Genomic DNA, 82,425 nt, shown 5'->3' on the forward strand with positions numbered 1-82,425 from the left:
TTGCCATACCAGCTTTATTATCGGCTAATTGGTAATGCCAACATCGCTATTGCCAACATCGATGCCGCAGCAGGGGCGCAGACGGAACGCAATCAGATCAAAGGAGAAGCGCTGGGTTTGCGGGCGTTCTCGTATTTTAACCTGGTACAGCTGTTTGGGAAGCGCTATAATGCCGCTTCGAAACCCAATAGCCAGCTTGCCGTGCCGCTGGTGCTTTCGCCAACGACGGAAGGGTTACCTCGGGCAACAGTCGAAGACGTATATGCGCAGATCAACAAAGATTTAGCCGAAGCGGCTACCTTACTGACTACAACGCGCACGTATAAATCGCACATTAACTTGGACGTGATCAAAGGTTTACAGGCTCGGGTAGCGTTGGCCCAGCAAAATTGGACCGATGCCGCAAAATATGCCGCTGAAGCCCGTAAAAGCTATGTGCCGATGACAGCCACACAGTATCAGGACGGTTTTTCGGATATCAGCAATCCAGAATGGATGTGGGGCTTTGATCACCTCGAAGACCAGACGGAGTATTTTGGCGCCTATCATTCGTACATCTCCTGCAATTTCAACTCGACCAATATTCGGGTAGATCCTAAAGTGATCAACAGCAAGCTTTACGATCAGATTCCGACGACAGATGTCCGCTCAAAAATGTGGGTTAAAGCCCCTACAACCGCCAATTCGATCGTGCCTACCGGCGGGGTACGGGTTCCTTATATAACACAGAAATTCAAGCTGCCGGGTACCCCATCGACCAGTACTATGGGCGATGTACCGTATATGCGTGCTGCCGAAATGTATTTGATCGAAGCCGAAGCACAGGCTCGGCTAGGCAATACAGCGGCTGCTGCCAGCACGCTGTTTACACTGATAAGCCAGCGCGATCCGTCCTATAAACTGTCAACCAAAACGGGCAATGACCTGATCGATGAGATTCTGTTCCATCGTCGCGTTGAGCTTTGGGGGGAAGGATTCCGGTTTACCGACCTGAAGCGGTTGAATCAACCATTAAATCGGAACGGGGCTAACTTAAGCTCAGCCGTATCGGTAATTTTCGACGTCCCCGCCGGAGATAACCAGTGGGAGTTCCTGATTCCACGGCGCGAAATAAATGCGAATGCAAAAATTGTACAAAACCCGCTATAGTAACCCTTTAGTTGATTGAAAACGCGCCTGACCGGGATTTCGGTCAGGCGCGTTTGTATGGTAGGGATCATACTGCTAAGTATAGTGCCATTAAAATCTTTTTTGTCATGCCAGCCGCAGGGAGGAATCTCAACGTTGATGCTTGAACTAGTTTGAGATTCTCCTCTGCGGTCAATGATCGCTTCGTCTAAAAAGTTTGAACAGCGTCAAGGATAAAGTTTGCAGGAGGCAACCCGTAATGTACTTTTGTGAATTAAGCATGGCCATAATGACATTAGAAACCCTTCGTAACCAAATCGACTCTCTCGACGATCAGCTTCTGACGCTCCTCAATCAGCGCATGGAACTGGTTCGTCAGGTAGGCGAGTTAAAACGTTCAACCAACGCCGTTATCTACCGGCCCGAACGAGAAAAGCAGATCATTGATCGACTACATGAGCAGAACAACGGATTGTTGAATCGCCCGGCTATTGAAGCTATATTCCTGGAAATTTTTGCCGTTTCGCGAAACCTGGAATTACCCGAACGAGTGGCTTATTTAGGCCCGGAGGGGAGTTTCACCCATCAGGCTGCCGAAAGTCGGTTTGGCGCGATGAGTACCTATCTGGCTCTGCCTAATATTCGGTCGGTATTCGAAAGTGTCGAAACGGGACGGGTTCGCTTTGGCGTTGTGCCCATTGAAAACAATCAGGAGGGCGTTGTGGAAGAGGCTATCGATTTGCTGCTGGAAAAAGACCTGCGGATTGCGGCCGAGATTCAGATTCCCGTTCATTTTACATTTGCCACAAAGGCTGAGAACCTGGCCGATATTACCCATATCTACTCGAAAGATATTGCCTTCGGTCAATGCAGCCGGTTCCTGCATGACTATTTTGACGGGCTCAGCCCTGAGCTGGTTCCTGTCGAATCCACCTCAAAAGCAGCTAAACTGGCCTCGCAACAACCGACTGCGGCTGCCGTTTGTTCGGGCATTGCGGCAAAGCTGTTTGATGTCCCCATTCTGTTCGACAATATTGAAAACAGCGATCTGAACCGAACCCGATTCCTGATCCTGGCGAAAGATTTTGTCAATCAACCTAGCGGGCACGATAAAACAACCCTGATTGCGAAGCTTCAGAATACGGATTCGCCGGGGGTACTGGCCGAATTTCTGCAGGAATTCAATGCTCGGCGGATCAATCTGACGAAAATTGAAAGCCGCCCTTTGCGTGAAGGCGCTACATTCCGCTACTGGTTTTTGCTGGAATGCGAAGGTCACGCCAACGACCCCGATTTACAGGAAATTCTGAACCATCATGCGGCCGAAGTGAAGTGGCTGGGTAGCTATGTACGGGTCGCCTAGTTGTAGTTGTTGACGGTCATTATTGGGTTTGTAGCCATTGCACAAGAATGGCACAACGCATAATAACGTATGACCTGCAATGACAATCAAATGACGAATAACCCTGTTTCCAGTAGCAAGAAATCCCCGTTGATTGCTGTAACTTTTTCGGTCTAAAATTGCTTATAGAGGCATGGAATCGAACGATAAAACAGAGCGAATAGTCGAAGCCCGGATGAAACTCAAACGTCGCTTTGAGGAGAAAATGGCACAGACCCCATCCATGACCGATGAAAAGCCAAGAGGCTCAGGCCCAGACAATCGACATGGGATGCCAACGGTTCCGGTAGGGCAGACAGTCACCACAAAATGGCCTGTACTGGATTTGGGTTATCAGCCCAATATTCCGCTTGATAAATGGCAGTTAGCGATCGATGGCGAAGTGAACCATCCGGTTCGGCTCAAATGGGAGGATTTTCTGGCATTACCACAAGTAGAAGATACGAGTGATTTTCATTGCGTAACCACCTGGTCGCGGCTGGATATTCCGTGGGTAGGGGTTCGATTTATGGATTTAGCCGCCCTGGTTGACCCGAAAGGAACAGCCACGCATGTGATGTGTTACGGCTACGATGGGTACTCGACCAACGTATCGCTCGAAGAAGCCCTTAAGCCTGATGTGCTGCTGGTGCATACCGCCGATGGCCAACCGTTACCGCGTGAACATGGTGGCCCGTTGCGGATGATTACCCCCCAACTGTATGCCTGGAAAGGAGCGAAGTGGATTAAACGCATCGAGTTTTTACCGAAAAACCAACTCGGATTCTGGGAAGAACGTGGCTATTCGAATACGGCCTACCCCTGGCGAAACGACCGCTATTCTTGAAATATAAACTGAGTAAAACGAAACTCCCCGAACGTGTAAAGCTTTCGGGGAGTTTCGTTTTATTACGGCTGAAGTCGATTGCAAGATGGTTCCCTTAAATCATTAATAGTCGCCAGATGCCGGAAATAAGCAATAAAAGAATGGCTGCCGGTGTCAGTACCTTCCAGCAAAGGAACATCATCTGATCGACCCGGACGCGCGGGAAAGTCCAGCGTACCCACATCTGAATCAGGACGGCGAAAAAGGCTTTCGACAACAGCCAGAAGCCGCCTGTAATATGCCCCCACACACTGCCCGGCGTGCCACTTGTCCAGTCGGCCAGCCGAAGCGGGCCAATGTTAGGAAATGGTGTATTCCAGCTTCCCAAAAACAGAACGGCACCCAGAAACGATACCAGCAGCATCATGGCGTATTCGGACAGGTAAAGCAATGCAAATCGCATCCCGGAATATTCCGTATGAAATCCGGCGACGATTTCTGATTCACCCTCGGGCAGGTCGAACGGAGCCCGGTTACTTTCGGCCAGTGTACAGATGAAAAAGATGACGTAGGCAAAGAGCAAAAACGGATTCCGAAGGATGTTCCAGCTAAAAATACCGCCCCAGGTCGATACGTCGATGCCTAAGGCTTTTAGCCCAAACAAGTAGTTAGTCTCGTGTCCAAAAATTCCCTGCTGAAAACTAATGTCCTGTAAATTCAGGGTCTGGCATATCATCACCACACAAAGGATGGTCAGCCCAAGAGGAATTTCATAGGAAATAATCTGTGCTACGGACCGCATGGCCCCAAACAGTGAGTACTTATTGTTCGACCCCCAGCCCGCCATCAGGATGCCTACCACATCGAATGAGACAATAGCCATCAGGTAAAAGACCCCAACATCGGCTTTAGATCCCTGGAAGTCAGGAGTTAGAGGGAGCACCGCGAAGCCCGCAAAGACCGATGCAAAAATGATAGAGGGAGCCAGCAGAAATAACCGACGATCGGCGGCTGTAGGAACAATATCTTCTTTCTGAAGGAGCTTCAGCAAATCGGCGAAGAGTTGCAGCAGTCCCCATTTCCCGGTTTCCATAGGGCCAAGCCGGTCTTGCATAAAGGCCGATACTTTCCGTTCGGTATAAACCCCAACGACAACAAAGCCGGAAGCCATGGCCAGAAAAATAGGGAGCGCAAACATGCTATAAATGACTGAATTGTTAAATGATTGAATTGAGGAATGGAAGGTAAGCGTAAGCCTATTCAATCATTCATCAATTCAATCATTCAATCATTAATTAAAACTCGGCTGTTTTTGGGGCTCTGGGGAATGGGATGACATCGCGGATATTGCCCATGCCCGTAACGAACAGAACCAGACGTTCGAAACCTAATCCAAAACCAGCGTGGGGAGCGGTGCCGAAGCGACGCGTATCCAGATACCACCAGATGGCTTCGGGATCAATCCCCACTTCCTGCATTCGAGCAACCAGTTTATCCAGATCCTCTTCCCGTTGTGAACCCCCAATGATTTCACCAATGCCGGGGAACAGGACGTCCATAGCCCGAACAGTAGGGCCAAAAACCTCCCCGCGGGCGTTGGTAGCGGGTTCAACATCCTGTTTCATATAGAACGCCTTAATGGCACGCGGGTAGTTGGTCAGAATAACGGGTTTCTTGAAATGCTTTTCGACCAGATACCGCTCATGTTCCGACTGAAGATCAATCCCCCATTTTACCTCAAACTGGAACTGACCTTTCTTGGCGGGTTTCGAATTCATCAGAATATCGACCGCTTCGGTATAGGTGAGCCGCACAAACTCGTTGTTAATCACAAACTGGAGTTTTTCAAGCAGGCCCAGCTCACTCTGCTCTTCTTTCTTTTTGGTTTTTTCCTCCTCCTTGAGTCGGTTGTCCAGAAAAGCCAGATCATCGGCACAGTGCTGAAGAGCGTATCGAATAACGGTTTTGACGAAATCCTCAGCCAGGTTCATGTTATCTTTCAGTTCATAGAACGCCATTTCGGGCTCAATCATCCAGAACTCGGCCAGGTGACGGGTCGTATTGGAGTTTTCAGCGCGGAACGTGGGACCGAAGGTGTAAATCTTACCCAGCGCCATAGCACCTAATTCGCCTTCCAACTGTCCTGATACGGTCAGGTTTGTTTCGCGGCCAAAGAAGTCCTGGTTATAATCAACTTTGCCGTCTTCAGTTAGCGGAGGTTTGATTGCATCAAGCGTGGTTACCCGAAACATTTCACCAGCCCCTTCAGCATCTGAAGCGGTTATTATAGGGGTATTGAGGTAGAAAAAACCGTTGTCGTTGAAGTATTTATGAATGGCAAAGGCCAATGCATGCCGAATGCGCAGAATCGCACTGAACGTGTTGGTTCGGGGGCGCAGGTGAGCAATTTCCCGTAAAAACTCCAGCGAGTGCCGTTTGGGTTGAAGCGGATACTTTTCAGGATCAGCCGTACCGTAAATGACAACATCGGTAATTTTAACTTCTATCGCCTGCCCCGACCCCTGCGACTCCACAATTTGCCCTGTAATAGCCAGGCAGGAACCTGTCGTGATGAGTTTGAGCGTGTCTTCGGGAAGCTGGCCAGCCTCGGCTACCGCCTGAATATTCTGTATGGTAGAGCCATCGTTAAGAGCGATGAAAACGGCGTTCTTACTTTCACGTTTTGTACGAACCCAGCCCTTTACGGTCACGGTAGTGCCAACAGGCGAATCCATGCGGGACGAATCCACGCCAGAAGAAGCTTTCAATAACTGCTTTATCGGTAAGTAACTCATACTAAAATGGGGACCCTGTAATGATTGTGGTCGCAAAAGTACGGATTGTCGGTTGAATAGCCGATAAACAATTTTAATCCGTAAAATCACAAGAGTGTAGGTCAGGGGTGATTACGGCCTTATTTTTGCGTTAATTGAGACAACATACCCACATACTTGAGACACCATGCCGATAACGTTGTATATCGTTCGCCACGCAAAAGCAGAAGACCGGGCCATGTTTATGACTGATCATGACCGACAGCTTACTGCGGATGGCATCATTGCTGCTGCCCGAATGGGGCGCTACCTTCATGAAAAATCTGTATTGCCAGATGTGATTATCAGCAGCACAGCCCCTCGTGCTAAAGACACAGCAAAAGTAATTGCCGAACAAACCGGATTTGATACCGCCCGAATCGAGCTGAATCAGTTTCTGTACGAGGGAGGGCCAAAGGCTTATCTGGCCGCTTTGAATCGGCTACCCGCTACCGTCCAGACGGCCATGATCGTGGGACATAACCCTGATGTGTCGTATCTCGGCGAATTCCTGACGCACAAGGATATTGGTTCCATGAGTAAAGGCGCTGTGTTAGCTATTACTTTCGGCAATCTGAACTGGGCTGAAATTTCTGGCCGAACCGGAAGCTTGGAATTTCAAATTGGTCCCAAGCAATTGCCAATTAATGAATAATGTAAAATGTATTATGAACACTGGTGGCTGAAGGGCCAATCATGAATCATATAATAAACGTCATTGTCCATTTTCTTGATTAATGAATCGCAATCGTCGGATATTCGTAATTGTTTTTATTGCATTCACAACCCTTGTGATCTTGTTTACCATTGATATGGCCCGTCGCACAACGGCTCCCTGGAATAAGCGTCGGGAGGTTGAACGGGCGTTGCCACCCAAGGATGGTACCGTTGCCGATACCATGGCGACAGATACACTGCTTAACCCCTGATTCGCTATGCTGCAACTGAGTGCTGTTCATCACATTGCCATTATCTGTTCCGACTATGAACGGTCGAAGCAGTTTTATACGGAGATACTGGGGTTTACGATACTGGGCGAATATTATCGAGCTGAACGGCAGTCGTATAAACTGGATCTGGCGTTGAATGGCAGCTACCTGATTGAGCTTTTCTCGTTTCCTGAACCACCCAAACGGCCGTCCAGACCTGAAGCTGCCGGGCTGCGCCATCTTGCCTTTGCCGTGGCTGATCTGGATGATGCTATTCAACATCTGAACGAACAGGGAGTAGCAACGGAACCCATTCGCGTTGACGAACATACGGGGTGTCGGTTCACCTTCTTTGCCGACCCGGATGCACTACCGCTGGAGTTGTATGAATTGTAGAGACGCATCCTTGCGTCTCCTGACCGGATGGCTCGTTTAATCAGAAACGTTATGGCTGACGCGTATGAGACGCAGTTGTTGACGTGTATGAGACGCAATTGCTGACGCATATGAGACGCCAGGTATGGCGTCTCTACATGAGTGTCTCACTTAATACCTCAACTAGAGCGTCAACGTCATTGGCATCGTTGTATACATGCGGAGCAATGCGTAGGACGCGGGCACGGGCCGAAACGGAAACATTCTTTTTTAAAAGCGCTTGTTGAACGGTCATAGGATCGGTCTGCTCGGGGAGCCATAACCCTACCAGATGATGGCTACGGCCGGTGGTATCGCTTTCGGGTTCGATGCGGCATCCGAATTTCTCAAGAATAGGCCAGGCATCGGCCAGTAAGGTCTTTGCGTAAGCCTGAATACGGGAGGGTTGCCAGTCGATAAGTTGGGTTAAGGCGGTCTCAAGCATGGGCATTTGCAGGAAATGCGTATGTTCTCCAACGTTATACCGATACGCTTTTGGCCGATAAACCGGCTGATAGTCCATTAATTTATGAAACTGATTGCTATCGAGCCGACTCATCCAACTTTCTTCCAGCGGAATCCCCTCATCGAATGCTGAGCCGAAATAGGCTAGCCCCATTGAGTAAGGCCCCATCAGCCATTTGTATCCCGCACAAACAACTGCGTCGGGTTGAATAGCTTCCAGATCGAAAGGGAGTGCGCCTATCGCCTGAGTACCATCGATCACCAGCCAGGAACCTACATTTCTGACCCGTTTGCTGATAGTTTCCAGATCGAATCGGATACCATACATCCAATGAACGGGAGGCACAACCACCAGTGCTGTATTGGCATCAATAGCATCCAGCAGCCGCTGATTCCAAAGCTCGCTTTTCGGGAATTCAGCAGGCATAGCTACGGTCACGACTGTTAAACCAAGCTCGGTACATACACGATCCCAGGCGTAGACATCACTCGGAAATTCATCGCTGATCATCACAATTTTCTGACCGGCCCGGATGCCTGATTTTCGATGGAGGTTACGAGCTACTACGCCCATACCATAAGAAACCGATGGGACTACGGCGATGCGTTCGGGGTCAGGATTATTGATCAATTCAGAAAAAAGAGCCCGTACACGAACAGCACCCGTAAAAAAATCGTCGGGTTTTAAGCCAAACGGATCGGCCTGTTGACTGAGAGCTGTATGGCCCGCCTGTTCAACGGCTCGACTAAATGGAGCGCGGGTAGCACAATTCAGGTAATGAATAGGTTGCGGTAAACTAAACTGATGCTTTTGCGAGCCAAGTGGAGTTGTGTTGATGAGCATATAAAAGTTGATCGCTGAAAAAATTGGCACGGGGTTTGTAAAGACGTAAATGAAACCTAAAATCTACCCCATAAAATGACTACATTACTAGGCATTGGCTCCCGTGTTCGTCACGAAGAATTTGGTGATGGCGTTGTCATCAACCTAAAAGCCAATGGCTATACAATTACGTTTATCGAGCATGGTGTGAAGGTAATCAAATTCGACACACCACTCAGTATCCTTGAAGCGTTGGAACCCGATGGTGACCTGGTTAGTCTGTTCGATGTTGAACAGTCACTCACTCGGGTTCTTCAGCGCTGGGTCGATCAGACGGAAATTGTCCCGCTCGGCGATAAATGGAAAGGCGGCAAACTTATCCTGAAACCCGGTCGGGCCGATCTGGCACAAAAAGAAATGCCTATTGATGCATTCTTCCATAAAGTCGTGATGGTGCGCGACCGTCTTCGGGTACTCGAACAGCGGGTAAATGCCAGTGCCCTCGATGACGAAGAGAAGATCAATATTCAACAATATATCACCCGGATTTACGGTAGTCTGACTTCGTTCAACTTACTGTTTAAGAATCAGAATCAGCAATTCGTGGGTGAAAAGTCATTGGCTGATGCTTAGCGATAACGCTCGGTCAAAACACAACTATTTCATATAGTTTTGGGTTAGTTAGATTGGAGGCTCCCCGCTACTGTTTCAGTGGCGGGGACTTTTTTTAAAGAGCGAAAGAGTGAAAGAGCGGAATGCTGGCGCATACCATTTTCACTCTTTCGCTCATTCGCTCTTTCGCTCTTTAAATCCCCTGGCTCTTGGATGATACTCCCGTAGGGTTTGCTGGAGATAGTCACGGTCGAGGTGGGTGTAGATTTCAGTGGTAGTGATGGATTCGTGACCAAGCATTTGCTGAACGGCCCGTAGGTCGGCCCCGCCTTCGATGAGGTGAGTGGCAAAGGAGTGTCGGAAGGTGTGCGGACTGATCGTTTTTTTGATCCCGGTCTCGGTTGCTAGTTTTTTTATGGTTGTAAATACCGAAATACGCGAAAGCTGTTTCCCACGTAAATTCAAAAATATAGTGTCCTCATCGCCTTTTTGCACATCCAACTGACTGCGTACGTGCTGTATATAGAGCCGCGTATAGTGCATGGCGTCGTCGCCGATGGGAACCAGCCGAACTTTGTCGCCCTTGCCCAGCACCCGGATGAAGCCCGCATCGAAAAAGCAGTTGGTCAGGCGCAGATTGAGTAATTCAGAAACCCGAAGCCCGGAACTGTAGAGGACTTCGAGCATCGCCCGATCGCGAGTGCCGCCCGGTGTTGAAAGGTCAATAGCGCTCAGAATGGCTTCTACTTCTGGGAAACTTAGGGTGTCAGGTAGTTGACGCCCCAGTTTAGGCCCCTTGAGCTGCTGAGTTGGGTCGTGCTGAATCAGATTTTCGAGGAGCAGGTATTTAAAAAAAGATTTTAATCCCGACAGCATCCGTCCCTGACTATGGGCTGACAAACCAAGTTCGCCCAGATACTTCAGAAAATTCATTAACTCTTTTTCGGTTACCTGCATGGGTGTACGGGCAGGATCGGTCAGAAGGATGTATTCGTACAGTTTCTCGGCGTCGTGCAGATACGCTTCTACCGAATTTTCGGCCAGCGATCGCTCCAGCTTGAGGTAGTTCTTAAAGGCGTTTATATAACTTTGCCACATAGGATGGTGAATGAATAATGTTAAATGAATAATGGATATGCTAGCCTGCTGAGTTTGCCATTTTACATTATCCATTTTATATTATTCATTACTCATTATCCATTATTCATTTAGTATGAAACAGATTCTTATTATTAACGGCCCGAACCTGAACCTGTTAGGTAAGCGCGAACCGACTATTTATGGCAATCGCTCGTTTGTCGATTACCTCGAAACCCTCGAACAGCAGTTTTCGGATGTGCAACTTCGCTATTTTCAGTCGAACCACGAAGGCGAACTGATCGATAAAATTCACGAACTCGGTTTCGATGTCGATGGTATCGTAATCAATGCCGGTGCCTATACGCATACATCCATTGCTATTGCCGATGCGTTGTCGGCCGTTACAGCGCCAACTGTGGAGGTCCATATTTCGAATGTACATGCCCGTGAGTCGTTCCGCCACCACAGCTACCTGTCGGCTAAATGCAAAGGGGTTGTCGTAGGGCTGGGACTAATGGGCTATGAAATGGCTGTACGCTATCTAATAAACAATGGATAATGAGCAATGAACAAAAAGGGCATCCATTCATTATCCATTGTTCATTTTACATTATTCATTAAGCAATGATCACCTTTTACCCAGGTCCGTCAAAAGTATACCCGCAAGTGGCCGATTATGCAGTCGAAGCGGTTCGTCAGGGAATTGTTAGCCTGAATCATCGAAGCGCAGGCTTTATGGATGTTGTGAAAGAAACCATTCACCTGCTGCATGAAAAACTCGCTATCCCGGCCGATTACCATATTGCCCTGGTATCGTCGGCAACGGAGTGCTGGGAAATTGTCGCTCAGTCATTAACTGGCGAAGCTAGCCTGCATCCGCATAGTGGCGCGTTCGGAAAAAAGTGGGCCGAGTATGCCTACCGGATAAAACCACCGACCAGCCTTAGCGAAGCCGATGTGTTGTGTATCGTTCAGAACGAAACCTCCAACGGCACCCAGGTCTCAATGGAAACGCTTGCCCAATTTCGCCGTGATTTTACGGGGTTAATTGCCGTCGATGCGGTTTCGTCGATGGCGGGTATTGTGCTCGACTGGACACTGGCCGATGTCTGGTTTGCTTCAGTCCAGAAATGTTTTGGTTTACCCGCCGGACTGGCTGTTCTGATTTATTCGCCAAATGCGCTGAAACGGGCCGAAGAAATAGGAGAGAACAGTCATTACAACAGTCTGCTGTTTATCCACGAGAATTTCTCGAAATTTCAGACTCCCTACACGCCAAATGGGTTAGGGATTTATTTGCTGATGCGGGTCTTGCAACAGCTCGCTCCAATAGCTGATGTCGCCAGCGTGATAAAACACCGTGCCGCTGCCTGGTATTCTTTTTTTGAGAACGAACTGGCCCAGTCGTCTTTTCAACTATTGAATCAGGACACATTGGTGAGGTCCGATACTGTTATTGCAGTGCAAGGAAGTGATATCGATATAAAAGCCATCAAAACGGCTGCTCAGCAGGCTGGTATTATGCTCGGTAATGGCTACGGTGACTGGAAGACATCAACCTTTCGAATCGCTAATTTCCCCGCTATTTCTACCGACGAAATTGAAACCTTGAAACAGTTTTTGCTGAATTATTGTCTCGCGGACATCCTGTCCGCATCATGAACAATTCATTATCGATCCCGGCGGGGAACCGCTCACCACCATGTTGCAAATGCCCAATTTTAAAGAAATTGTTTCGGTAACGCTGATTCTATTTTCGGTAATCGATATAATTGGCTCATTGCCCGTAATTATCGATTTACGCCGGAAATCGGGAAAGATCGAGTCGGAGCGGGCTACCCTGGCTTCGGGAGCATTGATGATTGCTTTCCTGTTTGTAGGGGATCAACTGTTGGCTCTGTTCGGGGTCGATGTTGCTTCGTTTGCTGTGGCGGGTGCCCTGATCATTTTCCTGATTGGCCTGGAAATGATTCTGGGACGAACCATTTTTAAATCGGAAGTAGAGACAGGCGGGGCTACCCATATTGTTCCAATCGCTTTTCCACTCATTGCCGGAGCCGGGACCCTGACAACGCTTATTTCGCTCCGGGCCGCCTATCAGACTGTCAATATTATTATCGGCATCATTCTGAATCTCCTGCTGATTTATGCCGTATTACGATCGTCTGGCTGGCTGGAGAATCGGCTGGGTGCTGGCGGCTTAGCGGTGTTGCGGAAAATCTTCGGAATTATTTTGTTAGCCATCGCTATCAAGCTGTTTAAAACGAATCTTATTTCTGGGTTTTAAGACCAATAAGTTACATAAACAGCCTTCATTTTAAAGCTTAAATCACGAAAAAAGACAAAATGTTACGATAAATACAGGATTTTTAAAGGTAAAACGAATCAATTCTTAAAATTTCATAGAAAGCAGCTAAGATTATAAAGTGATAAAAAAAATAGCCTAAATATGGCAAATTACTGTACCAAACGAATTATAATTATAATTTTTCCGTAAAAACCATAAAAAATATGGTTGAAGGGGTATATGGCATTTATTTTTTATTGTAAAGCCGCATTATATTTGCCAAAAGTATTGCACAAAACCCCTATTCAACTCAATCCACTTGTACATCATGGCAAAGGCGAAGTTAGAATACATTTGGCTCGATGGTTATAAGCCTACCCAAAGCTTGCGTTCAAAAACCAAAATTGAAGGCGATTTCTCTGGTAAACTGGAAGACTGCCCTATGTGGTCGTTTGATGGTTCGTCAACCGAGCAGGCTCCAGGTGGCTCGTCCGACTGCTTGCTGAAACCCGTTTTTATCTGCCCTGATCCACAGCGTAAGAATGGCTACCTCGTGATGTGCGAAGTGCTGAATGCTGATGGTACCCCTCACGAGTCGAACGGCCGTGCCACGATTGAAGATGACGACAACGATTTCTGGTTCGGTTTCGAGCAGGAGTACTTCCTGTGGGATATGAGCATCGATAAGCCGCTTGGGTTCCCAGCAGAAGGTTTCCCAAAACGTCCACAAGGCCCTTACTACTGCTCGGTTGGTGCTCAAAATGCGTATGGTCGTTATATCATCGAAGAACACCTGGACGCTTGCCTTGATGCTGGTCTGAACGTAGAAGGTATCAATGCTGAGGTTGCTACAGGTCAGTGGGAATTCCAGATTTTTGCCAAAGGTGCGAAAGAAGCTGGTGACCAAATCTGGGTTGCTCGCTACATTTTGGAGCGTATCGGTGAAAAATACGGTATTTCGATCAACTGGCATTGCAAACCCCTGGGCGCTACCGACTGGAACGGCTCGGGTATGCACGCTAACTTCTCGAACACCACGCTTCGTACAGCAGGTAGCAAAGAAGTCTATGAAAAAATTTGTAGCGGATTCGGTAGTTCGCCTGAGGTGATCAAAGCCTGTATCGATGTATATGGTGCTGACAACCACCTGCGTTTGACCGGTAAGCACGAAACCCAGTCGATCGACCAGTTCTCGTTTGGTGTATCGGACCGGGGTGCTTCGATCCGTATCCCTATCGCTACGGTAGAGCGCGGCTGGAAAGGCTGGCTGGAAGATCGTCGGCCAAACTCGGCGGCTGATCCTTACAAAGTAGCTGCTATCATTATCAAGACTGTTAAGGCGGCAGAAGCTGTAGAAGCATAAGCCATCCTGCATAGATTAACTCAGAAGCCCGACTGCGAAAGTAGCCGGGCTTTTCTATGGGGCCTGGTACGTTGGGGAATTATGGAGGGCGAGTGGTTAATTGGCAATTAGGTAGTTAGTCGATCACAAATGCCAAATAATTTTCCTGGTTAATTAACTGGAAATTGGCACCAGGGTAGGTATCTATCCAGGAAGCAGGGGCTTTAACTGATTTGCGGGAAAACTTAAATTCAAAACCGGATAGTTGCCCGTTGGCTTCTTCTACGTAGTCAAGTTCGGCTCCAGTATACGTACGCCAGAAGTAAGTGTTGGCAAACTGACCTGTATAAGCATTTCGCTTACGACGCTCAATGACCAGGAAATTTTCCCACAAAGCACCTACATCCGTTCGTAGATCAAGGGGTTGGAAATTATCAATGACTACGTTTCGAATACCCAGATCATAGAAGTAAATCTTGTCCATCTTGCTGATTTCTTTCCGAAGGTTTCGACTAAAACCAGATAGCCGAAAGACAACAAATGCTTTTTCCAGTAGGTCGATGTACGTATTAACCGTGTCCTTACTCATGCCAAGTGTATTACCTATCTCATTCAAAGAGACTTCTGAGCCAACCTGAAAGGCTAGTAATTGGATCAGCTTTCGCAGTTTATCGGCGTGCCGAATAGAGGCCATTTCCAATATATCTTTATACAGATAAGCTGAAGAAAGCTCACGTAAATAATGCACTTTGTCGGTGGCATTGGTAAACTGGAGCGTATCGGGGTAAGAACCAAAGCGCAAAAGTTCTTCCAGCCGTTGTTGTAACTGAAATGCGTTTTGCTCTTGTCGAAGTTCACCCAGCGAAATCGGGAAAAGTTCGTACGTCCAGGTACGACCTGTCAAAGCTTCTTTTGTTTTGTTAGCCAATTCAAAAGACGAAGATCCGGTTGCAATGATCTTCAGATTGGGCAATGCATCATGTAGAATTTTCAGATTAATCCCTACATCTGGAATGCGCTGGGCTTCGTCGACAAATAGCAGATCATACCCTTCCACTAGAAGTTTCATCTGGTTTAGATTCCGGCCTGACAAAACGGTTTGGTAAAGCAATTCATCAGCATTTACGCTTAAGGAGCGATAAGGTAACGTACCAATTAACTCCCGTACTAGAGTAGTTTTTCCAACTTGTCTTGGACCATATAGGACGATAATCTTATTCGATTCTAAAAGTTTTTTATGGATCGTATCACTTAATTGCCGTCTGATCATGCCTACCTATACTTATTTTAATGCGAAATTAGTATTTGTATTAGCTAAATTAGTGCAAATTAAGCTAATAAGTGTCCAGCCAAATAAAAATAACGCTTGTAACTGTTCAGAATTTGAAGAATAGTAGTTAGTCAGAATCCCGACTACGAAAGTGGTCGGGATTCTTTATTTCTATACAGGACCACTTATCAAGTTTGTTACATTCCCAATTAGCTTTTAGCTACCTTTAACTGTCAATATTCCTGCATCTTAACGCAAAAGCTATGGACGCCAACGAGTACGATTTCGAAGAAAAATGGAAGCAGTTTGAGGAAACGGGGAAAGAAATTTCCGGTACGATTGGCGCCGTAGCAGGTGCCGTAGTTGGCCTTTCAGTGCTTGGCCTGAGTGCTCCGGTCGTGTACTTTTCGAAAAAAGCGGCAGGAAAAGAAACTGCCGATGCGCTACGAGAGACCGGCACCAAGGTACTGGAAAAAACGAAATGGATGAGTGAGTTCGGGCGATTTACTGGAAAAAAGTTCGGCCCTAAAATTTTAGGAACGATGCTTTTCGGGATTTCGGGATTGCTTTCGGGTGAGGAGTAGTAGGGCTTACTTCCAGCTACTAAAGCTAAGGAATTGTCTCCTGAGTGAAGCTGGCGCAAGAAATTACCGAATCTCTGTTCTGTAACTGGCAGAAGGGGTGTATGTTTGGTTAATTTTTCAACCTAAAACCTCGAAACCGTCTCAATGTCCAATTTTCGGTTTAAAGCGCTTGAAATGGCCCAGAATCGTCAGGCGATGCTCGTAACGGCACCTACTGAGCGCGTTGGTGATTTTTTTGGCAGTTATACGTTTAACAATGAAGTAATGCGGTCGCTGCTGTCGCCCGAAGCGTACCTGAAAGTTACCGAGGCCATCAACACCAATGGCCAGATAGACCGGGCTATTGCCGACGAAGTAGCTGGAGCGATGAAATCGTGGGCTACCTCAAAAGGCGCTACACACTATACCCACTGGTTTCAGCCGCTGACTGGCGAAACAGCCGAAAAGCACGACGCATTTTTTGATGTGGGCTCGGATGGAAAAGCCATTGAGAAATTTAAAGGAAGCGCCTTAGTTCAGCAGGAACCCGATGCCTCGTCGTTTCCAAGTGGTGGCCTGCGTAACACCTTCGAAGCCCGTGGCTATACCGGGTGGGACCCAAGTTCGCCCGCTTTCCTGATGGATAATGGCGCCGGGGGCAAAACGCTCTGTATTCCATCGGTATTTATATCCTATACCGGCGAAGCGCTTGATTATAAAACACCTTTACTGAAAGCGTTGAATGCGCTGGATAAGGCAGCGACGGCTGTTTGCCAGTATTTCGATCGAAACATTACCAAGGTGACGCCTACCCTGGGGCCTGAGCAGGAATATTTTGTGGTCGACCGGGCGCTGTTCTACGCTCGCCCTGATCTAGTGTTAGCGGGTCGTACTGTATTCGGACATCAACCGGCACGGGGGCAGCAACTGGAAGACCATTATTTCGGCTCGATCCCCCCTCGTGTCAATGCCTTTATGGTCGATTTTGAGTTTGAGTCGATGAAGCTTGGTATGCCGGTCAGGACGCGGCATAACGAAGTAGCTCCAGGGCAGTTTGAAGTAGCGCCAACCTTCGAGGAAGTCAATTTATCCATCGACCACAACGCGCTGCTCATGGACCTGATGGAAAAAATAGCTGAAAAGCATAACCTGAAAGTCCTTTTCCACGAAAAACCGTTTGCCGGAATTAACGGGAGTGGCAAACACAATAACTGGTCGATGGGCACCAATACGGGTGTTAACCTGCTGGCTCCCAGTACGAAACCTAAGGAGACGCTTCGTTTTCTGACGTTTCTGGTTAATGTTATCAAAGCCGTTCACGACAACGCTGATCTTCTGAGGGCTAGCATTGCATCGGCAGGTAACGAGCATCGTTTGGGCGCTAATGAGGCACCGCCTGCTATCATGTCGGTCTTTTTAGGAGAAACGCTCACCCAGGCGTTAACCGATCTGGAAACCAAGTCGGAGGTGACCATCAATAAGGGCGACAATGTCTATTACAAACTGGGCCTGAATCGAATTCCGAGTTTGATGCGCGATAACACCGACCGAAACCGAACATCGCCGTTTGCCTTTACAGGTAATAAGTTCGAGTTTCGGGCCGTAGGGAGCTCAGCCAACTCGGCTTCAACCATGACCGTGTTAAATGCCATTGTTGCCGATCAGTTGAATAAGTTTAAAACTGATCTTGATGGTCGATTGGCGCGAAATGAGAAAAAAGAACTGGCCATTGTCGATATTCTGAAAGAGTATTACGCGAACTCAAAACGGATTCTGTTTGAGGGAAATGGCTATTCGGATGAGTGGGTAGACGAAGCAGCCCGACGTGGTCTGTCGAACATCAAATCGTCGCCCGAAGCACTGGCTATTTACGTGCAGCCCGAATCGCTGTCCTTATTTGAACGGACGGGAGTCATGAACCATGCCGAGGTGGAATCGCGCTACGAGATCGAACTGGAGAAATACATCAAAAATGTGCAGATCGAATCGCGGGTGATGGGCGACCTGGCGATGAACCACGTTGTATCTACAGCGTTGAAATACCAGAATAAACTGGCCGAAACCGCCCGAAACCTGGTCGAATTAGGTATGAGTGCCGAAGCCGAACCAATCAAGGATATACTACGCGAAATCTCGACCCGCGTACTGGTCATCAAAAAAGGTGTCGAAGCGATGATTGAGTCGCGGAAGAAAGCGAACAATGTGGGTGATACGGTTGAACGGGCACGTCTGTATGCTACGGAAGTGAAGGACCATTTCGAGATCATTCGCTATGAAGTCGACAAGCTTGAAGAGATCGTTGATGACGAAGACTGGCCGCTGGTAAAATACCGGGAGTTGCTGTTTGTGAAATAGTCCGAACCGGGATTTATCAGATTAGAGGATTGGCAGGATTTTGTTTTTTCGCTTCTTTGAAGCGCTTGAGCACAAAATCTTACCAATCCTCTAATCTGATAAATCCGGTTCAGACATTAAAACATGGATTTATCAGACAGATTATAGATCTTCTGAATGTTTTGCAGAATGGCTGCGAAATCCAATTTAAGATCTTTGATGCGCCCCGTTCTAAGATCGAATACCCAGCCATGAACTTCCGGGTAGCCCTGTTCTATATAGGAAAGTTGTACTGCAGCTGTTTTGATAACGTTTACACACTGCTCCTGTACGTTCAGTTCAACGAGTCGGTCGTAGCGGGCTTGTTCGTCAGTGATGAGGTCCAGCTCTTCCTGATGCCCACGGTACACATCTCGAATGTTACGCAGCCACGGATTCAGTGTCCCCATGTCTTTAGGTTGCATAGCGGCTTTAACCCCTCCGCAGTTGTAATGCCCGCAAACGATAATGTGTTTTACTTTCAGGTGCAGCACCGCATATTCAATCACAGACATAACGTTCAGGTCAATGTTGTTGACCAGATTGGCAACGTTACGATGAACAAACGCTTCACCAGGCTTAATACCCATCATGTCTTCGGCGGTTACCCGGCTGTCGGAGCAACCAATATACAGGTAGTCAGGTTGTTGGTTTTCTGATAGTGTTTTAAAAAAATCGCTGTCGGTACGAGTTTTTTCTGCAATCCATTTTTGATTATTCTCAAAAATCTGCTGGTAGCTTGTCATAACTAAAGTAAAAAGATGGTGACTGATGAGTCGTCAAAACAATACATTGCCTAGACAATTTAGGGGTGAAGATAGCAGTTTTTGCTAAACTCTTTAATTTTGATTTTAATCTCTTTTTAATGTGAATGGCTGATCTTGATCAAACGAACAATGGTTGTTGACCGATCTGACATCGCCCTGGCCTCAAGGTTGTGTTAAAAAGCATACGTATTTTGCACCACTATACCATCCATTATAAATCCGAACCTGTGTACTCCGCTTCCAGCCTTTTACAAGACCTTTGCCGGTTACCCCATAGAGGAGCAGCGACCCCTCAGGGAACTGAAGCTGCGCGACTTCTACAATCGTATCTGACCGAGATGGGAGCGGAGGTGCGTACAGAATCGTTCCAGACGCCCCGTACCTATCTAACGATTGTATATTGGCTAATTGGTGGCTTGCTGGTTAGTCTGGCGTTGATTCCCGTTTCGGGGGTTGCCGTTGGCCTGGTACTGTATTTTACGGTTATGGCCTGGCGATATTTCAACTGGAACTATTCATTTATTACCCGATTTCCGGTGCAGTATACGGCTAGTAATGTAATCGGCAGTTGGTCAAGTGGTGGGCTTAAAGAAAACCGGCGTAAAGTTGTCTTAATGGCTCATTACGATACAGCACCTGTGTCGCTGCTGTACAGCCCCAGGCAGCAGGCTAATTTTCGGGTATCGTTAATTATCTCGCTGTGGCTGATGGGATTTTCCGTAGGTATCGCAGCGCTGGAAGCCCTTAAAGTTGGCTTGCCTTACGTTCAGTATGTCCGATACGGACTGATGGTTTATTTTGGAATCCAGGCTGTAATGGGTACACTTGGCTATTGGCTTCAGGGATATACCAACGGGGCCAGCGACAATGCAACGGGAGTAGCAGCCGCTTTGGCAACAGCCGAACGATTGAAGGATGTACATTTGCCCGATCTGGACATTGAGGTTGTACTCACCAGTGCCGAAGAAGTGGGTATGATCGGGGCTCACTCTTATGTAGAAACCCATAAAAGGACATGGAAGCGCACCCAAACCATGGCCATCAATTTTGATACACTCGGAGCTGGAAAGCTTACGGTCATTGAACAAACGGGTACCGTTGAGCGCATACGCTATGATAACACAGTGACCCAGTTGGCCAGACAACTGCTGGTAAGTGATCGGTTTAAGGACCGGGCACAGGTTGGACGCTGGCATACGGCCGACTTCGATAGCGTATGGTTTGTACGTAACCGGATTCCTGTGCTGGCTTTGTGTGGGCTGGATGATCAGGGCCGGATGCCGCGTATTCACCAGCCCGCCGATACGCTTGAACAGGTGGAAACCCGGCCAATGAATGATGCCATCGACCTTGCCGAAGCGGTAGTGTTGAAGTGGATAACGAACAACGGCTAAATAGGCTACTAGGTAAACAGCATTGTTCATTCTACATTATCCATTAGCTTTGTCCCATGGCAAACTATAAAAACGAGGGGTACGACCCTGAAGAAATCAGCGCCCTCAAAGAGGAATGTCGGAAGGAAGGTAAATCATTCGTTTACGTTGAAGACGATGACCTGGATACACTGGATGAAGGCGAATGCGTACACATTCAGTTTCCGGGTAAGTACCAGGGCGAAGAAGTTATTTTCGATACACTGGTTTATACGCTTCGCCTGCACCACAGCAGTTTAGTGTATGAAATGGCTGTAGAGCAGGTACGCAAAACCTACCCGGAATACGTGCCACCTGAAGACCGGAAGCCTACTTATAAAATCTCGCCTGAGTTGGAAGAAGAAGCCGAAACGGCTTTGACCGAAATTATTGACGAGATTGAAGAAACCGAAACGGTTAAGGTGCAGGAACATGTGGAAGTCGACATGCAATCCGATTATGGCATCGCGCTGGACGTATGCCTGAACGTAGAAGAGATCAACGACGACATCGTCGAAGCATTCGTTCGTGACTTCAATGCCAACAAGCTTTCTTTAGACACAACTCTGTATTCCTTCACGAGTGAAGACGAAAATTAATTTTGAATGATTGAATGATAGAATGAGTGAATACTGCACAAAATTTAACATTCATTCTATCATTCAATCATTGTATCATTGATATATGCAACAACCCGACTCGCTTAATCAGGTGGCAGAATTCCACCGTACCTTCCATGCCCCTATTTTAGAAACCCCACAAATCCCGTCGGAAGCTCGTTGTCAACTGCGGGTGGCCTTACTGGCAGAAGAACTGGATGAACTGCGCGAAGCCATTGCCGAAGGCGACATTGTTGCCGTAGCCGATGCCCTGTGCGATTTGCAATACGTATTGTCGGGGGCTGTGCTGGAGTTTGGGCTGGGCCATAAATTCAAAGCCTTATTTGATGAAGTACAGCGCTCGAATATGAGCAAAGCCTGCCTGACTGTTGATGAAGCAGAAGCTACTGTTGCCGAGTATCAGGCCAAAGGAGTGCCCTGTCACTATATCGAATCAGACGGTAAGTTTCTGGTGTATCGGGATGCTGATCACAAAACGCTGAAAAGTGTCAATTACTCGCCAGCCGATCTGGAGGGAGTTCTGAACGAATTGGCCTAACCAACGCGTGAACTTATGCTTTTTAGAAAAGCTATCCGGCAGGATGTTCCATTGATTGTAAAACTACTGGCCAACGACAAACTGGGTCAGTTGCGCGAAAACTATACAGATCCGTTACCGGAGGCTTACTACAACGCTTTTGAAACGATTCATAAAGACCCTAATCAGGAGTTGATTGTGGTGGAAAGCGAAACCGGAGACCTTATTGGTACCCTTCAGTTGAGTTTCATACAGTATCTGACCTATCGGGGAGGCATTCGGGCGCAAATTGAAGCGGTTCGTATACGAGACGATGTTCGGGGAGAAGGCATCGGCCAGAAAATGATTGAGTGGGCCATTCAACGAGCCAGAGAACGAAAAGCTCACGTCATCCAGTTAACGACAGATAAACAACGGCCTGATGCTCTTCGATTTTATGAAAAGCTTGGTTTCAACGCATCACATGAAGGAATGAAGCTGCATTTTTAAGGAATTTGTTCTAAGTAGATTCGTTGTTAACGGGTTCTCTTTAGCGTATAGAATCCGAAGTTATATGAGCGTGTATGAAAGATTACCAGTTTACGGCGGTTGAGCGTTTCCTGCGGTACGTCCAGATTGATACGCAATCGGATCCACAATCAACAGCTAACCCAAGTACCGCCAAACAGAAAGACCTCAGCCGATTATTGGTCGAAGAATTACAGCAGATGGGCGTTGCCGATGCTGAATTAGATGAGTGGGGTTACGTGTATGCAACCATTCCGGCTACGACTGATAAGGCGAATGTGCCAACCATTTGCTTTTGCTCACATGTCGATACATCACCCGATGTGACAGGCGAAGGAGTAAAACCAATCATTCATAGAAACTGGAATGGTACCGATATTACGCTGCCCGATGACCCTAATCAGGTAATTCGTGTGGCTGATCATCCTGATCTCCAGCATCAGATTGGCAACGATATTATTACGGCCAGTGGCACTACGCTGCTGGGAGCTGATAACAAAGCGGGGGTGGCCGAAATTATGGATGCGGCTAATTACCTCCTCACGCATCCTGAACTAAAACATGGCCGTATTCGGTTGCTTTTTACGCCCGATGAAGAGGTGGGGCGGGGTACCGAAAAAGTAGATATTCAGAAGCTGGGGGCCGATTTTGGCTATACCATCGATGGGGAAGCGTTAGGAACTCTCGAAGATGAAACCTTCTCGGCCGATGCCGTAAAAATTACGATTCAGGGCGTTAGTACGCATCCGGGTTTTGCCAAAGGTAAGCTCGAAAATGCGTTGAAAATAGCAGCTGACTTATTAGCGGCTCTTCCCAAAAATGCCCTTTCGCCCGAAACAACCGAAGAGAAAGCGGGCTTCGTTCATCCTACGCGGCTGGATGGGAATCAGGACCAGGCTGTTCTGGAGTTTATCATTCGCGATTTTACGGAAGTAGGCCTGCAGGAGAAAGAACTTTACCTGCAAAACATGCTGAATGATGTATTGGTAAATTACCCTGGTTCGTCGGCACAGTTTGTGGTTAAAGAGCAATACCGCAATATGAAAAATGTGCTGGACCATTACCCGGCTGTGGTTGATAATGCGCTGGAAGCTATTCAACGGGCGGGCCTTTCGGCCGAACGGCGTAGTATCCGGGGGGGGACCGATGGATCAAGACTGTCATTCATGGGATTGCCCTGCCCCAACATTTTTGCTGGGGAACATGCGTTTCATTCGCGGCTGGAATGGGTGTCGGTTCAGGATATGCACAAAGCCGTTGAAGTTATCGTGAACGTAGCCACTGTTTGGGAGGAGCGCAGCTAAGAAGCAGACCGTTTGTCGGTTTTGTTGAACAATCCATCATATCTGTAGGTTGAGCTACAAGACGGTCAGGTTAGTTTGTATCGTGGTTCTTTTATCAAGTTGAAACCGTGACATGAACTGAGCTGACCGTTTTTTATAAACGTCACGGATATGGAAAGCGAACTGGAACTGGATGAGCCGATAACGGTCGGTACGAAAAACCCGTATGATGTAACTGCCGATGTAGCGGGCTTGAAAACACTGTTTGTCAATGTATTTTTTATTGGTGAGCCCGGACATGGTAACCCCTGGGTGCTGATCGATGCCGGTTTGATGGGGTATGCTGGAACCATAAAAAGTCGGGCCGAAGAGCTGTTCGGACCCGGTACCAAGCCCAAAGCGATTGTACTGACGCATGGCCATGCCGACCATACGGGTTCCTTGAAAACATTGTTGAACGATTGGGATGTACCCGTTTACGCCCATCGACTGGAAATTCCGTACTTAACCGGGAAGTCGAGTTACCCACCACCCGATCCGGCTATTGGGGGTGGAGGAATGTCGTATATGTCGTGGATTTTTCCCATTGGGCCGATGGATTTTGGCGATGCCATTCAGCCAATTGCGGAGAATGGACTGATTCCTGAACTACCCGACTGGGGAGCTATTCATACGCCCGGTCATGCCCCCGGTCATATATCCCTGTTTCGCGATAAAGACCGGACACTCATTGCGGGCGATGCTTTCGTGACCACCAATCAGAATGCTATTTCGGCGGTGGCTACCCAGCGCGAAGAGTTTCATGGACCTCCAGCCTATTTTACCTGCGATTGGGAAGCGGCTAAACAATCGGTAATTAAATTGAATAATCTCAATCCGTTAGCGGCTGGAACCGGGCATGGTATAGCAGTACGTGGACTTGAACTGGAATTAGGATTGAATCGATTGGCGCACGAATTCGAATCTCGCTCGATTCCGTCCTCCGGCGGACGCTATGTAAAACAGGCGGCTATTACCGATGAACATGGAATCGTAGAAATGCCAACCCCGGTTTCGTTTCATGTAGCGCGGGGCCTGGACTTAGGCCTGGTAGCGGGTTTACTCGCCTATATGATCTGGACTATTCGGCGCGATCGCTAATAAGTCGCATACCCGTTCATACCCGAACGTACCGGATGTCTCCCCACTTGCTGGCAAACTAAGCCTCAGGTGGGGAGACTCCTTTTTGGGAGGGTTCGAAGAAACCCGATGCTTATTTTTTCAATTTGAGGCTGATCTGATTAACTATTTAGCCCCTATGTACTTATACAGCTATAGAGCGAATAGGCATGAAAGAACGAATTATTGCCGAAGCCCGGCATCTGTTTAACCAATTTGGCGTGCGAACCGTCAGGCTGGAAGATATTGCCCAGGAACTCGGTATCTCTAAGAAGACCGTGTATCAGTATTTCGATAGCAAAGAAGAACTGGTTCGACTGATGCTGGAAAACCAGTTGAACGAAAACCTGCGGGAGGCTAACGCCATTCTTACGCGCGTAGATAACCCCATTCTGGAAGCCATGCTGATCTGGAATCGGCTAATCCATTACCGACGAACCGTAAATCCGAATCTGTTTCGGGATATTGAACGGCATTATCCCACCGTCTTGAGTTACTTTCAACAATTCCGGGCCGAATACATCAACACCATTCTGGTCAGCAATCTACAACACGGCATCGAGCAGGCTGTTTATCGGGCCGATCTGGATTTGGGGGTAATCGCCTGGTTATGGGCCGATCAAAGCCAGCGGGAAACACCCTATGAAACCTCCGACGAAGCGATAAAGCATCAGTTCATTCGGGGTTTGCTAACCCGTAAAGGATTAGACGTATATGAGACGATGAAAGCTGAGTTGGCGTTGGTATAGATCGGTGGTAAATCCGGTGAATGTCAGAAACTAATGAAATTGGCTAAGAGTAAAAAAAGCTCATTATGTCTTTTTGACAGTAAGCTTATTACTTAACGCTTTCTATGGTTTTCAGTAGCCGGATTAACCAATCTTTAACTTTCTAACACAGTCAACGATGAACGCTTCAAGACGTAATTTTTTACAATCGCTGGGAGTTGGTGTAGCTGGTTTAGGCGTACCGTACTCATCTGATGCGGCTGGTCCAAATCGCCCTAAAGTGACAAAGCCAACTGGTGATGATCAACTATTATTCGTGGGCGACAACATCGCTGTGGCCAATACCGAATACGGCAAAGTGAGAGGGTTTATCCTCAGAGGTATTCATCAGTTTTTAGGGATTCCCTATGGGGCTGATACGTCCGGTAAAAATCGGTTCATGCCCCCGCAAAAACCTACGCCCTGGACCGACGTACGGCCTGCGCTGTGGTGGGGGAACTCGGCTCCGCAGATCATGGAGAAACGCTATGCGAATCCTTACGCGTCGTTTGTCGACCACTGGAACTACGACGATGTGTCGGAAGATTGTTTGAAACTCAATGTCTGGACGCCGGCATTAGACAAACAGAAGCGCCCGGTTGTGGTCTGGCTGCATGGGGGTGGTTTCACGAATGGAAACGGCATTGAACAGGATGGTTATCATGGCGAAAATCTGTCCCGGTTTGGTAATGTGGTTTTCTGCTCGCTCAACCATCGGCTCGGACCGTTGGGCTACACGGATCTGAAAGCCGTGGGTGGTCATGCCGCTTCTGGCAACGTGGGTAATCTGGATATGGTGGCAGCTCTGGAATGGGTCAAAAACAACATCGCCAATTTTGGTGGAGATCCCAACAACGTGACCATCATTGGGCAGTCGGGTGGGGGAGCTAAGGTAACGACGCTGATGAATATGCCATCGGCAAAAGGGCTGTTTCATAAGGCGGTGGCGTTGAGTGGTAGCTCGCTGGCCGGAGCCAATAAGGAATATGCCGAGAAACTGGGCCAGAAGGTTATGGAAGAGGCTGGACTGAAACAAGGCGAAATCGAAAAACTTCAGCAGATTCCCTGGCTTGAGTACATTGCCATCGCCAATCGGGCAGTCGAAAAAATGGCCGACGAAGCGAAACGAATGGGTATTCAGCGGGGAGGTTATTCACCCGTTGGCGATGGGGATTATTTGAGTAAAGGGGCCTTTTTCAGTGATCCGAACCATTTCTCGGCCGACATTCCGCTGATGATCTGTACGACCTTTCACGAAATGAACCCCAACCGGACTGACGCTTCACTAGAAGCTATTTCGCTGGATCAGGTGAAGGAGAAGCTCAAACCACGCTTTGGTGATAAATCGGGCGATGTTGTCGATGCTTATGCGCGAAATTTCCCGAAAGCGCGGCCGATAGAGCTATGGGCTCTGATTGTGTCGAATCGGAAAAATGCCGTTGCGGCCGCCGATGCCAAAGCGTCACAGCATAAAGCACCCGTCTATGTGGCCTGGTTTGGCTGGCAACCGCCCCTGTTCGATGGACGGATGCGGGCGTTCCACTGCGACGACATCTGTTTCTGGTTCTACAATACCGACCTTATGCTTACCCATACGGGTGGAGGGAAGCGCCCAAGGGCGTTGTCGGAAAAGATGGCGGGCTCGTTTATCAATTTTATGAAAACGGGTAATCCGAATGGCGGTGGTTTACCCAACTGGAAACCTTACACGACTCAGAACGGTGAAACCATGATTCTGGACGATGTTCCCGCGCTGGCCAACGATCCGGACCGCGAAGCCCGGAAAGCCCTAGCCTAAGTTCTGAATAGAACGCAGATTGTCATGATAATTATGATTAATCAAGATCCGTGTTAATCATAATTATCATGACAATCTGCGTTCTATCTGTTGTCTAAACGACCAGTAACCAGTACGCTAGTCCAGTGGCAATGCCCCCGATTACTAACCAGCCAAGACCACTGACTCGACGTTTTTTCAGGACGAGCAACAGGGCTAATCCGGTTAGCGAAACCATTGTCATGAATACGGCAGCGATGTCGATGACCCATGCCCAGCCCCGGCCTGTATCCCTGCCTTTATGCAGGTCGTTGAGTACTGCCATCATCCCCATTTTGGTTTCGGTGATCGCATAGGTGCCATCGGGTCGTTTCACAAACGCATCGGCCGAGTAACCCGGTCCGTGAAAGGACAGGGAACACTCCCGGTCGTCGATCCGAAACTCACTGACCATGCCTTTTAGCTGGTGGGTTGCCCGCAGGTACTCGACAATGGCCAGTTTGTTAACGGTGCCCGTATCCGTACCAGCTACCCACGCAGGATTGAGTTTTCCTTTGAGTTCTGTCGTTTGGGTAGCATCGTCGAACCAGTCGGCATGGTTAAGCGTAAGGCCCGTTACCGCAAAAAAGAGTACCAGTATAAAGCTCACTACCGATAGGTAGAGGTGCAGCCAGCGGACTACCCCTGCCCAGCGGACCCCTCCCGCTGATTTTGGGGTTGGTTGTTGCCGCGTGGGGTGGCCATTAGCGAGCTGCTGCTTTTTCGCGGTAATCCAGGGCTGCTGCTGTGATTTCGACATTTCCGGGGAGGGGTTGCTGTTTAACTTTTCCATTGAAATCCATCGTCTGGCGAATGAGCTGATACGAGCCATGCTCCCGAGCCGCTTCGATCAGGATGGTGTATTTACCCTGTTTTACAAACTGTCCATCATCATCTTTTCCATCCCAGACTAGTGTATACTCACCCGGTGATCGGGTTGCACTAGTAACGGAAGCGGCCTTGTCGGTTTGCAGGTTGTACCATTCCCGCAGATCGTGTAGCCAGCGAGGTTTGTTATACCACAGAGCCAGTTGTCGGACGGGCTTCCCGGATTCGTCCTCAACCCAAACTGCTACGAACGGTCGGTGTGAACGCCCTTCAAAGCGAGCCAGTTCCAGGGTTATCTGCAACTCCTGATTAGGATTCCACAGCTTGTCTTTAACGGGTAGCGAAATCAGATGAGCCGTTGTTAACGGTCTCGGAGAACCTGACGAGGCTTCGGGTAAGGTAGTCGCTGGCCAATTGGCACTGCTTACCGTTTGACCGTCGCGGGTGACCAGCAGGTATTCGGTGTTGGGTAACTGAGTGGCCAGCGTTTCGCTTTCGGAAGGGGACAACACGTTGAAAGCCGTTGCCAATGCGCCAGCCGTAACCGCATCAGGATGGAGAACCGTTGCGCTGATAACCTCCTGAGCCGGTAAACCTGTACGCGGGTCCATGATATGCGATACCCATTCACTGCCAACCTGATACCCCCGGCGGTAATTTCCACTGGTGGCTATGGCCCCATTTTTTACCTGTAGTTGAGCAATGGGTGCAGCATTTTCGGCATCGGCCTGTGGATTGGCAACGGAAACGGGTTCCTGCCAATTACCCCGAACCACGATGTCGCCCCCGCTATTGAGTACCAATCCATCAATGCTTGGAGCATTGAACGCTACGTTGGCTGCTCGATCGAGCACGTAACTTTTGGTAAACGTATGTAACCGAAGCGGTACCTGGGTCAATCGGGTTGCGGTTTTTTGATCGGCATCGAGTCGCCAATGCGTCTGGTTAATTGCTTCCACGGCCTGTTGACGTTCCGTCTCGGTTGGCGCTGATTGGCGATGAGCAGCTTGCTGCCAAAGTTGATTGAGCTGCTGGGCGGCTGCGCTGATAGCCCCTGACGTTTGGGCATGCCATGTGTCAAATGTGCTTAGCACAGCAAACAGGTCGTCGGAAACAACAACGGGTTCATGGAGAGGAGCCGCCAGCCACTGGCTGAATTCGCTATCGGACCGATAACCGCTCAGTACCGTATTCAGTCGCTCGATTTCAGCCAAAATCGATTGTTCAGCCTGTCGAGCTGCTGTGTAAGAGCGAGCGGCAATTTTAAGATCAAACGAGGTGCCGAGGACGTTTTCCAGGTGATTGATAAACAGGCCACTTGTGCTTGAGTTGGGTAGGCTGGCTATCAGCGGAGCAAGACCTATGATGGAGATTGCATTCATGAGCAGAACAAGATAAGTGCGTTCGTTTAGTGGGTTGGTGGCGTTTTACAGCTAATAGTTATTTATACGATAACGGTTGGAAAGTTATTGCCAGCAGCAGGTAATCAAAAAAGAACCGATCCGAATGCCCATTCAGATCGGTTGAATCACGAGTTTTACCCTACGAGTGTTTTCCTGGAAGTGTATCCTTTAGGTATTTGTCTAAAATACTTTCTGGAGATTTATCGGTTTGGTATGCCTGCCTGCTGACTGACCAGCGTACACAATTCACCCACCGTCAGTCGGGGTGTGAGCGCTTCGTCGGGTAGTACAACACCAAAATGCGTTTCCAGTACGACAACGGCTTCGGTAAATTCCCATTCACTCAGGCCAAGCGTACCTTGTAGTTGCTGATAGGCGGCAATGGTCGAGTAGGGTAACGTAAATGTTCGGGAGAGAAATTGCTGTAGTTTTTGAAATGCTCGTTCGTAGTTTGTCATAAGTAGTGAATTGTTTGAAATGCGTCATGGACAAGGAACACTGAGTAGGCATGGTCGCTCAAACCAACCTCTCTTGTTCATTATCCATAGTTACACTTAGTCTATAAACGGCGGCCTTAACGGCCAGTGTGATAGATGAATAGTACGCATTGTTGATGTGTATTGTTGTATTTTTCAATACGCGTCAGACACTTTTTTTGTTGCTTAGCCAGCAGATATAAATCTGTATCGCGGTTCTCAAACCCACCTAGCCGAAGTATAGCCTTGAACTGACTACCTAAATCTAACCTTCGGCCACGCGGGCTGAAGACCCGCGATACATGGAGTGGCTAACTAATGGCTTTGGCTACGTCAAGCTCCTGTGGTTTTTTCGGGGTTACCTTCTTCTTTGAAAACCGGGCAATAATTCGGTCAACGACCAGGTATACCGAAGGTACGACCAACAAGGTGAGTAGGAGTGACGATGTCAGACCGCCGATGATTACCCAGGCCATACCGTTTTTGGTTTCGGCACCGGCACCACTCGCCAGCGCGATAGGCAGCATACCGAACACCATGGCCAGAGTGGTCATCAGAATAGGACGTAACCGCTCTTTACCCGCTTCAATTAGTGCGTGAATCACGTCATAGCCTTCAGCTTTAAGCTGATTGGTGAAGTCGACGATCAGAATCGCGTTCTTGGCAACCAGACCTAGCAGCATAATCATACCTACAATCGAAAACACCGTTAGGCTTTGCATCGTGAGAGCCAGGGCCAGTAAGGCACCGATCAGGGCAACTGGTATCGAGAACAACACCACGAATGGATATACCACACTTTCGTAGAGAGCTACCATGATGAAGTACACCAGCAAAATGGCAATCATCAGGGCGAGACCCAAGCTACCGAATGCATCGGACTGTTGCTGCAACTGACCCAGATACTGAACCGTAACGCCTTCAGGAAGCTTGACCTTTGCCATTTTGGCCTGAATGTCTGCGCCAACGGTACCGACCGGGCGTCCGACAACCTGCGCGTTAACCGTAATAGACGACAGACGGTCGATTCGTTCCAGTACGCTCTCTCCTGTTTGTTCCTGCACCCGGGCAAATTGCGACAGTTCGAAGGTTCGACCCTGGTTGTTGACAAACGTCAGACGACTGACATCCTGTGGATTCGTACGGTCGAACCGATCCAGACTAATCAGGATGTCGTATTCATTGCCGTTCTGCTTGAACTTCGACAGGTCATTCCCTCGGAATGCATTTTGCAGGGCAATCCCTACATCCGAAGCACTGATGCCCAGTTGCGCCATTTTCTCCCGATCAAGGCTTACAGTCACTTCAGGTTTAGGGTCTTTCACAGAATACTTCACATCCTGCGTCCCTGCAACAGACGTAACTACATCCTTCACCTGAGCAGCGGCTTGCCGGATACTGGCCAGATTGGTTCCTTTAACGGCAATCTGAATCGGGGCCTGTGACGCCCCAACAATACCTACCGGGCTAACGGTAACTTTAACGCCGGGAATCTGCCCAACTTCCCGTTTTAGAATCTGCCCAAAATCGTCCGTCGACACGGTCCGTTGTTTTTTGTCAACCAGCTTCACGTTCAGATCGACGATGTTGCTGTTCGATGAGGTTGCAATCCCGCTACTGGTATACCCGACATTGGTAAATACGTTGGTTACTTCGGGATGCTTCAGAATGAGTTGTTCAGCCCGTTGCGATACTGAATTGGTCTGGTAAATAGAAGCCGTTGGAGCTAATTCTAACTGAACACTCATCTCGCCCTGATCGCTTTGTGGCATAAAGGCCGCACCGATAAATCCGGCTGGTACCAAGGCGATTGAGCCAATCAGTAACCCAATAACGGCCAGAAAAATCCAGCGCTTATGCCCCAGTACCGACTCCAGTATGTGCCCGTATGCATTGGTGATCCGGGTCAGGAGGTTTTCAAAACCCAGGTTCAGTTTGCCCCACAAGGAGTTCGGATTCAGGGGTTCGTGCTTGCCGAATCGCGATACCAGCAAAGGCGTCAGCGTAAAGGAAACGACCAGGCTCATCAGAGTCGAAAACACCACCACGAGTGAAAACTCCCGCAGAATATTTCCGATCAGTCCGCCAGTCATGGCAAGCGGAACGAACACCACAACGTCCACCAGCGTGATCGCTAATGCCGTGAAGCCAATTTCGTTCCGGCCTTCCAAGGCCGCCTTAACCCGGTCTTTCCCCATTTCGAGGTGCCGGTTGATGTTTTCCAAAACGACAATCGAGTCATCGACCAGAATACCAACCACCAGCGAGAGCGCCATCAGCGTCATCAGATTCAGTGAGAAACCCGAAACATACATTAGAATGAACGTCGGAATCATAGACGAAGGCAAGGCCACTAGTACGAATAAGGATGACCGGAAGCTATGCAGGAACAACAGCATCACGACCGAAACGATCAGTACCGCCAGGAAAAGGTCGTCTACCACCGCATGCGCCGATGCCAGCGTGTAGGTCGATTGGTCGGAGGCAATGTTGAATTTCAACTTTACATCGCTGTGTTGCTTTTCAAGCTGAGCAATTCGTGCGCGAACCAGTTCACTCACCGAAACGGCGTTGGCATCCGACTGCTTTTGAATCTGAACACCAATAGATGGTAGACCATTGATGTGGTTGATAGCCGTTGGTTTCGCGACGGCATCGACCACTTCGGCCACATTATTTAATTGAACCTCACTGCCGTCGGTCCGTCGGGCAATAACCAGATTCCGCAGTCGATTGACGGTCTCGACCGACGCATCGAACCGGATTGAGTATTGTGATTGCTGGGTTTCCAACTGACCGGCCGGGTAGCTGGTGTTGGCTGCGTTGATGGCTTGTGATACCTGACCGATCGAAACCCCATAGGCCCGCAGTTTCTCGGCATCGACGTTGACCTGAATCTGACGTTCATTACCGCCAATCACGTTTACCTGGCCAACCCCGGCCACGTTGGAAAGCTGCGGTTTTAGTTCGTCGTCGATCAGGTCGTACAATTTCGTTGGCGACAAATTGGCCGTTACACCCATTCGCAGCACCGGAATCTCGTCTGTCGAGAACTTATTCAGGATCGGACGGTCGACTTCGTCTGGTAACAGATTGATAATCTGTTCGATTTTGCGTTGGGCATCCTGCTGCGCCAACGTCACATCGACACCGTTTTTAAGCTGGATAATCACAATTGAAGCGCCTTCCTGCGAGGTGGCTGTCATACGGTCCAGCCCTTCCAGCGACGACAACGCGTCTTCAATACGTTTGGTTACGTTGGTTTCCACTTCGTCGGCCGAAGCACCCCGGTAGGTCGTAGCCACACTGATGACGTTGGCTTCAAACTTAGGCAACAGGTTGTACGATAATTGCTGGTAGCTGAGGAAACCGAACAAAATCAGTACAGTAAAGATGGTCGTTACCAGTAACGGCCGTTTTATGGCGATCTCGGTTATTGACATGATTCAAAGAGTGAAAGAGCGAAAGAGTGAAAGAGTGAATAAAGTCGAGCGTATTGAGTGGAGCGTCAGCCCACTCTTTCGCTCTTTCACTCTTTCGCTTATTTTGTAATTTGCACAGGTTTGCCTTCGCCCAGGTTCAGTTGGCCCGTTGTAACAACGACATCGCCAGCCGACAGGCCATTTAGTACTTCGATGGTATCGCCAAAATCACGACCGACGGTAATCTTGCGCTGGTGAACCACATTGTTTTCGACCACGTACACGTACGGATTCTTGATGCTTTCGACCAGGGCAATGCGCGGAATCTGTAAGGCTTTCTGATTTGATTTCTGCGAGAAATCAACGTTGACGAAGGTGCCGGCTTTCAGGCCATTGGCATTGCTAATGGTGATCTCGACCGGATAGTTATGTTCGTCGGTGCCTTGTGGGGCAATGTAGGAAATCTGTCCGCTGAAAACCTTTCCTGGAAACACATCGGCGGTCACCTTTACCGCCTGGCCTTTGTGGAGCTGGTACACATCGCTTTCATTGACCAGTACATCTACCTTCAGGCGGGCCACATCCAGTACCTTACCCAGGGTGCTGCCAACTGTGATGTATACCCCAGGCTCAATGGCTTTCTGCACGATCTGTCCACTGATCGGCGCTTTTACATTCGCATCCTGAATCTGCTTTTGGATCTGCTCCGCCTGATTAACCGCGTTTTCGTAATTATACTTCGTTTCGTTGACCTGGATCTCGGTAGTGGCATTTCCGGCCAGAAGCGTGTTATAACGGTTTACATCTTTCTTCAACTTGTCGATATTCAGTTGGGTGGCCTGCAACGACAGTTCTTTCAGGCGGTTATCCAGTTCGACCAGAGTTTGGCCCTGCCTTACCTGCGTTCCTAGATCGAAATTGACGCGGGTCACCTTACCGGCTGTAGTGGCCGTAATAGTGGCCTCGCGGAAGGGGATGAGGTTACCTGTTTTGATAAGCTGCTGACTAACTGTTCCTTCCTCTACACGGTTGACGGTTACCGGAATGGCTACGTTCGTATTGACGGTCGGTTTGTTCTGGGCATCGATCTTCTCTTTGTTCGACGCCAGTCGGAAGCCGATCAAAGCGACGATGGCCAGTGCCGACGTGATAATAATAAGTGTTGTCTTTTTCATGGCTTTCGGTTGTATTGGCTGCTAACGACCTAGAGTTGATTATAGAAAGTAAGTAAGGTGCCCTTCGATTGTTCGAGATCGAGCCGGGCCTGGTACAGATTAATGAGCGAATTGATGTAATCGGACTGGGCTTGCCGGTAAGACGTATCCGCGTTGACCAGATCGGTCAGCGACTTGACACCCTGTTTGTATTGCAGTGTCGTGATGTTATACACTTCCTGAGCCAGCTTAACGTTTCGGTCGCCGTTCAGAACGTTCGTTTGCGCCCGCTGAATCTGCGACTGGGCGTTGTTGAACTGGAGCCGGTAAGCGGCCACATTCAGACGTTGCTGCTCTTCCTGATTCAGTACCGTTAGCCGTTGCTGCTTGATCTGGGCATCGCGCTGAAAGCCATCGAAGATGGGGATACTGAACCGCAGGGCAATGCTTCCAAAGCCGACAAAATTGGTGAATAGTTTATCAATCGTTTGAGCCCCTAAATTGACCGTTCCGTAGTTGGCCGTTAGTGAAACGGTTGGGATATAACCGGCCCGAATCCGTTCCAGTTGCAGTCGTTGTAAGTCCAGATTAGTGGCCGACTGTTGAAATGAGACGAGGTTTTGGGACTCAAAGGGCAACTGTTCTATCACGGGTAACTGCGTTAGCAAGGTGGAGTCCGATAAGGTTAGCTCCTGCTCCTGCGGCAATCCCATCTGGTATTTCAATCGGTTCAGGGCTAAACTATAATCGTTTTCGGCCAGCGTCAATTGCGACTGTGTACTATTATAGCTGACCTCAGTACGCGTATAATCTACGGGCTGAATAACTCCATTGTCCCGTTGCAACTTTAAAATGTTGAGCACCTGTTGGGTGCGCTCCAGATTATCCCGAAGGAGGGCAATTTGCTGTTGCGCCACAAACACCTGATAGTAGTTGCTTGCTATATTATAAATAATGTCCTCGCGGGTTTGACGAGTGTTCAGATCAGCCAGCCGCTGATTGGGTTTAGCCGCTTTAATACCCAGCAGTAATGAGCGGTCATAAATCGTTTGACTGGCCTGTGCTGTAACGTTGGTCTGGTATTTTTGACCAATAATGAAGACCTGGGGTTCGGGTCCAAATACCCCAGCCGGGATAACGCTTTTTTGAAGCTTCACATTATCCGTAAGTGTTCCGGTTGCTGATACCTGAGGTAAATACAGACCCAATGCCTGGCGAGCCTGCTGATTGGCATTCTCTACTTGGTTCTGGGCGATACGAACTGTACCGTAGTGCTGTAGACCATAATCAATGCAGTCTTTCAGCCGAAAACTCTGTGTAGACTGAGCCCAACCAGCCTGGGCCAGCAGTACGAATAAACTCAGTGCAATTTTTTGTTTCATACGTCCAATTAAGTTGAGGTGTCTACTGTAGACCTATCAACTATTTAATTAAAAAAAAGTTACTTCTCGAGTATCGAAGAAATTTTACGTAGCGTGGCCAGGAATGCATCAAGCTCTTCCGCAGTTAACTGATCGGTTACTTGCTTATCAATTGTTTCAGCGGTTTCAATGGCTTTTTCAACCACCATTTTTCCAGCCGGGGTCAACTGAATCAAATTCTTGCGTCGGTCAATACTATCGGGTACAATACGGAGGTAACCATCCCGTTCCAAGGTGCGTAGGGAGCGTTGAATACCCGATTTATCTTTCTGCAACATATTCGCGATTTCCTGTTGTGATAGTAAGTCCTCACCGGAAAAATAAACCATAAATAGAATTGGCACCTGCTCAATCTGGAGAGTGAAACCCAATCGGGTGAGTTCCCGATTCGATTGTTTGGCCAGTAGATGCCCCATATGATTCGCCGTAAAAATGAGTGAACGGCCCATTCGTTTCGAAAACCTCGCCTTTAATTCCTCTTCTCTGTTCGTAATCATACCGCAAATGTACTATTGTGTTGATATATCAACCAATAGTTTTGAGGAAAAGTTTTTTATATTTTTTGTGCTGCCTAATCTGTCTGGTGAAGCGAAGGAGGCAACAAGCGGTGCGTTCAGACGGGATAAGGGTGGCCGAATGGTAGTTGCTGACTTATCTACGCTTTTAAACAGGTTGACCGTTTATGTATGACCTTTTCGTTACGTTATCTCTATAGCCTTCCTTTTCTTGCATTGGTATGGCTTACTGTTCCCAACAACCACGACTTGTCGGTATCTGACCGAATGCAGACAATGCCGGATGATTTGCCGGGAAAAGCGCTTTTTAAAACGCATTGTGTGTCCTGTCATGCACTGGAACAGGATGGAATCGGGCCGAAACTGGGTGGCATTACCCGGCTGCTTTCTGAGAATGAACTCATTGCGTTTATGAAGAATCCACAGAAAGCGATTGAGTCGGGAAATACGCGGGCGGTAAGTCTGTCGAAACGGTACAAGATGATCATGCCGGGATTCGATTTTCTGAAAGACGATGAGCTGAAATCCATTGTGGCCTACATTGCCGACGAGACTCGAAAAAATAATAGTCAGCCGCTGGCGGTTAGCAACAATACGAGTGGCGCTACTACACGATTAACGGAGCCTGTAGCTCAATCAAACCTCACCATCGAGCTGGAAGAGTTTATGACCATCCCGCCATCCAGCGATAAAATGCCCCGTACCCGAATTGCCACCATGCGGGCTCACCCGTCGGGCGATGGGACACAGTTTGTCAGTGATCAACGTGGGCTGATCTACCGCATCGCTGGAAAAGAAGTCAGTACATTTCTGGATGTGCGGCCCCTGATCGAGAATTTTATCAACGAACCGGGGCTGGGCACAGGCTTGGGCAGTTTTGCCTTTCATCCCGACTTTCTAAAAAACGGGCTTATTTATACGACACATACAGAGTCGTTCAAGGGCAAACGGGCTGATTACAGCTACAGTGACTCGGTGGAAGTGGCTTTGCAATGGGTGGTGTCGGAGTGGCACATGGATGATCTAACGACCCCTGTATTCACGGGTAAGCGGAGAGGACTGCTGCGCGTCAATATGCCGTCCTCCGCACATGGCGTGCAGGATATTGGATTTAATCCAGAAGCACTCAAGGGTTCACAGGACTATGGCAAGTTATACATCGGTATCGGCGACGGTGGCTCAACGATCAATAAGCACCCGGAGCTTTGCCACAAACTGACCTCCCTGCTGGGTACCCTGATCCGAATTGATCCTTTGGGGCGAAACAGCAAAAACGGACAGTATGGTATCCCAGACGATAATCCGTTTGTGGCTGATAAGGATGCTGGGGTGTACAAGGAAATTTATGCCTATGGTTTCCGCAATCCGCACCGACAGGCCTGGTATAATGGCCGGTTATTATGCACTGATGTAGGCGAGTCCAATTTTGAAGAAGTGAATGTTATCCAGAAAGGGGGCGATTATGGATGGAATGTACGGGAAGGGAATTTCGGCATCTCATCGAAGGATTTGAAGAATGTGTACCCTGTGCCCGACACAAAATCTGACAAGTTTATCAGACCACTCCTGCAATACGACCATATCGACGGCAATGCAATTAGCGGGGGCTATGTTTATGAGGGCCCAATCGAGGCATTGAAGCACAAATACGTTTTCGGAGACATTGCCAGAGGACGCGTGTTCTTCGCCAATATTGATAAGAATCTGACAGACCACTCGGTGCAGGAACTGACCATCATGCAGGATGGAAAACCTACGAACCTGGTAGAGCTGTCGGGCTCAAAGCGCGTGGATCTTCGTATCACGTACAATCGGTTTACAAAGGAAATGTACATAATGACCAAAAGCGACGGGAAGATCAGGCGAATTAAAAAAGCTGGCTATCAGCAGGCGAAAATGGACAGATAAAGGTGTTTTGCCTTTGTGAAATTCGATACGGTCAATCGCCACGCTGACTGATCAATTGCCGATTTAGGTTCAACTCTATGGGGAGCAAATTTGTATAGAAACCGTCTAAAAGGAGCGCACTATTGAAGAGAAACGTGTTATTTTGATCAATCATTGATCGGCAATGGTGGGAAACAAGCGTTTGTCCGGTCGGTTGATTACCTCATTTAATCGTTGAATTTAGAGAATCGATGGCTCAGAAAAAGCCTAAATATTATGTGGTCTGGCAGGGCCGGAAGCCGGGTGTATACGACAGTTGGGACGAGGCCAAAGCGCAGACCGATGGTTTTGCCAAACCCTTGTTTAAATCGTTCGATAGCAAACCGGCTGCGCTGAAAGCGTTCAAGGAGAAACCCCATCTCCACATGGGACAGGGGCCAAAAAGTCCTGCCAAACAGGGTAAACTGGATGAACTGGTGGGGGAGCCCATTCTGGATAGTCTGGTGGTCGATGCGGCTTGGAACACCGCTACGGGCGATATGGAATACCAGGGCATCTACCTTGCCACCCGACAGCGGTTATTTCTGAAAGGACCCTATTGGGATGGAACCAACAACATTGGGGAGTTTCTGGCTATTGTCCACGCGCTGGCGTTGTTGCACCAAAAAGGCAGCAACATCCCCGTTTATTCCGACTCCCGAACAGCGATCGGTTGGGTAAAAAAGAAGAAAGCCAATACCAAGCTGGAAGAAACAAACCGAAACGCCGAACTATTCGAACTCCTCGATCGGGCTGAAACCTGGCTCCAGACACATCGCTACGCCAATCCTGTCTTAAAATGGGAAACGACAGTCTGGGGTGAAAATCCAGCCGATTTTGGACGAAAGTAAGAACCGGGATTTAGCTGATTGATGGATTAAACAGATTCTACTTTCGATTTACTGTTTAAAACACTGATTGTATCTAATGTCTATTGTCAATCATACTCTATCCTGATAACATCAGTACTCTATTGAGACAAAACAAAATCCTGTGAATCAGCCAATCAGTTAAATCCCGGTTCATGTTCGCCTTCAAACAATTTACCATTCACCAGGAACGTACCGCCATGAAGGTTTGTACGGATGCCTGTGTGCTGGGTGCCTATGCCGATGTAGGTGAAGGAGCCAGGGGTACACTGAACAAGACAACAGTGGAGCGACTGCTGGATATTGGTACAGGAACGGGGTTGCTGGCACTGATGGCGGGCCAACGAAATCCGACGGCAACGATTGATGCGGTAGAGGTCGATGAAAATGCATTTACCCAGGCTACGGAAAATAGCGCTGCCAGTCCGTTTAGGGAGCGAGTAGCTGTGTTTCATAGCCGGATTCAGAATTTTGGGGATGAGCGTATTTATGATCGAATTCTGACCAATCCACCTTTCTACACAAACCATCTTCGGTCACCCGATGCGGCTGTCAATCGAGCGTTGCATACGGATGAACTACCGTTTGGTGAGTTGGTTGAAGCTGTTGTTCGACTGATGAAACCGGACGGGCAATGGTGGGTATTGTTACCGCCTTATGAAGCTGGCAAACTGGCTGAGTTGGCTCAAAATTTTGGTTTGCATCCTTTCAGAAGGCTTTCGTTGCGGCACCATGAGCAAAAGCCTTTCTTTCGGGTTATAACCGGATTCTCATTCGTAAACGCTGAACCGATCGACGAAACCCTGACCATCTACGAACACAATCCCCAAAGTAAGTCAGGGGTGGCCTATACCGCTGAGTTCAGGGCGTTGCTTCAGGACTTTTATCTGATATTCTGATAATTTTGCAGTAATGTCTGGGGTAAATGGAAAAGGATCGATGGATTTTATCTAGAATATATTCTGGATGGTTTAGAATCGGTCGATGAATTTAGAGCAGGAATGACCTTCTATGCACTCGCTTCCAATTTTGACAACTACCTTTGCTGTTGGAAACGCAGTGTACGTTACAAAGGAGATTAGAGAGTTGAATAATACGATTAACGAGAGCGAATTCCGGCAAAAACTTGTTTCTGGTAAAGATAGCGTTTGCCCAAAGTTTCTCCAGCAAACGAGTATAAACTGTATGGTTGAACTGAAACCTAAAATTCAGGCTAATTCAACAGTGCAGTTAATGAGTCAATTAACGGAGCCTCAATCCAATGACTGAATTAATTCAACTGACCGTTCTGATTCCACTTTATAACGAAGACGAATCGTTACCCGAACTACACGACTGGATCGTTCGGGTTGTAACGGAACAGCACTACACCTATGAAATTCTGTTTGTCGATGACGGGAGTACCGACGATTCCTGGGCTATTGTCGAACAGTTGTCGAGCGTAAACCCGAATGTCCGGGGCATACGGTTTAACCGGAACTATGGTAAAACAGCGGCTTTGCAATCGGGTTTTCTGGCGGCACGTGGTCAGATTGTAATCACTATGGATGCCGATTTGCAGGATAGCCCCGACGAAATACCGGAGCTTTATCGGATGGTAACCGAGGATAGGTATGACTTGGTGTCGGGCTGGAAACAGAAACGCTATGACCCTATTACCAAAACCTTGCCGACGAAATTGTTCAATGCTGTTTCGCGCTGGATTTCAGGCGTTCAACTGCACGATTTCAACTGCGGCCTGAAAGCGTACCGACAAAAAGTGGTCAAAACCATTGCACCTGCTTTGTACGGCGATATGCACCGGAACCTGCCCATTGTGGCGAACTGGAATGGGTTTAGCCGAATCGGCGAAAAAGTTGTCCAGCACCGTGCCCGTAAGTATGGGACTACTAAATTTGGATTGGAACGGTTTGTAAACGGGTTTCTGGATGTGCTGGTTATTGCGTTCGTTCACCGATTCAGCAAACGGCCGATGCACTTTTTTGGTACCTTCGGAACGTTATCGTTTTTTATCGGCTCAGTACTGGCTATCTGGCTGATTGTTGAGAAACTAATTAACATTGCCAATGGCGTCAAGTTTCGGAACGTGACCGATAACCCACTTTTCTTTTTTGGCCTGGTGGCTATTATTTTGGGGGTTCAATTGTTTCTGGCGGGTTTTCTGGGTGAATTGCTGGTTCGTCAGAGCCTGAATCGCTCGGGTGATCAAATGGTAGCCGAACGAGTCGGCTTTTTGGAGCAAAAAACGATTATCTGAATAAATGAATAATGAAAAATGCATAATGTATTAAGGAAGGCAGTACAGTCTTCCTGATGCTCATTATCCATTTTTCATTATCCATTTCACATTATTAATTAATCTATATATACAACACGAATGAAGAGTAATTTTAAAGCACACCCCTGGCATGGTATTCCAATTGGGGATTTGGCACCCAAACAAGTGACGGTCTTTATCGAAATCGTCCCGACCGATACCGTTAAATATGAAATTGATAAAACCACTGGTTTTCTGAAGATAGATCGCCCTCAACAATACTCCAACGTATTGCCTGCTCTCTACGGCTTTATTCCACAGACTTTCTGCGGAGATCAGATTGCTAAACTGGCCACTGAAAAATCGGGTAAAGTTGTCAGCATGGGCGATGGTGACCCCCTCGACATTTGTGTACTGACCGAACGGGAAATCACGCACGGTGACCTGATCTTACAGGCTATTCCTATTGGCGGATTCCGTATGATCGATAAAGGTGAAGCCGACGACAAAATCATTGCTGTGCTCAAAGGGGATGCCATGTATGGGCAGTATACTGAGCTGGAGCAACTACCGGAAGCCGTTGTGAAGCGACTACGCCATTACTTCCTGACGTACAAGACATTGCCCGATGAACCCGTTGCTATGGAGTTGGCCAACGTATATGGTCAGGCCGAGGCTTGGGAAGTGATTCAAACATCTATCAACGATTATAAGTTGATGTAGGGTATCGTTTAACAGCATAGGGCAGAGGGCGTATGACTTGGGGGCGAATATAACCCCTCTGCCATACGCCCTCTGCCCTATGCCATTTATCCACTCCATGGTGCACTCAACATTTTTTCGATGGGATGCCTCAAATAGACGTTACTTTTGCGTAATTAGTGTAGCGACACACAACGGTTAAGTTATTCATGATGCAGTTTCTTAAATATGTTTTAGCCACCATCGTCGGATTGATTCTCTTCTCCTTCGTTGGCTTTTTGATGCTCATCGGGCTAGGGGCCGCTTTTTCCTCATCCGACACGAAAACGTCCGTGGCCTCTAATTCAGTGCTCAAATTGGATTTGGATAAACCCATCGAAGAGCGGAGCAGTAATAATCCGTTTGGCGATTTTGGCCCGATCCGTTCAACAGGCGACGCGATTGGTCTAATTGAACTCAAACAGGCGTTGAAAGACGCCAAGGAAGATAAGAATATTGAAGGTATTTATCTGAAAACCGAAACACCGGCGGCAGGCTGGGCGTCTCTCGAAGAAATTCGGAATGCATTGATTGATTTCAAGGCGTCGAAAAAGTTTGTGTATGCCTATGCAGAGGGGATGAGCGAGAAAGGCTACTACCTGGCATCGGTAGCCGATAAAATTTATCTGGCCCCCACTGGTGAGCTGGAATGGAATGGCCTGGAGGCCGAACTCTCGTTCTTTAAAGGTACACTCGATAAATTGGGTTTAAAGCCCGAAATTTTCCGGGTTGGGGAGTTCAAAAGTGCCGTTGAGCCCTTTATTCGGGAAGATATGAGTGAGCCTAATCGCCGTCAGGTAACCTCATTCCTGAATTCGATCAACGACCATATGCTGGTTCGGGTGGCACAAAGTCGTTCGCTCCGGGTCGATTCACTCAAGCGGTATGCCGATAACCTGACGATTCAGACTGCTCAGGATGCCTTGCGTACGAAACTGATCACCAATGTTGGGTATCAGGATGAACTGGAAGCGGTAATTCGTAAACAACTGGGCGTGGATGAGAAAAAGAAAATCAATTACGTCTCGCTGAGTAAGTACGAAGATTCCGAAAAAACAGGCTCTGATTCAGAAGGAAGTGGCTCAAATCGCATTGCGGTAATCGTAGCGTCGGGCGATATTCATTCGGGAAAAAGTAGTGATAACACCATTGGTTCGGAGACCATCGTGGAAGAACTCCGTAAAGCCCGCCAGGACGATAAAGTGAAAGCCATCGTGTTGCGGGTAAACTCCGGTGGTGGAAGTGCTCTGGCGTCGGACATGATGTATCGGGAAGTTGAGCTGGCTAAGAAAGCGAAGCCTGTCATTGGCTCGATGTCCGATTATGCAGCCTCGGGCGGTTACTATATGCTGATGGGCTGTAACAAGATTGTGGCCGAGCCGAATACGATCACGGGCTCAATCGGCGTATTCTCCCTTTTGTTTAATACGGAAAACTTCTTTAAAGACAAGCTGGGCATTACGTATGATCGGGTAAAAACCAATACCAACGCCGATTTTCCGACGGCTACCCACGAAATGACACCCTTTCAGAAACAGGCCATGCAACGTGCTACCGAACGCATTTATGGGGAGTTTACCGGGAAAGCAGCGGCTGGCCGAAAATTGCCCGTCGATAGCATTCGGGCTATTGCGGGTGGACGTGTCTGGACGGGTACGCAGGGCAAAAGCATCGGATTGGTTGACCAACTTGGCGGGTTAGACGATGCCATCAAATTGGCAGCCCAGTCGGCAAAACTGAAAGAAGGAGACTATCGGCTGAAGTACCAGCCGCGTAAAAAAGAGTTCTTTGAGCAATTGATGAGTTCGCTTTCGGGTGATGAAGAAACCAAAGTACAGGCTCAGCTTGGTGAACTGGCTCCTTATGTAGCCTATTTGAAGAAACTCAAAATGATGCAGGGAATCCAGATGCGTCTCCCGTTTGAAATCGATATTCGCTAAATAAAATAGCCGTTCCAGTTATAGAAGAGGCCCGTGGGGATGAAAACCTTACGGGCCTTTTGTTTACCTTGCATTACGTAATTGTCATTTATGATGCAAACGCTCCCCATTCGCCTTGACCTGTTTGCGTTTCTGATCTTTCTGGGCGTAGCACAGGGAGTGTTTCTGGGTATTTTTTTCCTGACAGGCCAACGGCGGAAGAGTCTGGCGAATCGGTGCTTTGGCTTATACCTGCTGAGTGTATCGGCGATCATGCTGGAAATTGGGCTAGAATATTCGAACTACATGTTTCGGATGCTGGCTCTGGTCGACTATGGTGAACTGTTCAACTTTGCTCTGGCACCGCTATTTTATTTCTTTGTTTATGCCAAATTAAATTCGCGACTACCCCGGCATTGGGGCTGGCACCTGCTGCCTGCCGCCATCTGGTCGGTGAATGCCATTACCTGGATTGTTCAGCCCGCTGAATTCAAATACAATTCATACATAAATGCTTTCCATCCTGAGTTGCCGTTTGTGCATGTTGAGCCTTATATGCACGACGATTTTACGGGGCTGCGTGATTATATCAACGAGTTAACACTGTTAAGTTGTTTGATTTACACCGTGTTGGCCTTGCTGGAAGTAAGGGAAGCCTTTAAACGAGCTAATCTGCCCTTATTAGGAAAAGCGCCGGTTCCCATGGCGATGGCACGAAACGTATCAGCGCTGATGATTTTATTTCCGGTGCTGATTGGTATTATTAAAGCTACGTATCATGAAGACATGGGTGATCATTTTCTGGCGGCCTATCTAACCCTGACCATCTACACGACATCGCTGTTGGTGATGCAGGGGTCAAGTGCGCTTCAGGAGAAAGAGATTTCCGTCGACGAATCACTTGGCACATCGGTTGAGCCAAAGAAAAAGTACGAGAAATCGGCATTGTCGGAAGAGCTTGAAGAAACGTTGTTGCTAAAATTAAATCGGTTGATGGAATCTGAAAAGCCGTTTCTGGAAAGCGACCTATCCCTTCCTAAACTAGCTCAGCGACTAAACACAACCCCACACTATCTCTCGCAAATTCTGAATGATCGACTTGCACAAAGTTTTTTTGATCTGTTAGCTACCTATCGGGTTCGTGAAGCTCAGCAATTGCTACAGGCCCCGGCAACAACCAACCTCAAAATAGAAGAAATAGCAGAGCGGGTCGGCTACAATTCTCCTTCGGCATTTCATACGGCGTTTAAGCGGCTAACAAACCTGACTCCGGCTCAATATCGGGCAAAAGTTGTGGAGCAGAAGGCTTAAAAACTTCGTGCCGTTCGGCATGAACTTCGTTAATATCGGCAGATAGGCCATTTTGACCATGGTGAGCACAATTTTGCTTCATCAACTCAAAGCACATCTGCTTATGCAAGTTTATGCAACCCTTTGCAGGGCTACCAAAAAAAGCCTGTTGTTTGGTTTTACCGTATCACTGAGTAGTCTCTTCGTCGTAAACGCACAAAACCCTAACACGATCGAATGGCCGGCTTATGGCAACGATGGGGGAGGCATGCGATTCTCTCCGTTAAAGCAAATCAATACCACAAACGTAAAGCAGTTAACACAGGCCTGGACGTTTCGCACGGGTGAATTAGAAACCTATAAAGGAACGAACGCTACCGAAAAAGCGGCTTTTGAGGCTACGCCCATTATGGTCGATGGAACGCTTTTTTTGAGTACGCCCACCTCACGTGTGTTTGCCATCAATGCTGCTACCGGTCAACAGAAGTGGGTATACGATCCGGAAGTGTATCTGCGTCAGGAGTTATCCGAAATCACCTCGCGTGGAGTGTCAGTCTGGCCCGCACCCAGCGACAAACGAGCGTCGACAGGGGGTGGTAAACGAATATTCGTCGCTACGCTCGACGGGCGACTGATTGCACTGGATGCAGCTACGGGTAAACCCATTCCTTCGTTCGGAAAGTCAGGAAGTGTCGATTTGCGGCAGGGCGTTGGTATAATCAGTGTTACCTCGCCCCCGGCGGTCATTGGCAACACCATTGTTGTCGGTTCGTCGATGGGCGATAATTACCGATTCAATTATGAGCGAGGGGTCGTGCGAGCCTACGATGCCCTTACTGGGGCGTTGCGGTGGAGTTGGGACCCTATTCCCCGAACGAAAGCGGATGCGGGCTATGATACCTGGAAAGGGCCTTATGCTCATCAGTCGGGCGCTGCCAATGCCTGGTCGATGATTTCGGCGGACCCTGAACGGGACCTGGTCTTTGTGCCCACTACCAGCCCTAGCCCCGATTATTACGGCGGAGAGCGACTAGGGCAAAATCTGTATGCCAGTTCGATTGTCGCCATACGAGCATCGACGGGTAAGGTTGTCTGGCATTTTCAGACCGTACACCATGATCTATGGGATTATGACAATGCTGCACAGCCCCTGTTATTTACATTTTCGCAGAATGGAAAAGAAGTACCTGCCGTAGCGGTCGGTACCAAAATGGGGCATGTGTTTATCCTGCATCGGGAAACGGGTGCCCCTCTGTTGCCGGTTGAAGAACGACCTGTACCTAAATCGACGGTGTCAGGCGAGGAAGCTCACCCAACACAGCCTTTCCCTAAAACACTTCCTTTGCTGGGACTTCAGAAGTTGGAAGCCTGGGGGCCAACAGCAGAAGACAAAGCAGCCGCTCAGCGTCGGATTGAGCCGTATCGGTACGATGGAGCGTTTACACCCCCTTCACTTCAGGGGAGTATTATCACCCCCGGCAATGTGGGTGGGATTCATTGGGGGGGTATGTGTTATGACCCAGCATCTGGTTTGTTGATTACCAATGTAAATCGTCTGGCTGCGCTAATTCGGTTGATACCGCGCGAAGAGCTATCCGGCACCCTGCGAAACAACGAAGAATTACTACGGGCCGAAACGGGCATGCAGGCTGGTACGCCCTACGTCATGAAACGAAGCTATTTGTTTCAGCCAAAAGAGGGTAGTTTGCTGATGCAGACCTCACCACCCTGGGGTACGCTGGTTGCACTCAATCTACAGAAGGGTACACTGGCCTGGGAGGTCCCGCTGGGCTATATGCTGGATTTAGGAAAATACCCGGAGGCAAAGCAGTGGGGGTCTCTCAATTTCGGTGGAGCGATTTCAACGGCGGGTGGCCTGGTCTTCGTGGCTGCCAGTTTCGATGGGCACCTACGCGCTTTCAAAACAGACGATGGCAGTCTGCAATGGGAGGTGCCCTTGCCTGCCAGCGCACAGGCGACCCCTATGACGTATCAGATTAACGGTCAGCAATATGTTGTGATTGCGGCTGGTGGACACGGAAAGCTGGGGACAAAACTGGGTGATTATGTAGTCGCGTATAAATTACCTTAAGTCATCTATAGTCATTTCTGCTTTTGTGTAAACGATGCTCAAGGACAACGTAAGGGTAATCAATGACACCAAAAACATGATACCGCAACCTATTTCAACAACTCAGCTTGTTTCTGCAACGCGCCGGTACGACCTCGACTGGTTGCGGGTGATCGCTATATTGACGTTGCTTTTTTATCATACCGGCATGATTTACGTGTCCTGGGGCTGGCATATTCAAAGTGTTGAACATAGTCAGCCAATGGAAGAGGTAATGCGCTGGCTGCATCTATGGCGGATGCCCCTGCTGTTTTTTATTTCGGGGGCTGGTACATTTTTCGCCCTGAAAAAACGATCGTTTAAAACCTATGCGGGTGAGCGGGTTCGGCGGTTGTTTGTTCCGCTGGTGTTCGGTATGTTGGTGATTGTTCCACCCCAGATTTACATCGAATGGCTATTTCGGGGACGCTTTACAGGCAGTTATATCGATTTCTATCCCGAAGTGTTCCGGTTTCAACCCTATCAGGATGGCGGAAAAGGTGGCGCGTTTAGCTGGCATCACCTCTGGTTTGTGTGTTACCTGTTCCTGTATTCGCTGCTTAGTATCCCCGTATTCCGCTGGTTGCAAAGCGAAAGCGGGCAGCGGTTTATCGACCGAATTGGCAGGCTTATCGCCAAACCCGGTGGAGCGCTGTGGCTGGTTGGTGTCTTGTGGCTGAATGATGTACTACTGGGCGGTTTCTTCCCACACGAAACACACGCACTGGTAAACGACTGGGCGTATTTTATGAAGAATCTTCTGCTATTCTGGCTGGGCTATGTACTTATCAGTCGGCGGGAATTCTGGCAGACACTTACTGAGCAGCGCCGTTATTACCTGATGGCCACACTCCTGTTAACCGTAATTCTGTACAGCATACGAGCCTTCGTCAGTATGGAAACCATTGATAACTCTAGACTACTAACCACATTGTTTAGCTTCGAACGGATTGCCTTGACCTGGTTTTCGGTACTGGCGACGGTAGGCTATGGATATCGGTATCTGAATAGCGATCCTGTCTGGAATGGTAAACCTGTTTTACCCTATCTGAACGAAGCCGTTTACCCGTTTTACATCCTTCACCAAACGGTCATTGTCCTGATCGGCTATTTCGTATTGACGCGCACCAGTCTGGGTGTTTATACAGGTTTTCTTGTGGTAAGTTTTGCTTCACTAGGGACCTGTATCGCTATGTATGGCATGCTGATTCGCCCGTTTAAGCCAATGAGGGTATTGTTTGGAATGAAATAAGTTGTCTGGTTCGACCGAAGCATCTATTTTTACCTGCATAAGCTGAATTCGGGAATGGCATACTATGGATCATGGATTGCTATTCTACTATCGAACTCACGTTACATCTCGAATCAATACATTTCCAACGACATGCTTCGTACCGATTGGACCCGCGCTGAAATCGCCGACATTTATAATTCGCCTGTTCTGGATTTAATTTACCGGGCAGCTACTGTTCACCGTCAACATCATGATCCTCAGGAAGTACAGGTATGTACATTGCTTTCGGTCAAGACGGGGGGATGCCCTGAAGATTGTGCCTACTGCCCACAGGCAGCTCGTTACCATACCCATGTAAAGGTGCATAAATTAATGGAGGTCGATGAAGTGCTGACGGCGGCACAGCAGGCCAAGGATACCGGAAGTACCCGTTTCTGTATGGGGGCCGCCTGGCGTGAAGTACGGGATAATCGTGATTTCGATAAAGTATTGGAAATGGTACAGGGCGTCAACGAAATGGGCCTTGAGGTGTGTTGCACACTGGGTATGCTAACCGAAAGTCAGGCACAGCGGTTGAAGGACGCTGGCTTGTATGCCTACAACCATAACCTCGATACCAGCGAAGAATATTATGGCGACATCATCACGACCCGTACCTACGATGATCGCTTAGATACACTGAGCCATGCCCGTAAGGCCGGAATTTCGGTTTGTTCGGGTGGTATAATCGGGATGGGTGAGTCGGATCAGGACCGGATCGGAATGCTGCACACACTGGCAACATTGCCCCAACATCCCGAATCTGTACCTGTCAATGCATTGGTGCCGGTTGAGGGAACGCCTTTGGAAGATCAACCAAGGGTGTCGATCTGGGAAATGGTTCGGATGATTGCTACCGCCCGGATTATTATGCCGAAAGCAATGGTACGTCTTTCGGCTGGTCGCGTTCGGATGAATACCGAGGAACAGGCGTTGTGCTTTCTGGCTGGAGCGAACTCCATCTTTGCGGGCGATAAACTCCTGACAACACCTAACCCGGACGAAGACGCTGACCAGCAGTTATTCCAGACACTCAATATCCGGCCTCGGAAATCCTTTAAAAACGGCGATCAACCTGCTGTGGTGTTCGAACAAATTCCGCTCTAATGACTTTTGGAGTTAAAACCAAGCATTAAAAAAGGGAGCCAAAATTCATTGGCTCCCTTTTTTAATGCTTGGTCTATCTGTTATAAGCGACGGATGTATTCGTTCTCGTTGATCTTTTCAATGATCACTTCGGCTAACGAAGCTGCCCGTTCTTTCTTAACTTCTGCCTTGTCTTTCGTTTCAACTGTTACATTGATGATGTGGTTGTTATACAGAACGTGCATGGCGCCCGTTGTTGCGTCCCATACCGCTTTGTCACCAATATTCGGTACCGCTTCAAAATTGCCTTTGCTCACAGCAGGGGCCGTTAAGTGAGGGGTTGCTGCAGTAACACCACCATGGGTAGGCTGATGGTCTTCGGTAGCCGGGTGCTCCGAAACGGCTGAGTCGGCTACCATGGCTTCTGGATTCGTACCTTCCGAGCTGTTGGTCATTTCCTGTTCGTGTACATCGGCTACGGGCGCAGCCTGAGCGTCCGATTTCCCCTGGTACATTTTATCGAACTGGTACTCAGCCAGGAACGTTGATGAGTAAGGTCTTACACCACCGAATGATACAATAACTTTACTGCCTTCCCAGGCAAAATCGCAGCCACCGTGTTCGTGCCCTTCTTCCAGTTTGACCGTTTCACCCAGGTTAAACGTGTGGCGGACGTATTCTTCACCCAGAATATTACAGGGTTCGTCGTAGTTAAAATCAGTAGTGAGTGCAGCGAGGCCTGTGGGTCGTTTGGCCATAATTGGGCTGGCATCCATTTGGCTGGCCGGATCGGAAGTGTCTGAGCCAGGGTTACTGCAGGCAAAGCACAGTACAGGTAAAGCAACTATCAGCGACTTTAGTTTCATGGTATGATTGGAGAAAAGCCAAAATTAGCGTTTTCTTAAATACCATTTTACGGATGCCTATGTTTTTGCATGATTGCAAAAGGCTATTGCCAGTATCTGAGCAGTAAGTCTGGTGTATGGATTTGCTCCATTCTGCCGAAGTTAGCTCCTCGAATGATACCGCAATAGAGGCAGATCGATGTTCGTTGCGTAGTTTTGCGGCTGAATACACCTGTTCCATGTCTGCTATCGAAACCATTTTATTACCCCCTGGCCAAAAGGCTTACTTTGCATCTGATTTCCACTTAGGTACTCCTTCCCCCAGTCAAAGCCGCGAACGCGAACAGGTCATTGTGGATTGGCTCGATACGATCCGCACCGATGCAGCCGTGATTTTTCTGGTCGGTGATGTGTTCGATTTCTGGTTTGAATACAAGCATAGCATTCCCAAAGGGTTCGTTCGACTACAGGGAAAACTTGCCGAATTGACCGATTCCGGGATGAAAATCATTTTGTTTACCGGGAATCACGACATGTGGATGAATGATTACTTTACCAAGGAAATGGGGATACCAGTCTATCGGGAGCCACGGCGGTATGAGATCGGTGGCAAACGATTTTTGATTGGGCATGGCGATGGCCTTGGTCCCGGTGATTTTGTCTATAAACGGCTGAAAACGGTCTTTGAGAGTAAATTGGCCCGGCAGCTTTTTCGGTGGGTCCACCCTGATTTAGGTATTGGACTGGCCCAGGCATGGTCGCGCCGAAGCCGAATCAGCAATCATAAGAAAGGGGAGGAGCAGTTCCTGGGCGAAGACCGTGAATGGCTTATGCAATACGCTCGTGAGGTAGAGGCTGCCTCGCACCATGACTATTACATCTTTGGGCACAGGCACCTACCGTTGAACTTGACCGTTAACGAATCTAGCCGATATGTTAACCTTGGTGAATGGGTAGCCGCTAAAACCTATGCCGTGTTTGATGAAACCGGTTTACAACTGAAGTCCTGGAAAGGCAAAATAGATGCCAAATAGTATAGTTCGCCCTACCAATTAATTGTTGTTATCCTGTAGAATATCCTTTCGAGAGACATTTTCGCGAGGGGCTTTATTGATTTCGTTACGCCACTCCTTGTTTTTAAAATCGCCCCGTTTGACGGATCGTATAAAGTTCGCCCAGGCAAAGGGATTCGTAAAGGCAAAGGTCGTGGCCGAACTACGTCCAATAAGGGACTCGCGCCCAAAAAACTGCTGATTAACGAAGTTCTGGTGGTTGGCCAGCGCACTCATAGGCATCGTAGCAGCCTGACGCATGATGGCTTCTGGACTCGTATTTTTAGCTAAGTTCTCGCGCTCTTTTTCGTCGGGCAGTTTCAGATTGACAAACGCTTCTTTAAACAGTTCTTCCGTAGCATAAGGGTATACCTTTACTTCTGCCAGTGTTTTTACATCTTCCTGCAACGCCACTACGGCCGAATACGTAAGGTCGGATAAACGATTCGGAATGATATGATACTGAGTACGGAATCCAACATAACTGAAAATTACGCTATCGCCCGGAAATACAGGCAAGGCAAAATAGCCATTAGGAGCCGCTAAAACACCACGACCAGCTTTCGGAATATAAATATAGGCTCCAGGTAAAGGTTCGTTCGTTTTGCCTCCCGTTATAAAGCCTGTGAACGTTACCTGTCGGTCCTGTCCCTGGGCCTTTACGGATGAATAGAGTCCCGTTAAGGCAGTTAGCACCATAATGAGAACCAATAACGTCAATGACTTCTTCATAGACTCGCCAAATAAACTACAAAGTAAACGAGGAAAAGGCAGTATATGGTTTCGACTACCCGAATTTTAAGAAAGTTTGCCTGACAAATTTACCCATTCTGGACGATAACACATGAGAATGAATGAAATGTAAAGGGCTTTTTAAGAATTTTTAAATCATGTTAAGGCAGTGAAAACCGTTACCTTTTAAACGTTCAGGTATCTAACCCATTACGAATTCATACACCTTGCTTTAGTAAGAAGTACAGTTACGGTAAACGCAAACGCCCGGTTCAGCTTGAAACCGGGCGTTTTTATAGTGCTATGGCGAAAAACCTAGGCGAATAACTTTAGAAACGTGATAATGAAGGGGGCAGCCAGCAATAGCCCGTCGAAACGGTCCAGAAAACCGCCATGTCCCGGAATACTGCTTCCCGAATCTTTAATGGCAATGCTTCGTTTGAATAACGACTCGACCAGGTCGCCATAGGTACCTGTTACGACAATAATGGCCCCTACGCAGTACCATTGCCAGGGTTTTAGTTCGGTCGCATACAGCGCCAGCCCTGAAGCAATAAGGGTAGCGGCAGCAGCACCACCTAAGGCACCTTCCCACGATTTTTTCGGCGATACCCGTTCAAATAATTTTCGCCGACCAAACTTTGTCCCTGCGAAATAAGCGCCAATGTCGCTGGCCCACAGTAAAAGAAGGCATCCTGTGATAATCATCGGATGAAAGCCCCCTCCCCGGAGAGCGAGAATAATGAGCAGGGCGAAGGGCATGGCAACGTAGATGATCCCCAGAAAGGTGAAACCAATGTTGGTGAATGGTTTCATGTCGCGCTTTTTATAAAGCTTTATCAGGAAGATCATCGACGAGGCTGGACAGATCAGAAAATAATTGCCCATACCGATCTGATCCGTTTCGATAAAGTAAGCGAGTATACAAATCATACTGCCCACTAGTGTACCATAGGCGGTAAGGGGTTCGAAACCGTCCAGACCTAACAATCGATAAAACTCGCGTTGGGTCAATGCACTAATTACGCAGAACAGGAGGGCAAATGTCCAGTCGGCGTACCAGATCATGAATAAAATAAACGGAACTCCAATTACAGCCGCAATCACTCGCTGCTGTAAGTTGGTCATATTAGCTAAACGTTGCTTCATTCTCTAAAATAACTTTGGCCAGAATGGCATCCTTGGCTGGTACATGAACCTCAACTTCGCCTTTTCCCCACCCAATGTTTGGATAACTACTGCTTTGTTTATTAATAATAACTGCTGGAATGTCATGTTCCACGAGTAGCGCTTTCGCCAGTTCGGCCCGGTGAGGAAGGACGGTAGCGTATATAGATTCCCAATTTTCGTTCATTCTAATCATTGACTTGTAAAGATGCCAGGTATGGTCTCTCATGACCAGATGGTTGTTGCTGATGCATCTGAGACGCCAGGTATGGCGTCTCTACGTTTGTACGGAATTAGTTTTTCTAAAGTAATACAATAGTCCTGCCGTAACGACAGCCCCTGCCAGTGAGCCCAGAATCGGTACCGATTCTGTACTTTCAATATTCATTGAGGTAACTTTCTGCTGATAAAGATAGACCATGAATACAGTAAACCCATTATTGACGAAATGGGCTAAAATTGGTACCCAAAGGTTCCCTGACCAAACATAGAGGTACCCGAACAGTGCACCCAGGAGCATTCGAGGAAAGAAGCCAAGAAACTGTACGTGAATGGCACTGAACAACGCTGCCGCCAGCCAGATACCTACGTGTACATTGCGCGTCCAGTAGATGAAGTTACGTTGTAGAATCCCCCGAAACAGGACCTCTTCACCGATAGCCGGAATGACGGCTACGACCAGTATCGCAATAAGTAATTGCCCCGTCGATTGAAAGGTAGTCAGGTATTGGGTGAGGCCGTTCAGTTTCTTTTCCTGATCGCGCATCCACTGCTCAATAGGAGCCAGTGTTTCGGGTAGGTGCAGATTCTGATTCCACTCGATGATAAGCCCATCAAACGGCATAAATGCCAGAACAATCAGGACGACCAGGCTAAAGCCTACCACAGCCGAAACTGGGCGGTTGTTAAACTGATTCCAGGAACGGCGCTCGATAAAGTACCAGTACACCAGCGAAGGCAGCAGAAACGTGCCCATATGATTGATGGCCTGGAGTAGCATGAGTTCGTACCAGCTGCCTGGCACCGACGTTGGGTTAGCGGCCAGCGATTGCAGGTACTCCTGCGTTTTCTCGACATCCAGCCCACGGGTCATAGCCAGCAGGCCGAATAGTAAATACGTACTAATAACACCTCCCAGGAGGATAAAACCGACGAGCATAATCAGGCCGCCAAGCGTAGGAGGACGGGAAGTAGAGGTCTCTGAAGGGTGAATGGGTTGCATAATTTGTGTAAATATACAGACGTATGGTGTAAGAATGACGATGCATGAAACACCATGCCTGGCAAATAACGGAACCAAATAAGCCTACAAATCGTAAATTTGTTATTATATGTTATAAATCAATACCAGAGTGGTCACTATTGGTACTATACAACTGCCGGATTTTCCGTTGCTACTGGCTCCCATGGAAGATGTCAGCGATCCGCCGTTTCGTGCGGTTTGCAAGGCAAATGGAGCCGATCTGATGTATACGGAATTTATTTCATCGGAAGGCTTAATCCGGGATGCCGCCAAGAGCGTTCAGAAACTGGATATATTTGAGTACGAGCGTCCTATTGGTATACAGCTTTTTGGGTCGGATGTTGAAACAATGGGGGAGTGTGCTCGTATAGCTAGTCGGGTAAGCCCCGATCTGATCGATATAAACTACGGGTGTCCGGTGAAAAATGTCGCTTGCCGGGGAGCGGGAGCAGCTCTACTTCAGGATATTCCTAAAATGGCGCGGATGACCGAAGCCGTTGTTAAGGCAACGCACCTGCCCGTAACGGTAAAAACCCGACTGGGCTGGGACGATTCTACAAAAAATGTTGGTGAAGTTGCCGAACGGTTGCAGGATGTGGGTATCAAAGCGCTGACCATTCATGGGCGAACCCGGGCGCAGATGTATAAGGGCGAAGCCGACTGGAGCCTTATTGGCCGGATAAAAGATAACCCCCGAATTCACATTCCGATCTTTGGCAATGGCGATATCGATTCGCCCGAAAAAGCGATTGAGTATAAGAATCGGTATGGTGTCGATGGCGTCATGATCGGTCGGGCCAGTATAGGTTATCCCTGGATTTTTAATGAAATAAAGCATTTTGCTAAAACAGGTCAGCACCTTCCTGCACCAACTATTGCCGATCGGGTAGCGGTTTGTCGTCAGCATCTGGATTTCTCAATTCGCTGGAAAGGCGAAATCGTTGGCCTTTTCGAAATGCGCCGTCATTACGCCAATTATTTCAAAGGACTGCCCGACTTCAAACCTTATCGGATGCGTTTAGTGACCACCGACTCCTATAGCGGAGTCAGTGCGGTGTTGGATGAAATCGCTGACCACTATTCAGAAGAGATTCTTTTAGCCTAGTAATAGGAGTGAGTAGTAGGAGAAAAACATGACTACCGGACAACCTGTTGTAGGTTTGCAGAAACGGCCATTGATGGCCTGGGTATTACTTGGTGCGCTGGCTCTGGTTTGGGGCAGTTCATTTATTTTGATTAAGCGTAGCCTGGGTGCTTTTCCGCCCGAACAGGTAGCAGCTGGTCGATTGGTGTTTGCCTTTGTTTTCTTTCTTCCGTTTCTGACAAGGCAAAGTAGTCAGTCTGATGTTCGGGTAGCTGTTCAGCATCGTTGGCTGGCCTTGCTGGCGTCGGGCGTTATTGGCTTTGTAATCCCTGCATTTCTGTTTGCCGAAGCGGGAGCCCATCTAAATAGCTCACTGGCCGGTGCTCTGAATTCGCTTAGTCCATTATTTACCCTGAGTCTGGGAGGATTGGTATTCGGGCAACCACTGCGAATTCGGCAGGTAGCGGGTATTTTGTTAGGGTTGGCCGGTTCGCTGCTGCTGGTATTTTTCAGCGCTACGGGTTCGTTTCAGTTTAATGGGTATGCGCTACTGGTTGTTCTGGCTACCATTTGTTACGGTCTGAATACAAACCTGATCGGGCGCTACCTGAGCCATCTGCCAGCGTTGGTATCGACAGCCTGGCTGTTTGCATTTGCGGGACCCATTGCCCTGCTTACGCTTATCCCAACGGATTTTCTGAGCCGGGTTATTGATGTGAAAAATAACTGGTCACTGGCCGCTCTGGCCACGCTTGGGGTTTTCGGCTCCGGGCTGATGTCCATTTTCTTCAACCGGGTCGTGCAACTGGCCTCTCCTTTATTTGCGGCTTCGGTTACGTATCTGATTCCCATTGTGGCGCTGATGTGGGGTGTACTGGATGGCGAAACCATTTATGCCGTCCAGTTTGCGGGTATGGGTATTTGCCTGCTGGGAATTTGGCTGGTGAATAAATAAGTTTGATGTTTGTAGTGTCTGGTATGATAATGTGTCTGCCAACTCCGAAACTAAAACGAAGCCCTGTTATGTATACCGCTGCCCTACCCGATGAAACCACCTTCACGATTGATTTTATGTCAGGTAGTCCGCTGTTGAATGGAGAGCCGTTCACCTGGGACTTGGCAAAGTTATCCGATCGAACTTTTCATATTCTTCATCAGAATCGTTCTTATAATGCCGAAATCCTGGACCTGAACACCACAGACAAATCGGTAACTCTGAAAATTAATGGTCATATTCATCAGGTTCAGCTAAAAGACCGCTTCGATTTATTACTCGAAAAAATGGGCATGAGTAGTGCCGCCAGCACGAAAGTAAATGAGTTGAAAGCGCCGATGCCCGGACTGATCGTTGGCATAAACGTACAGCCGGGCGATGCCATCAACAAAGGCGATAGCCTGCTGATTCTGGAAGCAATGAAAATGGAAAATGTGCTAAAATCACCTGGTGCCGGTAGTATCAAAACCATCCGGGTAGCCAAAGGCGATCGGGTCGAGAAGGGCCAGGTATTGGTAGAATTTTCCTGAACGGGTATTTAGTAGGTATGGATACTCACTATACCCGTCGCCGTTTTCTGACTCAGACCGCTTTAGCCGCAGGGATGTTGCCGGTATGGCCCGAAACCATTGCGGAACCGTTAACGACCGTTCCCGTCGAAGACGCCGTGGTGCCACCGATCCATATATTCTCGAAACATCTGCAGTTTCTGAATTACACGGATATGGCTGATGCAGCCGCCAGTATGGGCTTTGCGGGGGTAGACCTGACCGTACGGCCTGACGGACATGTGCGTCCAGAGCGTGTGGAAGAGGATTTGCCCAAAGCTGCTGAAGCCCTTCGAAAGGCAGGACTTCCCCCTCGCCTGATGACTACTGCGGTTGGTGATGCGACGAAGGCGACCGATCAGCGTCTTCTGAAAACAGCCGCCAAACTTGGGTTTCAGGCGTATCGAATGGCGTGGTATCAATATGATGAGAAACGCTCACTGCCCGATTCCATTCTACACTATCAGAATCAAATTCAGGCACTGGCCGAATTAAATAAAACCCTGAACCTGATTGGCTGCTACCAGAATCATGCCGGGGTGCTGGTTGGATCAGATATCTGGGAGATATGGGAAATTCTCAGGAAAGCCAATCCGCAGCATATGGGCGTGCAATACGACATTCGGCATGCTACGGTCGAAGGTGGTACTGCCTGGCCAAATGGCCTTCGATTGATCCGGCCACAGATTAAAGCCATTACGCTTAAAGATTTTCACTGGGCGAAAAAAGGGGATAAGTGGGTGGTACAGGACGTGCCGATTGGTGAAGGCATGGTTGATTTTAAGACTTATTTTGCCTTTTTGAAAAAACAGGCTGTAAACGTACCCATCACACTTCACATAGAGTACCCAATCGGTGGCGCTGAACATGGAAATGCCAAGATATCAATGCCTAAAAATGAAGTGTTTACGGCTATGAAACGGGATATGGACCGAGTAAAGACGCTTTGGCAGGAGGCATAAAAAGCCAGCAAGGGCGAAATGGTAAAACGAACAAAGGATCAGGCAAAAGAAGCCGCCCCGTAAAATCTCAGACCTTTTCTCTTTTTCTCTACTCTTCCCTTTAGTCCGTTTTTCCTATCTTTGCCCGCAAAACTTCCCTTCATGACATCACAGACAAAGTATAAACGCATCCTGCTCAAGCTGAGTGGGGAGGCATTGGCTGGGCCTAATGGGTATAATATTGACCCAATCGTGCTTGAACAATACAGCAAAGAAATTAAACAAATTGTTGATCTGGGGGTGCAGGTCGCTATTGTCATTGGTGGAGGGAATATCTTTCGGGGCGTTTCAGGGGAGCGGTCTGGCATCGACCGGGTGCAGGGGGATTACATGGGTATGTTGGCAACAGTCATCAACGCAATGGCTATTCAGAGTTCGCTGGAGAAGCACGGCATGTATACTCGTGTGATGTCGGCGATCAAAATGGAGCAGGTTTGTGAACCCTACGTCCGTCGCCGGGCTGTGCGTCATCTCGAAAAAGGTCGGGTCGTTATATTTGGGGCTGGAACGGGGAATCCTTATTTCACAACTGATTCTACGGCCGCATTACGAGCCATTGAAGTCGAAGCAGACGTTGTTCTGAAAGGGACCAAAGTGGATGGCATCTATTCGGCCGATCCAATGAAAGACAAAACGGCTGTTCGGTATACGACGATTACCTTCGATGACGTTTACGAGAAGAAATTGAGCGTGATGGATCTTACAGCCTTTACGCTTTGTCAGGAAAATAATCTGCCGATCATCGTCTTTAACATGAACAATCAGGGCAGCCTGCTTCGGTTGATTCAGGGCGACGACAGTGTCGGTACACTTGTAACGACTAAACTGTAATGATAGAATGATTAACTAGGTGAATGATTAGATACGTATCGCTACGAATATTCAATCATTCAACTATTCACTCATTCAAAATTAAAAACTATATGGAAGAGATCGAGCTATTTCTCGATGATGCAAAGGACACGATGGAAAAGGCCCTCAAACACCTGGCCATCGAATTAACAAAAATCCGCGCTGGTAAAGCGTCGCCCCAGATGTTGGATGGTATTCAGGTAGAATACTATGGGGCAATGACCCCACTTAATCAGGTGGCTTCTGTAACGACGCCCGATGCACGTACGATCGCTGTCAAGCCTTTCGAGAAAAAACTGATCGGCGAAGTTGAAAAAGCCATCCGTAATTCGAACCTCGGATTATCGCCGAGCAACGACGGAGAGCTTATTCGCTTAAACATTCCACCACTCACAGAAGAGCGTCGTCGCGATCTTGTCAAAAAAGTAAAACAGGAGGTCGAGGTCGCAAAAGTAAACGTTCGCAATATCCGTAAAGACACTAACGAAGACATCCGTAAACTGGTGAAAGATGGTGTTTCGGAAGATGCCGTCAAAGTAGGTGAGGAGCGTGTTCAGAAACTAACGGATGCCTTCATCGCTCGCATCGACGAGACGTTCGTGGCTAAAGAGAAAGATATTCTGGCAGTTTAGCTGCTTGCCTGATCAAAAAAGCCGACCCAATTGGGTCGGCTTTTTGGTGTAAAGGACTGGACTACGTTCGCCTGTGATCCAGTCTATATATCCCCTAATACTCCCTACAGGGCTATTTCGTTTGCCGAATAGCTGATTTTAAATAGTCTTTTGCTGTTCGGCTGATTAATTCGTCGTCGACATCGACCACGCGCTCTCCCCGGTGTTCGTATGGCCAAACTTCCCCTGTGAGTACATCGAAGATGCCATAGGGTAGTAAGTCATACTCTTCGTAACCCCAATACAAAAAGTCAACTGCATCGGCGGAGTTATCGAACCCTACCGCGTAGCCAATTTCTGCCTGAGCGAAAACAACAATGTAGCGCATGCCCATATATACGGAGCGCAAATCATTTTGGTTGCGTCGTTTTATGTGACTTGGTAACGAATCACTGGTCTTAAAATGAAAGGGCTATCCTTTATAGAACTATTTATTTTGATCATATCTGCCTGGAGTAAACAGAAAATTTAATAGACGATATATTCTACAGGTTTTGGCCAAAATATAGAAAATAGGCCCTGGTCACATAAATAGGTGTAGTAAACTTACCAAGGTTAGTTTACTACACTGAAGCGATAGCTGCTCAGATTGGATTCGATAATTACTATATGTCAATTATTTACGCGATTTATTGCATTTTTTTAGGGTATATTGTACTTAACGTAATGTACTGGGCCGTATTTGCCATAGCTGGTCGCTTAGGTAAAGCGGATGATATAGATCCATTATCTGGAACGGTTACATTTCGGAAGATAGGGGTTTTGATACCAGCTTATAAGGAGGATGCTGTTATTATTGAGTCGGTTACGGAGAATTTGAAGCAACATTATCCCACCGACCGATTTGAGCTAATCGTCATAGCTGATTCATTTTTACCACATACACTCGCTCGATTAGCTACATTTCCGGTTACCGTACTCGAAGTCTCTTTCGACGTATCCACGGTAGCGAAGGCTATTAATGCTGCTTTATCAAGGTTGCCACTTGAGCAATATGATATACTTGTTGTTTCTGATGCCGATAATCATATGGCGCCTGATTTCCTGAGTCGAATCAACAAGGCTTTTGAGCAAGGATGGCGAGCAGTTCAGGGACATCGAGTCGCAAAAAATAGTAATACCAGTGTTGCTATCCTGGACGCTATCAGCGAAGAAATAAACAACCATATTTTTCGGAAAGGGAGCCGGGTGTTAGGCTTGTCATCGGCTACGATTGGTTCGGGAATGGCATTTGAGCCCAGCCTGATGAAAGAGGCCATGTCGACCCAGCATACGATGGGGGGATACGATAAGGAGCTGGAAACCAACATCGTACTGAGCGGCTGTAAAATTGCATACCTCGAAGATGCCTATATTTTCGATGAGAAAGTAGCCCATCGGGCCGTATTTCAGAATCAGCGTACCCGATGGATAGCCGCCCAGTGGCAATTTGTAAAATTCTATTTCTGGAAAGGGATAGGAGAGATTTTGCGGGGGCATATCGCTAGTGGCCTTAAGATTATTCAGGCTGTAATTCTGCCAAAAATCCTCCTGCTGGGCTTGCTCCTGTTAGGCCTCGCGATTGGTTTACTAATGCCTTACCCATTGCTCTGGCAAATTCCATTGGTATTATTGCTGGTGATGAGTACCAGTTTGATTATCTCAGTGCCAGTGTATCTTTGGAAACGAGTAAGTATACGTGACTTTTTATTTATACCTGTATTGCTGTTAAGTTTTGTAAAGGCATTATTGAATATTCGTAAAGCCTTTAAGCGCTTTATGCATACACCCCACACAGGTTCGCCTGATGCCCAGACACCTTAAATCAAACTGCCTGTTGGGGCAAAGTACCTGTTTGTGACAAAGCCCAAATTAGGGAGTCAAAAGAGATAAACAACCTACTTAAGTGGGTAAAATGAAGGATAATCCATTAAACGATATAAAATTAGCTAAATAATGTATAGTAAATTGTCGGAATAAGACAATTGTATACTTATCAGTAGGGTTTCTGAGGAGATAGACTCGTGTAAATTTTTTCAAAATGGCATGCCGTTTAGTAAACTTTAGTTTAAATATAAGTTGTCGAGTTAGTCTATTTTTTCTCATAGGGCTACTTTCAGTAACAACATGTTTTGCTCAAAACCGTAATGTTCGGGGCATGGTATCGTTTGGAGCTTCATCAGGGCTAGCTGATGATACGTTGTATCTTGATATAAATCAGGATGTAGCCGGGCAATTATTACCATTCGAAGATTTGGTAAAGATTGCTGTATCGCACTCACCGTTAATAAAGTACCAGAATGAAGTGGCTAACTCATTGAGTGAGGCACACGAAGTAGCAAAGTTACAGATTCTGCAAAACGTATCAGGCTTTGCCAATTATTCAGGGGGTAACCAATTGCTGGTTTCATCAGGAGATTCTAAACTTCCAGGTCAGGGAACAATTGGGCAAATTACGAATGGCTATCGGGTAGGGGTAGATCTGCGGCTCCCACTTTATGAACTTTTTGGGCGAAAACATCAGGTTCGTCAGGCTTATTCCAATTACAGAGCCGCTGTGGTTCAGAAAGAAACTATCGAATTGCAATTAAAGCGCGATTTGATTGGGGTCTATCAGGACATGATAACCTCGCAGCAACTGTTGAAAATCCTTCTGATTGATGAACAGGCTTCGTTGACAGCCCTTCGTGTAGGAGAGGCCGATATTCAGAAAGGAAGAATCACAGCCGATGTGATGGCCGCTACGACCAGTCGGTACGTACAGGCTAAAACAGCATCGGAACAGGCAAAGGGCAATTTCATTAAGAATGTACGCTATTTCGAAGCGTTAATGGGTATGCCAATTCAGCGTTTGAAACGTAATTAAGGGAAAGGGTATGACAATTGAAGTATTTTTACGCCTGCTGAAACAGCATTTGCTCTGGTTCATTCTTATTCCGGTTGTAGCGGCAGGAACAGCTTTTATTGTTACCCGAAATCAGCCTAAAGTGTATAAATCACAGGCTACGCTCTATACTGGGTTAGTATCACGCTATTCATTGCTGTCTGATCGTCAGAGCGCTTTTCAGGATCGGTCAGCCAGTGCCATAGATAATATTCTTACCACACTTAATTCCCGCGAAACATTAATTCAGGTGGCTGTGAGTCTGCTGACCGACCATTTGAGGCTGCAACACCCCGACACGCTTGTGTTGCGCGATGCCGGTTTTCAGCAATTACGCAAGGCCATTACGCCGGGTTGGGAAAACTTGTTTTTTATCGCTGCTGATTCCGCACTGTTACGACGGACGGTTGATAGTCTGGCCAAATCACAGTACGATAATCCGATCAAAAGCCTATTGATGAAATCGAACTCCTATTATTCGATTCAGCACTTAGGGGAAAATATCAAAGCAACCCCCCGTAAAAACACAAACGATGTACTCCAGATGGAGTACGAAACGGACGATCCAGGGGTGGCCCAGCGTACCTTACGCTACGCGATTGAATTTCTGAACCAGCGTTACGCAACGCTCAAAACATCTGAAACAAACTCGGTAATTGGCTATTACGAATCGAAGCTGGAGAAGGCAAAAGAAAAACTTGCTCAGGCGGAAACGGCTCTGCGTAATTTCAGTGAGAATCATCAGGTATTGGATTACGATGAAGAGGCCAAAAACGTAGCGGCCTCCCGCGAAGCACTGCAAACAGAATACAACCAGGAATTGATGCGGAGAAATGCGGCTAAAGCATCACTGGATGCGCTCAATCAGCGTATGGGGCAGCAGGGAAGCATTCGCTCGGCAAACAATGATCTAAGTGAAAAACAAAAGAAACTGGCCGACGCCGAAAATAAACTAGCCAACGCTAAGGCATACGGACAGTCGAAAGCGACCATCGATCAGTTGCAGGCAATGGTCAACAAAGCATCGGACGAGCTGAAAATCAGCGCTCAGAAATACGATGCCGCTACTAATTCGACCGATGCGATTCCGGCTCAAACCATAGCCAACGATCGACTGGTTAAATCGCTGGAATACGAAGAGTCGTCGGCTCGGCTGGAGCTGTATAAGAAGCGGATGAACGAATACGATGCCAAAACAAATGAGTATGGTCCGTTGGGTTCGCAGCTTCGCCAATTGAATCGGGATTTAGCCGTAGCTGAAAAAGAATACTTCGACCTCTTGCAGAATGTAGATCAGTCGAAAACCCGTCGTCAGGACGTGGCCATTGGGGGAACCCTGGAAATTCTGGATGCTCCCGATTTTCCACTGCTTCCTCAACCTTCCAAACGTTGGCAACTGGTGGCCATTGGTTTCGGCGTTGGGTTGTTTATTGCGCTGTTGCTGACGGCTCTCCGATTCTGGCTGGATAAGCGAATCAAATCGCCCGAACAGGCCGAAGAAATGATCGGTATGCCCGTATCGGCCCTATTTCCCACGGTGCGGAAACCTCAGGTTTTCACAAAAGCAACAATGGCTTCCCGGAGTATGTTTGAGCAGCTTTTCAATGCGATCAACATTGAAGTTTCGCAAAATACTACCAAGCCGTATCCACCCATCATTACGCTATTTAGTATTCGGTCGAAGCAGGGGAAAACCTGGGTGGCAAACGGCCTGAATCAACTATACGAAAATGCCGATCAACGGATTGCGTACTGTTACCCCCGAGTAACGGGCAAAGAGCAGCGTGCGCAGCAGCGGGGGATCACCTATTTCCCTTACACGATTCGTCCGGACTTTATGAATGTGACAGGTATTGACTACCTGCTTGATTATACGCAGGGCTTTGAGCCTTCACAGTTTGATCGTGTTATCCTTGAATTGCCCGCCCTGATTAATAACCAAATTCCAGTTTATCTGCTCAAAAGCAGCGCTTTATCCCTACTTGTAATTGATGCGAACAGCCCATGGGCAAGGGCCGAGAAACAACTGCTGAGTATGTACGTACGAGTAACTAATCAACCAATTCTGACGGTATTGAACCGGGTTGAGGGAGATTATGTCGACGTACCCGGTCGGGCTGATGCTATTCAGCCATTGCCGCCCGCTCAGGAAAACTCGATTTATTCCCAGCGAAATGCGCTGTAGGCATCAGGTAATGAACAATACGAGTCCATGTAGGCAATAATCCTCGTGGAAGATGTTTGCAATGCCTTGGTTTTATGGCTATTGCTAAGCAAAGCGCATAATCTGTTTAGGTTTAAGTCTGTAGTTGATTCCCATATTATCTACAGAACACGTAGAATCTGAAATTGCCTGAGTAGTTATGAGTGCCCATAAGAATAGTATGTTAAGCAGGAGTTTCCCAACTCCTCAGTTTGTTCATCAACTCGTTGAGCAGGTCGCTCAGGCGAACCAGGAGCGCACAGCCGTTATCTTCGGAAGGGAAACCCTAACGTATCAACAGCTAAATGAACGTGCCAACGAGGTATGTCAGGCGATCCTGCAGGTTGCTCCGTCGGCTTCGGTTATTGGCATCAGTACGACTCGTAATCTGGATATGGTGATCGGTGTGCTGGCTATTTTGAAAGCCGGGAAAGCCTATTTACCACTCGACCCTGCTTACCCTGATGCGCGTTTGCAACAAATTATCAGCGATGCTCATCTTCAAACTTGTCTGGCGGTAGGTACCGACCACTCCCGATTTGCGAGCTTAGGGCTCCAGGTCATTGCGGACTATACACGTCTGGATGTATCAGCAACGGTTCTGCAAGGGGGAATGGCCTATGTACTCTATACATCTGGCTCAACGGGTAAGCCGAAGGGGGTCTGCATGGGGCATACAGCACTCGTGAATCTGCTCACGTGGCAGGCTAAGCACTCGCAGGCAGGCCCTGGAACGAAGACGCTGCAACTGGCACCTCTCAGCTTTGATGTTTCGTTTCAGGAGATTTTTTCCACTTTGGCAACGGGTGGTACACTCATTCTGGTTGACGAGTCGCTTCGGCTGGATCTCAACGCACTACTCCAGTTTATTGATGAACAGGGAATCAATCGGTTGTTTCTGCCATTTGTCGCGCTACAGTACCTGGCCGAATCAGCTGTTCGCACGCAGGTCTTTCCGAAGCAACTCCAGGAGGTGATGACAGCCGGTGAGCAGTTGAAAATTACCCCGCAGGTCGCTCAGTTTTTTTCGGCCCTACCCACCTGTGTTTTATTCAACCAATATGGCCCTACCGAATGCCATGTGGTTACCCAACTGACGCTCTCCGGCGACCCTGCCACGTGGCCCGCATTGCCTGGTATCGGCCATCCGATCGACAATGTACGTCTGTTTGTTGTCGACGATAACCTGACTATTCTGCCCACGGGTGAAGCTGGCGAATTATGTTTTGGCGGAGACTGTGTTGCTGAAGGTTACCTGAACCAGCCCAGTCTGACGAGTGAAAAATTCATTCAATTAGATGTGCCCGGTCAGGGATCGGTACGGGTTTATCGTACGGGGGACCTGGGTCGATTACTACCTGATGGTACTATTGATTTTCTGGGGCGTCGCGATGATCAGGTGAAAATCCGTGGTCACCGCGTTGAATTGGGCGAAGTAGAAGTGGTGGTTAATCAGATACCGGGTATCAGGCAGGCTGTGGTCGTTGCGCGTGAAGCTCAGGGCGGACATAAGCAACTGGTTGCCTATCTGGTTTCGGCTAACGGTCAGTTGATCCCGTCGGAGGTTCGGTCGCAGCTTGCGCAAAAACTACCCGACTACATGATGCCCTCCGCTTTCGTGTGGCTGGATGAATTGCCGAAAACAACGAGTGGTAAGGTCGATAAAAAGCAATTGCCAGCCCCGGAACGGAAACGGCCCGAGTTGATGGTGGCATATCGTAAACCTAGGACTGCTCTTGAACGGACCATTGCCCAGGTTTGGGAAGAGCTATTAGAAATTGATCAGTTAGGTTCTGATGATAATTTTTTTGAACTGGGCGGTAATTCTCTATTGGCTCAAAAAACGGTAGCGCTTCTGAAGGAACGCCAGTACATACTACCCATCACCAAACTCTATCAATTTCCAACAGTTGCCGGTATTGCCAGCTATTTGCAGCCTAAAGAAGAGCCGTCAGTAGCAATTGGCTTGCCTAAAAATCAGCGCCAAAACGCGGCTCCATCAATGCACGATTCGGACATTGCTATTATTGGCATGGCGGGGCGCTTTCCGGGAGCGTGTACGATTGGTGAACTTTGGGAGGTCCTCAAAGCGGGTAAAGAAACGACACGATTTTTTACGGACGAAGAATTGGACCCATCGATTCCGGCAAGTCTGAAAGCTGATCCACTTTACGTAATGGCACGGGGTGTGATTGACGGAGCCGATCAGTTCGATGCAACCTTCTTTGGCTTATCGCCCAGGGTAGCTCAGCTCATGGACCCACAGCAACGAATCTTTCTGGAGATTGCCTGGGAAACGCTGGAGCAAACGGGCTATCTGCCTCACCATTACGATGGTCGGGTCGGGGTATTTGCAGGTTGTGGAAATAACACCTATTACCAGAAAAATATACCAGGGCATACAGATCTGATCGATCAGGTGGGTGCGTTTCAGGTGATGACCCTGAACGAGAAAGATTATATAGCTTCCCGAACCGCTTACCAGCTCAATCTGAAAGGCCCGGCTGTGAGTGTGTATTCTGCCTGTTCAACTTCATTGCTGGCGATTACGCAGGCTGTGCAGAGCATCCGAAATGGTCAGTGCGAAGTAGCTTTGGCTGGGGGAGCTAGTATTACATCACCGATCAGTAGTGGGCACCTCTATCAGGAAGGCGCTATGTTAAGCCAGGATGGGCATTGTCGATCGTTCGATGCCGATGCACAGGGCACCGTGTTTAGTGATGGGGCGGGGGTTGTATTACTGAAAAGCCGGGAAGCCGCTCTTCGCGATGGCGACACAATTTACGCGGTCATTAAAGGGGTTGGCGTGAATAATGACGGGGGAGGCAAAGGAAGCTTTACGGCCCCAAGCTCTGAAGGTCAGGCCGGCGCGATCATTATGGCGATAGCCGATGCAGCTATCGACCCGGCAACCATCAGTTATGTGGAAGCGCATGGAACGGCTACACCCTTGGGTGATCCAATCGAAATCGAAGGGTTGACACAGGCCTTTGGTGAGCAAGCTGATCGGCAGTTTTGTGCGATTGGCTCCATCAAAAGTAACATGGGGCATCTGACCCAAGCGGCTGGTGTGGCCGGACTGATCAAAACGACACTTGCGCTGTATCATAAGCAACTCCCGGCATCAATCAATTTTACCCGACCCAATCCCGCTATCGACTTTGCCAGTACGCCATTTTTTGTAAATACGCAATTGGTCGACTGGAAACCCGAAGGCGATTTGCCTCGTCGGGCCGGGGTGAGTTCATTTGGTGTTGGGGGAACCAATGTGCATGTCATATTGGAAGAATCTGGCGTTGAAAGACCCCAATCCGCTGGAGGTCGGCCGGTACAGTTGATAAGTTGGTCAGCTAAATCGTCCAGCAGCCTGGAGGCATATACCCGAAAATTGACACAGGCCGTCGAACAAGTAGAGGATACTGCATTAGCTGATCTGGCCTTTACCTTGCAGACGACTCGGGCCAGCTTTGGTCATCGACGCTTTATCGTTGCAGCAACAGGGGCCGAACTACAGCAGAAATTGCAGACCGAGCAGGCTAAGTCTTCCCTTTCAAAAGCCGTCCACCGACCTGACGAAGTGGTTTTTCTGTTTCCTGGGCAGGGGTCACAATACCTCAATATGGGACGATGGTTGTATGAATCGGAAGCTGTATTCCGGGAGGCTATCGATACCTGCGCGAACTTGCTGGCCCCCTATCTTGACCTTGATATTCGTCGGGTGATGTACCCTGAATCGATGGATATGGAGGCTGAGCAACGGCTTCGAAATACGCGTTATACGCAACCTGCCCTGTTTGTGACCGAATATGCACTAGCCCAATTATGGATGAGTTGGGGGATCGAACCGTCAGTATTTTGTGGGCATAGTATCGGTGAGTTTGTAGCCGCCCATTTATCAGGTATCTTTTCGTTGGCAGACGCGCTCATGCTTATTGCTATGCGTGGACGTATGGTGAGCGAACGCCCACGTGGTAGTATGTTATCGGTTCGTAAACCTGCTGGCCTAATTGCCGGGATGATGCCCGAAACGATTTCCATGGCCGCCATAAATAGCCATACACTGTGTGTGGTAGCAGGGCCAGATGAAGATATCGCTGATTTTGCCCGGTTATTGGACGAACAGGAAATTCCCAATCAGCCACTGGCAACGAGTCATGCGTTTCATTCCAGTATGATGGAGCCCATTGTGGGTGAATTTGGCAGCGTCGTAGGGACGATTTCGCTAAATCGGCCTAAAAAACCGATTGTATCGACGGTAAGTGGGACTTGGCTTACGGATGCTCAGGCTACTGATCCTATGTATTGGGCGAATCATCTGCGTGCGACCGTACAATTTGCCGATGCGCTGGATACGATAATAACCCTAGATAATCCAATACTGTTTGAAGTCGGCCCTGGGCATGTAACGGCGACGCTGGCCCGGCAGCAGGTTGGTAAAAAGACAATTCCAGTGCTGGCCGGATTAGCCAATCTGCCCGAACAGCCAGCAGCCTTCCAGTCATTACTGACTACTCTCGGGCAATTATACCAAAATGGCTTGGAGCCTGACTGGAAGGCCTTTTATAAAGACCAGAAACGAGTAAAGATTAGTGCGCCCAGCTACGCGTTTGATAAAAAGCACTGCTGGCTCGATCCGGTGGAAATCCGGCCGGAAAATCCCTCTTTATATACTAATAAACATGTCGGTTTAGTTGGTAATGTGCCTGTTGATCAGCGGCCTGTTGCAGATTTGCCCGATCGGTCGACCGTTGTATTGCCGATAACCACACCAAAAACTATGAGAAAAGATACATTGATCAGCCGGATCAATCAACTGCTGGAAGAGGCATCCGGTATTGAAATGGATGGCGTTACGCCCGACACCAGTTTTCTGGAAATCGGCTTGGATTCTCTGTTGCTGACCCAGGTGGCACTAACCCTGAAAAAAGAATTTGGCTTGCCCATTACCTTCCGTCAGTTAACCAGTACGTATACGTCTCCTGAACTGTTGGCCGACTTTATTGACCAGCAATTGCCTCCCGAACCACAGCCTGTTGCGCCGACTCCAGTTGCTATTCCGGTATCGCCTGTCACGGTGAATGGTCACTATGGGACTCAGCAGCCCAACCCTGCACTGGATATTATTGCCCAGCAACTGCAACTGCTTGCCAAACAGATTGAACTACTACAAGCAGGAAATACACCAGCCCCTCAACCTGTTGTTGCGCCAACGCCCCAGCCAATGCCGGTTAATGGAAACGTGGCAAAGAATGGAAGTTCAATTACGGACGCCCCTGACCTGACACCAGAGGAAAAAGCTGAACTGAAGAAACCATTCGGCGCAACGGCCCGAATTGAACGGCAGGCTTCGGAACTTACTCCGAAACAGCGGCAGTTTCTGGCGCAGTTTACGGAACAGTATACCCTCAAAACGGCCAAAAGTAAAGCCTATGCCCAGCAAAATCGGGCACATATGGCCGACCCACGTGTGGTCACTGGTTTTCGGCCACTTACCAAAGAAATTGTTTATCCATTAGTGGTTAACCGATCGGCGGGTAGCAGAGTATGGGATATTGATGGGAATGAGTACATCGATGCGTTGAACGGGTTCGGCTCGAATATGTTCGGCTACCAGCCTGACTGGCTTAAACAGGTGTTGCACGATCAGATCGAAGCCGGTTTTGAAGTCGGCCCTCAGCATGAACTGGCAGGTGAGGTAACCCGGCTTATTTGTGAACTGACCAAAACGGATCGCTCGGCGCTTTGTAATACTGGCTCCGAAGCGGTCCTGGGGGCCATGCGTATAGCCCGAACGGTAACAGGGCGATCGCTCATCGTTGCTTTTTCGGGATCTTACCACGGTATTGTTGATGAAGTTCTGGTGAGAGGCACCAAAAAACTGAAGTCATTCCCGGCTGCTCCGGGCATCATGCCCGAAGCGGTCCAGAATATGCTCATTCTGGAGTATGGGACCGACGAGAGTTTGAAAATCATTCGTGAGCGTGCCCATGAGTTAGCGGCTGTACTGGTTGAGCCGGTTCAAAGCCGTCGGCCCGAGTTTGTACCGATTGAATTTCTGAAACAGGTACGGAGTATTACGGAGAAATCCGGTACCGCCCTGATTTTCGATGAAGTCATTACCGGTTTTCGGGCCCATCCGGGTGGCACTCAGGCCCTTTTCGGTATTAAAGCCGATCTGGCTACGTATGGTAAAGTAGTCGGTGCTGGCTTACCGATTGGCGTAATTGCTGGTAAGCGAGCCTTTATGGATGCGCTGGATGGCGGGTTCTGGCAGTATGGTGATGCGTCGGTGCCGGAGGTTGGGGTTACCTATTTTGCCGGAACCTTTGTTCGCCATCCGTTGGCTTTAGCGGCTGCCAAAGCATCATTAGCGTACATGAAAGCAGAAGGCCCGATGTTGCATCAGCAGTTGACTCGTAAAACAACCCGGCTAGCCGACGAACTGAATGCTGTTCTGGAAAGCTGGAAACTTCCCCTTTTTGTTGTTAACTTTGGTTCATTATGGAAAGTTAAGTTTAAAGAAGAGGTAGCATACGGTGAATTGTTGTTTACATTGATGCGTGATAAAGGCATTCACATTTGGGATGGCTTTCCCTGTTTTCTAACAGAAGCGCATACAGAGCAGGAAATCGATGCGATCATTAAATGTTTTACCGATAGTATACAGGAATTGATCGAGGTCGGCATTTTTAAAGCCGATCGAATAAGCACAATCAGTTCAGAAACAGTTGGGATAACTCATAACAGAAATACACCACCGGCACCTGGTGCCAGACTAGGGCGGGATCGGCAGGGTAATCCTGCCTGGTTTATTCCTAATCCAGATCAGCCTGGGAAATACCTACAGGTTGAATTAAATCAATGACGGATGGCGGAAAGCATTGCAAATGTAAACCTGATTGAAGTTGATTTTAACCCATTTGAGGGGCCTCAAATCGTGAGCCTGGCTCCGGCAACGGAGCCACAGATCGAAATATGGGCGGCCTGTAAACTCGGTGGCGACGATGCCAGTCGAGCTTTCAATGAGTCGATTTCGTTGCGGTTTCATGGGTTACTGGATCGACTTGCTTTCGAGAAAGCCTGGCAAGCGCTGGTGCGTCGTCATGAAGCACTCCATTCGGCGTTTAGCGCTGATGGGCGTCAGATGTGCATTTTCGACGAAGTACCTATTCCCCTGGATTACCTGGACAGTTCCGCTAAATCGAAGGTTGAGCAGGAACAGATTATTGCAGACTATGTCCAACAGGATGCGATCTATGTATTCGATCTGCTGAACGGCCCTCTGATTAAGGTGTGCCTGATCAAATTGTCGGATACAGATCATCATTTTACTCTGACAGGACATCATATTGTTTGTGATGGCTGGTCGTTAGGTATTTTACTTCAGGATCTGAGTGCGCTCTATTCAGCCTACGCCCGGCACCGCAATCCCACTTTACCTGAGGCCCCTGCCTATAGCCAGTACGCGCTTGAACAACAGCAGTTTGAGCAAAGTGAAGTCTATCGGCAGATCGAAAAATTCTGGCTCAATCAGTATAATGGTGCAATCCCCGTCCTCGAGTTGCCAACCGACTTCGCCCGGCCATCGTTACGGACGTATTCCATTGCCCGACGCGACCATCTGTTGAGCGACGCACTTGCCAGTGCTGTGAAAAAAATGGGTGCCAGGGCAGGGGCTAGTTTTGTTACCACATTAATGGCTGCTTTCGAGGTGTTTCTGCACCGGGTAACGGGTCAGGATGATATTGTGGTAGGCTTACCTACATCTGGGCAGTCAGCAACTGGCTATCTGGGATTGGTAGGCCATTGTGTCAATTTACTGCCACTCCGCAGCTTTCCCAGGCCTGAACTAAGCTTCCTGGAGTTTTTACAGCAACGCAAGGAGGGCATACTCGATGCATACGAACACCAGCGGCTGACATTTGGCAGTCTGCTGAAAAAGCTACCCATTGTCCGTGACCCTGCCCGGGTCCCTCTGGTTCCAGTCATCTTCAACGTCGATATGGGGCTTGACAATGGGGTAGATTTTCATGGACTCGATTATCAGTTTATCAGCAATCCGAGAGAATTTGGGGCTGTTGACCTCTTTCTGAACATAAGTGATGCCGCAACCGGCAAATCGTCTCTCGTATTTGAATGGTCCTACAATACCCAACTGTTCAAAGAAGCGACTATCGATCGGATGATGGCCGAGTTTGAACGGCTTCTGAAAGCTATTGTTGAGAATCCATCCATTCAGATTGAAGATATTCTGCTGGCCGATGGGGACGATCAGAGCAGAAAACTGGCCACCTGGAACGATACGGCGGCAAACTACCCAAGGACGGCTTCGTTACATTCGTTACTGGCACAAACGGCTAAGGAATTTGCAGACAAACCAGCGCTGGTATTTACCCAGTCAACGGAACGCCAAACGTTCACGTATCAGGAACTTCATGAACGGGCTAATCAGCTAGCGCAGGCCATTCAAAAACAGTGTTTAGGAACAACAGTCAATGGGAGTGCGCCCGTAGTGGGGGTCGTTCTGGATCGTACGCCCGATCTGGTTATTACTTTACTAGCTGTTCTGAAAGCCGGTGCCGCCTACGTGCCCATCGACCCTGAATATCCGCATGACCGTATTGCGTTTATGCTAGCGGATTCGTCAGCTAGCTTGCTGATTACATCGAAGAAATACCATTCGGCCGGTCATACAACGTACCCGACTTCGGGCCAGCCAGCGAACCAGACGAAGGTTGTGTTGCTGGAAACCTTACTGGATGAACTGGACCAGTATTCCAAAGAGGCTCCAGCGGTTGAGGTAAATGGTAACGATCTGGCCTATATTCTCTATACTTCAGGTTCGACCGGCAAACCCAAAGGCGTTCTTATTGAGCACCATAATCTGGTCAATTTACTGTACAGCATGATAAGCTGGCCAGGTATCACTAAGGACGATAAACTGCTGGCTGTCACGACGGTTTCGTTCGACATTGCCGGGCTTGAGTTATACCTGCCCATTCTGGTGGGGGCAACGCTGGTATTGGCCGATTCTGAAACAACAAAAGATGGCCGAGCTCTTCTAGAGACTGTTTCGTCTTTTGATATTAGCCTCATACAGGCTACCCCCATCACCTACAAAATGATGCTCGCGGCTGGTTGGGAGGAGCGGTTGCCGTTGAAGATTCTGTGCTGCGGAGAGCCTATGTCGAAAGATCTGGCCCAGAAACTAACGGCTCGTTGTGGATCGCTCTGGAATATGTATGGCCCAACCGAAACGACCATTTATTCGACCGGAAAGCAGATTTTAGCCAGCGACGAGATTATTACGATTGGGCGGCCTATTCAGAACACCCAGGTCTATATTCTGGACGAACACCTGAATCGGTTGCCTGAAGGGAGCGTAGGAGAAATTTACATTGCTGGCGATGGAGTTGCCCGAGGCTATCTGAACCGTCCTGAGCTGACGCGAGAAAAATTCGTTCCGAATCCGTTCAGTACGTCGAAAAAAAGTACCATGTACCGAACGGGCGATTTAGGTAAGTTTATGCCCGATGGCGAAATCCATTGCCTGGGGCGTATCGACCAGCAGGTGAAGGTACGCGGCTACCGGATTGAGTTGGGCGAAATAGAGCATGCTCTGGTAACGCAGGAAGGGGTAAGTGAAGCTGTGGTTGTTGCTCGTGAAGATCGCCCTGGCGACCAACGATTGATTGCTTATCTGGTGACCACCCCCCCATTGAGCGAAGGCGCGTTCAGGAATCAGATTCTGATTTGGCGACGGCAGTTGCAGGAAAATCTGCCATCTTATATGGTCCCGACAGATTTTGTGAGCCTGGCTCAGTTGCCTATTACGCCAAACGGTAAAATCGACAAAAATGCACTGCCTAAGCCTGCTTCCATGCTGGCTGTGGAACATAGAACGCACACGGCTCCATCGACCGAAACGGAAAAGCTGATTGCGGTAATCTGGCAGGAAGCGTTGATGCTGGATCAGATTGATATTGATACCGACTTTTTTGAACTGGGTGGGCACTCGATGATTGCTGTTCAGGTAATGACCCAACTGGAAAAGGAAACCGGAAAGCGGCTTCCCTTATCTATTCTGCTGACCTATCCGACGGTTCGAAAACTGGCGCAACTGTTACAAACAAACGAAAAGCCAACAACCTGGACATCGCTGGTGCCCATCCGGCCAGAAGGCAATAAAGACCCTCTGTATATTATTCATGGAATTGGTCTAAATCTGTTGAATTTCAGTAGCTTGATAAGCTATCTGGATCCAGAGCAGCCTATTTACGGGCTCCAGGCAAAGGGACTAGATGGCAAAGATGAGCCGCTCGATAAGATGGAAGACATTGCCGCTTTCTATCTGAGCGAAGTGCTGGAACAAAATCCCAATGGTCCGTATGCAATTGCTGGCTATTCGTTTGGTGGCTATGTGGCGCTGGAGATGGCCCGGCAATTGAAAGCGATGGGGAAAGAGGTGAAAATGCTAGCTATGTTCGACACCAATGCACAGGAGTCAGATATGAATCGCTCGATGGGCGACTGGCTAATGCGAAAAGTACTCCGCCAGTTCCCGAAATTAATCTGGTTCACCAGATCATTGATCCAGAAACCTATTCAGACGCTCAAATACCAGCAGGGGTATGTTGAATGGAAATTCGATTCATTACTGAAAGCAATGGGTTTGCGTGAGGAGCCAGAACCAGAAGTAGGATTGGAACATCTGAATAAAATCATCGAAAAGCATGAGTACGCGTTTTCGCATTATACCATGAAGCCCTACGACGGTATTATTGATCTTTTTAAGGCTCAGGTTCGCCTTTACTTTGTCGATGATAGTAAGTTTCTGGGCTGGAAAAAATATGCTAAAAAAGGAGTGCGCGTGCACAGTGTGCCGGGTGATCATCAACTGATGCTCCTGCCGCCAAACGACAAAGCCTTTGCTGAAGCCCTGCAACGGGCACTTGATCAGGCATAAACGCCTGGATAATAGAACACGGATTTTCAGGATTCCTATGATTTACACTGATCATAGGAATCCTGAAAATCCGTGTTCTATTTATCGTTAACGATCCCTTACTGACTTCGTTTTAACTCGTCAGCCTGTTGTGGATTAAGAACTAAGCCGCGTACTTCAGGATATCGCTCCGTGATAATAGTCAGCGCATTATGTAGCCATTCCTGCTCCTTCATGCCCGATGTATTGGTGCCACAATGCGTAACCAAAATAGGCTTTTGGCGGATGTTGTAATCTATATGTAGCCGGATTGTATTGTGCATCAACTGATACAGGGCTGCAAAGGAATGGATCTGGCTGTCGTCGTTCGAAAGCGGCTTATTGGTAATGTTGAGCCCTATCCAGTCAATCGAATCACCGCCAGGGTAGTAATCAACAACCGTAGATGGCTGCGTAGGACACCACACCCATACGATGTTGGTCAATTGCTGCTGTCGACAAAATGTTACCAGGTATTGCCAGGCCTTCTCATATAGTTTGAGGGTTGCTTCTTGCCGGGTGCCCCACTGGTGGGTAGTATCATCAAATTCAGGGGCGAAACAAATGAGTAGTGGTTGATTATAGCGTTTCAGGTTATTCGTAAACGTTAGTAGTTGGTCATTGTATGTACCCTGGCAGATGCGTTGCAGAAATGATTGCAAAATCGTCTCTGAGTTTTCTGAAAGACTTGTAAAAGTTGGTTCCAGGTAAAGCAATGGCAATTGACGGGATGCTATTGACAAGGTCGGCCAGTTTAATGCATGGTCGCCAGTAGTGGACCAGGTCAGGTGTTGAGGAACAATAACTTTGTCGGGCACAGGAATCGATTTATGAACATTGTTCCTGGCTGGGTCCAGCCCATAATAAAACGATTGGGTAGTAGCGTATCGGAGATCGAACGGAAGCCGGGCTGTTTTTTTACGACTGGTATACGCTACCAATCCGGTTGTGGCAATCAGTAAGACGACAAATAAGGGGATGGCTGAAAAGCGAAGCCACCGATAAAGGCCATACCGGATATGCCAGAACGCAATCCGTAATGGCCAGAAGACAGGTCGTTGAAATGAGATTCGGGGGGCTATCCACGTTTTCATACGGGCTAGCCACACTTCCTGACCGATCAGCACATTCAGTGACAGAATAACCACGTTGAGTAATCCGAAGCCAATCATGAGCTGGGAGTATATGTTACTGACAGCAAATCGGCCGTAATGATAAATGCTGTAACCAATAGCGCCCAGCGTCAGAATAATCATCAGCAAATTAGGGAGGCACAGCACTAGATTGTTCCGTGGCTGGTCGCGCTTGGGTGTTGGCAGATAAGGGACTTCAACGCGGAAAATGGTGTAAATCAGTCCTAAAACGTACACCCACCAGGTACCACTGCTTAAAATACCTCCGAAGATATGAAAGCCTGCTTCGTGTTTTTCGATCAACCATCGTTGCGAATACTGTCGAATCAGAAAAGCCGTCAGCAAAAGAGGCAGATAGGCCGTGGCGAATAATAGAAGATCCACGTGAACTGGAAGCCGCATCGTTACCAGCGAAATGATCGGTATCAGTAAATCAAGCAGTTGTACAATGCCCAGGAGGTAATACAACGGCATTGTCAGGTAGTGAAGGCGTTGCCGCCACGACAACTGACCAATGATTCGTGGATAGGTAGTTACCAGCAGTTCAAACGTTCCCCTCGACCACTTAAGCTGTTGCTTGAAATAAGCCGACAACGTGCCCGGCACCAGACCATAGGAGAGGGGCATGGGAACATAGGCCGATTGCCACCCTTTGGCGTGTAGAAGCATCGCCGTGTGCATATCTTCGGAGAGGCCGGGAGCATGCCCACCGATGGTGTCGAGCGCGTCTCTTCGAAAGGTACAGTTCGCCCCAATAGCCTGGGCTGTTCCATAATTCCCCATACAGGTCATCATGGGGCCATAAAACGTATACGTCTGTTCAGCGGCCCCGTAGGCAACCAAACTCTCCTTGTGGTTATAATACCCTTGTACACACTGAACAAAGCCAATAGCCGGATCGTCGAAGTGGGGCAAAACGTGGTCCAGGAAATCAGGGGCTGGTACGTGGTCGGGGTCAATCACCAGACAAATTTCGCCCGTGGCCTGCTGAAGCGCATGGTTGATATTACCTGCTTTAGCGTCTTTTTTGTCAGTGCGTGTAACATGCTGTACACCCAATTCTGCACAAACTCGTCGTAGGTAAGGGTCATTGGCTTCGTCGCAGAGGTATGTTGTATGCGGATAGGACATCGCCTGAATGGCTCGCAGGGAATTGATGACCATGTCGTGCGGCTCGCCGGGGCAGTAGGTTGTTAACACATCGACTCGCCATGTCCGGGTAGAGGGAGGTACAACCAACGGTTTCACCTGCCAGTAATGGTACCATTCGTGGAGCAGTCGGAAGAGCTTGAAAAAGACCGACACGGTTAACATGCCAAATAACCAGCCATAGCCCCGGTTTCCCGGCTGAAGATATACGGCTAAAAAGGCGGTAATAAAGAAAAGACCGGCAATGATCAAAATCCGAATAGGCTGCCTGTCGCTTGGCTTATAGGCAAAGTTATAGGCAGCGTTCGGCGAACGGTGAAGGTGAGTAAGCCAGTTCATATGGGTTAGATTCGAACGGTGCCGCACGAATTTGGTTTTGTCAACGGTCTGGCAACCAGGTAAATAGTAAACCGTGATTTTGTATTCGTATGGCGTAATTCGTATCTTTTATGACTTTAAAAAATATCCTGAGTCAAAATAGGAGACGGATAAATTTTGATACTGGATTGATGCGTACGGGTTTACTAGTATTCAGTCTACTGGCGGGCCATCTACTGTCGGGTTGCCATGGGTCAACGGCTACTGACAATGAAACTTCCTCGACCGTTAAGCCAACGGCTATTCACTGGACTGGGCAATCGTATGAGTTGTTGCGAAATGGGAAACCTTACTTTATTCAGGGGGCGGGTGGCAAGAGCCATTTTGAACGCCTGAAAGCCTGTGGAGGAAACTCAATCCGAATCTGGGACGACCTCGACGCCGATCAGATTTTGGCGCAGGCGCAACGGCTGGACCTTACCGTACTCTTTGGAATTTGGGTAGGTAAAGAAGCGGATGGTTTCGATTATCATGATCGCCAGGCAGTTGATCAACAATTCGAACAGATCCGAAAAACGGTACTGAAATACCGCAATCACCCGGCCTTGTTGATGTGGTGCGTGGGGAACGAGTGGGCGCAGGACGCCAATAACTTTGGTGTTTTTGACGAGGTCAACCGCATTGCGGCCATGATTCATGAACTTGATCCCGATCATCCGGTTACGACTGCCATTGCACCCGATAGTGGTCGCGCTATCTGGCTCGTTCGCGAGCGATGCCCTGAAATTGACATCCTTTCGTTTAATGTGTACGGGACCATATCATCAGTTAATCAGTACCTGAAAGAAGGCGGTTGGACTAAGCCGTACCTAATCTCAGAGTTTGGTGCTAAAGGATATTGGGAAGAGCCGCGTACGCCCTGGGAAACGGCTATTGAACCAACTAGTCAGCAGAAGTACGAATTTGTCAGACAGACCTATCCGCAATACATTGGTTCCCGGCCTCCCAATTGCTTAGGGTCGTATATGTTTTACTGGGGCAGTAAGCAGGAGGATACCCATACCTGGTTTAGTATGTTCGATGAACAGGGTCGGGAAACTTCCCTGGTTGGACTTATGCAGGAACTTTGGACGAAACAAGCGACTGATAATCAGACACCTGTTATCCGGCAAATACGTATTGATGGGGCAATTAAAATGAGTATCCAATGGTCAGGAGCCGAACGCGTTCATCAGGTTCAGGTACTGGCTACCGATGCGGATAACGACTCGCTGGCGTATCATTGGGAAATTAAACCGGCTGCCCGACTAACCGCTGATTATATTGATACGCCAATCCAGGCTATTGATGGCCTCTTTACCTCAACTGGGCTAAATACAATTCAATTCATACTGCCTGCCAAACCAGGTGCATATAGGCTATTTGTGTTCGTTTACGACACTCACCAACATGTGGCCACTGCCAATGTGCCATTTTTAGTGAAAGGAGAAAAAACAGTTCAGTAACTCCGATAAAAGTGCCCTACAAAAGCCCCTGTCGGTAGGCTTTTATCTGGTCGAAGGAAAGCTTATACGCCAGGGTGAGAACGGCATAAATGGCACCCCCGATAGCAATTTCAGCGAACGCATTGATGGGCCCTGAATACCCAACAAGCATTTTATAGATACTGATAATAGCCACCATAATCAGGCAGAAGGTGACAGGCTTGGCAATGTTTTTCAGGAAGTCGCTGAAAAAGTCGCCAATCAGGTAGTTGACCATTCCAAAATTCACAAGCATATTCAGGAAGGTAGTTAGCAGGAAGGCGATGGCAATACCCATAACCCCCCAGTATGTGCCAAAAAGGTATACTAAGGGGATCTTGACGATCAGTGTCCCCAGGTTAAGGTAAAACAGCAGACTTGGCTTCCCTTTCGTAAAGGCTACGGTATAGAGTGGGTGGCTCAGGCAGATAAAAATGCCTACAAACACGAAAATTCGGATAAGTTCGATGCTTTTTTCCCATCCTGGTCCATAAATTAATGGAACAACCGTATCGGCCGTAATGAAGAGACCTGCCAGAAGGGGCAAATTGCAATAACTGATAAAATCCAGAATTTTTAGATACGATTTCCGAAGCTCGGACGTGTTTTCTTTCATACGCGCCAGAATCGGATAGGCTACCTGTAGAATGATTGGATTGAGTTTCATGATCGGAAATACGCAGAGCTGGTAAGCTACCGTGTAATACCCCAGCATTTTAACCCCCAGCATTCCGCCCAGAAAAATATTGTCGGTATTGGATTGAACATAGCCAAGGAGTCCATCGCCCATGTTATAAACCCCGAAGCGAAGATGTTCTTTAATTGTATGGATATTAAAGTACAGTTTGGGAATAAAGAACTTTAAACCGAACGCAATCTGCAATATAGATCGGGTGGTTTGTGATACGAGCGATCCAATGATGAGCGATAACTCATGGTAACCATTATAGGCCAGGGTAACCGTAACCGCCGTTCCTAAAACCGAACCCGTAATGTCGATGATGGCAACCGATTTGAACCGTAGTTCTTTTTCGAGCAAAAACATATAGATCTGCCCGAAATACACAATCACGAAGTAATACGACGATAGATTGAGTACCTGCGCTAGTTTGGGTTCGTGATAAAAAGCGATAATGGATGGGCTACTGAGATGAATAACAATGAAAATCACAAACCCCACCAGCAAATTCAGGTAGTAGAGAGTCGATAATACATTGCGGTCGCTTTCCTGCTTGTAAATAATGGAGTTAGCAAAGCCCAAGTTCGCGAAAACCTGAAAAAAGGCTAGAATCAGGTTACTTACACTGACTATACCAAAATCGGAAGGCGCTAATACGCGAGCCAGAACGGCCACTTGTATGAACTGAAAAAGGGTAGCGATACCCGTCGAAACGGTAATCCACTTTCCCCCATTCATTGCCTTTTGTGTATTACTCATTTACTATTGTATGGGTTAGTAAGTCGTACTGGTTGATGAATTTCTACTGCCAGGTCTCATTCGATAATAACTGCTGATCTGGCCTTCGCAACGTAACAGACTTCTATATTAAGACGTCGTTTTCTTCTTCATGTAACACCTGATGTGCTTTCATTGAGTTACTGGTATAGGTGTGGTCGCTCAGCGAACCAGAACAACGCGACCGGTTTGGCTGATTTCTCGTTTAGGTTGAGTCACGGATTGATACGTAACGATCCAGGTATAGGTATCGGCAGGGCAGGGCGATCCGTTGAAGGTGCCGTCCCAGGTTTCGGCTGGATTCTGACTGCTGAAAATTAAATTTCCCCACCGATTGAAGACACGGATACGGAATGCGTTTGACGTTTTGAGTTGAGTGAAGAAAGCCAGCCTATCGTTCATGCCGTCATTATTTGGGCTAAAGGCATCAGGAATATAAACGGTTTCGGGTTGATTGGGGCACTCGCCACATTGTCGCACCTGAAAATCGTCGAGGGCCATATCGTTTCCGCAGCCATAATCTCCCTGATTATTAATTAATTTGATCACAATATCCTCGGTCGATGTCGGTGCCGTAAATAATACTGAGCAACGGCGCCAGGTAGGCGAATCCGTTTGTGGAATCTGACCAATGGTGAGGCTCTGAATGACAAGCCCTTCTGAGGTTTCGATGCTGATGGATAAGTTTGGAATCAGTGCATTCAGGCAGGTTTCGGTACGAAGTAGGTTCATAACCCAGAACGAAACCTCATACGAAGTTCCTT

66 protein-coding genes (1 of these 66 cut by a window edge) are annotated in these 82,425 nt (G+C 48.2%); 44 read left to right on the forward strand and 22 right to left on the reverse strand.

Features of this window, described 5'->3' with window-relative positions; genetic code table 11:
- From BGO59_RS09150 to BGO59_RS09160, 3 genes are all read left to right on the forward strand, one after another.
- A protein-coding gene (locus tag BGO59_RS09150) for a RagB/SusD family nutrient uptake outer membrane protein (RefSeq protein WP_293683320.1) crosses the window boundary here: on the forward strand, positions 1-1,149 show its 3' portion. Its footprint begins 330 nt before the window's first position; the window shows 1,149 of its 1,479 coding nt (coding positions 331-1,479); its start codon lies beyond the left edge, outside the window; it ends in the stop codon at positions 1,147-1,149.
- 268 nt (positions 1,150-1,417) lie between these two features.
- Entirely contained in the window at positions 1,418-2,491 is a 1,074-nt protein-coding gene (pheA, locus tag BGO59_RS09155; protein ID WP_293683321.1) for a prephenate dehydratase, read from the forward strand.
- Positions 2,492-2,663: 172 nt separating this feature from the next.
- A complete protein-coding gene (locus BGO59_RS09160; RefSeq protein WP_293683322.1) occupies positions 2,664-3,356 on the forward strand; it encodes a sulfite oxidase-like oxidoreductase in 693 nt (230 codons plus the stop codon).
- A 94-nt stretch (positions 3,357-3,450) separates the two neighbouring features.
- On the opposite strand, the gene nuoH is transcribed toward BGO59_RS09160, so the two are convergent.
- Positions 3,451-4,533: an NADH-quinone oxidoreductase subunit NuoH gene (nuoH, locus tag BGO59_RS09165; RefSeq protein ID WP_293683323.1), complete on the reverse strand. Its 1,083-nt coding sequence runs from the start codon at positions 4,531-4,533 to the stop codon at positions 3,451-3,453.
- Positions 4,534-4,630: 97 nt separating this feature from the next.
- The gene (asnS, locus tag BGO59_RS09170; RefSeq protein WP_293683324.1) at positions 4,631-6,130 is read right to left on the reverse strand and encodes an asparagine--tRNA ligase; all 1,500 of its coding nucleotides are present in this window, start codon (positions 6,128-6,130) and stop codon (positions 4,631-4,633) included.
- Between the two features lie 166 nt (positions 6,131-6,296).
- Here asnS and BGO59_RS09175 point away from each other — a divergent pair, with 166 nt between their 5' ends.
- The 3 genes from BGO59_RS09175 (at position 6,297) to BGO59_RS09185 (ending at position 7,473) form a co-directional block, all read left to right on the forward strand.
- The gene (locus tag BGO59_RS09175) at positions 6,297-6,803 is read left to right on the forward strand and encodes a histidine phosphatase family protein (RefSeq protein WP_293683325.1); all 507 of its coding nucleotides are present in this window, start codon (positions 6,297-6,299) and stop codon (positions 6,801-6,803) included.
- Between the two features lie 82 nt (positions 6,804-6,885).
- Entirely contained in the window at positions 6,886-7,077 is a 192-nt protein-coding gene (locus tag BGO59_RS09180) for a hypothetical protein (RefSeq protein ID WP_080056092.1), read from the forward strand.
- Between the two features lie 6 nt (positions 7,078-7,083).
- Positions 7,084-7,473, forward strand: coding sequence for a VOC family protein (locus BGO59_RS09185; RefSeq protein WP_293683326.1), 390 nt, complete (start codon positions 7,084-7,086; stop codon positions 7,471-7,473).
- 133 nt (positions 7,474-7,606) lie between these two features.
- Here BGO59_RS09185 and BGO59_RS09190 read toward each other — a convergent pair whose 3' ends face one another.
- A complete protein-coding gene (locus BGO59_RS09190) occupies positions 7,607-8,800 on the reverse strand; it encodes an aminotransferase class V-fold PLP-dependent enzyme (protein ID WP_293683627.1) in 1,194 nt (397 codons plus the stop codon).
- Positions 8,801-8,875: 75 nt separating this feature from the next.
- On the opposite strand from BGO59_RS09190, the gene BGO59_RS09195 reads away from it, so the two are divergent.
- Positions 8,876-9,412, forward strand: coding sequence for a hypothetical protein (locus BGO59_RS09195; RefSeq protein WP_293683327.1), 537 nt, complete (start codon positions 8,876-8,878; stop codon positions 9,410-9,412).
- Positions 9,413-9,565: 153 nt separating this feature from the next.
- Here the strand turns inward: BGO59_RS09195 and xerD are convergent, their stop codons facing one another.
- Positions 9,566-10,489, reverse strand: coding sequence for a site-specific tyrosine recombinase XerD (xerD, locus tag BGO59_RS09200; RefSeq protein WP_293683328.1), 924 nt, complete (start codon positions 10,487-10,489; stop codon positions 9,566-9,568).
- 115 nt (positions 10,490-10,604) lie between these two features.
- On the opposite strand from xerD, the gene aroQ reads away from it, so the two are divergent.
- From aroQ to BGO59_RS09220, 4 genes are all read left to right on the forward strand, one after another.
- Positions 10,605-11,030, forward strand: a complete 426-nt coding sequence (aroQ, locus tag BGO59_RS09205) for a type II 3-dehydroquinate dehydratase (RefSeq protein ID WP_293683329.1) — start codon at positions 10,605-10,607, stop codon at positions 11,028-11,030.
- A 65-nt stretch (positions 11,031-11,095) separates the two neighbouring features.
- Positions 11,096-12,133, forward strand: coding sequence for an aminotransferase class V-fold PLP-dependent enzyme (locus BGO59_RS09210; RefSeq protein ID WP_293683330.1), 1,038 nt, complete (start codon positions 11,096-11,098; stop codon positions 12,131-12,133).
- 49 nt (positions 12,134-12,182) lie between these two features.
- The gene (locus tag BGO59_RS09215) at positions 12,183-12,758 is read left to right on the forward strand and encodes a MarC family protein (RefSeq protein ID WP_293683331.1); all 576 of its coding nucleotides are present in this window, start codon (positions 12,183-12,185) and stop codon (positions 12,756-12,758) included.
- A gap of 328 nt (positions 12,759-13,086) precedes the next feature.
- A complete protein-coding gene (locus tag BGO59_RS09220; protein ID WP_020596016.1) occupies positions 13,087-14,121 on the forward strand; it encodes a glutamine synthetase beta-grasp domain-containing protein in 1,035 nt (344 codons plus the stop codon).
- Between the two features lie 115 nt (positions 14,122-14,236).
- Here the strand turns inward: BGO59_RS09220 and BGO59_RS09225 are convergent, their stop codons facing one another.
- Entirely contained in the window at positions 14,237-15,370 is a 1,134-nt protein-coding gene (locus BGO59_RS09225; RefSeq protein WP_293683332.1) for an ATP-binding protein, read from the reverse strand.
- A gap of 263 nt (positions 15,371-15,633) precedes the next feature.
- Here BGO59_RS09225 and BGO59_RS09230 point away from each other — a divergent pair, with 263 nt between their 5' ends.
- Positions 15,634-15,954 (forward strand): hypothetical protein, encoded by a 321-nt coding sequence (locus tag BGO59_RS09230; RefSeq protein ID WP_293683333.1) that lies wholly within the window; start codon positions 15,634-15,636, stop codon positions 15,952-15,954.
- Positions 15,955-16,098: 144 nt separating this feature from the next.
- Positions 16,099-18,288, forward strand: coding sequence for a glutamine synthetase III (locus BGO59_RS09235; RefSeq protein ID WP_293683334.1), 2,190 nt, complete (start codon positions 16,099-16,101; stop codon positions 18,286-18,288).
- 116 nt (positions 18,289-18,404) lie between these two features.
- Here the strand turns inward: BGO59_RS09235 and BGO59_RS09240 are convergent, their stop codons facing one another.
- Positions 18,405-19,052 carry a carbonic anhydrase gene (locus BGO59_RS09240; RefSeq protein ID WP_293683335.1) on the reverse strand — a complete coding sequence of 216 codons (648 nt, stop codon included), beginning with the start codon at positions 19,050-19,052 and terminating at the stop codon, positions 18,405-18,407.
- A gap of 212 nt (positions 19,053-19,264) precedes the next feature.
- On the opposite strand from BGO59_RS09240, the gene BGO59_RS09245 reads away from it, so the two are divergent.
- The 8 genes from BGO59_RS09245 to BGO59_RS09280 all read left to right on the forward strand — a co-directional run bounded on the left by BGO59_RS09245 (position 19,265) and on the right by BGO59_RS09280 (position 27,135).
- The gene (locus tag BGO59_RS09245; RefSeq protein ID WP_293683336.1) at positions 19,265-20,467 is read left to right on the forward strand and encodes a M20/M25/M40 family metallo-hydrolase; all 1,203 of its coding nucleotides are present in this window, start codon (positions 19,265-19,267) and stop codon (positions 20,465-20,467) included.
- A 56-nt stretch (positions 20,468-20,523) separates the two neighbouring features.
- Positions 20,524-21,084: a hypothetical protein gene (locus tag BGO59_RS09250; RefSeq protein WP_293683337.1), complete on the forward strand. Its 561-nt coding sequence runs from the start codon at positions 20,524-20,526 to the stop codon at positions 21,082-21,084.
- Between the two features lie 85 nt (positions 21,085-21,169).
- Entirely contained in the window at positions 21,170-21,643 is a 474-nt protein-coding gene (locus BGO59_RS09255) for a nucleoside triphosphate pyrophosphohydrolase family protein (protein WP_293683338.1), read from the forward strand.
- Between the two features lie 15 nt (positions 21,644-21,658).
- Positions 21,659-22,111 (forward strand): GNAT family N-acetyltransferase, encoded by a 453-nt coding sequence (locus tag BGO59_RS09260; protein ID WP_293683339.1) that lies wholly within the window; start codon positions 21,659-21,661, stop codon positions 22,109-22,111.
- A 74-nt stretch (positions 22,112-22,185) separates the two neighbouring features.
- A complete protein-coding gene (gene pepT / locus BGO59_RS09265) occupies positions 22,186-23,433 on the forward strand; it encodes a peptidase T (RefSeq protein WP_293683340.1) in 1,248 nt (415 codons plus the stop codon).
- Positions 23,434-23,583: 150 nt separating this feature from the next.
- Positions 23,584-24,552 (forward strand): MBL fold metallo-hydrolase, encoded by a 969-nt coding sequence (locus BGO59_RS09270; RefSeq protein ID WP_293683341.1) that lies wholly within the window; start codon positions 23,584-23,586, stop codon positions 24,550-24,552.
- A gap of 188 nt (positions 24,553-24,740) precedes the next feature.
- Positions 24,741-25,319 carry a TetR/AcrR family transcriptional regulator gene (locus BGO59_RS09275; protein ID WP_293683342.1) on the forward strand — a complete coding sequence of 193 codons (579 nt, stop codon included), beginning with the start codon at positions 24,741-24,743 and terminating at the stop codon, positions 25,317-25,319.
- A gap of 157 nt (positions 25,320-25,476) precedes the next feature.
- Complete coding sequence (locus tag BGO59_RS09280; protein ID WP_293683343.1) at positions 25,477-27,135, forward strand: carboxylesterase family protein; 1,659 nt, start codon at positions 25,477-25,479, stop codon at positions 27,133-27,135.
- 94 nt (positions 27,136-27,229) lie between these two features.
- On the opposite strand, the gene BGO59_RS09285 is transcribed toward BGO59_RS09280, so the two are convergent.
- The 7 genes from BGO59_RS09285 to BGO59_RS09315 form a co-directional block, all read right to left on the reverse strand.
- Positions 27,230-27,913, reverse strand: coding sequence for a PepSY-associated TM helix domain-containing protein (locus BGO59_RS09285; RefSeq protein WP_293683344.1), 684 nt, complete (start codon positions 27,911-27,913; stop codon positions 27,230-27,232).
- Positions 27,858-29,363, reverse strand: a complete 1,506-nt coding sequence (locus BGO59_RS09290) for a DUF2271 domain-containing protein (RefSeq protein WP_293683345.1) — start codon at positions 29,361-29,363, stop codon at positions 27,858-27,860. The genes BGO59_RS09285 and BGO59_RS09290 overlap by 56 nt, the downstream gene beginning before the upstream one ends.
- A gap of 221 nt (positions 29,364-29,584) precedes the next feature.
- Positions 29,585-29,842, reverse strand: coding sequence for a hypothetical protein (locus tag BGO59_RS09295; RefSeq protein WP_293683346.1), 258 nt, complete (start codon positions 29,840-29,842; stop codon positions 29,585-29,587).
- A gap of 329 nt (positions 29,843-30,171) precedes the next feature.
- The gene (locus BGO59_RS09300) at positions 30,172-33,303 is read right to left on the reverse strand and encodes an efflux RND transporter permease subunit (protein ID WP_293683347.1); all 3,132 of its coding nucleotides are present in this window, start codon (positions 33,301-33,303) and stop codon (positions 30,172-30,174) included.
- Between the two features lie 98 nt (positions 33,304-33,401).
- Positions 33,402-34,457 (reverse strand): efflux RND transporter periplasmic adaptor subunit, encoded by a 1,056-nt coding sequence (locus BGO59_RS09305; RefSeq protein WP_293683348.1) that lies wholly within the window; start codon positions 34,455-34,457, stop codon positions 33,402-33,404.
- A 29-nt stretch (positions 34,458-34,486) separates the two neighbouring features.
- Positions 34,487-35,818, reverse strand: coding sequence for a TolC family protein (locus tag BGO59_RS09310; RefSeq protein ID WP_293683349.1), 1,332 nt, complete (start codon positions 35,816-35,818; stop codon positions 34,487-34,489).
- Positions 35,819-35,877: 59 nt separating this feature from the next.
- Positions 35,878-36,354, reverse strand: a complete 477-nt coding sequence (locus tag BGO59_RS09315; protein ID WP_293683350.1) for a MarR family transcriptional regulator — start codon at positions 36,352-36,354, stop codon at positions 35,878-35,880.
- Between the two features lie 189 nt (positions 36,355-36,543).
- On the opposite strand from BGO59_RS09315, the gene BGO59_RS09320 reads away from it, so the two are divergent.
- The 10 genes from BGO59_RS09320 to bioB all read left to right on the forward strand — a co-directional run bounded on the left by BGO59_RS09320 (position 36,544) and on the right by bioB (position 49,864).
- Positions 36,544-38,280, forward strand: coding sequence for a PQQ-dependent sugar dehydrogenase (locus BGO59_RS09320; RefSeq protein WP_293683351.1), 1,737 nt, complete (start codon positions 36,544-36,546; stop codon positions 38,278-38,280).
- A 230-nt stretch (positions 38,281-38,510) separates the two neighbouring features.
- Complete coding sequence (locus BGO59_RS09325) at positions 38,511-39,149, forward strand: ribonuclease H family protein (protein ID WP_293683352.1); 639 nt, start codon at positions 38,511-38,513, stop codon at positions 39,147-39,149.
- Positions 39,150-39,322: 173 nt separating this feature from the next.
- A complete protein-coding gene (locus BGO59_RS09330) occupies positions 39,323-40,066 on the forward strand; it encodes a methyltransferase (protein WP_293683353.1) in 744 nt (247 codons plus the stop codon).
- A gap of 362 nt (positions 40,067-40,428) precedes the next feature.
- Positions 40,429-41,424: a glycosyltransferase family 2 protein gene (locus BGO59_RS09335; protein WP_293683354.1), complete on the forward strand. Its 996-nt coding sequence runs from the start codon at positions 40,429-40,431 to the stop codon at positions 41,422-41,424.
- A gap of 120 nt (positions 41,425-41,544) precedes the next feature.
- Complete coding sequence (locus tag BGO59_RS09340; protein WP_293683355.1) at positions 41,545-42,147, forward strand: inorganic pyrophosphatase; 603 nt, start codon at positions 41,545-41,547, stop codon at positions 42,145-42,147.
- A gap of 188 nt (positions 42,148-42,335) precedes the next feature.
- The gene (sppA, locus tag BGO59_RS09345; protein ID WP_293683356.1) at positions 42,336-44,105 is read left to right on the forward strand and encodes a signal peptide peptidase SppA; all 1,770 of its coding nucleotides are present in this window, start codon (positions 42,336-42,338) and stop codon (positions 44,103-44,105) included.
- 90 nt (positions 44,106-44,195) lie between these two features.
- Positions 44,196-45,395, forward strand: a complete 1,200-nt coding sequence (locus tag BGO59_RS09350; protein WP_365981494.1) for a helix-turn-helix transcriptional regulator — start codon at positions 44,196-44,198, stop codon at positions 45,393-45,395.
- Positions 45,396-45,498: 103 nt separating this feature from the next.
- Positions 45,499-47,466, forward strand: a complete 1,968-nt coding sequence (locus tag BGO59_RS09355) for a pyrroloquinoline quinone-dependent dehydrogenase (protein WP_293683357.1) — start codon at positions 45,499-45,501, stop codon at positions 47,464-47,466.
- 76 nt (positions 47,467-47,542) lie between these two features.
- A complete protein-coding gene (locus BGO59_RS09360) occupies positions 47,543-48,736 on the forward strand; it encodes an acyltransferase family protein (RefSeq protein WP_293683358.1) in 1,194 nt (397 codons plus the stop codon).
- Between the two features lie 132 nt (positions 48,737-48,868).
- Entirely contained in the window at positions 48,869-49,864 is a 996-nt protein-coding gene (bioB, locus tag BGO59_RS09365) for a biotin synthase BioB (RefSeq protein ID WP_293683359.1), read from the forward strand.
- A gap of 80 nt (positions 49,865-49,944) precedes the next feature.
- Here bioB and BGO59_RS09370 read toward each other — a convergent pair whose 3' ends face one another.
- Complete coding sequence (locus BGO59_RS09370; RefSeq protein ID WP_293683360.1) at positions 49,945-50,709, reverse strand: hypothetical protein; 765 nt, start codon at positions 50,707-50,709, stop codon at positions 49,945-49,947.
- 218 nt (positions 50,710-50,927) lie between these two features.
- On the opposite strand from BGO59_RS09370, the gene BGO59_RS09375 reads away from it, so the two are divergent.
- Positions 50,928-51,722 carry a UDP-2,3-diacylglucosamine diphosphatase gene (locus BGO59_RS09375; RefSeq protein WP_293683361.1) on the forward strand — a complete coding sequence of 265 codons (795 nt, stop codon included), beginning with the start codon at positions 50,928-50,930 and terminating at the stop codon, positions 51,720-51,722.
- A gap of 18 nt (positions 51,723-51,740) precedes the next feature.
- Here the strand turns inward: BGO59_RS09375 and BGO59_RS09380 are convergent, their stop codons facing one another.
- From BGO59_RS09380 to BGO59_RS09395, 4 genes are all read right to left on the reverse strand, one after another.
- Entirely contained in the window at positions 51,741-52,472 is a 732-nt protein-coding gene (locus BGO59_RS09380; RefSeq protein WP_293683362.1) for a carboxypeptidase-like regulatory domain-containing protein, read from the reverse strand.
- 315 nt (positions 52,473-52,787) lie between these two features.
- Positions 52,788-53,621, reverse strand: coding sequence for a phosphatidate cytidylyltransferase (locus BGO59_RS09385; protein WP_293683363.1), 834 nt, complete (start codon positions 53,619-53,621; stop codon positions 52,788-52,790).
- A complete protein-coding gene (locus tag BGO59_RS09390) occupies positions 53,602-53,826 on the reverse strand; it encodes a DUF2007 domain-containing protein (RefSeq protein ID WP_293683364.1) in 225 nt (74 codons plus the stop codon). Before BGO59_RS09390 ends, BGO59_RS09385 begins: the two co-directional genes overlap by 20 nt.
- Positions 53,827-53,916: 90 nt before the next feature.
- Complete coding sequence (locus tag BGO59_RS09395; RefSeq protein ID WP_293683629.1) at positions 53,917-54,798, reverse strand: CPBP family intramembrane glutamic endopeptidase; 882 nt, start codon at positions 54,796-54,798, stop codon at positions 53,917-53,919.
- A gap of 193 nt (positions 54,799-54,991) precedes the next feature.
- Here BGO59_RS09395 and dusB point away from each other — a divergent pair, with 193 nt between their 5' ends.
- The 6 genes from dusB to frr all read left to right on the forward strand — a co-directional run bounded on the left by dusB (position 54,992) and on the right by frr (position 59,993).
- The gene (dusB, locus tag BGO59_RS09400; protein WP_293683365.1) at positions 54,992-55,987 is read left to right on the forward strand and encodes a tRNA dihydrouridine synthase DusB; all 996 of its coding nucleotides are present in this window, start codon (positions 54,992-54,994) and stop codon (positions 55,985-55,987) included.
- A 28-nt stretch (positions 55,988-56,015) separates the two neighbouring features.
- Positions 56,016-56,921, forward strand: coding sequence for a DMT family transporter (locus BGO59_RS09405; RefSeq protein WP_293683366.1), 906 nt, complete (start codon positions 56,016-56,018; stop codon positions 56,919-56,921).
- Positions 56,922-56,989: 68 nt separating this feature from the next.
- Positions 56,990-57,490, forward strand: a complete 501-nt coding sequence (locus BGO59_RS09410) for an acetyl-CoA carboxylase biotin carboxyl carrier protein subunit (RefSeq protein ID WP_293683367.1) — start codon at positions 56,990-56,992, stop codon at positions 57,488-57,490.
- 17 nt (positions 57,491-57,507) lie between these two features.
- Positions 57,508-58,470 (forward strand): sugar phosphate isomerase/epimerase, encoded by a 963-nt coding sequence (locus BGO59_RS09415; RefSeq protein WP_293683368.1) that lies wholly within the window; start codon positions 57,508-57,510, stop codon positions 58,468-58,470.
- A gap of 141 nt (positions 58,471-58,611) precedes the next feature.
- On the forward strand, positions 58,612-59,340 hold the full coding sequence (pyrH, locus tag BGO59_RS09420) for a UMP kinase (RefSeq protein ID WP_080056135.1): 729 nt from the start codon (positions 58,612-58,614) through the stop codon (positions 59,338-59,340).
- 92 nt (positions 59,341-59,432) lie between these two features.
- Positions 59,433-59,993, forward strand: a complete 561-nt coding sequence (frr, locus tag BGO59_RS09425; RefSeq protein WP_080059917.1) for a ribosome recycling factor — start codon at positions 59,433-59,435, stop codon at positions 59,991-59,993.
- Between the two features lie 112 nt (positions 59,994-60,105).
- Here the strand turns inward: frr and BGO59_RS09430 are convergent, their stop codons facing one another.
- Positions 60,106-60,360 carry a hypothetical protein gene (locus tag BGO59_RS09430; RefSeq protein ID WP_293683369.1) on the reverse strand — a complete coding sequence of 85 codons (255 nt, stop codon included), beginning with the start codon at positions 60,358-60,360 and terminating at the stop codon, positions 60,106-60,108.
- Positions 60,361-60,641: 281 nt separating this feature from the next.
- On the opposite strand from BGO59_RS09430, the gene BGO59_RS09435 reads away from it, so the two are divergent.
- From BGO59_RS09435 to BGO59_RS09455, 5 genes are all read left to right on the forward strand, one after another.
- Positions 60,642-61,835 (forward strand): glycosyltransferase family 2 protein, encoded by a 1,194-nt coding sequence (locus tag BGO59_RS09435; RefSeq protein WP_293683370.1) that lies wholly within the window; start codon positions 60,642-60,644, stop codon positions 61,833-61,835.
- Between the two features lie 334 nt (positions 61,836-62,169).
- Positions 62,170-62,877: a TolC family protein gene (locus BGO59_RS09440; protein WP_293683371.1), complete on the forward strand. Its 708-nt coding sequence runs from the start codon at positions 62,170-62,172 to the stop codon at positions 62,875-62,877.
- A gap of 10 nt (positions 62,878-62,887) precedes the next feature.
- A complete protein-coding gene (locus BGO59_RS09445; protein ID WP_293683372.1) occupies positions 62,888-65,080 on the forward strand; it encodes a lipopolysaccharide biosynthesis protein in 2,193 nt (730 codons plus the stop codon).
- 199 nt (positions 65,081-65,279) lie between these two features.
- Positions 65,280-71,963 carry a polyketide synthase gene (locus BGO59_RS09450; protein ID WP_293683373.1) on the forward strand — a complete coding sequence of 2,228 codons (6,684 nt, stop codon included), beginning with the start codon at positions 65,280-65,282 and terminating at the stop codon, positions 71,961-71,963.
- Between the two features lie 3 nt (positions 71,964-71,966).
- Complete coding sequence (locus BGO59_RS09455) at positions 71,967-76,064, forward strand: amino acid adenylation domain-containing protein (protein WP_293683374.1); 4,098 nt, start codon at positions 71,967-71,969, stop codon at positions 76,062-76,064.
- A gap of 98 nt (positions 76,065-76,162) precedes the next feature.
- Here the strand turns inward: BGO59_RS09455 and BGO59_RS09460 are convergent, their stop codons facing one another.
- Positions 76,163-78,703 carry a glycosyltransferase family 2 protein gene (locus BGO59_RS09460; RefSeq protein ID WP_293683375.1) on the reverse strand — a complete coding sequence of 847 codons (2,541 nt, stop codon included), beginning with the start codon at positions 78,701-78,703 and terminating at the stop codon, positions 76,163-76,165.
- A 170-nt stretch (positions 78,704-78,873) separates the two neighbouring features.
- Between BGO59_RS09460 and BGO59_RS09465 the strand changes: the two genes are divergently transcribed.
- On the forward strand, positions 78,874-80,187 hold the full coding sequence (locus tag BGO59_RS09465; RefSeq protein ID WP_293683376.1) for a glycoside hydrolase family 2 TIM barrel-domain containing protein: 1,314 nt from the start codon (positions 78,874-78,876) through the stop codon (positions 80,185-80,187).
- 16 nt (positions 80,188-80,203) lie between these two features.
- Here the strand turns inward: BGO59_RS09465 and BGO59_RS09470 are convergent, their stop codons facing one another.
- Together BGO59_RS09470 and BGO59_RS09475 are read right to left on the reverse strand one after the other, a co-directional pair.
- On the reverse strand, positions 80,204-81,643 hold the full coding sequence (locus BGO59_RS09470) for an MOP flippase family protein (RefSeq protein WP_293683377.1): 1,440 nt from the start codon (positions 81,641-81,643) through the stop codon (positions 80,204-80,206).
- Positions 81,644-81,823: 180 nt separating this feature from the next.
- The coding region (locus BGO59_RS09475) for a gliding motility-associated C-terminal domain-containing protein (protein ID WP_293683378.1) at positions 81,824-82,425 on the reverse strand (602 nt) is incomplete at its 5' end.

Origin of the sequence: Spirosoma sp. 48-14 (genome assembly GCF_001898575.1) — a bacterium.
Taxonomy (GTDB): Bacteria; Bacteroidota; Bacteroidia; order Cytophagales; family Spirosomataceae; genus Spirosoma.

Excerpts from the sequence above, each read along its gene's own strand:
- pheA (WP_293683321.1), top strand. The coding sequence starts at position 1,418 with ATGACATTAGAAACCCTTCGTAACCAAATCGACTCTCTCGACGATCAG.
- BGO59_RS09160 (WP_293683322.1), top strand. The coding sequence starts at position 2,664 with ATGGAATCGAACGATAAAACAGAGCGAATAGTCGAAGCCCGGATGAAA.
- nuoH (WP_293683323.1), bottom strand. The coding sequence starts at position 4,533 with ATGTTTGCGCTCCCTATTTTTCTGGCCATGGCTTCCGGCTTTGTTGTC.
- asnS (WP_293683324.1), bottom strand. The coding sequence starts at position 6,130 with ATGAGTTACTTACCGATAAAGCAGTTATTGAAAGCTTCTTCTGGCGTG.
- BGO59_RS09175 (WP_293683325.1), top strand. The coding sequence starts at position 6,297 with ATGCCGATAACGTTGTATATCGTTCGCCACGCAAAAGCAGAAGACCGG.
- BGO59_RS09180 (WP_080056092.1), top strand. The coding sequence starts at position 6,886 with ATGAATCGCAATCGTCGGATATTCGTAATTGTTTTTATTGCATTCACA.
- BGO59_RS09185 (WP_293683326.1), top strand. The coding sequence starts at position 7,084 with ATGCTGCAACTGAGTGCTGTTCATCACATTGCCATTATCTGTTCCGAC.
- BGO59_RS09190 (WP_293683627.1), bottom strand. The coding sequence starts at position 8,800 with ATGCTCATCAACACAACTCCACTTGGCTCGCAAAAGCATCAGTTTAGT.
- BGO59_RS09195 (WP_293683327.1), top strand. The coding sequence starts at position 8,876 with ATGACTACATTACTAGGCATTGGCTCCCGTGTTCGTCACGAAGAATTT.
- xerD (WP_293683328.1), bottom strand. The coding sequence starts at position 10,489 with ATGTGGCAAAGTTATATAAACGCCTTTAAGAACTACCTCAAGCTGGAG.
- aroQ (WP_293683329.1), top strand. The coding sequence starts at position 10,605 with ATGAAACAGATTCTTATTATTAACGGCCCGAACCTGAACCTGTTAGGT.
- BGO59_RS09210 (WP_293683330.1), top strand. The coding sequence starts at position 11,096 with ATGATCACCTTTTACCCAGGTCCGTCAAAAGTATACCCGCAAGTGGCC.
- BGO59_RS09215 (WP_293683331.1), top strand. The coding sequence starts at position 12,183 with ATGCCCAATTTTAAAGAAATTGTTTCGGTAACGCTGATTCTATTTTCG.
- BGO59_RS09220 (WP_020596016.1), top strand. The coding sequence starts at position 13,087 with ATGGCAAAGGCGAAGTTAGAATACATTTGGCTCGATGGTTATAAGCCT.
- BGO59_RS09225 (WP_293683332.1), bottom strand. The coding sequence starts at position 15,370 with ATGATCAGACGGCAATTAAGTGATACGATCCATAAAAAACTTTTAGAA.
- BGO59_RS09230 (WP_293683333.1), top strand. The coding sequence starts at position 15,634 with ATGGACGCCAACGAGTACGATTTCGAAGAAAAATGGAAGCAGTTTGAG.
- BGO59_RS09235 (WP_293683334.1), top strand. The coding sequence starts at position 16,099 with ATGTCCAATTTTCGGTTTAAAGCGCTTGAAATGGCCCAGAATCGTCAG.
- BGO59_RS09240 (WP_293683335.1), bottom strand. The coding sequence starts at position 19,052 with ATGACAAGCTACCAGCAGATTTTTGAGAATAATCAAAAATGGATTGCA.
- BGO59_RS09250 (WP_293683337.1), top strand. The coding sequence starts at position 20,524 with ATGGCAAACTATAAAAACGAGGGGTACGACCCTGAAGAAATCAGCGCC.
- BGO59_RS09255 (WP_293683338.1), top strand. The coding sequence starts at position 21,170 with ATGCAACAACCCGACTCGCTTAATCAGGTGGCAGAATTCCACCGTACC.
- BGO59_RS09260 (WP_293683339.1), top strand. The coding sequence starts at position 21,659 with ATGCTTTTTAGAAAAGCTATCCGGCAGGATGTTCCATTGATTGTAAAA.
- pepT (WP_293683340.1), top strand. The coding sequence starts at position 22,186 with ATGAAAGATTACCAGTTTACGGCGGTTGAGCGTTTCCTGCGGTACGTC.
- BGO59_RS09270 (WP_293683341.1), top strand. The coding sequence starts at position 23,584 with ATGGAAAGCGAACTGGAACTGGATGAGCCGATAACGGTCGGTACGAAA.
- BGO59_RS09275 (WP_293683342.1), top strand. The coding sequence starts at position 24,741 with ATGAAAGAACGAATTATTGCCGAAGCCCGGCATCTGTTTAACCAATTT.
- BGO59_RS09280 (WP_293683343.1), top strand. The coding sequence starts at position 25,477 with ATGAACGCTTCAAGACGTAATTTTTTACAATCGCTGGGAGTTGGTGTA.
- BGO59_RS09285 (WP_293683344.1), bottom strand. The coding sequence starts at position 27,913 with ATGTCGAAATCACAGCAGCAGCCCTGGATTACCGCGAAAAAGCAGCAG.
- BGO59_RS09290 (WP_293683345.1), bottom strand. The coding sequence starts at position 29,363 with ATGAATGCAATCTCCATCATAGGTCTTGCTCCGCTGATAGCCAGCCTA.
- BGO59_RS09295 (WP_293683346.1), bottom strand. The coding sequence starts at position 29,842 with ATGACAAACTACGAACGAGCATTTCAAAAACTACAGCAATTTCTCTCC.
- BGO59_RS09300 (WP_293683347.1), bottom strand. The coding sequence starts at position 33,303 with ATGTCAATAACCGAGATCGCCATAAAACGGCCGTTACTGGTAACGACC.
- BGO59_RS09305 (WP_293683348.1), bottom strand. The coding sequence starts at position 34,457 with ATGAAAAAGACAACACTTATTATTATCACGTCGGCACTGGCCATCGTC.
- BGO59_RS09310 (WP_293683349.1), bottom strand. The coding sequence starts at position 35,818 with ATGAAACAAAAAATTGCACTGAGTTTATTCGTACTGCTGGCCCAGGCT.
- BGO59_RS09315 (WP_293683350.1), bottom strand. The coding sequence starts at position 36,354 with ATGATTACGAACAGAGAAGAGGAATTAAAGGCGAGGTTTTCGAAACGA.
- BGO59_RS09320 (WP_293683351.1), top strand. The coding sequence starts at position 36,544 with ATGACCTTTTCGTTACGTTATCTCTATAGCCTTCCTTTTCTTGCATTG.
- BGO59_RS09325 (WP_293683352.1), top strand. The coding sequence starts at position 38,511 with ATGGCTCAGAAAAAGCCTAAATATTATGTGGTCTGGCAGGGCCGGAAG.
- BGO59_RS09330 (WP_293683353.1), top strand. The coding sequence starts at position 39,323 with ATGTTCGCCTTCAAACAATTTACCATTCACCAGGAACGTACCGCCATG.
- BGO59_RS09335 (WP_293683354.1), top strand. The coding sequence starts at position 40,429 with ATGACTGAATTAATTCAACTGACCGTTCTGATTCCACTTTATAACGAA.
- BGO59_RS09340 (WP_293683355.1), top strand. The coding sequence starts at position 41,545 with ATGAAGAGTAATTTTAAAGCACACCCCTGGCATGGTATTCCAATTGGG.
- sppA (WP_293683356.1), top strand. The coding sequence starts at position 42,336 with ATGATGCAGTTTCTTAAATATGTTTTAGCCACCATCGTCGGATTGATT.
- BGO59_RS09350 (WP_365981494.1), top strand. The coding sequence starts at position 44,196 with ATGATGCAAACGCTCCCCATTCGCCTTGACCTGTTTGCGTTTCTGATC.
- BGO59_RS09355 (WP_293683357.1), top strand. The coding sequence starts at position 45,499 with ATGCAAGTTTATGCAACCCTTTGCAGGGCTACCAAAAAAAGCCTGTTG.
- BGO59_RS09360 (WP_293683358.1), top strand. The coding sequence starts at position 47,543 with ATGATACCGCAACCTATTTCAACAACTCAGCTTGTTTCTGCAACGCGC.
- bioB (WP_293683359.1), top strand. The coding sequence starts at position 48,869 with ATGCTTCGTACCGATTGGACCCGCGCTGAAATCGCCGACATTTATAAT.
- BGO59_RS09370 (WP_293683360.1), bottom strand. The coding sequence starts at position 50,709 with ATGAAACTAAAGTCGCTGATAGTTGCTTTACCTGTACTGTGCTTTGCC.
- BGO59_RS09375 (WP_293683361.1), top strand. The coding sequence starts at position 50,928 with ATGTCTGCTATCGAAACCATTTTATTACCCCCTGGCCAAAAGGCTTAC.
- BGO59_RS09380 (WP_293683362.1), bottom strand. The coding sequence starts at position 52,472 with ATGAAGAAGTCATTGACGTTATTGGTTCTCATTATGGTGCTAACTGCC.
- BGO59_RS09385 (WP_293683363.1), bottom strand. The coding sequence starts at position 53,621 with ATGAAGCAACGTTTAGCTAATATGACCAACTTACAGCAGCGAGTGATT.
- BGO59_RS09390 (WP_293683364.1), bottom strand. The coding sequence starts at position 53,826 with ATGAACGAAAATTGGGAATCTATATACGCTACCGTCCTTCCTCACCGG.
- BGO59_RS09395 (WP_293683629.1), bottom strand. The coding sequence starts at position 54,798 with ATGCTCGTCGGTTTTATCCTCCTGGGAGGTGTTATTAGTACGTATTTA.
- BGO59_RS09405 (WP_293683366.1), top strand. The coding sequence starts at position 56,016 with ATGACTACCGGACAACCTGTTGTAGGTTTGCAGAAACGGCCATTGATG.
- BGO59_RS09410 (WP_293683367.1), top strand. The coding sequence starts at position 56,990 with ATGTATACCGCTGCCCTACCCGATGAAACCACCTTCACGATTGATTTT.
- BGO59_RS09415 (WP_293683368.1), top strand. The coding sequence starts at position 57,508 with ATGGATACTCACTATACCCGTCGCCGTTTTCTGACTCAGACCGCTTTA.
- pyrH (WP_080056135.1), top strand. The coding sequence starts at position 58,612 with ATGACATCACAGACAAAGTATAAACGCATCCTGCTCAAGCTGAGTGGG.
- frr (WP_080059917.1), top strand. The coding sequence starts at position 59,433 with ATGGAAGAGATCGAGCTATTTCTCGATGATGCAAAGGACACGATGGAA.
- BGO59_RS09430 (WP_293683369.1), bottom strand. The coding sequence starts at position 60,360 with ATGCGCTACATTGTTGTTTTCGCTCAGGCAGAAATTGGCTACGCGGTA.
- BGO59_RS09435 (WP_293683370.1), top strand. The coding sequence starts at position 60,642 with ATGTCAATTATTTACGCGATTTATTGCATTTTTTTAGGGTATATTGTA.
- BGO59_RS09440 (WP_293683371.1), top strand. The coding sequence starts at position 62,170 with ATGGTATCGTTTGGAGCTTCATCAGGGCTAGCTGATGATACGTTGTAT.
- BGO59_RS09445 (WP_293683372.1), top strand. The coding sequence starts at position 62,888 with ATGACAATTGAAGTATTTTTACGCCTGCTGAAACAGCATTTGCTCTGG.
- BGO59_RS09450 (WP_293683373.1), top strand. The coding sequence starts at position 65,280 with ATGTTAAGCAGGAGTTTCCCAACTCCTCAGTTTGTTCATCAACTCGTT.
- BGO59_RS09455 (WP_293683374.1), top strand. The coding sequence starts at position 71,967 with ATGGCGGAAAGCATTGCAAATGTAAACCTGATTGAAGTTGATTTTAAC.
- BGO59_RS09460 (WP_293683375.1), bottom strand. The coding sequence starts at position 78,703 with ATGAACTGGCTTACTCACCTTCACCGTTCGCCGAACGCTGCCTATAAC.
- BGO59_RS09465 (WP_293683376.1), top strand. The coding sequence starts at position 78,874 with ATGCGTACGGGTTTACTAGTATTCAGTCTACTGGCGGGCCATCTACTG.
- BGO59_RS09470 (WP_293683377.1), bottom strand. The coding sequence starts at position 81,643 with ATGAGTAATACACAAAAGGCAATGAATGGGGGAAAGTGGATTACCGTT.